92 protein-coding genes and 3 pseudogenes are annotated in these 110738 nt (G+C 71.0%); 31 read left to right on the plus strand and 64 right to left on the minus strand.

The window, feature by feature from the left end; all coding sequences use genetic code 11:
* Nucleotides 1-144: 144 nt before the first annotated feature.
* From ACFVYF_RS22595 to infC, 8 genes and pseudogenes are all read right to left on the minus strand, one after another.
* Nucleotides 145-1077, minus strand: a pseudogene (locus ACFVYF_RS22595) (PP2C family protein-serine/threonine phosphatase); the annotation flags it as partial.
* A gap of 375 nt (nt 1078-1452) precedes the next feature.
* Entirely contained in the window at nt 1453-3957 is a 2505-nt protein-coding gene (pheT, locus tag ACFVYF_RS22600; RefSeq protein ID WP_389457874.1) for a phenylalanine--tRNA ligase subunit beta, read from the minus strand.
* Nucleotides 3957-5084, minus strand: coding sequence for a phenylalanine--tRNA ligase subunit alpha (gene pheS, locus ACFVYF_RS22605; protein ID WP_389457876.1), 1128 nt, complete (start codon nt 5082-5084; stop codon nt 3957-3959). The genes pheT and pheS overlap by 1 nt, the downstream gene beginning before the upstream one ends.
* A gap of 179 nt (nt 5085-5263) precedes the next feature.
* On the minus strand, nt 5264-6412 hold the full coding sequence (locus ACFVYF_RS22610; protein WP_389457878.1) for an ATP-binding protein: 1149 nt from the start codon (nt 6410-6412) through the stop codon (nt 5264-5266).
* 53 nt (nt 6413-6465) lie between these two features.
* Nucleotides 6466-7326, minus strand: coding sequence for a TrmH family RNA methyltransferase (locus ACFVYF_RS22615; protein WP_389457880.1), 861 nt, complete (start codon nt 7324-7326; stop codon nt 6466-6468).
* Between the two features lie 180 nt (nt 7327-7506).
* Nucleotides 7507-7890, minus strand: a complete 384-nt coding sequence (gene rplT / locus ACFVYF_RS22620; protein WP_266504458.1) for a 50S ribosomal protein L20 — start codon at nt 7888-7890, stop codon at nt 7507-7509.
* A gap of 95 nt (nt 7891-7985) precedes the next feature.
* Complete coding sequence (rpmI, locus tag ACFVYF_RS22625) at nt 7986-8180, minus strand: 50S ribosomal protein L35 (RefSeq protein WP_003947156.1); 195 nt, start codon at nt 8178-8180, stop codon at nt 7986-7988.
* A gap of 152 nt (nt 8181-8332) precedes the next feature.
* Complete coding sequence (gene infC / locus ACFVYF_RS22630) at nt 8333-9037, minus strand: translation initiation factor IF-3 (RefSeq protein WP_389457882.1); 705 nt, start codon at nt 9035-9037, stop codon at nt 8333-8335.
* A gap of 404 nt (nt 9038-9441) precedes the next feature.
* On the opposite strand from infC, the gene ACFVYF_RS22635 reads away from it, so the two are divergent.
* A complete protein-coding gene (locus tag ACFVYF_RS22635; RefSeq protein WP_389457884.1) occupies nt 9442-9798 on the plus strand; it encodes a DUF1844 domain-containing protein in 357 nt (118 codons plus the stop codon).
* 25 nt (nt 9799-9823) lie between these two features.
* On the opposite strand, the gene ACFVYF_RS22640 is transcribed toward ACFVYF_RS22635, so the two are convergent.
* A complete protein-coding gene (locus tag ACFVYF_RS22640) occupies nt 9824-10558 on the minus strand; it encodes an SseB family protein (RefSeq protein ID WP_389457886.1) in 735 nt (244 codons plus the stop codon).
* A gap of 150 nt (nt 10559-10708) precedes the next feature.
* Here ACFVYF_RS22640 and ACFVYF_RS22645 point away from each other — a divergent pair, with 150 nt between their 5' ends.
* Nucleotides 10709-11674, plus strand: coding sequence for a hypothetical protein (locus tag ACFVYF_RS22645; protein WP_389457887.1), 966 nt, complete (start codon nt 10709-10711; stop codon nt 11672-11674).
* An 86-nt stretch (nt 11675-11760) separates the two neighbouring features.
* Here the strand turns inward: ACFVYF_RS22645 and mycP are convergent, their stop codons facing one another.
* Both mycP and ACFVYF_RS22655 read right to left on the minus strand, forming a co-directional pair.
* Entirely contained in the window at nt 11761-12963 is a 1203-nt protein-coding gene (mycP, locus tag ACFVYF_RS22650) for a type VII secretion-associated serine protease mycosin (RefSeq protein ID WP_389457889.1), read from the minus strand.
* Between the two features lie 131 nt (nt 12964-13094).
* Nucleotides 13095-14882, minus strand: a complete 1788-nt coding sequence (locus ACFVYF_RS22655; protein WP_389457891.1) for a hypothetical protein — start codon at nt 14880-14882, stop codon at nt 13095-13097.
* A 278-nt stretch (nt 14883-15160) separates the two neighbouring features.
* Between ACFVYF_RS22655 and ACFVYF_RS22660 the strand changes: the two genes are divergently transcribed.
* Entirely contained in the window at nt 15161-16363 is a 1203-nt protein-coding gene (locus ACFVYF_RS22660) for an amino acid deaminase/aldolase (protein WP_389457893.1), read from the plus strand.
* A 32-nt stretch (nt 16364-16395) separates the two neighbouring features.
* Here the strand turns inward: ACFVYF_RS22660 and ACFVYF_RS22665 are convergent, their stop codons facing one another.
* The 5 genes from ACFVYF_RS22665 to ACFVYF_RS22685 form a co-directional block, all read right to left on the minus strand.
* Complete coding sequence (locus ACFVYF_RS22665; RefSeq protein ID WP_389457895.1) at nt 16396-17316, minus strand: DUF2510 domain-containing protein; 921 nt, start codon at nt 17314-17316, stop codon at nt 16396-16398.
* A 98-nt stretch (nt 17317-17414) separates the two neighbouring features.
* Entirely contained in the window at nt 17415-18701 is a 1287-nt protein-coding gene (locus ACFVYF_RS22670) for a haloacid dehalogenase-like hydrolase (RefSeq protein ID WP_389457897.1), read from the minus strand.
* A gap of 33 nt (nt 18702-18734) precedes the next feature.
* Complete coding sequence (locus tag ACFVYF_RS22675; protein ID WP_389457898.1) at nt 18735-19517, minus strand: 3-oxoacyl-ACP reductase; 783 nt, start codon at nt 19515-19517, stop codon at nt 18735-18737.
* A complete protein-coding gene (locus ACFVYF_RS22680) occupies nt 19514-20995 on the minus strand; it encodes an aldehyde dehydrogenase family protein (protein ID WP_389458045.1) in 1482 nt (493 codons plus the stop codon). Before ACFVYF_RS22680 ends, ACFVYF_RS22675 begins: the two co-directional genes overlap by 4 nt.
* On the minus strand, nt 20962-22326 hold the full coding sequence (locus ACFVYF_RS22685) for a glutamine synthetase family protein (protein WP_389457900.1): 1365 nt from the start codon (nt 22324-22326) through the stop codon (nt 20962-20964). The genes ACFVYF_RS22680 and ACFVYF_RS22685 overlap by 34 nt, the downstream gene beginning before the upstream one ends.
* Before the next feature lie 77 nt (nt 22327-22403).
* Here ACFVYF_RS22685 and ACFVYF_RS22690 point away from each other — a divergent pair, with 77 nt between their 5' ends.
* On the plus strand, nt 22404-23150 hold the full coding sequence (locus ACFVYF_RS22690; RefSeq protein WP_389457902.1) for a FadR/GntR family transcriptional regulator: 747 nt from the start codon (nt 22404-22406) through the stop codon (nt 23148-23150).
* A gap of 78 nt (nt 23151-23228) precedes the next feature.
* The gene (locus tag ACFVYF_RS22695; protein WP_389457904.1) at nt 23229-23909 is read left to right on the plus strand and encodes a gamma-glutamyl-gamma-aminobutyrate hydrolase family protein; all 681 of its coding nucleotides are present in this window, start codon (nt 23229-23231) and stop codon (nt 23907-23909) included.
* On the opposite strand, the gene ACFVYF_RS22700 is transcribed toward ACFVYF_RS22695, so the two are convergent.
* Both ACFVYF_RS22700 and ACFVYF_RS22705 read right to left on the minus strand, forming a co-directional pair.
* On the minus strand, nt 23878-24840 hold the full coding sequence (locus tag ACFVYF_RS22700) for an aminoglycoside phosphotransferase family protein (protein WP_389457906.1): 963 nt from the start codon (nt 24838-24840) through the stop codon (nt 23878-23880). The genes ACFVYF_RS22695 and ACFVYF_RS22700 overlap by 32 nt on opposite strands.
* 312 nt (nt 24841-25152) lie before the next feature.
* Nucleotides 25153-26091 (minus strand): LysR family transcriptional regulator, encoded by a 939-nt coding sequence (locus ACFVYF_RS22705; RefSeq protein WP_389457908.1) that lies wholly within the window; start codon nt 26089-26091, stop codon nt 25153-25155.
* A 113-nt stretch (nt 26092-26204) separates the two neighbouring features.
* Here ACFVYF_RS22705 and ACFVYF_RS22710 point away from each other — a divergent pair, with 113 nt between their 5' ends.
* Nucleotides 26205-27329, plus strand: coding sequence for a TDT family transporter (locus ACFVYF_RS22710; RefSeq protein ID WP_389457910.1), 1125 nt, complete (start codon nt 26205-26207; stop codon nt 27327-27329).
* On the opposite strand, the gene ACFVYF_RS22715 is transcribed toward ACFVYF_RS22710, so the two are convergent.
* From ACFVYF_RS22715 to ACFVYF_RS22740, 6 genes are all read right to left on the minus strand, one after another.
* Nucleotides 27295-28038 (minus strand): helical backbone metal receptor, encoded by a 744-nt coding sequence (locus ACFVYF_RS22715; RefSeq protein ID WP_389457912.1) that lies wholly within the window; start codon nt 28036-28038, stop codon nt 27295-27297. The two genes, ACFVYF_RS22710 and ACFVYF_RS22715, sit on opposite strands and share 35 nt — an antisense overlap.
* Nucleotides 28035-28265 carry a hypothetical protein gene (locus ACFVYF_RS22720; protein ID WP_389457913.1) on the minus strand — a complete coding sequence of 77 codons (231 nt, stop codon included), beginning with the start codon at nt 28263-28265 and terminating at the stop codon, nt 28035-28037. Before ACFVYF_RS22720 ends, ACFVYF_RS22715 begins: the two co-directional genes overlap by 4 nt.
* A 29-nt stretch (nt 28266-28294) precedes the next feature.
* Nucleotides 28295-28873 carry a helix-turn-helix domain-containing protein gene (locus ACFVYF_RS22725; RefSeq protein ID WP_389457915.1) on the minus strand — a complete coding sequence of 193 codons (579 nt, stop codon included), beginning with the start codon at nt 28871-28873 and terminating at the stop codon, nt 28295-28297.
* Nucleotides 28874-29022: 149 nt separating this feature from the next.
* Nucleotides 29023-29994, minus strand: a complete 972-nt coding sequence (locus ACFVYF_RS22730) for a hypothetical protein (RefSeq protein ID WP_389457917.1) — start codon at nt 29992-29994, stop codon at nt 29023-29025.
* 171 nt (nt 29995-30165) lie between these two features.
* Nucleotides 30166-32781, minus strand: a complete 2616-nt coding sequence (locus tag ACFVYF_RS22735) for an ABC transporter permease/substrate binding protein (protein WP_389457919.1) — start codon at nt 32779-32781, stop codon at nt 30166-30168.
* Nucleotides 32774-33862 carry a glycine betaine/L-proline ABC transporter ATP-binding protein gene (locus ACFVYF_RS22740; RefSeq protein WP_389457921.1) on the minus strand — a complete coding sequence of 363 codons (1089 nt, stop codon included), beginning with the start codon at nt 33860-33862 and terminating at the stop codon, nt 32774-32776. Before ACFVYF_RS22740 ends, ACFVYF_RS22735 begins: the two co-directional genes overlap by 8 nt.
* 269 nt (nt 33863-34131) lie before the next feature.
* Here ACFVYF_RS22740 and ACFVYF_RS22745 point away from each other — a divergent pair, with 269 nt between their 5' ends.
* A complete protein-coding gene (locus tag ACFVYF_RS22745; RefSeq protein WP_389458047.1) occupies nt 34132-35061 on the plus strand; it encodes a 5'-3' exonuclease H3TH domain-containing protein in 930 nt (309 codons plus the stop codon).
* Between the two features lie 62 nt (nt 35062-35123).
* The gene (locus tag ACFVYF_RS22750; RefSeq protein ID WP_389457922.1) at nt 35124-35960 is read left to right on the plus strand and encodes a siderophore-interacting protein; all 837 of its coding nucleotides are present in this window, start codon (nt 35124-35126) and stop codon (nt 35958-35960) included.
* A 204-nt stretch (nt 35961-36164) separates the two neighbouring features.
* Here the strand turns inward: ACFVYF_RS22750 and ACFVYF_RS22755 are convergent, their stop codons facing one another.
* The 3 genes from ACFVYF_RS22755 to ACFVYF_RS22765 form a co-directional block, all read right to left on the minus strand.
* A complete protein-coding gene (locus ACFVYF_RS22755) occupies nt 36165-36941 on the minus strand; it encodes an ABC transporter permease (RefSeq protein ID WP_389457923.1) in 777 nt (258 codons plus the stop codon).
* Complete coding sequence (locus tag ACFVYF_RS22760; RefSeq protein ID WP_389457925.1) at nt 36938-37972, minus strand: ATP-binding cassette domain-containing protein; 1035 nt, start codon at nt 37970-37972, stop codon at nt 36938-36940. The genes ACFVYF_RS22755 and ACFVYF_RS22760 overlap by 4 nt, the downstream gene beginning before the upstream one ends.
* A 185-nt stretch (nt 37973-38157) precedes the next feature.
* A complete protein-coding gene (locus ACFVYF_RS22765; protein ID WP_389457927.1) occupies nt 38158-38805 on the minus strand; it encodes a PadR family transcriptional regulator in 648 nt (215 codons plus the stop codon).
* 267 nt (nt 38806-39072) lie between these two features.
* On the opposite strand from ACFVYF_RS22765, the gene ACFVYF_RS22770 reads away from it, so the two are divergent.
* Nucleotides 39073-40611: an amino acid permease gene (locus ACFVYF_RS22770; RefSeq protein WP_389457928.1), complete on the plus strand. Its 1539-nt coding sequence runs from the start codon at nt 39073-39075 to the stop codon at nt 40609-40611.
* Nucleotides 40612-40708: 97 nt separating this feature from the next.
* Nucleotides 40709-41686 carry an RluA family pseudouridine synthase gene (locus ACFVYF_RS22775; protein ID WP_389457930.1) on the plus strand — a complete coding sequence of 326 codons (978 nt, stop codon included), beginning with the start codon at nt 40709-40711 and terminating at the stop codon, nt 41684-41686.
* On the opposite strand, the gene ACFVYF_RS22780 is transcribed toward ACFVYF_RS22775, so the two are convergent.
* From ACFVYF_RS22780 to ACFVYF_RS22805, 6 genes are all read right to left on the minus strand, one after another.
* The gene (locus tag ACFVYF_RS22780) at nt 41680-43155 is read right to left on the minus strand and encodes a cytochrome P450 (RefSeq protein ID WP_389457932.1); all 1476 of its coding nucleotides are present in this window, start codon (nt 43153-43155) and stop codon (nt 41680-41682) included. The genes ACFVYF_RS22775 and ACFVYF_RS22780 overlap by 7 nt on opposite strands.
* A 242-nt stretch (nt 43156-43397) precedes the next feature.
* Nucleotides 43398-44018, minus strand: a complete 621-nt coding sequence (locus tag ACFVYF_RS22785) for an ATP/GTP-binding protein (RefSeq protein ID WP_389457934.1) — start codon at nt 44016-44018, stop codon at nt 43398-43400.
* Nucleotides 43999-44412 carry a DUF742 domain-containing protein gene (locus ACFVYF_RS22790; RefSeq protein ID WP_389457936.1) on the minus strand — a complete coding sequence of 138 codons (414 nt, stop codon included), beginning with the start codon at nt 44410-44412 and terminating at the stop codon, nt 43999-44001. Before ACFVYF_RS22790 ends, ACFVYF_RS22785 begins: the two co-directional genes overlap by 20 nt.
* Nucleotides 44409-44816, minus strand: coding sequence for a roadblock/LC7 domain-containing protein (locus ACFVYF_RS22795; protein WP_389457938.1), 408 nt, complete (start codon nt 44814-44816; stop codon nt 44409-44411). The genes ACFVYF_RS22790 and ACFVYF_RS22795 overlap by 4 nt, the downstream gene beginning before the upstream one ends.
* Nucleotides 44813-46399, minus strand: a complete 1587-nt coding sequence (locus ACFVYF_RS22800; protein ID WP_389457939.1) for an ATP-binding protein — start codon at nt 46397-46399, stop codon at nt 44813-44815. The genes ACFVYF_RS22795 and ACFVYF_RS22800 overlap by 4 nt, the downstream gene beginning before the upstream one ends.
* Before the next feature lie 362 nt (nt 46400-46761).
* The gene (locus ACFVYF_RS22805; protein ID WP_389457941.1) at nt 46762-47385 is read right to left on the minus strand and encodes a TetR/AcrR family transcriptional regulator; all 624 of its coding nucleotides are present in this window, start codon (nt 47383-47385) and stop codon (nt 46762-46764) included.
* 166 nt (nt 47386-47551) lie between these two features.
* Between ACFVYF_RS22805 and ACFVYF_RS22810 the strand changes: the two genes are divergently transcribed.
* From ACFVYF_RS22810 to ACFVYF_RS22830, 5 genes are all read left to right on the plus strand, one after another.
* Nucleotides 47552-48376 (plus strand): urea amidolyase associated protein UAAP1, encoded by an 825-nt coding sequence (locus tag ACFVYF_RS22810; RefSeq protein WP_389457943.1) that lies wholly within the window; start codon nt 47552-47554, stop codon nt 48374-48376.
* The gene (locus ACFVYF_RS22815; protein WP_389457944.1) at nt 48373-49065 is read left to right on the plus strand and encodes an urea amidolyase associated protein UAAP2; all 693 of its coding nucleotides are present in this window, start codon (nt 48373-48375) and stop codon (nt 49063-49065) included. The genes ACFVYF_RS22810 and ACFVYF_RS22815 overlap by 4 nt, the downstream gene beginning before the upstream one ends.
* Nucleotides 49062-52574, plus strand: a complete 3513-nt coding sequence (locus tag ACFVYF_RS22820) for a 5-oxoprolinase/urea amidolyase family protein (protein WP_389457946.1) — start codon at nt 49062-49064, stop codon at nt 52572-52574. The genes ACFVYF_RS22815 and ACFVYF_RS22820 overlap by 4 nt, the downstream gene beginning before the upstream one ends.
* Before the next feature lie 254 nt (nt 52575-52828).
* A complete protein-coding gene (atzF, locus tag ACFVYF_RS22825; protein WP_389457948.1) occupies nt 52829-54478 on the plus strand; it encodes an allophanate hydrolase in 1650 nt (549 codons plus the stop codon).
* A 164-nt stretch (nt 54479-54642) separates the two neighbouring features.
* The gene (locus ACFVYF_RS22830; protein ID WP_389458049.1) at nt 54643-55743 is read left to right on the plus strand and encodes an LLM class flavin-dependent oxidoreductase; all 1101 of its coding nucleotides are present in this window, start codon (nt 54643-54645) and stop codon (nt 55741-55743) included.
* A 97-nt stretch (nt 55744-55840) separates the two neighbouring features.
* Here ACFVYF_RS22830 and ACFVYF_RS22835 read toward each other — a convergent pair whose 3' ends face one another.
* The 12 genes from ACFVYF_RS22835 to ACFVYF_RS22890 form a co-directional block, all read right to left on the minus strand.
* On the minus strand, nt 55841-58699 hold the full coding sequence (locus tag ACFVYF_RS22835) for a DEAD/DEAH box helicase (RefSeq protein ID WP_389457950.1): 2859 nt from the start codon (nt 58697-58699) through the stop codon (nt 55841-55843).
* A gap of 71 nt (nt 58700-58770) precedes the next feature.
* Nucleotides 58771-59661, minus strand: a complete 891-nt coding sequence (locus tag ACFVYF_RS22840) for a diacylglycerol kinase (RefSeq protein ID WP_389457952.1) — start codon at nt 59659-59661, stop codon at nt 58771-58773.
* A gap of 29 nt (nt 59662-59690) precedes the next feature.
* Nucleotides 59691-60638: a twin-arginine translocase subunit TatC gene (tatC, locus tag ACFVYF_RS22845; protein WP_389457954.1), complete on the minus strand. Its 948-nt coding sequence runs from the start codon at nt 60636-60638 to the stop codon at nt 59691-59693.
* A gap of 47 nt (nt 60639-60685) precedes the next feature.
* Entirely contained in the window at nt 60686-60973 is a 288-nt protein-coding gene (gene tatA / locus ACFVYF_RS22850; protein WP_383286802.1) for a Sec-independent protein translocase subunit TatA, read from the minus strand.
* Nucleotides 60974-61211: 238 nt separating this feature from the next.
* Entirely contained in the window at nt 61212-61406 is a 195-nt protein-coding gene (locus ACFVYF_RS22855) for a hypothetical protein (RefSeq protein ID WP_383286804.1), read from the minus strand.
* A 10-nt stretch (nt 61407-61416) separates the two neighbouring features.
* Complete coding sequence (locus tag ACFVYF_RS22860) at nt 61417-61731, minus strand: hypothetical protein (RefSeq protein ID WP_389457956.1); 315 nt, start codon at nt 61729-61731, stop codon at nt 61417-61419.
* On the minus strand, nt 61728-62846 hold the full coding sequence (locus ACFVYF_RS22865) for a helix-turn-helix transcriptional regulator (RefSeq protein ID WP_389457958.1): 1119 nt from the start codon (nt 62844-62846) through the stop codon (nt 61728-61730). The genes ACFVYF_RS22860 and ACFVYF_RS22865 overlap by 4 nt, the downstream gene beginning before the upstream one ends.
* A 16-nt stretch (nt 62847-62862) precedes the next feature.
* Complete coding sequence (locus ACFVYF_RS22870; RefSeq protein ID WP_389457960.1) at nt 62863-63816, minus strand: helix-turn-helix transcriptional regulator; 954 nt, start codon at nt 63814-63816, stop codon at nt 62863-62865.
* Nucleotides 63817-64002: 186 nt separating this feature from the next.
* Nucleotides 64003-64374 carry an FKBP-type peptidyl-prolyl cis-trans isomerase gene (locus tag ACFVYF_RS22875; RefSeq protein ID WP_383286811.1) on the minus strand — a complete coding sequence of 124 codons (372 nt, stop codon included), beginning with the start codon at nt 64372-64374 and terminating at the stop codon, nt 64003-64005.
* Nucleotides 64375-64436: 62 nt separating this feature from the next.
* A complete protein-coding gene (locus ACFVYF_RS22880) occupies nt 64437-65438 on the minus strand; it encodes an FKBP-type peptidyl-prolyl cis-trans isomerase (protein WP_389457962.1) in 1002 nt (333 codons plus the stop codon).
* A 125-nt stretch (nt 65439-65563) separates the two neighbouring features.
* Nucleotides 65564-66925, minus strand: a complete 1362-nt coding sequence (pafA, locus tag ACFVYF_RS22885) for a Pup--protein ligase (protein ID WP_389457964.1) — start codon at nt 66923-66925, stop codon at nt 65564-65566.
* A 9-nt stretch (nt 66926-66934) separates the two neighbouring features.
* Nucleotides 66935-68194 carry an MFS transporter gene (locus ACFVYF_RS22890; protein WP_389457966.1) on the minus strand — a complete coding sequence of 420 codons (1260 nt, stop codon included), beginning with the start codon at nt 68192-68194 and terminating at the stop codon, nt 66935-66937.
* A gap of 119 nt (nt 68195-68313) precedes the next feature.
* Here ACFVYF_RS22890 and ACFVYF_RS22895 point away from each other — a divergent pair, with 119 nt between their 5' ends.
* Nucleotides 68314-69324, plus strand: a complete 1011-nt coding sequence (locus ACFVYF_RS22895) for a LacI family DNA-binding transcriptional regulator (protein WP_389457969.1) — start codon at nt 68314-68316, stop codon at nt 69322-69324.
* Between the two features lie 301 nt (nt 69325-69625).
* Here the strand turns inward: ACFVYF_RS22895 and prcA are convergent, their stop codons facing one another.
* The 6 genes from prcA to arc all read right to left on the minus strand — a co-directional run bounded on the left by prcA (nt 69626) and on the right by arc (nt 75765).
* Entirely contained in the window at nt 69626-70372 is a 747-nt protein-coding gene (gene prcA / locus ACFVYF_RS22900) for a proteasome subunit alpha (RefSeq protein ID WP_389457971.1), read from the minus strand.
* A 56-nt stretch (nt 70373-70428) separates the two neighbouring features.
* A complete protein-coding gene (prcB, locus tag ACFVYF_RS22905; RefSeq protein WP_389457973.1) occupies nt 70429-71274 on the minus strand; it encodes a proteasome subunit beta in 846 nt (281 codons plus the stop codon).
* On the minus strand, nt 71226-71819 hold the full coding sequence (locus ACFVYF_RS22910; protein WP_389457976.1) for an endonuclease VII domain-containing protein: 594 nt from the start codon (nt 71817-71819) through the stop codon (nt 71226-71228). The genes prcB and ACFVYF_RS22910 overlap by 49 nt, the downstream gene beginning before the upstream one ends.
* Nucleotides 71820-71867: 48 nt before the next feature.
* Nucleotides 71868-72086 carry a ubiquitin-like protein Pup gene (locus ACFVYF_RS22915; RefSeq protein ID WP_016325855.1) on the minus strand — a complete coding sequence of 73 codons (219 nt, stop codon included), beginning with the start codon at nt 72084-72086 and terminating at the stop codon, nt 71868-71870.
* Between the two features lie 166 nt (nt 72087-72252).
* Entirely contained in the window at nt 72253-73764 is a 1512-nt protein-coding gene (gene dop, locus ACFVYF_RS22920; protein ID WP_389457978.1) for a depupylase/deamidase Dop, read from the minus strand.
* 234 nt (nt 73765-73998) lie between these two features.
* Entirely contained in the window at nt 73999-75765 is a 1767-nt protein-coding gene (gene arc / locus ACFVYF_RS22925) for a proteasome ATPase (protein ID WP_389457980.1), read from the minus strand.
* Between the two features lie 254 nt (nt 75766-76019).
* Between arc and ACFVYF_RS22930 the strand changes: the two genes are divergently transcribed.
* The gene (locus ACFVYF_RS22930; protein ID WP_389457981.1) at nt 76020-76325 is read left to right on the plus strand and encodes a ferredoxin; all 306 of its coding nucleotides are present in this window, start codon (nt 76020-76022) and stop codon (nt 76323-76325) included.
* Between the two features lie 37 nt (nt 76326-76362).
* Here ACFVYF_RS22930 and ACFVYF_RS22935 read toward each other — a convergent pair whose 3' ends face one another.
* The 3 genes from ACFVYF_RS22935 to ACFVYF_RS22945 form a co-directional block, all read right to left on the minus strand.
* Entirely contained in the window at nt 76363-76938 is a 576-nt protein-coding gene (locus tag ACFVYF_RS22935; RefSeq protein ID WP_389457983.1) for a hypothetical protein, read from the minus strand.
* 175 nt (nt 76939-77113) lie between these two features.
* Nucleotides 77114-78016: a tRNA (adenine-N1)-methyltransferase gene (locus ACFVYF_RS22940; protein ID WP_383286840.1), complete on the minus strand. Its 903-nt coding sequence runs from the start codon at nt 78014-78016 to the stop codon at nt 77114-77116.
* 47 nt (nt 78017-78063) lie between these two features.
* Nucleotides 78064-79932 (minus strand): site-2 protease family protein, encoded by a 1869-nt coding sequence (locus tag ACFVYF_RS22945; protein WP_389457985.1) that lies wholly within the window; start codon nt 79930-79932, stop codon nt 78064-78066.
* Nucleotides 79933-80446: 514 nt separating this feature from the next.
* Here ACFVYF_RS22945 and ACFVYF_RS22950 point away from each other — a divergent pair.
* Nucleotides 80447-81313, plus strand: coding sequence for a RecB family exonuclease (locus ACFVYF_RS22950; RefSeq protein ID WP_389458051.1), 867 nt, complete (start codon nt 80447-80449; stop codon nt 81311-81313).
* Between the two features lie 14 nt (nt 81314-81327).
* Nucleotides 81328-81999 carry a response regulator gene (locus tag ACFVYF_RS22955; RefSeq protein WP_389457987.1) on the plus strand — a complete coding sequence of 224 codons (672 nt, stop codon included), beginning with the start codon at nt 81328-81330 and terminating at the stop codon, nt 81997-81999.
* 103 nt (nt 82000-82102) lie between these two features.
* Here the strand turns inward: ACFVYF_RS22955 and ACFVYF_RS22960 are convergent, their stop codons facing one another.
* The 4 genes from ACFVYF_RS22960 to metH form a co-directional block, all read right to left on the minus strand.
* Nucleotides 82103-83686 carry an ABC transporter substrate-binding protein gene (locus ACFVYF_RS22960; protein ID WP_389457988.1) on the minus strand — a complete coding sequence of 528 codons (1584 nt, stop codon included), beginning with the start codon at nt 83684-83686 and terminating at the stop codon, nt 82103-82105.
* A gap of 77 nt (nt 83687-83763) precedes the next feature.
* Nucleotides 83764-85362, minus strand: coding sequence for an ABC transporter substrate-binding protein (locus ACFVYF_RS22965; RefSeq protein ID WP_389457990.1), 1599 nt, complete (start codon nt 85360-85362; stop codon nt 83764-83766).
* A 421-nt stretch (nt 85363-85783) separates the two neighbouring features.
* Complete coding sequence (locus tag ACFVYF_RS22970) at nt 85784-86485, minus strand: HAD family hydrolase (protein ID WP_389457992.1); 702 nt, start codon at nt 86483-86485, stop codon at nt 85784-85786.
* A gap of 97 nt (nt 86486-86582) precedes the next feature.
* Nucleotides 86583-90110, minus strand: a complete 3528-nt coding sequence (metH, locus tag ACFVYF_RS22975; protein WP_389457994.1) for a methionine synthase — start codon at nt 90108-90110, stop codon at nt 86583-86585.
* Nucleotides 90111-90382: 272 nt separating this feature from the next.
* Here metH and ACFVYF_RS22980 point away from each other — a divergent pair, with 272 nt between their 5' ends.
* From ACFVYF_RS22980 to ACFVYF_RS23015, 8 genes are all read left to right on the plus strand, one after another.
* Nucleotides 90383-91147: an IclR family transcriptional regulator gene (locus ACFVYF_RS22980; protein ID WP_389457996.1), complete on the plus strand. Its 765-nt coding sequence runs from the start codon at nt 90383-90385 to the stop codon at nt 91145-91147.
* Nucleotides 91148-91593: 446 nt separating this feature from the next.
* Entirely contained in the window at nt 91594-92388 is a 795-nt protein-coding gene (locus ACFVYF_RS22985) for an MIP/aquaporin family protein (RefSeq protein WP_389457998.1), read from the plus strand.
* Between the two features lie 82 nt (nt 92389-92470).
* Complete coding sequence (gene glpK / locus ACFVYF_RS22990) at nt 92471-94018, plus strand: glycerol kinase GlpK (protein ID WP_389458000.1); 1548 nt, start codon at nt 92471-92473, stop codon at nt 94016-94018.
* 7 nt (nt 94019-94025) lie between these two features.
* Nucleotides 94026-95642, plus strand: coding sequence for an FAD-dependent oxidoreductase (locus tag ACFVYF_RS22995; RefSeq protein ID WP_389458002.1), 1617 nt, complete (start codon nt 94026-94028; stop codon nt 95640-95642).
* A gap of 127 nt (nt 95643-95769) precedes the next feature.
* Nucleotides 95770-96888: an LLM class flavin-dependent oxidoreductase gene (locus tag ACFVYF_RS23000; protein WP_389458004.1), complete on the plus strand. Its 1119-nt coding sequence runs from the start codon at nt 95770-95772 to the stop codon at nt 96886-96888.
* A gap of 18 nt (nt 96889-96906) precedes the next feature.
* Nucleotides 96907-97755: an LLM class flavin-dependent oxidoreductase gene (locus ACFVYF_RS23005; protein ID WP_389458006.1), complete on the plus strand. Its 849-nt coding sequence runs from the start codon at nt 96907-96909 to the stop codon at nt 97753-97755.
* Between the two features lie 121 nt (nt 97756-97876).
* Entirely contained in the window at nt 97877-98938 is a 1062-nt protein-coding gene (locus tag ACFVYF_RS23010) for an LLM class flavin-dependent oxidoreductase (RefSeq protein WP_389458008.1), read from the plus strand.
* A gap of 289 nt (nt 98939-99227) precedes the next feature.
* Entirely contained in the window at nt 99228-99899 is a 672-nt protein-coding gene (locus ACFVYF_RS23015; RefSeq protein ID WP_383286866.1) for a FadR/GntR family transcriptional regulator, read from the plus strand.
* Nucleotides 99900-99915: 16 nt separating this feature from the next.
* Here the strand turns inward: ACFVYF_RS23015 and ACFVYF_RS23020 are convergent.
* Nucleotides 99916-100050 (minus strand): annotated as a pseudogene (locus ACFVYF_RS23020) (enolase C-terminal domain-like protein); the annotation flags it as partial.
* Between the two features lie 484 nt (nt 100051-100534).
* On the opposite strand from ACFVYF_RS23020, the pseudogene ACFVYF_RS23025 reads away from it, so the two are divergent.
* A pseudogene (locus ACFVYF_RS23025) lies at nt 100535-101494 on the plus strand (PAC2 family protein); the annotation flags it as partial.
* A gap of 553 nt (nt 101495-102047) precedes the next feature.
* Here ACFVYF_RS23025 and ACFVYF_RS23030 read toward each other — a convergent pair.
* The gene (locus tag ACFVYF_RS23030) at nt 102048-102995 is read right to left on the minus strand and encodes an SMP-30/gluconolactonase/LRE family protein (protein ID WP_389458010.1); all 948 of its coding nucleotides are present in this window, start codon (nt 102993-102995) and stop codon (nt 102048-102050) included.
* Nucleotides 102996-103295: 300 nt separating this feature from the next.
* On the opposite strand from ACFVYF_RS23030, the gene ACFVYF_RS23035 reads away from it, so the two are divergent.
* Together ACFVYF_RS23035 and ACFVYF_RS23040 are read left to right on the plus strand one after the other, a co-directional pair.
* A complete protein-coding gene (locus tag ACFVYF_RS23035; RefSeq protein ID WP_389458012.1) occupies nt 103296-105029 on the plus strand; it encodes a S8 family peptidase in 1734 nt (577 codons plus the stop codon).
* Between the two features lie 128 nt (nt 105030-105157).
* On the plus strand, nt 105158-105892 hold the full coding sequence (locus tag ACFVYF_RS23040; RefSeq protein WP_389458014.1) for a hypothetical protein: 735 nt from the start codon (nt 105158-105160) through the stop codon (nt 105890-105892).
* 129 nt (nt 105893-106021) lie between these two features.
* Here ACFVYF_RS23040 and mshC read toward each other — a convergent pair whose 3' ends face one another.
* The 4 genes from mshC to ACFVYF_RS23060 all read right to left on the minus strand — a co-directional run bounded on the left by mshC (nt 106022) and on the right by ACFVYF_RS23060 (nt 109618).
* Nucleotides 106022-107251 (minus strand): cysteine--1-D-myo-inosityl 2-amino-2-deoxy-alpha-D-glucopyranoside ligase, encoded by a 1230-nt coding sequence (mshC, locus tag ACFVYF_RS23045; RefSeq protein WP_389458016.1) that lies wholly within the window; start codon nt 107249-107251, stop codon nt 106022-106024.
* Nucleotides 107252-107438: 187 nt separating this feature from the next.
* Complete coding sequence (locus ACFVYF_RS23050) at nt 107439-108257, minus strand: SCO1664 family protein (RefSeq protein ID WP_389458018.1); 819 nt, start codon at nt 108255-108257, stop codon at nt 107439-107441.
* On the minus strand, nt 108221-108811 hold the full coding sequence (locus ACFVYF_RS23055) for a DUF3090 domain-containing protein (protein WP_389458020.1): 591 nt from the start codon (nt 108809-108811) through the stop codon (nt 108221-108223). The genes ACFVYF_RS23050 and ACFVYF_RS23055 overlap by 37 nt, the downstream gene beginning before the upstream one ends.
* A 120-nt stretch (nt 108812-108931) precedes the next feature.
* A complete protein-coding gene (locus ACFVYF_RS23060) occupies nt 108932-109618 on the minus strand; it encodes a histidine phosphatase family protein (RefSeq protein WP_389458022.1) in 687 nt (228 codons plus the stop codon).
* An 86-nt stretch (nt 109619-109704) separates the two neighbouring features.
* On the opposite strand from ACFVYF_RS23060, the gene corA reads away from it, so the two are divergent.
* Entirely contained in the window at nt 109705-110703 is a 999-nt protein-coding gene (gene corA / locus ACFVYF_RS23065) for a magnesium/cobalt transporter CorA (protein WP_389458025.1), read from the plus strand.
* The last annotated feature ends 35 nt before the right edge of the window (nt 110704-110738 follow it).

The following is a 110738-nucleotide window of genomic DNA, read 5'->3' on the forward strand; positions in this document are numbered from 1 at the left end:
CCCGGCGGGCGCGCCGGCCCCCGCCGTCGCCGCCGTCCCCGCGGGCGCGGCGGTCCCCGCGGTACACACCCGGGGGGGGGGGGGGGGCGGCCCGGCCCCCCCCCCCCCCCCCCCCCCCGCGACGGAACCGCACGGGCCACTGTCCCGCGCGGCCGAAGGGACGGGTGTCCTGCGGTCGTTGCGCAGCACGAGCAAGGCGATGTCGTCCGCGGGCGCGCCCCGGGTGTGGCGCAGCAGCGCGGCGAAGACGGACCTCAGAACGGCCTGGGGCAGGACCACCGGATGCTCACGGAGGGCCTCGGTCAGCGCCGCGGGCAGCGGAAAGAACCGGCCACGGCCGTCCCGTGCGTCCTCGGCACCGTCCGTGTACAGGAACAGCGCCTCGCCGGGCAGCAGACGGCCCCCGCTGGTGGTGCGCAGCTCGGCCGGCAGCGGGAAGGGGCCGAGCGGAGGGAGGGGTTCGGCGCGGGAGAGCGGTTCGACCCGGGAGCCGCTGAGCAGATACGGCCACGGATGCCCGCAGTTGAGAGCGCGCACCGCACCGTCCCGGCCGATCTCCAGCAGCAGTACGGTGACGAACTCCTCGGCGACGGCGCTGTCCGGGTTCAGTCCCGCCGAGGGATGCTCGGCCCGGGCCCGCTCGCGCAGATGCCGGCCCAGCGCACGCTCAAGTCTCCTGAGAACACAGCCGAGTTCGGGCTCGTCATGCGCGGCCTCGCGAAAGCTGCCGAGGACGGCGGCGACGGTCCCGAGGGCACCGAGGCCGTGGCCACGGACATCCCCCATCACGACCCGCACGCCGTGTTCGGTGGCGATCACCTCGTACAGATCTCCGCCGACCAGGGCGCCCCGTTCGGCGGAGAGCTGCGCGGCGGCGATGTTCAGCCCGTCGATCCGCGGCGGCAGCGGCCGCAGCAGCACGTTCTGGGCGGCGCCCGCGACCTTGCGCATCTGCCGCAGCTCGCGCGCCAGCGTCCTTCTGACGTGGAGCAGCAGCCCTGACCCCACCGCGAAGAAGACGGCGCTGGTGACGATCCGGGCACCGAGCCCGTTCTGCTGCGCGAGCGGACAGGCCATCTTGTACGTGACAGCGGTCGCGCCCCAGACGGCGGGCAGCCCTGTCGCGAGCGCCCGCCGGAAACGCCGGGGGTCCTTGCGTCGGCCGCGGGGGATCCCCCGGGCCACGACGGCCCCGATCCTCCCGCGGGGATGTGCTCGGGGCCACGCCCTGCAGGGAACCCCAGCCTTGATACGGATCATGCCGATGGCCCCCCATTAGGCCCTGACTTCGCAGAACTGCCGCCCGGAGCACCGTCTCGTACCCCCTGGGCCGGTCCGATTCTGTCGACCGCATGCCCCGAACGGGCCAGATCGCCCGGACTTGTCACCCGAACGAGTGAGGGGCCCCTTCGGTCTCCGAAGGGGCCCCTCACCTGGGTTTCCGCGGGTGCGCTACGCCCCGCGCAACACCGCTCCGGTGCGCTCGGCCGCCAGCGCGACGGCCGCGTCGCGGGCCGCGGAGGCCTCGTCGACGGTCAGGGTGCGGTCAAGAGCGCGGAAGCGCAGCGCGTAGGCCAGCGACTTGCTGCCCTCGCCGAGCTGCTCGCTCTCGTAGACGTCGAACAGCCGGATGGACTCCAGGAGTTCACCCGCGCCGGCACGCAGCGCCGCCTCGACGTCCGCGTGCGGCACGGACTTGTCGACGACCAGCGCGACGTCCTGGGTGGCGACCGGGAAGGTCGAGATGTGCGGGCCCTTGGGGACGCCGGCACTCGCCTGCTCCAGCGCGTCCAGGTCCAGCTCCATCGCGCAGGTCCGCGCGGGCAGACCCAGGGTCTTCAGGACACCGGGGTGCAGCTCACCGGCGTACCCGATGACCTGCTCCGCACCGTCGACGACGACGGCCAGTTCGGCGCAGCGACCCGGGTGCCACGGCCCGTACTGGCCGCCGCGGACGAGGAGTTCGGTCCCCGCCTCGCGGGCCAGGGCGCGCGCGGCCTCGATGGCGTCGGCCCAGTCCGCGGGCCGGCCCTTGCCCCACCAGCCGGCCTGCTCGCGGGCGCCCGCGAGGACGACGGCGGCGTGCCGGGGCTGGACGGGGAGGGCCTCGGTGAGGGAGGCGACCTCCGCCTCGGTCGGGCGCCGGTCGACGGGGAGCCGTACGGCGACCTTCAGCTCCTCGCGCGGGTGGAAGACCAGCCCGGTCTCGAAGAGCGCCAGGTCGTGGCTGCCGCGCCCGTCGTTGCGGCGCAGCGCGCCGAGCAGGCCCGGCAGCAGCGTCGTGCGGAGCGCGGGCTCCTCGTCGGAGAGCGGGTTGACCAGCTTGACGACCCTGCGCTTCGGGTCGTCGGCGGCAAGGCCCAGCTGGTCGAAGACGGGCTCGCCGATGAACGGGTAGTTCGGCGCCTCGACGTATCCGGCACCGGCCAGCGCGCGGCCGATCCTGCGGTGCAGCCGCTGCCGGTCGGTCAGGCCCCGGCCCGCGGGGGGCTTGGGCAGCGTGGAGGGCAGGTTCTCGTAGCCCTCAAGACGGATGACCTCTTCGGCCAGGTCGTTCGGGTCGGTCAGGTCGGGCCGCCAGGACGGGACGGTGACGATCAGCTCGTCCTGCCCGTACACGTCGCAGCCGACCTGCTGGAGACGGCGTACGACGGTCTCGCGGCCGTACTCGACGCCTGCCACCTTGTCCGGGTGGTCGGCCGGGATGGTGATGGTGTGCGGTGCCGAGGGGGCGATCACCTCGGTGACACCCGCCTCCGCCGTGCCACCGGCGAGGAGGACCAGCAGGTCGACCGTGCGCTGGGCCGCGGCGGACGCGGCCTGCGGGTCGACACCGCGCTCGAAGCGCTTGGACGCCTCGGAGGCCAGCTTGTGCCGGCGGGCCGTACGCGCGATGGAGAGCGCGTCGAAGTGGGCGGCCTCGATGACGACCTCGGTGGTGGTGCCCTCGGTGTCGTCGATCTCGGTGTTGGCGCCGCCCATCACGCCCGCGAGGCCGATGGCTCCGCGGTCGTCGGTGATCACCAGGTCCTCGGCGTCCAGCGTGCGCGCGACGCCGTCGAGGGTGGTGAGCTTCTCGCCCTGCTCGGCCCGGCGCACGCCGATCGTGCCCTGGACACGGGAGCGGTCGTAGGCGTGCAGGGGCTGGCCCAGCTCCAGCATCACGTAGTTGGTGATGTCGACGGCCAGCGAGATCGGGCGCATGCCCGCCTTCTGGAGGCGGCGCCGCAGCCAGATCGGGGAGTGCGCCTCGGGGTCGAGGCCGGTCACCGTGCGGGCGGTGAAGCGGTCGCAGCCGTGCGGCTCGGAGACCTGGACCGGGTAGCCGAACGCGTTCGGGGCCGGTACGTCGAGCAGCGCCGGGTCGCGCAGCGGCAGACCGTAGGCGATGGCGGTCTCACGGGCCACACCGCGGATCGACAGGGCGTAGCCGCGGTCGGGCGTGACGGCGATGTCGAGGACCTCGTCGACGAGTTCGAGCAGCTCGATGGCGTCGCTGCCGACCTCGTGCTCCGGCGGCAGCACGATGATGCCGTGCGTACCGTCGTCGCCCATGCCCAGCTCGTCGGCGGAGCAGATCATGCCGTGCGAGGTCTTGCCGTACGTCTTGCGCGCGGCGATCGCGAAGCCGCCGGGCAGGACCGCGCCGGGCAGGACCACGACGACCTTGTCGCCGACCGCGAAGTTGCGGGCGCCGCAGACGATCTCCTGGGGCTCACCGGTGCCGTTGGCCTGGCCGACGTCGACGGTGCAGAAGCGGATCGGCTTCTTGAAGCCCTCCAGCTCCTCGATGGTGAGGACCTTGCCCACCACGAGCGGGCCCTTGAGGCCGTCGCCGAGCTGCTCTACGGTCTCGACCTCGAGGCCGACCGAGATGAGCTGCTCCTGGACGTCACGCCCGGTCTCCGTCGCCGGCAGGTCGACGTACTCCCGCAGCCAAGAAAGCGGGACCCGCATCAGATCTCCATCCCGAACGGCCGGGTGAACCGGACGTCACCCTCGACCATGTCTCGCATGTCTTCGACGTTGTGGCGGAACATCAGCATCCGCTCGATGCCGAACCCGAAGGCGAATCCGCTGTACTTCTCGGGGTCCACGCCGCAGGCCGTGAGCACCCGCGGGTTGACCATGCCGCAGCCGCCGAGCTCGATCCAGCCCTCGGAGGAGCAGGTACGGCAGGGGCGGTCGGGGTTGCCGACGGACTCGCCCTTGCAGACGTAGCAGAGCATGTCCATCTCGGCGGACGGCTCGGTGAAGGGGAAGTAGTTCGGGCGCAGCCGGGTCTTCATCTCCGCACCGAAGAGCGACTGGACCATGTGGTCCAGGGTGCCCTTGAGGTCGGCCATGGTGAGGCCCTCGTCGACGGCCAGCAGCTCGATCTGGTGGAAGACCGGGGTGTGCGTGGCGTCCAGCTCGTCCGTGCGGTACACACGGCCCGGACAGACGATGTAGACCGGGGGCTCGCGGTCGAGCATGGCGCGGGCCTGCACCGGTGAGGTGTGGGTGCGCAGCACGACACCGGACTCGTCGCCCTCGGTGCCCTTCGGGCCCTGGACGAAGAAGGTGTCCTGCATCTGCCGGGCCGGGTGGTCCGGGGTGAAGTTGAGGGCGTCGAAGTTGAACCACTCCGCCTCGGCCTCGGGGCCCTCGGCGATCTCGTACCCCATGGACACGAAGACGTCCGCGACCCGCTCCATGAACGTGGTCAGCGGGTGCCGGGCGCCGGCCGGCACGCGGTCGTACGGCAGCGTGACGTCCACCGCCTCCTCGACCAGCACGCGCGCGTCGCGCTCGGCCTCCAGCTCACCCTGGCGGGCGGCGAGGGCCTTGTTCACGGCGCCGCGGGCCTGGCCGACCAGCTTGCCGGCGGCTGCCTTGGCGTGCGGGGGCAGGGCGCCGATCTCGCGGTTGGCGAGGGCCAGCGGCGAGGTGCCGCCGGTGTGGGCGACCTTGGCCTCCTGGAGCGCGTCGAGGTCACCGGCGGCCGCGAAGGCGGCGAGCGCCTCGTCCCGCATGCGCTCGATCTCTTCCGGTTTCAAGGCCTCGACCTCTACAGGGTCGTACGACTTATTCGGTGCCGACATCTCTTCCCGTGCTTCCGGTTGGCTGGCTGAGGGTCCCCGTCCCGACTCGGGGGACGTGTCGTCCCTGAAACGGGGACGCAAAGGTGCCAAAGGCCGAGTCTAACGGGGTGCGGGCCCGCCTCGGACGCGCAGTCCGAGGGGTGGCTCCTGTGGTGTGCGCCCGTGGGGCCTCTTCGGCGTTACAGCAGGTACGCCGGGGTGCCCACGGGCAACGTAAATCGGAACTCGGCGCCGCCGCCGGGGGCGCGGCCGACCGTGATGCCGCCGCCGTGGGCCTCGACGATGCCCTTGACGATGTAGAGCCCGAGCCCGGTGCCGCCGCGCTTGCTGCCCCGCCAGAAGCGGGTGAAGACGCGGTTCATGGACTCCTCCGGGATGCCGGTGCCCTCGTCGCTCACGGTGACCGACGTGCAGGCGTCCTCCCCTTCGCGCGGGGACGCCGAGGGCGTGACGTCAATGGTGACCGTTCCCTCGCCGTGGCGCACGGCATTTTCGAGGAGGTTGCTGAGCACCTGGTCGACCTTGTCGGGGTCGGCCCACAGCGCGGGCAGTGGCTGCTCGATACGGAGCAGGAAGCGGTCGGCCGGCTGGCCCGCGGCGACGTACGCCTGGATGTGGCGCCCGACGGCGGCGCCGATGTCGACGGGCTGGCGGCGCACTTCCAGGCGCCCGGAGTCGATGCGCGAGATGTCGAGGAGCTCGGCGATCAGCCGCGTGACGCGGTCGGCGTCCGCGTCGACCGTCTCCAGCATCAGCTTCTTCTGGTCGTCGGTGAACCGCTCCCACTTGGCGAGCAGGGTCGCCGTGAAGCCCTTGACGGAGGTGAGCGGGGAGCGCAGTTCGTGGGCGACGATGGCGATCAGCTCGGCGTGGCTGCGCTCGGTGCGCCGGCGGGCCTCGGTGTCGCGCAGCGAGACGACGACGCGGCGGATCGGGCCGGTGGGGCGGACGCGGACGTACCGCGCGGAGACGAGCACCTCCCGCCCCCCGGGGAGCAGCAGATTCCGCTCGGGCTGGCCGACCCGGATCGCGAGCCCGCCGTACGGGTCGGTCAGCTGCCACCAGCGGCGGCCTTCGAGGTCTTCCAGGGGCAGGGCCCACTCCAGCTGACGCCCGAGGGCGTCGGCGGCGGGCACGGCCGTGATCCGGGCGGCCGCGGCGTTGAAGCAGACCACGCGGCCGCGCTCGTCGGCGACGACGAGTCCGTCGGGCAGGTCGTCCGGGTCGATGGCCGGCTCGGCTCCGAGTGTCGCGAGTTCACCGTGCCGGGCCGCGGGCGTGCCGCGTACCTCCCGTGCGCCGAGTGCTCTCCTCGTGCCGACACCCATCCCCGTACCCCACCTCTCGTCTGGCGCAGTGGGCCCCCGAGCCCGTCACCCTACTAGCTCTCGGTGACGGAGCGGCACCCTCCGGAGGCGCGCTGTGCACGGGCGGACGCATAGAGACATACGGCTGCGGCCGTCGCCAGGTTCAGACTCTCGGCCCTTCCGTGGATCGGGACGCGCACGACGGCGTCGGCCAGCGCACGGGTCTCCTCCGGGAGCCCCCAGGCCTCGTTCCCGAACACCCAGGCGGTGGGGCCGCCCATGGTCCCCTGGTCGAGCTCGTCGTCGAGGTCGTCCTCCCCCGCTCCGTCGGCGGCGAGGATCCGCACCCCGGCGTCCTTGAGGCCCTGTACGGCCAGTTCGACGGGCACGCCCACGGCCACGGGCAGGTGGAACAGCGAGCCGACGGACGCCCGTACGGCCTTGGGGTTGTAGAGGTCGACGGAGGCGTCGGTCAGGACGACGGCGTCGGCGCCGGCCGCGTCCGCACACCGCAGCACGGTTCCCGCGTTCCCGGGGTCCCGGACATGCGCGAGTACGGCGACCAGCTTGGGCCGTGCCGCGAGGATCTCCTCGAACGGGGTGTCCAGGAACCGGCAGACCCCGACCAGGCCCTGCGGGGTCACGGTCGTGGAGATGTCGGCGATCACGTCCTCGGCCGCGAGGTGCACGCGCGCGCCCGCGTCCCGGGCCTCGCCCACGATGTCGGCGTACCGCTCGGCGGCCTCCACCGTTGCGAAGAGCTCGACGAGGGTGGCGTCGCCGGTTCCCCGGTGCGCGGCAGCCTCCCGTACGGCCTGCGGCCCCTCGGTGAGGAACAGCCGCTCCTTGCCCCGGAAGTTCCGCCGGGCGAGCCGCCGCGCGGCGGACACGCGGGGCGAGCGGGGGGAGATCAGCTCGGGGGCGGCTGAGGGCATGGGGTCACCTTCGGGAGTGCAGTGGGGGCGGTGGTCCGTCACGCGCGGGAAGAGGCGCCCGCCCGGCCAGGGGCCGAACGCCCGGCCGGGCGCGGGCGCGGAACCGGGCGAACGCACTGGACCCGCAGGCCGTCAGGGCCTGCGGGTCCATGTCACATCCGGCTCAAGCCAGCGCGAGCGTCACGCGGCCTTCGGCGCGTTGACGTCCGAGGGCAGCGCCTTCTGGGCGACCTCGACGAGCGCGGCGAACGCGTTGGCGTCGTTGACGGCCAGCTCCGCGAGGATCTTGCGGTCGACCTCGATGTTCGCCGCGTTCAGACCCTGGATGAAGCGGTTGTAGGTGATGCCGTTGGCGCGGGCAGCGGCGTTGATGCGCTGGATCCACAGCCGACGGAAGTCGCCCTTGCGCTTCTTGCGGTCGTTGTAGTTGTAGACCAGGGAGTGGGTGACCTGCTCCTTGGCCTTGCGGTACAGGCGCGAACGCTGACCGCGGTAGCCGGAGGCCGCCTCGAGGATCGCCCGGCGCTTCTTGTGGGCGTTGACTGCCCGCTTGACGCGTGCCACTTGTTAACTCCTTGTAGCGGGGCCGTGGTGGGACTCACACGACCCGAAATCGATTGGGTCCCGGTCAGAGGTCGGGCGCGAGGGCGCGCCCGACGTCACTTGCCGAGAAGCTTCTTGATCTTCTTGGCGTCGCCCGGGGCCATCTCGGCGTTGCCGGTGAGGCGGCGCGTCAGGCGGGACGACTTGTGCTCGAGCAGGTGGCGCTTGCCGGCGCGCTCACGGAGCACCTTGCCGGAGCCGGTGATCTTGAAGCGCTTGCTGGCACCGCTGTGCGACTTGTTCTTCGGCATAGCGCCGTTCTCTCCTCGTCAGTGGCGTTCCGGTGCCCGGTCGTGAAACCGGGCACGGTGGAACGTCATACGTATCGGTTGACATCCCTGGACTGGTGTCCCGGGACTCCCTGGACTCGCGTCCTGGGCATCCCGGGGCCCTCACCCTGGGATCAGGCCTCGGCGGAAGCCTCGGCCGGCGCCTCGACGGTCTCGACGTCGTCGGCAATGTCCTCGCCGTCGATGTCGCTCTCATGGGCGTTCTGCGACTTGCCGGGGTTGGCCTTCGCTTCGGCCTTGCGGGCCGCCTGGGCCTCACGAGCCTCGGCCATGGCCTCGGTCTTCTTCTTGTGCGGACCGAGAACCATGATCATGTTCCGGCCGTCCTGCTTCGGGTTCGACTCGATGAACCCGAGGTCCTCGACGTCCGTGGCGAGACGCTGCAGCAGTCGGTAGCCGAGCTCCGGCCTGGACTGCTCGCGACCACGGAACATGATCGTGATCTTGACCTTGTCGCCCTGCTTGAGGAACCGCACGACGTGACCCTTTTTGGTGTCGTAGTCGTGCGGGTCGATCTTCGGCCGGAGCTTCATTTCCTTGATGACCGTGTGCGCCTGGTTCTTGCGCGCCTCACGGGCCTTCATGGCCGACTCGTACTTGAACTTCCCGTAGTCCATGAGCTTGCAGACCGGCGGACGCGCGCTCGCGGCCACCTCGACCAGGTCGAGGTCGTACTCCTGAGCAAGCTCCAGGGCCTTGGCAAGCGGGACAATCCCGACCTGCTCGCCGCTGGGACCGACAAGTCGCACTTCGGGGACGCGAATCCGGTCGTTGATGCGGGGCTCGGTGCTGATGGATCCTCCTCGGTAGCACCACACGGCAGTCTGGCGGACGGCCGCGTATGTCTCTGATGACAGTGGGACCAACCGTCTGGGGACATGAAAAATGCCCCGGACGGGACACAGGCGGGGCTCCAAGGACTACCGGAGCACCGCCGCGGTCAACCGCGGGGCGCACTTTCGGGCGACTCCATCGTCCGTACGGAACGATGGTGGCCGCCTGACCGGGGTGACCCGCCGTCCCGGAGGACAGTCAGGTGGGAGATCGGAGCCTCCACTTGTGGGCCGGGCACACCGCACAGCTCATGGCGTGTCCGACCGGTCGTAACACAAGGTTAGCAGCTCGGGCCGGGAAGGCCTAACCGAGGCGGGCCAGGGCCGCCGGGCGGGCCCGGCCGGGGCCGAGTAGGTCCCACGCGCGCGTGGGACCTATCGTGGCAGCCATGAGTGACACCCCTCCCCAGAACCCCGACTTCGACACCATGACCCGCGACATCGCCGAGGTCCCCGCGGTCGAGGTGATCGTGACGGTCGCCGTCAACCTGATGAGCGCCGCCGCGGTGAAGCTCGGTCTGACGGAGGAGGGCGAGGAGCACAAGGACCTGGACGAGGCGCGCAAGCTGGTGCACGCGCTCGCCGGGCTGCTCGACGCCAGCGCCACCGAGATCAGCTCCTTCCACGCGGCACCGCTGCGCGACGGTCTGAAGTCGCTGCAGCTGGCGTTCCGCGAGGCCTCGATCGTCCCGGACGAGCCGGGTCAGGGCCCCGGCGAGAAGTACACGGGTCCGGTCTACGGCTGATGCACACCTCTCGTACGTAGCTGATTCACACGTCTCGTACGTACAGGGGCTCGCCGGGAGGCGTCGCCTCGGCCGGCAGCAGTGCCAGGTCGAGGCCGCGCACCAGGCGGGCCCTCAGTGTTTCGTCGGCGGCCAGCCGCTCGGCGACCGCCCGGGCCGTCTCCGCGGGGGTGGCGGCCGGGCTCAGTACGAGGGCCAGGGTGCCGTCCGCCCGGCCGGGGCCGAGGTGGGCGCTCAGGACGGCGGGCTCGGCGGCGACGGCCGCGCGGACGGCCGCCGTGACGGCCGGGTCGCTCAGCGGATCCGTGCTCGTCCGCCCCTCGGCGAGGGCGAGCAGCGCGGGTCCGGTCAGCTCGTAGGGCACCGGTCCCGCCAGGTCCAGCACGAGCGTGTCCGCCTTCTCGTGCGCGGCGGCCTGCAGGGCCTGGTGCAGCGGTACGGCGACCGGGCGGGCCTCGGGGTCCCAGCGGGCGAGCGACTGGGTGGACGTGAAGGCGGGCAGGGCGGTACGGCCGCCGGCCTTCAGGGTCGGGACCGCCATGTCGCTGGTCTTCTCGTGGCGCAGCCCCCGCTCGTCCACCTCGGCCTCGCCGAGGACGGCCACCACGGGGACCAGCAGCCGGGCCCCCTTGAGCGCCTCCAGGACCGGGGACACCGCGGTGCGGTCCTCGGCCCAGGCCGCGAGCGCCGCGCTGAGCCGGGGATCGGCGGAACCGTCGTCGTCGGGGAAGCCGGAGTCGGGAATGTTCTTGTTCGCCACGGTCACCGACCCTATCGGGGGGATGCTGCTGTGCTTCTGCGGGCCCGGAAACCTGGCGTTCACGCCGCTCACGGGTTTCTCAGCTTTCCCTGACACAGCTCTAACATTCGTCTAACGGCGCGCACAGGCCCGGCACCCAGCATCACGTGCATGGAGTCCGACAGAACCCACCGCCGCCGCGCCCGTGCCCGTTCGTCCCGGCTCCGGCCGCTCCTCTACACGGCCGTGGCCTCCGCCGTGATCGTGGGCGGTACGGCGGCGGGGACCGCGTATGTGAAGGCACAGGCGCACGCCGACGACGGCCCCGTATCGTCGTCGGCGTCGCCTTCCACGTCGGCCTCGGCGAGCGAGGAGAGCTCGGTGGAACCTGTGGTGAGACCGACCGTGGACCGGGACGCGCTGCTGGCCGGGGCGATGGCGTCGGTGACCGTGGAGGACGGCGCCGACGTGGCCGTGTCGGTGTTCGATCCGGACTCCGGCGAGAGCGCCGGGTACGGCGAGGGCACCTTCGACACGGCGAGCATCGTCAAGGTCGACATCCTGGCGACGCTGCTGCTCCAGGCGCAGGACGCGGACCGGCACCTCACGGCACAGGAACGGTCGTACGCCACCGCGATGATCGAGAACAGCGACAACGACTCCGCGACGGCGCTGTGGACCGCGATCGGCGAGGCGGACGGTCTCGACGCCGCGAACAAGCGCTTCGGGCTGACCGGCACGGCCGGCGGGGACGGCGCGCTGTGGGGGCTGACGCAGACCACGGCGGCCGATCAGCTCACCCTGCTGCGGCAGGTGTTCGGGGACGACTCGAAGCTGAGCGCGGCCTCGCGGACGTATCTGCAGGGGCTGATGAGCCGGATAGTCGAGGACCAGCACTGGGGTGTCTCGGCGGCGGCCACGGACTCCGGCACCGGCTGGGCCCTGAAGAACGGCTGGCTGGCACGGAGTTCGACCGGGCTGTGGGACATCAACAGCATCGGGCGCGTCACCGTCGACGGCCACGACTACCTGGTGGCGGCGCTGTCCCACGGCAACACGACCAAGGCGAAGGGGATTTCGCTGGTGGAGTCGGCGGCCGAGGCGGCGGTTTCGGCGTTCTCGACTTCGGGCGACTAAGGCGTACGCCCGTACAGGAGCGCCGCGTGCGCCCGTACTGGAGCGCCACCTGCGCCCGTTACGGCCGGCGCGCGGCGCGCCGGAGGTCAGAGGCTGTAGCGGCGTGATCCCGCGCGGCCGCGCCACAGGGCGATCGCCGCGGCCAGCAGCACCACTCCGAGGCCCCCGGCGACCGGGCCGATCCAGCCGGACGTGCCGTCGTCGTCCTTGGCCGCGTCGGGCCCCGAGCCGAAGTAGCGCCGGTCGTAGGCCGCGGAGTGCAGCCCCTGCGGCTTGAGCCGGCCGCCCTCCTCGATGGCCGCTGCGGGGTCGATGAAGCCGAAGCCCCGGGAGTCGTCGCGGCCGCCGCTGGGTGCGTTGCGGGCCGTGTCCTCGAGGAGTTGCTTGATCTGCGCGGGGGCCAGGTCCGGGTGGGCGGCCCTGATCAGGGCGACGGCTCCGGAGACGAAGGCGGAGGCCGCGCTGGTGCCCCAGCCCTGGTAGTACTTGTCGTCCGGGTCGGCGATGACGACGTCGACGCCGGGGGCGCTGACGGTGGCGTACCAGCGGCGGGTGGAGAACGAGGCGCGGGTGCCGTACCGGTCGACGGCGGTCGCGGCGATCACGCCCGGATACGCGGCCGGGTACGAGATGTGGTCGCCCTTCTCCCCGCCGTTGCCGGCCGAGGCGACCACGACGGCGCCCTTCTTGAGGGCGTACTGGACCGCTTCGTCCTCGGTGGGCTCGGGGTGGGCGGACTTGGAGTCGTCGCCGAGGGAGAGGTTGATGACGTCGGCGCCCTGGTCGGCGGCCCAGCGGATGCCCTCGGCGAGGGCGTTGCCCCGGGTGTTGCGGGCCTTGCTGCGGGCCGAGTCGCCGTCTTCGAGGATGACGCGGACGGGAAGGATCTTCGCCTCGGGCGCGATGCCCAGCACGCCGTCGGCATCACCCGCGCCGTGTCCGTGACCGGCGATGATGCCCGCCATCGCGGTCCCGTGCCGCGCCCAGGCGCGGTCGCCGCGGGTTGCCCCGAAGCCGACCATGTCCTTGCCGGTCAGGACGTTGCCCGCCAGGTCCGGGTGTTCGTCGTCGACGCCGGTGTCGAGGACTGCGACGGTGATGCCCGCGCCCTTGGTGGTGCGCCAGGCCTGCTCGGTGTGCATCGCGTCGAGGGCCCATTGCTGGGCGCGTATGCCGTCGGCGTGCGCGGTGGTCGCGGGCAGAAGCGCGAGGGAGCCGGCCAGGAGGAGGGTGAGGAACCGCCCCGACCGGCGGACCACGCCCGGGTGCCCAACGGGCTTGCGGGCCACGCCACTTGACGCAGTGGACGCCTCACTTGACGTACCGGACACGGCACTTGGCGTACAGGACGCCTCACTTGACGTACCGGACGCGCCACTTGACGTACCGGCCGCACCGTTCGTGCCTCGGCGTTCGCGGGTCATGACGGCTTCTCCGTGGCCGAGGTGACGGTCTTGCGCAGGCTCCGCTCGATGCGGTCGGCGAGGCCCTGGGCCTCGTGTCCGAGGCCGGCCTGGGCGACGGACGAAGTGGCGCCGGACTTCACGGCGTCCGCGGCGGGTTCGGGCGTCGTGACGGACCGGCCGTCGGCGAAGCCGGACACTGCGTAGACGACGACGGGGGCATCGGTGAGGACCGACACCGTCCAGGAGGCGCGCTGGGCGTCGCCGAAGCCGGCGGCGACGGTGCCCTTCGCGGCGTACCCGCGGGGCATCAGGTCCGTGCGCCGGTCCAGGCCGTCCTTCTGGAAACGGGTCTTCAGCGAGGTCATCGCCGCCGCGTCCGCCTTGGTGAACAGCAGCCCGACGGTGGTGACATGGCTGCGGGTCGCGTCCGTGTAGGTGGCCCGCAGGAGCCGCAGACAGCCGACCGGGGCGAGGGCCTTGCGCAGCAGCGGGTCGAAGGCGGCCGTGCAGCCGCTGTCGGAGGCGACGGCGATCCGCGTCCAGGTGCGGTCGGCGCCACCGGGTCCCGCGCCCTCTCCGTTCACCGTGGGCGGGAAGAGCTGGTCGACGGGGACGCTGTGCCACAGGTTTCCCGACGCCGCGAAGGCACCGGCCGCGCCCGCGGCGCTCGCACTGTCCCCGGTCAGCCAACTTCCGGTCGCCGCACCGCCGATCAGCCCGAGCCCGAGGACGACGCAGACGGTGGCCGCGACGATCCGCGGGCGGGTCCGGCCGCCCGGCGGGCGGGCGGTGTCGTCGTAGATCCCGGGGTTCTCGGGCTGCCCGAACGACACGAAAGGACGCCCCTCGGTGGTGGTTCCCGACGGAGATACGGCGTCGGCCGGACGTCGCGCCGAGGGGACTTCCGGGGACGGGGCCGCCCCCGCTCCGGACTCCTCGTCGCGGATCGGGCGCAGCCGCGTGGTGGTCTCGCTGAAGGACTCCGCGGGTACGCCGGTGGGTTGCGGGGGCGCGGCGGGGCGCGCCTGCCTGGCGAAGGACTCGGCGGGTACGCCGGTGGGACGCGGCGGCGCGGCGGGGCGCGCCTGCCTGGCGAAGGACTCCGCGGGTCCGTCGGTGCGGCGCGGCGGCGCGGAGGGGCGTGTCGGTGTGCTGTTGCGCCCGAAGTCGCGGCGGCCGGCGTCCGTGGTCTGCTGGGCCGTGCCCGAGGGCGGCGTGTCCGGGAACCGCGCCGAGGCGGGTGGCGGTGGCGGGGTGGTGCCGCGGTCCGGGTGCAGCGGCAGCTTCGGCCGCTCGTCGGTGCGGCGCGGACCCGCGGCGGACGCCGGCGCCGGGCGGCGGAAGAAACCGCCGGTCTCCGGACCTCCCTCGCCCCCCGGGGGCCGGCTCCCGGTGGCGCCCGTCGCCGGCGGGGTGCCCGGTCGGGGCGGAGTCGACGCGGCCCCCCGCGAGGACGGCGCCGGCGGACGCTGCTCAGGCGCCCGCTGAGAAGACCTCGGCGCGGTGGATGGAGCGTACGGAGGCCTCGCTGGGGCGTTTCCGGTGGCGGACGCCGGCGGCGGTGCGAGCCCCGGACGGCGCGGCACGTCCGGGCGGGACGCCGGCAGCGGCGGGGCGGACGGCTCGCGCGAGGAGCGCTGACCGGCCGGCGGCGCCGGGGTGTCGTTCGGCTGGGTGCCGGGCGGCGGGTTGCCGGGCGGCTGGGTGTCGTCCGCCGTGAAGTCCTCACCCGGGGGTACCGGCGGGCGGGGCGGAGACGACGGACGTGGAGGAATGCCGGCGCGGCGCGCTTCCGTGCCCATGGCTCCCCCCGTTCCCTCGTACCGGGCCAACGGCCCGCCTCGGAGATCGTGCGGGTCGCTTCACACGTGCGGGAAGGAACCCGGCCGACACGGGCACGCATACCCGTCCCGACGCGCCGCCACCCCGGCCGTGACCGGCCCGGGCAAGGGCGTTCCTCCCTGCGTGCGCGTCACTCTACGGGTTGACACGCGCCGGACGGGAACCAGTCCACGGGCCCGGGGCATCTGCCCGGAACGTCCCCCTACCCTGCGGTAATCCTGTCTGGCAGGCTTCCTCCATGACCGTCCGCGCCGCAGACCGGGCCCGCTACGACCGGGCCACCGCTCACCTCGACGCCCCCGTCGCGATCGTGGACCTGGAGGCCTTCGACGCGAACGCCGACGATCTCGTGCGCAGGGCCGCGGGGAAGCCGATCCGGGTCGCCAGCAAATCCGTACGCTGCCGGGCCCTGCTTGAACGGGTCCTGGGCCGGGACGGCTTCGCCGGCATCATGTCCTTCACGCTGGCCGAGTCGATCTGGCTCGCCCGCTCCGGCTTCGACGACGTCCTGCTCGCCTATCCCTCGGCCGACCGCAAGGCCTTCGCCGAGCTGACCGGCGACCCCAAGCTCGCGGCCGCGGTCACCGTCATGGTCGACGACCCCGCCCAGCTCGCGCTGATCGACGCGGCCCGGCAGGGCGGGACCGAAGTCGTCCGGGTGTGCCTGGAGTTGGACACGTCCTTCCGGCTGCTCGGCGGGCGCGTCCGGGTCGGGGCCCGCCGCTCGCCGCTGTACTCGGCGGCCCAGGTCGCCGAGCTGGCCCGCACGGTGACACGTCGGCCCGGCTTCCGGCTCGTCGGGATCATGGCGTACGAGGGGCACATCGCCGGTGTGGGCGACTCCCTCGCCGGCCGGCCCGTGCGTTCGCGTGCCATCCGGCTGATGCAGGCCGCGGCCCGCAAGGAGCTCGCCGAGCGGCGGGCCGACGTGGTGGGCGCGGTGCGGGCCGTCGCGCCCGGCCTGGAGTTCGTCAACGGCGGCGGCACGGGCAGCGTGCAGCACACGGCGGCCGAGGACGCGGTTACCGAGATCGCCGCCGGGTCGGGGCTCTATGTGCCGCGGCTCTTCGACAACTACACGTCGTTCGACGGGCGTCCGGCCGCCCTGTTCGCCCAGCCGGTGGTCCGGCGGCCCGGGGTCGGAGTGGTGACGGTGCTCGGCGGCGGTTATCCGGCGTCGGGTGCCGCGGGCCCCGACCGGCTCCCCGTGCCGTATCTCCCGGAGGGGCTGAAGTACGACCCCCAGGAGGGTCCCGGCGAGGTGCAGACGCCGCTGCTCGGCGCTCCCGCCGACGATCTGCTGATCGGCGACAAGGTGTGGTTCCGGCACGCCAAGGCGGGCGAACTGTGCGAGCGGTTCGAGGAACTGCACCTGGTGGAGGGCGACTCCGTGACGGCGACCGTGCCGACGTACCGCGGGGAGGGCCGGACCTTCCTCTGAGCGGCCGTCCCGGATCAACGGCCGCCGGGTGCCTACTGGCCGGGGCCGATGCTGCTGCCCACTCCCCCGCCCGTGGCCGCGTCGTCCACCGGCCGGATCCCCTTGGTGATCCGGTCCATGTCGGAGAGCGACGGCCCGTCCGCACCGGCGTCGAAGGCGAAGCGCACCATGACCAGCGACTGGGAGCCGGTGCTGGCGGGGAAGGCCAGCGACTCGACGTAACCGCCGGGCCCGACCCCGGTCCTGACGCGCCAGCGCACGAAGTACCCGGCCCGGCCCCCGACGGCGACCGAGCCGGACTTCACGACCTCGTGGGACGTGATGCCGCGATAAGGGCGGTTGTCGAGGACGTCACGGTCGTACACGCTGTCCGCGGCGGCCTTGATGTCCTTCTGCGCGAGGGCCTTGGGCGACTTCTCGTCGTTCGACGTGACCGTGCTGGAGAAGACCCTGCCGTGACGGCACAGGCCGGGGTCACCGGGGCAGTCGTAGGTGCCGGGCGTGACCATCAGGAGGTCGTCCTCGGCGAGCCGGTCGGCTCTGGTCCAGCCGTCGGGCAGGGGCAGGGTGATGCCGTTGAGTTCGTCCACGACGACGGAGGGGTCGTCGGCGGACGGTTCGGACGCGGAGGCCGTGGGCGAGGGCGACCGGGTCCCGCTCGCCGACGGGGTGGCGGAGGCCGCCTTGGCCGCCGCGTCGCTCCCGCCGTCGCCCTGGCCGAGGACGACGACGGCTCCGGTGACGATCGCGGCGACCAGGACGACCGCGGCCACGGTGAGGGTGACGGCCTTGGCGCGGCGCGAGCCGCTCCCGGCCGGCTGCGGCTGCGCCACGGCCGGTGCGGGCGCCTCCGGCTGACGCCGGTGCTCGGTCCACGCGGTGCCGTCCCACCAGCGCTCGACGAGCGGATAGGACGGATCGCGGTACCAGCCGGGCGGGGGCGTCATGCTCATCCCGGCACTCTAGGACGTGCCCGCGAGCCCCGTACACGCGGCCGGGCGAGCGGTGTTCAACGGGCGGGGTCCGCTGGGCGGTCTTCGACGGGCGGCGCTCAGTGGACGGTGTCCTGCTGGTCGGGCACCACCGAACCGTCGGCCCGCCGGACCGGCCCCTTGCCGCCGTCCGGCTCGTTGTAGGCGGTCGTCGAGCACGGGTAGGGGTCCGTCTTCCGCGGGAGCGGTTCGATGAACATCGGGTTGATCACCCAGCGGCCGTCGGCGTCGTCGTACGCCCGGCACATGACCTCGCTCTTGTTCCGGTTGAGGACGAGGTGCGCGCCGGTGGCGTCGCCGACGAAGGTCACGTCGGTGTCGGCGTCGCCGCCCGCGATCGCCGTCCGGTGGCGCCGGTCCTGCTTCTGCCAGGCCGCGGCGCCCTCGACGCCGTAGATCTCCTGGTTGATCCAGCAGCGCTTGCCGTCGATGTACGGGATGGCCTCGCCCTGGCTCACCGGTACGTCGCCGCAGCCCTGGTTCCAGGTGGTGATCCGGCCGTGCCGGTCCAGGACCGAGCGGATCGCGATCGTGTGCGCCGCGTCGATGCCGACGCCGCGCGACCAGACCTCGGTGACGGGTTCGGAGCCCGCCGAGACGATGTAGACGTCGAATCCGGCCCGTTGCAGCGTGCGGATCAGATCGCGCTGCTGGTCGTAGTAGCGGACGTACCCGGGGACGGTGTGGGTGCCGAGGGTCCGGGTCGAGCCGACGGGGGCCGCGAGCGCCTCCTCGCGCGCCTTCTTCGTGTACGAGGTCAGCTCGGCGACCGTGTGCCCGGCGAACAGCTGGGGCACCCAGGCGTACTGCGGGACGGTGCGCCGGTGGTTCCAGTCACCGGCGAAGGCGGCGGCGCCGCTCATCGTCGTCCCGTCCTCGCGGATCTCGAAGATCTCGTCGGTGCAGCGGGTGTTCGTGGCGGTCGGCAGGGGCGCTCCCACCGGTACGTCGGTGCCGCAGGCCGCGGTGAGGGCGGTGTCCGCCGCGTCCGTGAGCCACTTGCTGGTGTCCTGCCAGCTCGCCGGTCGAAGGATCTTGTCGTGCCGCAGGGCCCAGGAGATGGTGGCGTCGGTGACGTCGTTCTTGGTGACCGTGTTGTCCCAGTCGAAGGCGGCCACCGGGCGGCTGCCTCCGTGCCCGCCGCAGCTGCCCCGCTCGTCGATGACCTGCTGGAGGTGGGCGCGGTTGTCGCCGTACCAATGTCCGGACAGGCGCGGGCAGTTCGAAGACACGGCCGAAGAAGCGGTCGAAGACGCGGCCGAAGACGCGGCGGCCGGAGCTGTCGGCGCGGCCGCCAGGGCGGCGGCCGCGACCGTGGTCCACGCGAGGACTGATCGGAATCGCATGGAACGTGCATACACCTGATCGACCGCCAGGACCTACTGGGGCGTGACGTACGCGCCCGAGATTCCGCCGTCCACCAGGAAGTCGGTGGCGTTCACGAAGGACGCGTCGTCACTGGCCAGGAAGGCGACCGCGGCCGCGATCTCGTCGGCCTCGGCGAACCGGCCGACCGGGATGTGCACGAGCCGGCGCGCGGCCCGCTCCGGGTCCTTGGCGAACAGCTCCTGGAGGAGCGGGGTGTTCACCGGCCCCGGGCACAGCGCGTTGACCCGGATCCCCTCGCGGGCGAACTGCACGCCCAGCTCGCGCGTCATGGCGAGCACCCCGCCCTTGGAGGCGGTGTACGAGATCTGGGAGGTCGCCGCGCCCATCCGGGCCACGAAGGACGCCGTGTTGATGATGGAACCCCTGCCCTGCTGCCGCATGTAGGGGATGGCCGCCTTGCAGCAGAGGAAGACGGAGGTGAGGTTGACCTCCTGGACCCGCTTCCAGGCCTCGAGGCCGGTCTCCAGGATGGAGTCGTCGTCGGGCGGCGAGATGCCGGCGTTGTTGAAGGCGATGTCGACCGATCCGTAGGTCTCGTACGCGGTCCTGAAGAGCGCGTCGACCTCCTCGGGGTCGGTGACGTCGACCTTGACGAAGATCCCGCCGACTTCTTCGGCGGCCGCCTTGCCGCGGGTCTCGTCGACATCGCCGACGACGACGTGGGCGCCCTCGGAGGCGAGCCGGCGTGCGGTGGCGAGGCCGATGCCGCTGCCGGCACCGGTGATGACGGCGGTACGGCCGACGAGGCGACGGCAGATGTTGTCCTCGGTCACTGTGCGGGGCCCTCCGTGCTGATGAAGACGTTCTTGGTTTCGGTGAAGGCGGCAAGCGCGTCCGGGCCGAGTTCACGGCCGATCCCCGACTGTTTGAAGCCGCCGAAGGGGGTCCAGTAGCGGACGCTGGAGTGGGAGTTGACGGACAGGTTCCCGGCGCGGACGGCCTGGGAGACGCGCAGCGCCCGGCCGACGTCCCGTGTCCAGATGGAGCCGGCGAGGCCGTAGTCGGTCGCGTTGGCGAGCCGGACGGCGTCGGCCTCGTCCTCGAAGGGGAGGACGACGGCGACCGGTCCGAAGACCTCCTCGACGGCCACGCGCGCGCCGGGCGCGACGCCGGTGAGCACGGTCGGCGGGAACCAGAAGCCGGGGCCTTCGGGGGCCTTGCCGCGGATGCCCTCGATGTCATCGGTGACGTACGACCGTACGCGCTCCAGCTGCACCCGGGAGATCAGCGGGCCCATGCCGGTCCGCTCGTCGGCGGGGTCGCCGACGACCACGGACTCGAGGGCCGGGGCGAGGAGTTCGAGGAACCGGTCGTGGACCGAGCGCTGGACGAGGATGCGGGTGCGGGCGCAGCAGTCCTGGCCGGAGTTGTCGAGGAAGGACATCGGGGCGGCCGCGGCGGCGGCCTCGATGTCGGCGTCGGCGAAGATGATGTTCGGGCTCTTGCCGCCGAGTTCGAGCGTGACGCGCTTGAGCAGGGCCGAGCCCTTGGCCAACACCTGTTTACCCACGGCCGTTGACCCGGTGAACACGATCTTCGCGACCCCGGGGTGTTCGACCAGCGCGTTGCCGGCGACGGCGCCGGCCCCCGGGAGCACCTGGAAGAGGTGCTCGGGCAGGCCTGCCTCCAGGGCGAGTTCGGCCAGGCGCAGCGCTGTCAGGGGGGTCGTCTCGGCCGGCTTGAGGATCACCGCGTTGCCGGCGGCGAGGGCAGGGGCGGTGCCCCAGGCCGCGATGGGCAGGGGGAAGTTCCAGGGCGCGATGACGCCGACCACGCCGAGCGGTTCGAGGATCGTGACGTCGAGACCGCCCGGGACCGGGATCTGGCGGCCGGTCAGCCGTTCCACTCCGCCGGCCGCGTAGTCCAGCAGGTCCCGGACGTTGCCCGCCTCCCAGCGGGCGTTGCCGATGACGTGCCCGGCCTCGCGGACCTCCAGCCGGGCCAGTTCCTCGACGTGCGCGTCCACGGTCGCCGCGAAGCGGCGCAGCAGCCGGGCCCGCTCGCCCGGCGCGAGCGCGGCCCAGCCGGCCTGGGCCTTCGTGGCCCGTACGACGGCCGCGTCGACGTCCCGCGGGGTGGCGGCCGGGACGGTGGCGATGACCTCCTCGGTCGCGGGATTGAGAACCTGGAGCGCGTGCTCGCCGGCATCGCGGCCGGCGGACGGGCCGGCGTGCTGGGCAGCGGACTGGTCGGCGGACTGGTCGGACAAGAAATGCCTCACAAGCGTTCGAAGGAGCGGCGCAGCTCCCAGTCGGTCACCGCGGCGTCGAAGGCGGCCAGCTCCACGCGGGCCATGTTGCGGTAGTGCGCGACGACCTCGTCACCGAAGGCGGCCCGGGCGATCGGGCTGTTCTCCCAGAGCTCGGCGGCCTCGCGCAGGGTGGTGGGAACGTGCGCGTACTCGGCGGCGTACGCGTTGCCCGCGCAGGCCTCGGGCAGTTCCAGCTTCTGCTCGATGCCGTACAGGCCGGCCGCGACGAGGCCGGCGACGGCCAGGTGCGGGTTGACGTCTCCGCCGGGCAGCCGGTTCTCGAAGCGCATCGAGCGGCCGTGGCCGACGACGCGCAGGGAACAGGTGCGGTTGTCGTAGCCCCACGCGACGGCGGTCGGCGCGAAGGAACCGGGCTGGAACCGCTTGTACGAGTTGATGTTCGGGGCGTACAGCAGCGAGAAGTCCCGGAGCGCGGCCAGCTGGCCGGCGAGGAAGTACCGCATGACCTCCGACATACCGCCGGGCCCGTCACCCGCCATCGCGTTGGTGCCGTCCTGGTCGGCGAGCGAGAGGTGGATGTGACAGGAGTTGCCCTCGCGCTCGTTGTACTTCGCCATGAAGGTGAGCGAGACGCCTTCCTGGGAGGCGATCTCCTTGGCGCCGGTCTTGTAGACGGTGTGCTGGTCGCAGGTGACCAGGGCCTCGTCGTACTTGAAGGCGATCTCGTGCTGGCCCGGGTTGCACTCGCCCTTGGCGGACTCGACGGTCAGGCCGGCCGTCTGCATCTCGTTGCGGATCCGGCGCAGCAGGGGCTCGATCCGGCCGGTGCCGAGGACCGAGTAGTCGATGTTGTACTGGTTGGCGGGCGTCAGGCCCCGGTAGTGCGCGTCCCAGGCCTGCTCGTAGGTGTCCTTGAAGACGATGAACTCGAGCTCGGTGCCGACCTGGGCGGTGTAGCCGAGTTCCGCGAGCCGGTCGAGCTGCTTGCGCAGGATCTGCCGGGGTGCGGCCACCACGGGCGAGCCGTCGTTCCAGACGAGGTCGGCGATGAGCAGGGCGGTGCCCTCGTTCCACGGCACGCGCCGCAGGGTGGCGAGATCCGGGCGCATGGCGAAGTCGCCGTAGCCCCGGTCCCAGGAGGACATGTCGTACCCCTCGACGGTGTTCATCTCGGTGTCGACGGCGAGGAGGTAGTTGCACCCCTCCGTGCCGTGCTCCAGGACGTCGTCGAGGAAGAAACGGGCGGCGAACCGCTTGCCCTGGAGCCGCCCCTGCATATCGGGGAAGGCCAGGACTACCGTGTCGATCTCTCCGCTCGCTACGAGGGCACGGAGCTCCTCGACGCTGAGCGGGGGTGTGCGGTCTGCCACGGGAAGTGCCTCCTTGGGTCAGCCGAGAGCCATAAGGTATTGCGGAGAACCATTGCTTGGGAAGGGGGAACGGCCAGATGTCGCAGACGGATCCTGACGGTGGCCCGGACGGTCTCGTGGACCGGCTGACACCGGTGCTGCGGCCGGTGCGGGCGGGCAACGGCTTCGAGGAGGCGCTGGAACAGATCCTCCAGGTCGTCCGGCTCGGGCTGGTGCCGGGCGGGGAGCGGCTGCCCGCGGAGCGCGAGCTGGCCGAGCGGCTGGGGATCAGCCGGGTGACCCTGCGCGAGGTGCTGAAGGTGCTCCAGGACGAGGGGCTCGTCGAGTCGCGGCGGGGCCGGTACGGCGGCACCTTCGTGCGGCCGCGGACCGACGCGCGGGGCGAGGACGAGCTGCGCCGCCGGGTCGCGGCGGTCGACATCGAGGACGTGCTGCGCTTCCGTGAGGTGCTGGAGGTCGGAGCGGCCGGTCTCTGCGCGGCGCACGGGCTGTCCGCGCAGCAGGCGGCGCGGCTGCGCGACGCGCTGGCCCGCACGCATGACGCCCCGCTGGCGGAGTACCGGCGACTGGACACCCTCCTGCACCTCACCCTCGCCGAGCTGTGCGGCTCCCCCTCGCTCACGGCCCAGTACGCGGCCGTACGCGCGAACCTCAACGACCTGCTCGACTGCATCCCCCTGCTGGTGCGGAACCTGGAGCATTCGCAGCGTCAGCACATCGCGCTGGTCGAGGCGGTGCTCGACGGGGACGCGGACGGCGCGCGGGAGATGATGCGCGAACACTGCGGGGGGACGGCGGCGTTGCTGCGGGGTTTCCTGGCCTGAGCGCGGGCGGGGACTTGATTCCTCCCGCCCGGCCAGCAAAGGTATGAACGTGTTCCATTGAATCCCAGGGAGTGCAGTGTGGGCAGGCCGCTGATCGGTGTGAGTACGTATCTGGAGCCCGGGGTGCGCTGGGGCGTCTGGGAGCTGGACGCGACGCTGCTGCCGGCCGGCTATCCGCGGCTCGTGCAGCGGGCGGGCGGACTCGCCGCCCTGCTGCCGCCGGACGATCCGGCGCATGCCGCTCAGGCCGTCGCCCGCGTCGACGGGCTGGTCGTCGCGGGCGGCCCGGACGTCGAGCCCGCGCGGTACGGCGCCGAGCGCTCCCCGCGCACCGGCCCGCCGGCTCCGGAGCGGGACGCCTGGGAACTCGCCCTGATCGAGGCGGCGCTGGCGTCCGGCACACCCCTCCTCGGCATCTGCCGCGGCATGCAGCTCCTGAACGTCGCCCTCGGCGGGACCCTCGTGCAGCACCTCGACGGCCACCTGAAGGACGTCGGCGTCTTCGGACAGCACGATGTGACGCCCGTGCCCGGGACCCGGTACGCGGGGGCCGTCCCGGAGACCACCACCGTGCCCGCGTACCACCACCAGGCGGTGGAGCGGCTCGGCGAGGGCCTGCTGGCCTCCGCCCACACCACGGACGGCACGGTGGAGGCGATCGAACTCCCCCGCCCCGCCTGGGCGTTGGGCGTGCAGTGGCACCCCGAGATGGGTGACGACCCGCGCGTCATGCGGGCCCTGGTCGAAGCCGCTTCCTGAGCCACTCCAGGGCCGCGTCCCCCTGGGCCCGCTGGAAGGGGCGCAGGGTCGGCAGCCCCGGAGGCGCCGGCTGACGGGACTGGCGCACGAAGTAGCCCGCCACGGCGGCCAGCGTGGCCGTGACGCCGTCCGGGTCGGCCGCCCGGCCCAACGGGTGGGCGGCGAACAGCTCTTGTGGATCCGGGCCGCCCTGGGCTCGCACGCACGGGAGCATGGCCAGCAGGTCGAACCAGGGCGCGGCCCGCACGGCGTGCGGCCAGTCCACGAAGACGACCCGGCCGGCGGCCGTGAGCAGGATGTTGTCCGCGCGCAGATCGCCGTGCGCGAGGGTGTCACCGCTCGCGAAACGGGCCCAGGGAGAGGCGAGTTCGGCCAGCTCGCGCAGATGGCTCCGCGTCCATGCGTCGAGGCCCTCGCCGGTGTCGCCCGCGTCGGTCATGCGCCGCCAGCCGCCGAAGGCGTCCGCGCTGCTCTCCGCGATCGGCGGAGCGTCGACCGGGGACGGGGTGAGCGCCCGGCCCAGCTCGGCGACCGCGTCGAGCACCCGGGTCAACTCGTCGTCCCGCCAGGGAACATGGGGCTGGTGACCCTCGACGTCCTCGAAGACGAGGGCGACCCAGGTGCCGTCGTCGTAGGAACCGAGCAGCCGGGGCGCGGGGACCTCCGCAGGGAGCGCGGCGGCGTGGCGGGCCTCGGCGCGGTGCATGGCCGGGCTGTCCGGGTTCGTCTCGGCGCTCACCGCCTTGACGAAGGCGCGACGCCCGGCGGCCGTGGTGACGCGGGCGGCCACGCCGGGCGAGAAGCCGCCGGTCTGGGTGACCGCCACCGTCACCGGCGCCCCGAGCAGCTCCGCGACGACATCCTTGACCGCCCCCGGAAGGGCTTCCCAGGCGGTACGGACACCAGCGGCGGGCGGGGCGGGGAGGCGCATGGCCGCATCTTGCGGGGCGCCGGGCGGACCGCGCCACGCATTTTCGCGGGCGGCACGTGCGGTGCCCGCAACCGCCCGTACCGCCGGAACGCGGTGCGCGGCACCTGAAGCCGCCCGTACCGCCGGAACCCAGTGCGCGGCACGTGTAGCCGCCCGCATCGCAGGAACCCAGTGCGCGGCACCTGTAGCCGCCCGTACCGCAGGAACCCAGTGCGCGGCACCTGAAGCCGCCCGTACCGCCGGAACGCGGCACCTACCGCCGCCCGTACGGGACGCGCCAGGCCCCACGCAGAGCGCCCTCGGCCGATCCCGTCACGCCCGGCTTCGCGTGAGAGTCAGCAGGTCGCGGGCCGGCCCCGTCGGGCGGTGGCCCGTCGGCCAGACCGCGCGGAGGGCCCGGTGGAGGCGTACGCCGGCGAGGGGGATGCTCACCAGGCGGTGGGAGGAGAGTTCCTCGCGCAGGGCCAGTTCGCTCAGCACGGCCGGGCCCGCGCCGCTGACCGCCGCGGCCTTGACCGCCGTCGTCGAGGAGAGCTCCAGGAGCGGCAGAGCCAGCCCGCCGAGCGCGGTGTCGAGGACCTGGCGGGTGCCCGAGCCCTTCTCGCGCAGGATGAGGGCCGTCGCGGCCAGCTCGTCCGCCGCGAGCGGGGAGCGCCGGCGGGCCCACGGGTGCGTCGGGGCCACCACCACGATCAGGTCGTCGTGGGCGATGACGGCCGAATCCAGTCCCGTCGGCACCGACAGCCCCTCGACGAAGCCCAGATCCGCCTCGCCCGTCAGCAACTGCTCGGCGACCACCGTCGAGTTGCCCGCGAGCAACGACACCGCCGTACCGGGCCGCTGCGCGTGCAGGGCGATCAGCCAGCCGGGCAGCAGGTACTCGGCGATCGTCATGCTCGCCGCCACCCGCAGCCGGGAGTCACGGCGGTCGCGCAGCGCCCGTGCCCCCACGTCGAAGGCCTCCGCCGCCTCGACGACCCGCCGCGCCCATTCGGTGACCAGCGCACCGGCGTCGGTGAGGCGCGAGCCGCTCGGCGAGCGGTCGACCAGGGCCACGCCCAGCTGCCGCTCCATGGAACGGATCCGGCTGCTGGCCGCGGGCTGCGTGATCCCGAGCTCGCGCGCGGCCCGCCCGAGGCTCCCCAGCCGGGCCACGGCCAGCAGCAACTCCAGCGCGCCCAGATCCGGGACGCGACGCGCGATCCCGGCCGGCTCCCCCGCGCCGCCCACCGCCTCCGCCTGCTCAGCCATGGGGACCCCCGCCGGGGCCGCTGCCGCAAGTCCGCTCACTCATAAAGCCAGCTTATGCCCTCATAGACCCGTACTCCCTGGTGGCGGGCCCGGGACGGCGGGACCGTGGAGACATGGTCACCGCAGCCCCGCCCCTCCCCCTCCCGGTCGCCGAGGTCCGCCGCCCCCGCGCCGCCGCCGTCCGCCACCTCGGGCCGAACTGGTACGCCTCCGTGATGGGTACGGCGATCGTGGCCACCGCGGGAGCCGGACTGCCCGCGGTCGTGCCTGGGCTGCGCACGGCGTGCGCGGTCGTCTGGGCCCTCTCCCTGATCATGCTCGTCGCCCTGCTCGGCGCCCGGGCCCTGCACTGGACCTACCACCGCGACCAGGCCCGCGCCGAGCTCCTCGACCCGGGCATGGCCCCCTTCTACGGCTGTGTCGCCATGGCCCTGCTCGCCGTCGGCGGCGCCACCGTCGTGGTCGGTGCGGACTGGATCGGGACACGGGCGGCGGTCGTCCTGGACACCGTGCTGTTCAGCGCCGGTACGGCCGTCGGGCTGACGGTGGCCGTAGCCGTGCCGTACCTCATGGTGGTCCGCCATCGCATCGAGCCCAACCAGGCGACGCCGGTCTGGCTGCTGCCCGTCGTCTCGCCGATGGTGTCCGCCGCGCTCGGCCCCCTGCTCGTCCCCCACCTCCCGCCCGGACAGGCACGGGAGACCCTCCTGCTCGCCTGTCTGGCGATGTTCGGGCTCAGCCTGCTGGCCACCCTGCTGATGCTCCCGTTGATCTTCGCCCGGCTGATCACCGGCGGTCCGCTGCCGCTCGCGATGACCCCGGTCCTGTTCCTGGTCCTCGGTCCGCTCGGGCAGTCCACCACCGCCGTCAACAAGTTCGCGGACAGCGCCCCCGGTGTGGTCCCCGTCCCCTACGACCAGGGCATGGCGGTCCTCGCCGTGCTGTACGGCGTGCCGGTGATGGGCTTCGCACTGCTCTGGCTCGGCCTCGCCGGCGCGTTGGTACTGCGGGCCCGGCGCCGGGGCATGGGGTTCACGATGACCTGGTGGGCGTTCACCTTCCCGGTGGGCACCTGTGTCACCGGCGCCGAGGGACTCGCCCGGCACACCGGACTCGCCGCGTTCGACGCGCTCGCGGTCGGCCTGTACGCGCTACTCGTGGCCGCCTGGGCCGTGGCCGCCGTCCGCACCGCCCGCGGTCTGCTCAGCGGCGAGCTGCTCGCAGCGCCTCGCCGATGACCTCGGGAGCCTGCGCCAACGAGGGCCCGTACCAGGTGAGATGACGGCCGCTGACGAGTGCGCAGGGTGTTCCCGGGAACGCCTCGGGGCCGTCGTCGGCGGTGAAACGGTAGGGCTCGTCGGGCAGGACCACGAGGTCGGGCGCCGCGTCCCGCAGTTCCTCCACCGGGATCCGCGGATAGCGCTCCGGGTGGCCGGCGTACAGCTGGTCCACGCCCAGCCGCGCGAGCACGTCCCCGGCGAAGGTGTCCCGGCCGAGCACCATCCAGGGCCGCCGCCAGACGGGCACGACGGCGGTCGTACGGCGGCCCGGGCCGGGCAGGTCCGCCCACGCGGCCTCCGCCTCGTCGAGCCAGCGCGGCCGGGACCGGGCCCCGCAGGCGCGCAGCACCCGGTCCAGCTCGCGGAAGGCCTCCGGCACGTCCCGCACCTCGGTGACCAGCACCTCGATCCCCGCCTCGCGCAGGGCCGCCAGGTCGGGTGCGCGGTTCTCCTCCTCGTTGGCGACCACCAGGTCGGGGGCGAGCCGGACGATCGCTTCCACCGCGGGATTCTTCGTGCCGCCGATCCGGACGACGTCGAGGTCCGCCGGATGGCTGCACCAGTCGGTCGCGCCGGCCAGGGCGCCGGGCAGCGACACGGCCACGGCCTCGGTCAGCGAGGGCACCAGCGAGACCACCCGCCTCGCCGCGCCGGGAAAGGCCGTCACGGCCGGGTGCCCCGGGTGGTGACCAGCGGAGAGGAGCTGACCGCGAAGGCGGGGTCGTCGAGGAGCCGCGGACGGCCCGCCGGCTGGTCCGGCGTCAGGCCCACCCCGAGGAGCCGGCCGGCCGGCCGCGCGAAGGTCATCGGGCCGCAGCAGGTCGCCAGGGCGTCGAAACGCCCGCCGGCGTGCTCGGAGGTGTTGTCGAAGGCGTAACCGGGGGTGCCTGGCATGGCGTCAGTATCCATGTGCCCATACGAGGTCAGCGGCTCCCGAAGGCGTGCCGGTCCTCCACCGCGTCGATGTGGTCGGCGACGGCGACCACGACCACGCGGGTGTCCGGCACGGTCGCCCGCCACCGGTGCCGTACCCCGCCCGTCAGATACAGCGTGTCGCCGCGCCCGAGCCGGTGGGCGCGGCCCTCCGCCTCGACCTCCACGGCGCCGTCCGCGACGTACATCAACTGGTCGTTGCGGTGCTGCAGTTCGCGGCCCGCGTCGTGGTCGCCGGTGAATTCCGTGGCGTGCAGCTGGTGGTGACCGCGCACCAGAGGGCGCACCCGGGCCTCCGGGGTGAGTTCGGCGGCGTCCGCGCGCACGACGTCCACGCTGCACGCCGGATCGGCCGCGGCCAGCAACTCACCCGCGGTGGTGTCGAGGGCGTCGGCGACCCGCTCCAGGGAGCGCCTGCTGGGCCGCGCCCGCTCGTTCTCGACCTGGCTCAGGAAGGGGACCGACAGGCCGCTGCGCTCGGCCACGACGGCGAGGGTGAGCTCCAGTTCCCGGCGCCGCCGCCGGACGGCCGCGCCCACCCGAAGGGGCTGTTCTTTGTGGTCGCCCATCGCTCCGGCTCCCTCCTTCGCTCGTCGGTCCGCTGCTTCTGACCACTTCTCACGGCAGTGCTTGTGATGAGTTCTCTGCACCCTACGCATGTTCGGCAAACCGTTTCATGCGCCCGTCACATCGCTGTCACGCCGAGGAAGGGTCAGGGTTACAGTTCGCGCCAATAGACGAGTTCTCCCGACTCGCCCGGTGCCGACTCCTCCCGGGGTACGAAAAGGCTGACCAAGAGCGCCGGGTGCCCTTCGGGGTCGGTGATCAGGGCGGCCGACGGGTTGGCGAAGGCCCGGCTGCCGCCGTGGGTGCGGATGCCGAGCCGGTCGGCCCGCCCGGTGGCCGGATCGTACGCGTACGTCCGCCAGCTCCCGAAGTCCTGCTGCCACCGCTGGCCCTCGATCAGGACCAGCGCGCCGCCGCCGAGTTCGAGGGCGGAGCGGTCGCCTATGTTGCCGGCGGTGCCCCAGGACTCCAGGGCGCGGTCGAGCCGCAGGTCGGGACGTGCCTGCCAGGTCCTGAAGTCCGTGAGTACGGCGCGCAGTTGCCGGTCGTTGTCGCACTGCGCGCGGTAGTGCCCGGTGAGTTCGACCGTCCCGTCGTGCACCGAGGTGATGTCCGGGGTGCCCTCGGCGCAGTGCGAGAGCGTCCGGGGAGCGTCGAACGCGTGCTCGGCGGTGCCGGCCAGCAGGGAGTCGAGATCCGGGTAGCCGCGTACGGCGATGTGGTTGTCCGGATCCTTTTCGTACGCGAGGACGTAGCCGCCGCGGTCGTCGGCGGCGAGGCTGGGCTGGCTTGTGCCCGCGCCGAAGTCGTGCCGCCGGGTCCAGGTGCGCAGGTCGCCGGAGGTGGCGAGGGCCGCGTGGAAGCGGCCGTCGCCGAGGGTCGTGTGGTAGACGGCGAGATACGTGCCGTCCGCCGCCTGCACGATCTGCGCGGCGTCCATGGTGCGGCCCGAGCCGTCCCGCGTGCCGTAGCTGTGGCCGTCGGACGTCCGTACGTCGCCGGCCAGTTCCGCGAAGCGCGCGGTGGCCGCGGAGGCGGGGGCCGCGCTCGCGTCCGGCAGGCGGGAGAGCAGCAGCACGGCAGCCGTCAGCGCGACGAGGAGTACGGGCAGTCGTGCGGTCACGGGTGGCTCACAGGGACGGGCGGCGGGGAGAGGTGAAGCGTACGAACGACTCGGCCGCCCCGGGTACGCCCCGAGGGGTGGGCTTCGCCACACGGGAACCACCGGGGTTCCCGCGGCGAGGCCCACCCCTCGGGGTGGACGGCGGCCGGAGCGCCGCCGGGCCGGCCCGGTCTACTGCGGAGCCATCCGCTCGACCATGTCCGGGTGCTGCTTCAGCCAGGTGGCGACGGCATCCTCCTCATGGCCCTGTCCGGCCTTCTTGATCTCGCTCTCCAGGCTGCCGAGCTCACCCTCGCTCATCCGGAAGTTCTTGATCCACTTGGTGAGCTGCGGGTACTGCTCCGGGAACTTCTTGCTGGAGATGGTCCGGATCGTGTTGCCCTCGCCGAACAGCTTCTTGTCGTCCGCGAGCTTGGTCAGCTTGTACTCGCTGTAGGCCCAGTGCGGGGACCACAGGACGACGGCCACCGGCTCCTTCTTGGCGTAGGCGCGCTTCAGCTCGGCCAGCATCGCGGGCGTGGAGCCGTCGACGACCTTGTACTCCTTGTCGAGGCCGTAGCCCGGCAGGACGTCCTTCTTGAGGAGGTTCATCTCGCCGGTGCCCGGCTCGATGCCGATGATCTTGCCGTCGAAGGTACTGGCCTTGCCCTTGAGGTCCTCGAGGGTCTTGACGCCCTTGACGTACGAGGGCACGGCGACCTCCAGCGAGGTCGGCTCATACCAGGTGCCCAGGTCCCTGAGGTCGTCCTTGTGCTGGTCCCAGTAGTTCTTCTGGGCATACGGCAGCCACGCGTCGAAGTTGACGTCGAGGTCGCCGGTGGCCAGGCCCGTGTAGACCGGGCCGACGTCCATCTGCTTGAGGTTCAGCTGGTAGCCGCGCCGCGCCAGGACGTTCTTCCACAGATAGGTGACGGCGACGTCCTCGTCCCAGGGGAACCAGGCGACGTTCACCGCGCGCTTCGCCTCGGCGCTCGTGCCGGAGGAGGCGCTCTTGACCGGCGCCAGCTTGTCGGCGAGCCCCGGGTTCCGCTTCAGCCACGCACGTACGGCGTCCTGCTGCTTGCCCTTGCCGGCCTTGTTGATCTCCGCCTCAAGACTGGTGAGCTGCTTCTCGGTCAGCTTGAAGTCCTTGAGCCACTTGCCGACGGCCGGGTTGTCCTCGGTGAAGCCCTTGCGGGACAGGGTGTGCACGCCGTCGCCCTTGCCCCAGGCGCCCTTCGGGTCCTTGAGCTTCTTCAGCTTGTACTCGCTGTACGCCCAGTGCGGCGACCAGAGAGTGCCGACGAACGGCTCCTTCTTGGCGTACGCACGCTTCAGCTCGGCCAGCATCGCGGGCGTGGAGCTGTCGACGACCTTGTACTCCTTGTCGAGGCCGTACTCCTTGAGGACCTTGCTCTTGAGCAGGCCCATCATGCCGGCGCTGGACTCGATGCCGGTGATCTTGCCGCCGAACTTGCCTGCCTGGCCCTTGAGGTCGTCCAGCGAGTCGATGCCCTTCATGTACGCGGGCACGCTCAGCTCCAGGGACGTCGGGCCGTACCAGGAACCCAGGTCGTCGAGCTGCTTGCCGTACTTCTTCCAGTACTGCTCGTGCGTGGTCGGCAGCCACGCGTCGGTCTGGAAGTCGATGTCGCCCTGGGCGAGCGAGGTGTAGAGGGGCCCGGCGTCGAGCTGCTTGGTGTCGACCTCGAAGCCGCGCTCCTCCAGGAGCTCCTTCCACAGGAACGTGGAGGCGACGCCCTCGTCCCAGGGGATGTAGCCGATGGTGATCTTCTTGCCCTGGCCGACGTTCTTGGCGCCGGCCGTGGCCGACGAGGGACTCGTACCTCCGAAGATGCCCATACCGCCGGCGACCAGCGCCAGCACGACCACGCCGATGACGGCCACGGCGGGGCGGGGGCGGTAGGACCAGATCTTCAGGCCCTGTGCGGCCCGGGCCTTCGCGGCGGCACGGCGGCCGAGCGGTGACACCTGGGTGCCGAGCGCGCTGGTCATGCGGTCGAGATAGATCGCCAGGATGACGATGGCGACACCGGCCTCGGAGCCCAGGCCGACGTTCAGCTGGCCGATCGCCTCGTTGACGTCGCCACCGAGGCCGCCGGTGCCGACCATGCCCGCGATGGCGGCCATGGACAGGCCCAGCATGATGACCTGGTTGACACCGGCCATGACGGAGGGGAGCGCCAGCGGCAGCTGGATGCGCATCAGGGTGTTGCCGGGCGTGGTGCCGAACGCGTCGGCGGCCTCGACCAGTTCCTTGTCGACCTGGCGGATGCCCAGCTCGGTCATCCGGACGCCGGGTGCCAGCGCGAAGATCAGGGTGGCCACGATGCCCGCGGTGGCGCCGGTGCCGAAGAAGAGGACCGCCGGGATGAGGTAGATCATCGCGGGCAGCGTCTGCATCAGGTCGAGCACCGGACGGACGATGCTGCTGACCCGGTCGGAGCGGGCCGCCCAGATGCCCACCGGCACGGAGATCACGAGCGCGATCAGGGTGGCCACGAGGACGAGCGACAGGGTCACCATCGCGTCCTCCCACAGTTCGAGGGAGTCGATGAAGGCGAATCCCACGAAGGTGAGGACACCGGCGGACGTGCCGCGCAGCCAGAACGCGATCACGGCGAAGATGCCCGCGAGCAGCAGCGGTTCGGGGGCCTGGAGGACGGCTTCGATGCCGTCGAAGGCGCCCAGGAAGACCGTCTTCAGGAAGTCGAAGAGCCACGACATGTGGGCCAGCAGCCAGTCGACCGCGTCGTTGACCCAGTCGCCGAAGGGGATCCTAGGCACCGGCCTTCACCACCTTGACGCGCTTGTCGCGCGGTGTGTCACAGGCCGCGGGTTCGCCCTGCTGGTCTCCCAGGAAGCCGATCAGCCGCTGCCGGGGCACGACTCCGACCAGCGCCTGTTTCTTGTCGAGCACCGCGACCGGGTGCGACAACCGGGCGCTGATCGCGCACAGTTCGGTGAACGAGGTGTCGGGCGAGGCGGTCTCGCAGCCGCAGTCGGCCTCGTTGCCGCGTACGTCCCTGTCCATGACGGACTCCGCGGTGAGGACCCGGGTGCGGTCCACGTCCTGGGTGAAGGAGGCGACGTAGTCGTTCGCGGGCCGCACCAGGATGTCCTCGGCGGTGCCCTCCTGGACTATTCGGCCGTCGCGCATGACGGCGATCCGGTCACCCAGGCGCATGGCCTCGTTGAGGTCGTGCGTGATGAAGACGATGGTCTTCTTGAGCTTGCGCTGGAGCTCGATCAGCTGGTCCTGCATGTCGCGGCGGATCAGCGGGTCGAGGGCACTGAAGGACTCGTCCATCAGCAGCAGGTCGGCGTCGGTGGCGAGCGCGCGGGCCAGGCCGACGCGCTGCTGCATACCGCCGGACAGCTCGTCGGGCCAGGACTTCTCCCAGCCCGCGAGGCCCACCAGCTCCAGCGCCTCGGCGGCCCGCCGCTTGCGCTCGCCGCTCGGCACGCCCTGGACCTCCAGGCCGTAGGCGGCGTTCTCGCGGACGCTGCGGTGCGGGAAGAGCGCGAAGTGCTGGAAGACCATGCTGATCTTCTTCGAGCGGACCTCGCGCAGGGCGCGGGCGCTGAGTCCGGTCAGGTCCTGTCCGTCGAAGCGGACCTGTCCGGCGGTCGGCTCCAGCAGTCCGTTGAGCATGCGCAGCAGCGTGGACTTGCCGGATCCGGACAGTCCCATGACGACGAAGATCTGGCCCGGCGCCACGGTGAAGGAGGCGTCGATCACGGCGGCGGTGGTGCCTTCGCTGCGCAGTTCCTCACGGTCGGCTCCCTGGCGGAGCCGTTCCACCGCGTCGTCGGGTCGTCTGCCGAACACCTTGTACAGATGCTCCGCCTCAAGCGTGGATGCCACGGGCGCCTCTCCTCTAGAACCACGACGGCCCGCCTCCCCCGCCGGCGGGCCGTGGAGCGAGGCGGGTTCGGCCCGCTCGACCGAGTGGCATTTGTCAGGTGTGGTTGAAAATGCGATCGGCTTCGCTCCGGCTCGGCGCCTGCCCATGCTTATACGGACCAAACGCAGGAGTGACCTAGTTCACATGTCGTTCACCTTGATCTTGTAGGGCCGCGTCCAGTCGGCCCCGCGCCCGTGCCGGACCGTGCCTGTCGGTGCCGTACGGCATGATGCGGGGGGTGACCAGACGCCTGATGCTGCTCGACACCGCCTCCCTGTACTTCCGGGCCTACTTCGGGGTTCCCGAATCGGTGAAGGCCCCGGACGGCACGCCTGTGAACGCCGTGCGCGGGCTGCTCGAATTCATCGACCGCCTGGTCAAGGACCACCGGCCCGACGACCTGGTCGCCTGCATGGACGCCGACTGGCGCCCCCAGTGGCGCGTCGACCTGATCCCCTCCTACAAGGCGCACCGAGTGGCCGAGGAGCGCGAGCTCGGCCCCGACGAGGAGGAGGTGCCGGACACGCTGTCACCGCAGGTACCGGTCATCGAAGAGGTCCTCGACGCGCTCGGCATCGCCCGCGTGGGCGTCGAGGGGTACGAGGCGGACGACGTGATCGGCACCTTCACCGGGCGCGCCACGGGCCCGGTCGACATCGTCACCGGCGACCGCGACCTGTACCAACTGGTCGACGACAAGCGGGAGATCCGCGTGCTCTACCCCCTCAAGGGGGTCGGCACGCTCCAGCTCACCAACGAGGCGTGGCTGCGCGGGAAGTACGGCGTCGACGGTCAGGGGTACGCGGATCTGGCGCTGCTGCGCGGCGACCCCAGCGACGGCCTGCCGGGCGTACCGGGCATCGGCGAGAAGACGGCCGCCAAACTGCTGGCCGAGTTCGGCGACCTGGCCGGCATCATCGCCGCCGTCGACGACCGGGCCGCCCGGCTGACTCCCTCGCAGCGCAAGCGGCTGGACGAGTCGCGGCCGTATCTCGCCGTCGCGCCCAAGGTCGTGCAGGTCGCCGGGGACGTCCCGCTGCCGGCCGTGGACACGGCGCTGCCGCACGCGCCGCGCGATCCGGCGGCGTTGGACGAGCTCGCGGCGCGCTGGGGTCTCGGCGGATCGTTGCAGAGGTTGCTCGCGACTCTTCAGGCATGAGGTGTTAAGTGGGAGGAGATGCTAACTTAGGTAACCCTAAGCAAGCGAACTGGGAGGCTGTCATGGCAGAGCGTCCGGCACGCAGGACCCCGAAGCCCCACTCCGCGCGGGTCGTGCGGACCGAACGTCTGACTCCGCACATGCAGCGGGTCGTGCTCGGCGGCGACGGCCTCGCCGAGTTCACCCTCGGCTCCTGCACCGACCATTACGTGAAGCTGTTGTTCGGAGCCGAGGGTGTCGTCTACCCCGAGCCGTTCGACATGCAGCGGATCCGCGACGAGTTCCCGCGCGAGCACTGGCCGGTGACCCGTACCTACACGGTGCGCAACTGGAATCCCGAACTGCACGAGCTGACCCTGGACTTCGTGGTGCACGGCGACGAGGGGCTGGCCGGCCCGTGGGCCCTGCGCGTCCAGCCGGGTGAAATCGTCCGGTTCATGGGCCCCGGCGGTGCCTACGCGCCCGACGCGAGCGCCGACTGGCATCTGCTCGCCGGTGACGAGAGCGCCCTGCCCGCCATCGCGGCGTCTCTGGAGGCACTGCCCGAGGGAGCCACGGTCCGCGCCTTCGTGGAGGTCTCCGGGCCCGAGGAGGAGCAGAAGATCGACTCCGACGCGGAGGTCGTCTGGCTGCACCGCGGGGACCGGCCGGTCGGCGCGGCCCTGGTGGAGGCCGTCCGCGCGCTGGAGTTCCCGGCGGGCCGGGTGCACGCCTTCGTGCACGGCGAGGCGGCCTTCGTGAAGGAGCTGCGCCGGCTGTTGCGCGTCGAGCTCGAGATCCCGCGCGAGGACCTGTCCATCTCCGGCTACTGGCGGCTCGGGCACAACGAGGACGGCTGGCAGGCGTCGAAGCGGGAGTGGAACGCGCAGGTGGAGGCGGAGCAGGAGGCGGCCGCGTAGGCAGCGCGCCGCGGAGCCGGGGTCCGAGACCTCGGCGGGGTCACACCCCGGAGACACGAACGGCGGGAGGCGGCCACCCAGCGGTGGCCGCCTCCCACCGGTCTGCGGGTCACACCGGCCCGTGTCCCGCCGTTCTGCGGGTCACACCGGCCCGTCTCCCGCCGTTCTGCGGGTCACACCGACCCGCCTCCCGCGTTCAGCGGGTCACACCGACCGCTGGTAGGAGCGGAACGTCCGGATCGACAGCCACACCGCCGCCACCGCGAGCGCCAGCAGCGCGCCTGACCGGCTGAGCACGTCACCCCAGTCGGGGTCCGCGGACATCGCCGAACGGCCCGCCACCATCGCCCAGTTGAGCGGATTGAAGTCGGCGATGTGCCGCATCCAGTCCGGCATCTGCGAGGGAGCCATGAAGGCCGAGGAGAGGAACGTCAGCGGCAGCAGCAGGAAGGTGTTGATGCCGATGATCGACTCCCGCTCCCGGACCAGCATGCCCAGCGCGTTGGAGAGCGCCCCGAAGACGGTGCCGAGCAGCACCGCCGCGACGATCAGGACGGCCACGCCGCCGGTCCCGCCCGGGTAGTCCGCGCCGCCCAGCAGCCCGAGCAGCACGATGATGACCGACTGCAGGGCGGTGACCAGGCCGTTGTTGACGACGTTGCCGTTCATCAGGGCCGCGCGGCTGACGGGCGTGGTCAGGAACCGGTTGAGCGTGCCGCGCTGGATCTCGTCGAGGGTGGTCATGCCCGCCCACATGTTGGAGCTCAGGGCGCTCATCACCACCACCCCGGGGACGAGGTAGTCCAGATAGGACGTGGTGCCGAAGCCGCCGAGCTCGACGACCTTCTTGAAGAGGTTGCCGAACAGGAACAGCCAGACCACCGGCTGGATCAGCGTGATCAGCAGATACGCGGGCTGCCGCAGGAACACCATCAGTTGACGCTGGGTCATGTACCAGGTCTGGGACACGGCGGTGCTCATCGGGCACCTCCGGCGAGGGAGAGCCCGGCCGCGGAGCTGATTCCCTCGGCCTCCGCCTCGGCGTAACGACGGCCCGCGTAGCGGAGGTAGACGTCGTCGAGCGAGGGACGGGCGACGGTCGCGGCCGCGACACCGACTCCGGCCCGCTCAAGTGCCGTGAGCAGGGCGGGCATCGCGGCGGCACCGTCCTCGGCACGGACGCTGACGCGGCGGGCCTGGCCCGCGTCGAACAGCACCTCGTGCACTCCGGGCAGGCCGCGCAGGGTGCCGTTCAGCAGCGTACGGCCGGCTTCGCCGACGGCCTCGCGCAGCTCCACATGGACGGCGTCACCGCGGAGTTCGCCCTTGAGGGCGTCAGGGGTGCCCTCGACGACGACTCGGCCGCGGTCGACGATGGCGATGCGCTCGGCGAGCCGGTCGGCCTCTTCGAGGTAGTGCGTGGTGAGCAGGATGGTCAGGCCCTCGTCCCCGGCGAGGCGGGAGATCTCGTTCCACATCGCGGTGCGCGCCTCCGGGTCGAGGCCGGTCGTGGGTTCGTCGAGGAAGAGCACCTCGGGGCGGTGCACCAGGCCCAGCGCGACGTCGAGCCGGCGCCGCATACCGCCCGAGTACCCCTTGACCTGGCGCCGCGCGGCGTCGGCGAGGGTGAAGCGCTCCAGCAGCTCGTCCACCCGGTGGTTGAGGGCTGCTCCCGTCAACCCGTAGAACCTGCCCTGGAGTTGAAGGTTCTCCCGGCCGGTGGCCACCGGGTCGGCGCCCGAGCTCTGGGCGACCACGCCGATCGCCCGGCGCACCCGGTCCGGGTGGCGCAGCACGTCGTGGCCCGCGACGGTGGCGGTGCCCGAGTCGGGACGGGCCAGGGTGGTGAGGATCTTGACGGTGGTGGACTTGCCGGCGCCGTTCGGCCCGAGGAGTCCGAAGACGGTCCCGGTCTCGACACTCACGTCCATGCCGCCGAGGGCGGTGACGTCGCCGGGATAGGTCTTGATCAGCTGACGCGCCTCGACAGCGGGCGCACGGGTACTACTCATGACGACTGCTCTCCTGTGTGAGCGGTGATCTCGGGCAGGGCCGAGCCGGACCGCGTGAAGAGCGCCGGGCTATCCTGGGTGTGCCGCACCTCGATGGCCTGGAACTGCCTCACAGCGGATTCGGTTCGGGGTTCGAGACCCTGGCGGGGCTGCTCCAACAGCCCTGCCGGGGTCATTTCTTTCGGCTAGCGTCCGTCGACGTCGCCTTCCAGATTTCGGTACTCCTCGGGGACCTCCCCCGTCTCGCTGAAGCTGCGCCACTCCTTGATGCCCGGGAACGTGCCCGCCGTGACCTCCGCCAGGAAGTCGCGGACCCAGGCGGCCTCCGCCTCGATCATGTGCAGCTCGAACTCGCCCTCGATCAGGAACAGCCGGGGCAGCGTCTCGTGGAACTTCTCGAGGACGCCCCGCGCGCTCGCGGCCCGCACCTCCAGCAGGCCGAGCCGCTCCCCCAGCAGGCGGGCCACCTCGTCGGGGTGGAGCACGCCCATCAGGGAGAGCGCGGCCTCGAAGATCGGATACTCCTGCACCGGCACGGCGAGCAGGTCCGACAGCCACTCCGTGGCCTCTTCGCGCCCGGCGTCCGTGATGCCGTACAGCGTGCGCTCCGGGCGGTTGCCCTGCCGCTGCACCTCGGCGACCTCGACGAACCCGTGCTTCTCCAGGTTCTGCACGACCGTGTAGAGCGAGCCGTAGTTGATCTTCAAGCTGGTGTCCTTGCCGCGCCGGCGCAGGGTCTGGGCGATCTCGTACGGATGCATCGGCTTCTCGGTGAGCAGCACCATGACCGCGAGTGCCAGCGGGTTGCCGAGCTTCCGGCGTTTGGTCGCCACGATGACTTCACCTCGTCTCCGAATATCCGGTGACGAATATATCGCGTGTCGAAGAAGCCGTCAATACACACGATGTATCGCGACCCAGGTCCCACCGCAGGAGCGTGAGGACTTCGGCCCGCCCTCGACACGGCCGCGTCACGCGAGCGAAACAGCGCCTCCCTAATTTCTGTCACCCGACAGGAATTAGGCACGCGGCAGCTCGCGCCGGCGCCCTTCTCGTCGCGCTCCCTCCCGCCCCCTTCCGCGCCGAAGGCAGGTGCCGCCGTGACCACCACCGCTCCCTCCGACGTACGCCCCGACCCGCCGCGGTCCCCCGGAGACGGCTCACTGGCCGAGTTCGGCTACCGCCAGGAACTCCATCGCAGCCTCGGCCGGTACGCCTCGTTCGCCGCCGGCTTCTCCTTCATCTCCGTGCTGACGACCGTCTTCCAGTTCTTCGCCTTCGGATACGCGTTCGGCGGCCCCGTCTTCTTCTGGACCTGGCCGGCCGTGCTGGTGGGCCAGTTGCTGGTCGCCGCCTGCTTCGCGGAACTGGCCGCGCGCTATCCGATCTCGGGCGCCATCTACCAGTGGTCGTCGAGGCTCTCGACCCCCTCCTTCGGCTGGTTCGCCGGCTGGATCATGGTGATCGGGCAGATCGTGGTGGTCGCGGCGGCGGCGCTCGCCCTCCAGATGGTGCTGCCGGCGATCTGGTCCGGCTTCCAGCTGGTGGGCACCGACCCGACCCCCACCAGCCCCGACGGCGCGGCCAACGCGGCCGTCCTGGGCGTCATCCTGCTGGTCCTGACCACGCTGGTGAACATCCTCGACAACCGCGTGATGTCCGTGATCAACCGGGTCGGCGTCACCGCCGAGATCATCGGCGCCGTCCTGATCATCGTGCTCCTGCTGACCCACTCCCAGCGCTCCCCCGGCATCACCTTCCACCCGGGCGCGGGTGGCACCGGCCTTTTCGGGGCCCTGATGGTGGGCTCCTTCATGGCCGCGTACGTGATGATCGGCTTCGACAGCGCCGGGGAGATGAGCGAGGAGACCCGCGATCCGCGGCGCACGGCACCGCGCACGATCCTCACGGCACTCGGCGCCGCGGGCCTGCTCGGCGGGCTGATCGTCCTCGGCGGACTGCTCGCCGCCCCCAGCCTCACCAACGGCCGCCTGGGCGTCGACGGTCTCAGCTACGTCCTGACCAGCAGCCTCGGTGACGGCGTCGGCCGGGCACTGCTCGCCGACGTGGTGGTGGCCATCGCGGTGGCGACCCTGGCCATCCAGACGGCGGCCTGCCGCATGCTCTTCTCGATGGCCCGCGACGGCCGGCTCCCCTTCTCCGGCCGGCTGGCGAAGGTCAATCCGCGCACCGGCATGCCGAGCGCCCCCGCCCTGGTCGTCGGCGTCCTCGCCGCGGCCCTGCTGCTCCTCAACTTCGCCTCCCCGGACGCCTTTCTTGCCATCGGCACCACCTGCATCGTGATGCTGTACCTCGCCTACGCGATGGTCACCGGACCCCTCCTGGTCCGCCGTCTGCGCGGAGAATTCTCCGCGGACGGCACCGACGAGACGGGCGCCCCGCTCTTCTCCCTCGGCCGCTGGGGCGTCCCGGTCAACACGATCGCCCTGCTCTACGGCCTCTTCATGACCGTCAACCTTGCCTGGCCCCGCGCCGAGGTGTACGACCCGGCGGGCGGCCACTGGTACTTCCAGTGGTTCACGGTGCTGTTCCTCGGGGCGACGCTCGCCGTGGGTGTGGCCTATCGGGCGTACAAGGCGCGGGCGACAGCGGCGGCGGAAGCGCCGGCGTACGCGTGACGGGCGACGCCGGCGTACGGTGCCGGGGACCGGGTACGCCGGCCGGCAGCCGCACCTCCCGCGCCCGACGCGGCCCGCGCCTCGTACGCTTGACCAGGTGAGACGCAAGCCACGGATCCCGCCCTCGCCCCTGCCGCAGCGCGACGGGGTGGACCCCGTGCGGATCAGACTTCCGCACGAGGGGAGCTGGGCCACGGTGCGCGAGCACCTGGTGGAGCGGCTCGCGGCGGGGCCCGGGGTCATCGACGGCATGCTCGGCGACGGGCTGATCGTCGGGGCGGACGGGCTGCCGGTGCGTCCCGACGCGGTGTACGTGCCGGGGATGTTCGTGTGGTTCCACCGGGAGCCGCCGGACGAGGAACAGGTGCCGTTCCCGCTCGACGTGGTGTACCGCGACGAGCACATCGTCGTCGCCGACAAGCCCCACTTCCTCGCCACCACCCCGCGCGGCAGCCATGTCGTCGAGACCGCTCTGGCGCGGCTGCGGCGGGAGCTGGGCATCCCGACCATCGGGGCCGCGCACCGGCTCGACCGCCTCACGGCCGGAATCGTGCTGTTCACCGTGCGGCCCGAGGAGCGGGGCGCGTACCAGTCCCTGTTCCGTGACAAGCGGATCGGCAAGGAGTACGAGGCAATCGCTCCCTACGATCCGGAGCTCGCCCTGCCGCGTACCCTCCGCAGCCGCATCCTCAAGGAGCGGGGCGTCCTGGCCGCCCGGGAGATCGAGGGCGAGCCGAATGCGGTCAGCCGCGTCGAACTCCTCGGTCGTCGCGGGTGGCTGGGGCGTTACCGGCTGACGCCCAGCACCGGGCAGACCCATCAACTCCGCGTGCACATGAACGCGTTGGGCGTGCCCATCCTCGGCGACCCCCTCTATCCGGTGGTGACCGGCCCCGTGCCGGCCGGCGACTTCCGGTCTCCGCTCCAACTGCTGGCGCGGTCACTGGAGTTCACCGATCCGGTCACGGGGCAGGAGCACCGGTTCGTCAGCGGACGGCTGCTGGAGGCCTGGTCCAGTGACGAGGACTGGGCGGCCGCGCCGCCGGCACCGCCGTACGCCGGACCGGATCAGTAACCGCGCCACCAGCGCAGGAAGCGCTGCCAGGCACCGAGCCGGTGGGCGGGTTCCGGTGCCGGCTCGACGGGCTCGGGGGCGGCGGGCCACGGGGCGGGCGCCACCGGCTGGGCCTGCGGCCGTGCCGGAGCCATCGAGACCTGCCGGGGCGGCGGCAGCGGGCGCAGGCCGGGCTGCTGATGGACGTCCTGCGGCGGCTTGGGCGCGAACCGTACCGGCAGCTCCACCAGATGCCGTGAGGAGATCGACGAGGTCCAGCGCAACTCGTGCTCCTCGCAGTCCAGTTGGACATCCGGCAGGCGCATCAGCAGGGCATCGACGCCGGTGTCGGCGATGGCACGGCCGATGTCCTGGCCCGGGCACTCGTGAGGGCCGCCGCCGAAGGCGAGGTGCGAGCGGTTGCCCTGCATGTTGGCGGCGAGGTCGGGCCGGACGTGCGGGTCGACGTTGCCCGGGGCGATGCCGAGCAGGAGTCCGTCGCCCTTGTTGATGCGCCGGCCGCCCAACTCCGTCTCCTGCTTGGCGAAGTAGCCGAAGATCGTGCTGAACGGCGGCTCGTCCCAGAGGGACTGCTCGACCGCCTCCGGCACCGTCATCTGGCCGCCGCTGAGCTGGGCGCGGAAGCGCGGGTCGGTGAGGACCATGCGCAGCACGTTGGCGATGAGGTTGGCCGTGGCCTCGTAGGCGGCGATGAGGACGAGGCGCAGATGCTGCCCGACCTCGTCGTCGGTGAGCCGGGCCGGGTGGTTGACGAGGTGGGTGGTGAAGTCCTCCTCGGGCTTGGCCCGGCGGCGTGCGGTGAGCCGCATCAGGGCGCCCATGACGTACTCGTTGCTGGCGATCGCGGTCTCGGTGCCCTTGAGCATGTCGCGGGCGGCCTGCACCATGCGCTCGTTGTACTCCTCGGGCATGCCGAGGATCTCGCACATCACGGCCATCGGCAGGTGCTCGGCGAACTGGCTGACCAGGTCGGCGGTGCCGCGCTCGCAGAACTGGTTGACCAGCCGCTGGGTCGAGCGGTTGATGTGCCGGCGCACGCCACGGTGGTCGATCGTCGACATGGCCCCGGTGACCGCGCCGCGCAGCCGGAGGTGCTCGTCGCCCTCGGCATGGGAGCAGATGGGCTGCCACATGATGTGCGGCGCCAGCGGGTGGTCGGCTCCTGCCGTGCCGTCCTGGACGGAGGTCCACACACGGCTGTCGCGGGTGAACTGCATGGGCGTGCGCACCATGTGCAGATTCTCGCTGTGGCCGAGCACCACCCAGATCGGGACGTCGTTGTGCAGCAACGCGGGTGCGACAGCGCCGTGTTCGGCACGGAGTTTCTCGTACAGGTCCCCCAGGTCCTCCGCCTCGGGGCCGTACAGCCGGCGCAGCCCGCCGGGGCCCGTGCCATGGGCCGGGCAGCCCGGCGGCGGACCGGCCGTGAGGTCGTCGGTACCGGTCGGGGAGTGGGATTCAGGCGTCACGATGATCGCTCCGAAGCTGAAGTGGATCAGGTGTCTTGGGAGGGGGTCGAGTGGTACGGGCGGGATCCGCCGGACGTGAGGGTGACTCGTGCCCGGTGGGATCCCGGGGGGCGTGAGGGTGATCCCGCCGGACGCGAGGGTGACTCGTACCCGGCGGAGTCCGCCGGGCGGCGGGGGCGGGTCGCACCGGGCGGCCACCGCCGGCTGTGCTGACGGTTCGTACAGGGCGCGCATCCGCACGGCTATGCGGGCCGCCGCGCCATCGCCAGCGAGTGCAGGAAGCGCATCAGCGTCATCAGGACGTCACGGCTGGAGGCACGGCGCCGCGCGTCGCATTTGACGATCGGGATCTCCTCGGCCAGGTCGAGCGCGGCCCGCAGGTCCTCGATCGGGTAGCGGGGCGCGTCCGGGAAGTCGTTTATGGCGACGACGAACGGCACTCCGCGCTCCTCGAGCCGGCCGATGACGTCGAAACTGACTTCCAGCCGGCGGGTGTCGATCAGGACCACCGCGCCGAGCGCGCCTTCGAACAGGCCGTTCCACAGAAACCAGAAGCGTTCCTGGCCCGGGGTGCCGAACAGGTACAGCACCAGCTGTTCCGTGATGCTGATGCGGCCGAAGTCCATGGCGACGGTGGTGGCCGTCTTGGTCTCCGAGCCGTAGTTGTCGTCGACTCCGATGCCGGCCTGCGTCATGGTCTCCTCGGTCGTCAGCGGCCTGATCTCGCTGACGGAGCCCACCATGGTCGTCTTGCCGACTCCGAAGCCGCCCACGATCACGACCTTCACGGCGGCCTCGGCCGTGTGCGGCAGATGGTCCTCGGTGCGAGGACCCGTGAGGGTGTCAGAGCTTTTGAAGTCCATGCATCACCGCTTCGAGGAGGGAACGGTCGGGCAGCGCCGAGCGGACGACCGGGGCGCGTGCCTGTACCAGCTCTGCCGCCAGCAGCTCGGTGAGCAGGACGGTCACCACGCTGACCGGCAGACTGAGATAGGCCGAGATCTCGGCCACGGACAGAGGGGTCTTGCAGAGCCGGAGCAGGGCGGACTGCTCCGGCTGGGCGGTGGGCGGCACGTCGGCGTGCGCCACGATCAGCGTGACCAGGTCGAGGGGGGCGCGCTCGCCGCCCTCGCCCCCGCCCGTGAGGACGTACAGCCGCTCCGGATTCCTGGGGTCCTTGCCGTCCCCGGAGCTCTCCTGGGGAGGCTCCGGGGGTTCTTCCTTGGGGTAGCGCCGTCGGCGTTGCGGAGGAGTCATACGGTCTGCCCGTTGCGCCGCGGCGGGCTGGTCAGATGGGCGCCGATCCGTACGACGAGGTCACGCATGCGGTTGCTCATCAGACCGGCGTCGGCCGTCTGGTCGGCGAGTACCGCGAGATAGGCGTTGGCGCCGGCCGACATCAGATAGAAGTAGCCGCCGTCGATCTCGATGATCACCATGCGCATCCGGCCGTCGCTGTCGGGGAGCTCCCCGGCGACCGCGCCGGCCAGGCTCTGCAGACCCGCGCAGGCGGCGGCGAGGCGGTCGGCGGCGTCGGGGTCGCCGCCGTAGCGCGCGATGCGCAGTCCGTCGGCCGAGAGCACCACGATCTGCTGGGTGCCCGGGACACCGTCGGCGAGCTCCTTGAGCATCCAGTCGAAGTTGGCTCGCTGCTGGATCACTTGAGGTCCCCCTCGTCGTCGGCCTCGACACGGGCCGGCTGATTGGTCGTTCCTGCGGCGGCCGGGTCCGGGTCGCCCTTCAGTCCGTTCATGAACGCCTCGACCCACAGACCCGGTTCGGGCTCCGCCGGCTCCGGATCCGGCTCGGGCCCCCAGGGCGCGGCGGCCCGGGCCGCCTCCGCCGCGGCCTCTGCGGCGTGGGCCTCGGCGATGCGCTGGCTGAAGGAGACCTTGACCCGGCTGCGGCGCTGTGGCAGGCCGTTCGCGGTCCACTCGGTGACCTCGGGGACGTCGTCCTCCAGGGAGCCGTTGAGCGGGGCGGGGAGCCGGGGGCCGGTGGTGGGGCGGCGCTTCTTGGGCTTGCGCGCGGGACCCTCGACGCCGCCGGTGTCCATGCGCGGCACGGCGTTGACGCCGATGCCGTGGGCGAGCCCGGGGGCCTCGTCGGTGGTGAGCATGGCGTGCGGTACGACGAGGACGGCCCGGACGCCGCCGTACGCGGACTGGCGCAGGGAGACCTGCATGTCGAACATCTGCGAGAGCCGGCCCACGACGGCCATGCCGAGCCGGGGGGTCTCACCGAGGTCGTTCAGGTCGATGCCCGCCTGGGCCTGCCGCAGCAGGTTCTCGGCGCGATTGCGGGCCTCCTCGCTGAGGCTGACGCCGCCGTCCTCGATCTCGATGGCGATGCCGGTCTGCACCTCGACGGCGGTGACGTGCACCTTGGTCTGCGGGGGCGAGTACCGCGTGGCGTTGTCGAGCAGCTCGGCGCAGGCGTGGATCAGCGGTTCGACGGAGACGCCGTTGACGGCGACCTCGACGATCGAGTGGAGCTCGATGCGGCGGTACTCCAGGATCCGGGACATCGCGCCGCGCAACACGCTGAACAGCGGTACGGGCTGCGGCCACTGGCGTCCGGGTCGGCCACCGCCGAGCACCGCGATGGAGTCGGCGAGGCGGCCGATCAGCGCGGTGCCGTGGTCGATGCGCAGCAGGTCGTCGAAGACCTCGGGGTTGCGCCCGTGGTCCTCCTCCATCTCGCGCAGTTCGTTGGCCTGTTGGTGGACGATCGCCTGGACGCGCCGGGCGATGTTGACGAAGGCGCGCTGGGCGGAGTCGCGCAGCTGGGTCTCGTGGTCGACGATTCCGAGCACCGTGCGCACCAAGTCACGCTGCGGCTCGGGGAGTTGGCCGTTGACCGGGTCGCCGTCGATGAAGGTGCGCATCACCTCACCGGGGGAATCCCCGCCGCGCAGCCGGTAGAGCGCGGCCGGCAGGAGTTCGGCGTTGAGGTGGGCGATGTCCTGGTCGTGGGCGGCGATGCGCTGCTCCAGGTACGCGGATCGCCGCGCGAGGTCGGCGCGCAGGGCGCGGACGGCGCGGCCGCGGCGCACCGCTTCGGCCGCGGTCAGGATCACCATGAGCGTGGCCACGGCACCGCACCAGCCGACGGCGACCCGGGCGGGCTCCGTCACCAGGGCGACAGCGGCCCCTGACACCGCGGCCATCGCTATGGCCGGCAGCAACAGCACGCGCGCGTAGGGAAGTTCACGGCCACCGGGAGGCGATTGAACACTCACCATGTATGCCCTCTGAGAAAAATCGGCTGGGGGGTGGGGGAAGAAATCGGGGGGAACGGCAGCGAACTGCCGCGGAGCTGAACTCTCGTGCTGGGGAATGGTCGTGCAGCTTTCTGGACCTTCGGAACCTTTGGGAACAAGCGCACGATTACATCTCAACTCGGTGCGCTGCGGGCGAGCTTAGTCCGACCGGATCATCGCTGTGTCATATTCAGCAAGCACCTGAAATCGCCCGGACGACTGGAGTACTCTCAGCCCCATTTACACGCTCAGGCTTCATTCGCACACGGTGTGTGACGGCGTACGGGCATGCGAAAAGGCCCTCTCGCGAGGGTCGCCGGGAGTTCTCCGCGGGAGTGCGGCGTTCAGATGCCGGCGATGCGCAGCGCCGCGTCCGCCGTGGCCTCGGCGAAGGCCGACACGGGCCGCTCCGGGTCGGAGCGATGGACGAGGATGACACCTTCGATCAGGCCGAAGACCAGATCCGTGCGCAGTTCGAGCTCACTCTTGGCGAGCGCGCCACCCGCCTCGGTCGCCGCGAGCAACTGCCGGTAGGTGTCCTTGAGTTCGGCCCGTACGGCGTGGAAGCCGGCGAAGCGCTCGGCGCGCACCTCGGGCAGCAGATACAGCCCGCCCAGGTTGTGCGAGCCGCCGCACAGCAGTTCCACGTCCGTGCGGCACAGCTCCCACAGCCGGTCGGCGGCAGGGGTCGCGTCGTCCGCGAGGAGCTGCCGGGCGAGGGCCAGCGAGGGCGTGACGGTGGACTCCAGGAGCTCGGCGAGCAGCTCCTCCTTGCCGGAGACGTAGTGGTACATGGAGGCCTGCCGCATGCCCGCGCGCTCGGCGACGGCACGCGTGGTCGTGGCGGCATAACCGCGCGTGGTGAACAACTCGGCGGCCGCCACGAGGAGTTCGTCGCGCGGCGACAGACCGCTGTCCGGCCGCTGCGCGGCGCGCGGCCTGCCGACCCGCCGTCCACTGGTCCCCATGTGTTCGATCCTCGCACACCGCGTCGCGAGGTGATCACGGTGAGGGATCGGTAACCGCGCGGCAACCCGCGGGCAACGGCACCGACCCGCCGGACTCCTAATTTCTGTCGAGCGACAGAAATGACGGAACGGGGCCGGCCGGGCCCTGCCGAGCCGGAGGTCCGCGATGGCGACCACGACCACGTACGGAGCCCGCGCCCACGCCCGGGCACAGGAGGGCTCCCGCGCCGAGGCCATGCCCGTCGTACCCGCAGGCACCTGGCCGGACCCGCCCTGCGAGGCGGGCCACCTGGTGTGGGCGGAGACGGTGGCGGGCGGCAACTACACGCACCGGGTGCTGGCCCGCGGCACCGAGCTGCGGCTGACCGACCTGAGCGGTGACGCCTGCGCACACCTCCTGCTCCACGCCGCCGACCGTCCGTGGGAACGGCTGAACGTGGCCGACACGGTCAAGGTCCAGTGGAACGCCTATCTGGGCGAGGGACAGCTCCTGCTGTCCGACCAGGGCCGGGTGCTGGCCTCTGTGGTCGCCGACACCTCCGGGCGGCACGACGCACTGTGCGGGACCTCCACGCTCGTACGGAACACGGAGCGCTACGGGGACGGCACCCCCCAGTCCGCCTCCCCCGCCGGGCGCGAGCTGTTCAAACTGGCCGCCGCGAAGAACGGTCTGGCGCCGCGCGACCTGCCGCCCTCGCTCTCGTTCTTCCAGGGCGTGGCGGTACGCGACGACGGCACCCTCGACTTCACCGGCTCGGCCGGTCCCGGCGGCAGCGTGACCCTCCGCGCCGAGCAGGACGTCACCGTCCTGCTCGCGAACGTGCCGCACCCCGCCGATCCGCGCCCCGCCTACACCAGCACCGCGCTGGAGGTGCTCGCCTGGCGCGCGGCAGCGACCCGTCCGGGCGACCCCCTGTGGGAGGCGACGCCCGAAGGCCGCCGCGCCTTCCTCAACACCACCGAATTCCTTGCCGCCAGGGGGATCGCATGAACGCCGTGCCGCAGCCGTCCGAGGAGCCGCGCCCGACCCGCGCCCTGGTCCCGGCCCGGGCCGCCTGGTCGGCCGTCCTGCGCACCGGCGAGACCCTCACGATCACCGATCTGCACGGCAACCAGGCCGTCGACTTCCTCGTGTACGACGCCCGGGACACCGCCGTCCGCTACAGCGCGCCCGACACGATCCACGCCCAGGGCGGCATCTTCCTCACCACGGGCAGTGTGCTCCTGTCGAACGAGCACACCCCGCTGATGACCGTCGTCGGGGACCAGGTCGGCCGGCACGACACGGTCGGCGGCGCCTGCTCCAAGGAGTCGAACACGCTCCGGTACGGCCACCACACCTGGTCCCAGCACGCCTGCGTGGACAACTTCCTCGCCGAGGGCGCCCGGTACGGCCTGGGCAAGCGCGATCTCGTCTCCAACATCAACTGGTACATGAACGTGCCGGTCGAGAAGGACGGCACCCTCGGCATCGTCGACGGCATCTCGGCGCCGGGACTCACTCTCACGCTGCGCGCCGAGCGCGAGGTGCTCGTGCTCGTCTCCAACTGCCCGCAGATCAACAACCCTTGCAACGGGTTCGAGCCCACGGCGGTCGAGATGACGATCGGCGCGGCGGGCACCCCAGGTTCCGTGGACTCGACAGACACGGCAGCCACCGCCGCGGAGGCCGTCGCATGAGCTTCGACACGCTCCTGATCGCGAACCGGGGCGAGATCGCGGTCCGGATCATCCGGACGGCACGCGAACTCGGCCTGCGGACGGTCGCGGTGTACTCCGACGCCGACCGCTCCGCGCCCCACGTCCGGCTCGCCGACGAGGCCGTCCGGCTGGGCCCGGCGCCCGCCAAGGAGTCCTACCTCGACGCCGACCTCGTCCTCAAGGCGGCCAAGGACACCGGCGCCGGCGCGATCCACCCCGGCTACGGATTCCTCTCCGAGGACGCGGCCTTCGCGCGGCGCTGCGAGGACGCCGGGATCGTGTTCGTCGGACCGACGCCCGGGCAGCTGGAGCTGTTCGGCGCGAAGCACACCGCGCGGGCCGCGGCCGAGGCCGCCCGGGTGCCGCTCCTGCCCGGCACGGGACTGCTCGCCGACCTCGGCGAGGCACTCGCCGCCGCCTCCCGCATCGGCTATCCCGTGATGCTCAAGGCCACCGGCGGAGGCGGCGGTATCGGCATGTCGGCATGCCGTTCCGCCGGTGAACTGGCCGAGGCCTGGGAGCGGGTGCAGCGCGTCGCCGCGGCCTCCTTCTCCTCCGCCGGGGTCTTCCTGGAGCGTCTGGTCGAGCGGGCCCGCCATGTCGAGGTGCAGGTCTTCGGCGACGGACAGGGCCGGGTCGTCACCCTCGGCGACCGCGACTGCTCCCTCCAGCGGCGCAACCAGAAGGTCCTGGAGGAGGCGCCCGCGCCCGGCCTGCCGCCCGCCCTGCGCGCCCGGTTGGCCTCCTCCGCCCGCGACTTGTGCGCCGGCGTCGGCTACCGCTCGGCCGGCACCGTCGAGTTCGTGTACGACGCCGCCCGCGAGGAGGCCTACTTCCTGGAGGTCAACACCCGCCTCCAGGTGGAACATCCGGTCACCGAGGAGATCTACGGCGTCGACCTGGTCGCCTGGATGCTGCGGCTGGCACGCGGCGAAGCGGATGTCGTACGGGACCCGGGGGCGCCCCGCGGCCACGCCGTCGAGGCCCGGGTGTACGCCGAGGACCCCTCGCGCGGACACCGGCCGAGCGCGGGCCTGCTGACGCGGGTCGAGTTCCCCGGCGGCGTCCGGGTGGACGGCTGGGTCGAGACGGGCACCGAGGTGACCACGTCGTACGACCCCATGCTCGCGAAGGTCGTCGCGTACGGCTCCGACCGGGCACACGCGCTGGCCCGGCTGGACGAGGCCCTGTCCCGGACCCGGGTCGACGGCATCGAGACGAACCTGGGCCTGGTCCGGGCAGCCCTCGCCACGGACTCCTTCCGCGGGGCCACCCACTCCACGGCGACGCTCGCGGGGATCACGGACCCGACTCCACGCGTCGAGGTCGTCTCGGGCGGCACCCTGACCACCGTCCAGGACTGGCCGGGCCGCACCGGCTACTGGCAGGTGGGCGTGCCCCCGTGCGGACCGATGGACGACCTGTCCTTCCGGCTGGGCAACCGTGCCCTCGGCAACCCCGAGGGCACGCCCGGCCTGGAGTGCACCCTGCAAGGGCCGGGGCTCCGCTTCAGCCACGCCACGACCGTGTGCGTCACGGGCGCGCCGGCACCCGTCACCGTGGACGGCACGGCGATCGCCCAGTGGGAACCGGTGACGGTGCCCGCGGGCGCCCTCCTGGAGGTGGGCGCCCCCGCCGGACACGGACTGCGTACGTACGTGCTGTTCGCGGGCGGCCTGGACGTGCCGCCGTTCCTGGGCAGCGCGTCCACCTTCACGCTGGGGCGGTTCGGCGGTCACGGGGGCCGGGCCCTGCGCACCGGGGACGTGCTGCACGGCGGGTCGGTCACGGCCACCGGAGCGCCGGTGCCTCTGGCGGACCGCCCCGACATCAGCTCGCGCTGGCACGTCGGCGCCCTCGAAGGCCCGCACGCCGCACCCGAGTTCTTCACCGAGCAGGACATCCGCGACTTCTACGCCGCCGACTGGAAGGTCCACTTCAACTCGGCGCGCACCGGCGTACGGCTGGTCGGCCCCAAGCCCCGCTGGGCCCGCACCGACGGCGGAGAGGCGGGCCTGCACCCGTCCAACATCCACGACACGCCCTACTCGGTCGGCGCCGTCGACTACACCGGTGACATGCCGGTCCTGCTCGGCCCCGACGGCCCCTCCCTCGGCGGGTTCGTCTGCCCGGCGACGGTGATCTCCACGGAGCGCTGGAAACTCGGCCAGCTGCGCCCCGGCGACACCGTGCGCTTCACCCCGATCGGCGCGGACGGCTCGGCGCGGCCCGCGATCGTGGACGGCGGTGTCCTCGCCCGCGACGGCGACGTCACCTTCCGCCGCAGCGGTGACGACAACCTGCTCGTCGAATTCGGCCCCATGCAGCTGGACCTGGCGCTGCGCATGCGGGTGCACGCCCTGATGGAGGCGGTGAGCGAGGCCGGCCTGCACGGCGTCGGCGACCTCACCCCGGGCATCCGCTCGCTCCAGATCCGGACGGACCCGCTGCTGCTTCCCCAGCGCGAACTCCTCACCGCCGTACGGCGGATCGTGCGGACGCTCCCACCGAGCGACCAGCTGGTGGTGCCCTCCCGCACGGTGCACCTCCCGCTGTCCTGGGACGACCCGGCCACCCGCGAGGCGATCGCCCGCTACATGGCGGGGGTGCGCGACGACGCGCCCTGGTGCCCGTGGAACATCGAGTTCATCCGCCGCGTGAACGGTCTCGATTCCGTCGAGGACGTGTACCGCACGGTCTTCGACGCCGAGTACCTCGTACTGGGCCTGGGCGACGTCTACTTGGGCGCGCCGGTGGCCACCCCGCTGGATCCGCGCCACCGCCTGGTCACCACCAAGTACAACCCGGCGCGCACCTGGACCGCCGAGAACTCGGTCGGCATCGGCGGCGCCTACCTCTGCGTCTACGGCATGGAGGGCCCGGGCGGCTACCAGTTCGTGGGCCGTACGACCCAGGTGTGGTCGGGCTGGCAGCAGCGGGGCGCCTTCGAGCCGGGCTCCCCCTGGCTGCTGCGCTTCTTCGACCGCATCAAGTGGTACCCGGTGGAGCCGGAGGAACTGCTGCGACTGCGGGCCGAGATCACGTCGGGCCGTTTCGTGCCGCGCATCGACGCCGGTGAGTTCTCCCTGACCGAGCACCAGGCCTTCCTGACCCGCAACGCCGACTCCATCGCGGAGTTCCGGGCCCGGCAGGGCGCGGCCTTCTCGGCGGAACGGGACGCCTGGGAGACGGCGGGCGAGTTCACCCGGGCCGAGGCGGCGACCGCCCCGGCGGCTGCGCCGGCCGAGGTGACCGTCCCGCCGGGCGGCCGGCTGATCGAGGCCGAATTCGCCGCTTCCGTATGGCAGTTGAACGTACGGCCGGGTGACCGGGTGACCACCGGCCAGCCCCTCCTCGCCCTGGAGGCCATGAAGATGGAGTCCCGGGTGCCCGCCCCGATGGACGGCCTGGTCACCGAGATACTCGCCAGGCCGGGCGACCAGGTGGAGGCGGGCACGGCGCTGATGGTCCTGGCTCCGGCACCATGAGAGCCGGTCCGTCCGGTCCGCCCGCTGCAGGGCGCCGGCCGGGTCCGGCCGCGGGCCGAGCCCTCCCGGCCGGGGGCCGCGCCTACGACGTACGAGACTGCGGTGCGCGCCGGTCCCCGACAGCGGGCCGACACCCGAAAACAGACCCCGGCCCGAAGCGGACCCACGCCCGTCCGCGCCCCGGCCGGCGGGGCACCTGCCCCACGCAGCGCCCCGCACCCGCCGAACCGCCCCCGCACCAAGGAGCACCTCCGATGTCCACTCTGACCCGGGTACGCAGGGCCTACGCCCGCATCGGGACCGTCGACCGCCCCGAGATCTGGATCGACCTCCGCCCCCAGGCGGAGGCCGAGGCGGAGGCCCGGACGATCGACGCCCGGACGGCCGCGGGCGAGCACCTTCCCCTCGCCGGGAAGCTGTTCGCCGCGAAGGGCAACATCGACGTGGCCGGCCTGCCGACCACCGCGGGCTGCCCGTCGTACGCCGTCACGCCGGAGGCGGACGCCCCCGTGGTGGCCCGGCTCCGCGCGGCCGGCGCGCTCGTGCTCGGCACCACGAACCTGGACCAGTTCGCCACCGGCCTGGTCGGTACCCGCTCGCCCTACGGCGCGGTCCGCAACGCCCTCGACCCGGCCAGAATCAGCGGCGGTTCCAGCTCGGGCTCGGCCGTCGCGGTGGCCCTCGGCATCGTCGACCTCGCGCTCGGCACGGACACCGCCGGCTCCGGCCGGGTCCCCGCCGCGTTCAACGGCATCGTCGGCCTGAAGCCCACCCGCGGTCTCGTCCCGACAACCGGCGTCGTCCCGGCCTGCGCCTCCCTGGACTGTGTGACCGTCTTCGCGCGGACCCTCCCGGAGGCCGAGCAGGCACTCGCGCACCTGACGTCCCCGCCCGGGCGCGACCTCCCGGCCCTGCCCCAGCGAACCCCCGGCCCGTGGCGCGTAGCCGTCCCGCCGCCGGAACACCTCGGCGAACTGGACGAGGGGTGGGCAGGGGCCTACGCGGCTGCGGCCGAGCAACTGGCCTCCGCGGGCGCGGAGTTGCACACGATCGACCTCACGCCGTTCACCGAGGCGGCCGCGATGCTCTACGAAGGGGCATTCGTCGCCGAGCGCTACACCGCGGTGGGGAGTTTCATCGACAAGTCGATGGCCGAAGGCGGTGCGGATCTCGACCCCACCGTCGCCGGCATCATCACCCGCGCCCGGGACATCCCGGCGCACCGGCTCTACGCAGACCAGGACCGGCTGGCCGGCCTGCGCGCCCGGGCGCTGGCCGAACTCTGGGACGCGGACGCGCTGTTGCTGCCCACCGCGCCCGGCCACCCCACCCTCGCCGAGGTGGCCGCCGACCCGCTGGGCAGCAACGCCCGCCTCGGCCGCTTCACCAACTCCACGAACCTCTTCGACCTGGCGGCCGTCGCCGTCCCCGCGGGCGAGGTGGCCGGGCTGCCCTTCGGGGTGATGCTGATCGGCCCCGCCTTCACCGACGAGCGGCTCGCCCGGATCGCCCGGCTGCTCGAACCGCGGCTGCGGGTCGCGGTGGTCGGCGCGCACCTCTCCGGCCAGCCCCTCAACCCCCAGCTGCTCTCCCTGGGTGCCGAGTGGGAACGCACGACCACGACGGCCCCCCGCTACCGTCTGCACGCTCTGCCGACCAGCCCGCCCAAGCCGGGACTGGTGCACGTGGGCGAGGGAGGCGCCGCCATCGAGGCCGAGGTCTGGACCCTGCCCGCCGAGGGGCTGGGCCGGCTGCTGGCCGCGCTCCCCCGTCCGATGGCGCTCGGGCAGGTCGAACTGGCCGACGCCACGGTCGTACCCGGCTTCCTGTGCGAGCCCGCGGCGCTCGCGGATGCGGCCGACATCACGGCGTACGGGGGCTGGCGGGCGTATCTGAATCGTTGACGCGTGCCACGCGCGCCTGTTCAACTGGGCTCATGCGACCTCGGCTGCTGCTGGTCACCCGCGACCACATCGACTTCTGTCGAGTGTGCTCCGCGGCGTGTTGCCGCTGACTTCCCGCCCCAGCAGCAGTTCGTTCCCACGCCATGAAACGAGGCCGCTTCACCATGCCCGTCGAGTTCCTCGGCATTGCCGCAACCAATGAAGGCTCCGAAGTCACCGCACGCTCCGGTGTCTCCTTCGACAAGCAGTACACACTCCGGCTCGCCCGCGCCCACGAGGACCACGGCTGGGACCGGGTGCTGTTCGCCTACGGCTCGGGTTCGCCCGACCCGTCCCCGGCCGCCGCCTACATCGCGGCCCGCACGGAGAAGCTGCAGATCCTGGTCGCCCACCGGCCGAACGTCTCGTATCCGACCTTCGCGGCGAAGACCTTCGCGACGCTGGACGGGATCAGCGACGGCCGGCTCGCCGTGCACTTCATCACCGGCGGCAACGACCACGAGCAGCAGCGCGAGGGCGACTTCCTGACCAAGGACGAGCGGTACGCCCGTACCCGCGAGGCCATCCAGATCATCAAGAAGGCCTGGACGTCGCACGAGCCCTTCGACCACGAGGGCACGTACTACCGCTTCAACGACTTCGTGAGCGACACCTTCCCCGTCCAGCAGCCGCACCCGCAGGTCTCGTTCGGCGGTTCGTCCCCGGCGGCGTACGAGGCCGGTGGCGCCGAGGCCGACATCTACTGCCTGTGGGGCGAGCCGCTGGCCCAGACGGCCGAGCAGATCGAGTCGGTGCGCGCCGCGGCGAAGGCGGCGGGCCGCACGACCTTCCCGAAGATCCAGGTCGCCTTCCGGCCGATCATCGCCCCGACCGAGGAACTGGCCTGGGAGAAGGCCCACGACACCCTGGCCCGGATCAAGGCCCGCAGGACCGGCGCGCCGCTCAGCCGCCGCCACCCCCTGAAGAACCCGGAGAACGCCGGTTCGCAGCGGCTGCTCGCGGTCGCCTCCCAGGGCGAACGGCACGACCGCGCCCTGTGGACGCCGACCGCGGCCGAGACGGGCGGCGCCGGCAACTCCACGGCCCTGGTCGGCACCCCGGAGACGGTGGCACATGCCCTGCTCGACTACTACGACCTCGGCGTCGACATCCTCTCGGCCCGCGGCTACGACCTCCTGGACGACGCCATCGACTTCGGCCGGCACGTGATCCCGATCGTCCGCGAGGAAGTGGCGAAGCGGGACGCGGCGCGAGCGGCGGCGTAGCTCAGGGGCTGCCCCGGGGCCTCGGCCCCGGGCGTCCTGCCAACGAGTGCGCCGCCCCCGGACCCGGGAGGCGGCGCACCGCGGAACACCGGTCGGCTCAGCCCACCGACGAGTAGGCCACGACCCCGCGCAGCAGGCCGTCGACCGCCTTGCGCGCGTTCTTCGCGACCGTCGACGTCGTGCCGGAGACGGGGGCGGCGGCCGAGATCTGGCCCAGCACGTCGATGACCTGCTTGCACCAGCGCACAAAGTCACCGGCCGGCATCTCCGCCTCACGCAGCACCTCGTCGAGGCCCTTGCCGGACGCCCACTCGTACGCCGCCCAGGCGAAGCCGAGGTCGGGCTCGCGCTGGCCGACGCCCTCGGTCTGGTTGATCCGGAAGTCCTCCTCCAGGGCGTCGAGACGGCCCCAGATGCGGACCATCTCCCCGAGCGCGGCCTTGGCCTTGCCGGACGGCACCTTGGGCGCCAGGGCGTCGTCGCCCACCCGCGACTCGTACACCAACGCCGAGACGCAGGCGGCCAGTTCGGCCGGGCTGAGCCCTTCCCAGACACCGGCGCGCAGGCATTCGCTGGCCAGCAGGTCGAGCTCGCCGTAGAGCCGGGCGAGGCGCTTGCCGTGTTCGGTGACCTCGTTACCGCGGAGGTAGTCCAGCTCGGTCAGCAGCGCGACGATGCGGTCGAAGGTGCGGGCGATGGTGTTCGTCCGGCCCTCGATACGGCGCTCCAGCTGCGTGGTGTCACGCATCAGCCGGTGATAGCGCTCGGCCCAACGGGCGTGGTCCTCGCGGTCCGTGCACCCGTGGCAGGGGTGGGCGCGGATCTCGGTGCGCAGCCGGGCGATCTCACGGTCGTCGGCCGCTTCGGAGCGGCGCTTGCGGTGCCGGTCGGCGACGATGTGCCCGGCCTTGGTGCGCAGGGCGGAGGCGAGATCGCGACGGGACTGCGGCGAGCGCGCGTTGAAGGACTTCGGGATCCGCATCCGCTCCAGCGCCTCGACAGGCACCGGGAAGTCCATCGACGCCAGCCGCTTGACCTGGCGCTCGGCGGTGAGCACCAGCGGGCGCGGCCCGTCGACGTGCTCGAAGCCGCGGTGGCCGTTCGACCGTCCGGCGGGCAGGCCGGGGTCCAGCACCAGTGCGAGCCCGGCGTACTTGCCCGTGGGGACGTGGATGACATCGCCGGGCTTGAGCTTCTCCAGGGCGACGGCCGCCTCCGCGCGACGCTGTGCCGCGCCCTGCTTGGCGAGCTCGGTCTCGCGGTCCTTCAGCTCGCGGCGCAGCCGCATGTACTCCTCGAAGTCGCCCAAGTGGCAGGTCATGGAGGACTTGTAGCCCTCCAGGCCCTCTTCGTTGCGCTGCACCTGCCGGGAGATCCCGACGACCGACTTGTCGGCCTGGAACTGCGCGAACGACGTCTCCAGCAGCTCGCGCGAGCGGTGCCGCCCGAACTGGTCCACCAAATTCACCGCCATGTTGTACGACGGCTTGAAGCTGGAGCGCAGCGGATAGGTGCGGGTGCCGGCGAGTCCCGCCAGGTGCTCGGGACTGATGCCGCGCTGCCACAGCACGACCGCGTGGCCCTCGATATCGATGCCACGGCGGCCCGCGCGCCCGGTGAGCTGGGTGTACTCGCCGGGGGTGATGTCGGCGTGCTGCTCGCCGTTCCACTTGACGAGCTTCTCCAGCACCACCGAGCGGGCGGGCATGTTGATGCCGAGCGCGAGGGTCTCCGTCGCGAAGACGGCCTTCACCAGACCGCGGACGAACAGCTCCTCGACGACCTCCTTGAACGTCGGCAGCATGCCCGCGTGGTGGGCCGCGATCCCGCGCTCCAGGCCCTCGAGGAACTCGTAGTAGCCGAGGACGTGCAGGTCCTCGTTGGGGATGGAGGCGGTGCGCTCCTCGACGAGCTCGCGCACCCTGGCCCGCGCCGCGTCGTCGTTGAGCCGCAGGCCCGCGTGCAGGCACTGCTGGACGGCGGCCTCGCAGGCCGCGCGGCTGAAGATGAACGTGATGGCGGGCAGCAGCCCCTCCGCGTCGAGCCGCTCGATGACCTCGGGGCGGCTCGGCGTCCACACGCGGGAGCGCTGTCTGCGCTCCCGCTCGCGGTCGGCGTCGCGCATGGCGCGGCCGCGTCTGCGGTCCTGGTACGACGGGCGGCTCGCCTCCATGCGCGCCAGGCGCGTGAGGTCGGGGTTGACGGCCTTCTTCTGGCCCTCGCCCTCCTCGAAGAGGTCGTACATCCGGCGCCCGGCGAGCACGTGCTGGAACAGCGGCACGGGCCGGTGCTCGGAGACGATCACCTGGGTGTCGCCGCGCACGGTGTCCAGCCAGTCGCCGAACTCCTCCGCGTTCGACACCGTGGCCGACAGCGACACCAGGGTGACCGACTCGGGGAGGTGGATGATCACTTCCTCCCAGACGGCGCCGCGGAAGCGGTCGGAGAGGTAGTGCACCTCGTCCATGACGACGTAACCGAGTCCGCGCAGGGTCTGGGAGCCCGCGTACAGCATGTTGCGCAGTACCTCGGTGGTCATCACGACCACCGGGGCGTCGGAGTTGACGCTGTTGTCGCCGGTGAGCAGGCCGACCTTGTCCGCGCCGTATCTGCGGGAGAGGTCGGCGTACTTCTGGTTGGAGAGTGCCTTGATGGGCGTGGTGTAGAAGCACTTCTTGCCCTGCTGGAGGGCGAGGTGGACGGCGAACTCGCCGACGATCGTCTTGCCCGAGCCGGTGGGCGCGGCCACGAGCACACCCTTGCCCGCCTCGAGCGCCTGGCAGGCCTCGATCTGGAAGGGGTCGAGGCCGAAGTCGTACATCTCGCGGAAGGACGCGAGCGCGGTGGCCTGCTCGACAGCGCGTTGCCGCGCCGCCGCGTACCGCTCGGCCGGTGAGAGGTCCTCTGTCATCGTGCATTCGAGACTACCGGGAGCCACTGACAACAGGACGATCAATATCGGGATCCCTTCCCGACCCGCACCGCGCGAGGGTCGGCGCCCGGCCTCCCGTGCGGGATACCCGCAGCTCAGGGCCCCGCGACCAGGACCGCTCCGGGCACGCACTCAGCCACCAGCGGCAGGGACCCGAGCGGCTCCCCGTCCGCGTATCCCGTGATCCCCTCGGCCGCGAGTTCGACCTTGGCCGCCCGGTGCACGGTGACCTTGGGATGGCCGAGGTGGGTGCCCTTGTAGACCTGCGGGAAGACCTTGAGCAGCGTCGTACGGCTGCAGTCCCCGACGACCGTGATGTCGAACAGGCCGTCGCCCAGGTCCGCGCCGGCACAGATCTTCATGCCGCCGCCGTACGACGATCCGTTCCCGACCGCCACGAGCGTCGCCTCGATCTCCCGGACGTCACCGTCGTCCAGCGTGATCCGGTACGGGAAGGGCTTGAAGGCGGCCAGCTCGACGAGCGTCGCCAGGTCGTACTTGAAGCGCCCCGCGGGCCACCGCATCCGGTTGCCCCGGTCGTTGACGCGGGAGTCGAAGCCGGAGGCGAGGACGGTGCCGAACCAGGTGCCGCCCACCCGTCCCAGGTCCACCTCGCGCAGCCGCGCCTCCTTGAGTGCCCCGGCGATCAGCCGGCCCGCGGCCGCCGGGTCGCGCACCGGGAGTCCCAGGGCGCGGGCGAAGTCGTTCCCCGTGCCGACGGCGACCAGGCCGAGCGGTGTGCGGGTCCCGGCGACGGCCTGCAGGGCGAGGCTCGCCATGCCGTCGCCGCCGACGGCGATCAGGGCGCCGGTGCCGTCCGCGACGGCGGCACGCGCGCGGATCAGGGCGTCCCCGGCGTTCTCCCCGAGGACCGTCCGCACGGAGAAGCCCGCCGCCCGCAGAGCCGAAGCGGCCGGCTGCGCCGCGTGGGCGCCCCGGCCGCGGCCCGCGGTGGGGTTGACGAAGAGGGTGATCTCGCTGGTCACGGCCCGACCTTACGAGGTCCCCGGCTTCGTCAGGTCACGTCGTCATAACCGTTGACCCGGTCCGTGCCCGCCTGCTCCGGCAGCGCCCGGCCGGCCGGCACGGCCTCGACCTCGCCGATGTCCTCGGGCGTGAGATCCAGTTCGGAGGCCTCGTCGTCGTCCGGCCCCGCGGCCTCACGCAGACGCCTGCGCCGGTCGTTCATCAGCGAGAAGGCGACCGCGCCGAAGTACAGGACCCAGATCGGACCGGCGAGCGCCAGCATGGTCAGCGGGTCGGTGCTGGGCGTGGCCACGGCCGCGAAGACCGTGATGCCCATGATCATGGCGCGCCACCAGCCGAGCATCCGCTTTCCGGTGATCGCCCCGGTGAGGTTGAGGAAGACCAGCAGCAGGGGCAGCTCGAAGGAGAGGCCGAAGACCAGCACCATGCGCGTGACGAGGTCGAGCAGATCGTCCAGCGGCAGCAGGTTGGCTGCGTCCTCCGGTGTGAACTGGAGCAGCACCTTCGCCGTGGTGGGCAGCACGGTGTAGGCGAAGTAGGCGCCGCCCAGGAAGAGCGGGACGCCCGTGCCGACGAACGCGTAGGCGTACTTCTTCTCGTGCCGGTGCAGGCCGGGAGCGACGAAGGCCCACAACTGGTAGAGCCAGACCGGCGAGGCCAGGACGACACCTGCCGTCAGCGACACCTTCAGCGCCAGTGTGAAGGGGGTGAGCAGTCCGTTGATGGTGATCTGCGCACACGGCTTGCCCGACGACGCCTTCGCCAGTTGCTCGAAGCTCTTGTCGCAGCCGACCGAGTCGAGGATCGGCCGGGTGATCAGATTGACGATGTCGTTGTAGAAGAAGGCGGCGACGACCGTGACGGCGACGATGGCCAGCATCGCCTTCGCGAGCCGGTTGCGGAGCTCACGAAGGTGCTCCGCGAGGGGCATCCGTCCCTCGGGATCCTTCTCCTTGTTGCGGGCAGACTTGAGCAACCCACGTTCCCATCTCGTGCGGCGGGCCGGCGGTCACCGGCCCTGCGTCAGCGCTTGGTCGTGTCCGTCGGCTCGGCGACCGGGCGCGAGCTGGTCACGTCTCCGGGGGCGGCCTGGATGGTGCGCTGCGACGGGGGCTGCTCGTCCGTGTTCGGCGGGCCCGCGGGGGTCGTGGTGTCCTGACCCTCCGACTTCATGGCCTTGGCCTCGCTCTTGAGGATGCGGGCGGACTTGCCCAGCGAGCGCGCCATGTCCGGAAGCTTCTTCGCGCCGAACAGCAGGATGATGACGACGAGGATGAGAATGATCTCGGGAGCTCCGAGCCTTCCGAACATAATTCTTTACCTTCTCACCGAGGCGGCTGTGTGGGGTGCTGTCCGATGGGTCGGACATACGTCCGACCACCATGCTGACAGCGATCGTAACGCTCAGGGGTAAACGCGGGGCAATCCCTGTGCGTACTCCCAGTTTGCGGCCCGGGCCTCGTTCTCCGAGCCGCGATCAGCAGCGTACCTGGCGTTGCCGCGAAGTTGACAGGGCGAAAAGTACGCGAAGCGCAAAGCGCCCACCGCATCACAGAGCATCCACGGAACGGGCCGTGGTCACGGCGGCACGCTCCAGATCCTCGGCGGCACGGTTGATGCGCTGCGCGGAGTCGGCGACCTGCCTGCCCAGACGCTGCGCCTCCAGGAAGACACGGACGGCGAGCACGCCGAGGACGGCGATTCCCAGGAACCCCGCGGCGATCGCGAGCATCGGCCACAACATGGCGACGACCCTAGCGCCTGGCGCCCGGCGCCTGGGCCTCCGCGTGCAGGCGCAGCGTCCGCACCCCGCCGCCGGTCAGCAGCTCGACGATGCGCTCCCCCGCGGGCTTGCGCACGGCGGCCGCGCACTCGGGGCAGGTGAAGGAGTAGAAGGTGGTGCGGCTGGAGGCGCCGATGACCAGGCGCAGGGCGCCGGCGGAGAGCTCGAAGGAGGCACGGCAGTCGGGGCAGGCGGCTCGGAACATCACCGGGGCCACTATGGTCATCCCCGCGAACGCGGACGCCACCGACATTTCACGCGAACCAGACATCGCCGACGTGCTCACAGCCCTTGCTCCTGCCTGTCGTACAGCCCGTCCTGAACTCCGTGGGGCCCGGCGGGGCCGTCCTGCGCGAGAGGCCCGTCGAGCCCGCCGTGCGCGAGGGGCCCGCCATGCGCGGGCGGGCCGTCGTGCGCGAGAGGCCCGTCGTACGCCGCCAGCGCCTCCCGGGCCGCCCGGCGGGCGCTGTCCGCGAGGTCCTGCGGCGACACGATCCGGCCGTCGCGCCCGAGGCGCAGCGCGAGCCGGCGCAGCGACGCCGGGTCGGGCGCGCGCAGGGTGATCCGCAGTCCGCCGTCGGGCAGCTCCTCGGCGCTGTCGTGCGGGTAGTACTCGGCGACCCAGCGCCCGCCGGGGCCGACCTCGACGACCACCTCGGGATCCTCGGCCGCGGGCTGCACGAGCCCCTCGGAGAGGTCCCGCAGCTCGATCTCCGGCGGCGCGGACGGTTCGTCCAGGATGCGGATCTCGGCGACCCGGTCCAGCCGGAAGGTGCGGCGCGCCTCGGAGCGGCGGCACCACGCCTCCACATAGGTGTGACCGACGCTGACCAGCCGGATCGGGTCGATCTCCCGCTCGGAGAGCTCGTCGCGGGCGGGCGAGTAGTAGCGGATCCACAGCCGGCGCCGCTCGGAGATCGCCCGGTCGACGTCCGCGAAGACGCCCCCCTCGGACTCGAAGGTGACCGAGAGCCGGGAGCTGGCACCCGCCGCCTCGCCCGCCGCGGCCTCCACCTTGGCGGTGGCCCGCAGCAGGGCCTGCCGGTCGCCCTCGCGCAGTCCGGGCAGCGTGGAGACCGCGCGGGCGGCCACGAGCAGCGCGGTCGCCTCGTCGGCGGCCAGCCGCAGCGGCTCGGCCGCCTCCGCTCCGAGGGCGGCCGGGTTGTGCCACCAGATGCGGTCGCCGTCGGTGTCGATGTCGAGCAGATCGCCCCCGCGGAAGCTGGTCCCGCACAGCGGCAGCACATCGAGGTCGGAGATCAGCTCGTCCTCGCTGATCCCGAAGGCGCGGGCGACATCACTGACGCGCGCGCCGGGGCGCTCACGCAGATACGTCACCAGGGACAGCATCCGTCTGGTCTGGTCGATCGCGTTCGCGGGCCTGGCCGGTTTGCCTGCCACGTTCTGTACGTCCCCCTCAGCCCTTGGCCACGGCGCGCAGCCGGTCCACTACATCGGCCCGCAGCTCGGCCGGCTCCAGGACCACCACGTCCGGTCCGAACTCCACCAGCCAGGCGTCCAGCCCGTGCCCGTACGGAATCTCCAACTCGTCCCAGCCGTCGCCGAGTTCCCGGACGGAGGCGGCCTTGGCGCGCAGCGGGTAGCCGGCGCCGGTGCGCAGCCGGATCCGGGCGGAGCGGTCGGCGTTCTCCCCCGCCCAGCTCGCGACCGTCTCCCGGACGGTGACGACGTCCGGAACCTCGGTGGTGAACTTCCCGGCGCGGGTGCGGACCTTGCCGGTGATGCGCGAGAGCCGGAAGACCCGCTCGGCGCCGCGGTCGCGGTCCCAGCCCGCGAGATACCAGTGACCGCGCCAGCACTCCAGGGCCCAGGGCTCGACGGTGCGCGGCTCGGGGCGGGCCGCCGTCGCCTTGCGGTAGTCGAAGGAGACCGGGCGGCGGTCGCGACAGGCGAGCATCAGCGGCTCGAACGCCGCCTCGTGCACCGGAATGTGCGGCTCCAGCGCCCCATGGACCTCGTACGGGTCGACGTCCTCGGGCAGGCCCGCGGCGCGCAGCTTCTGCAGGGCACCGCTCGCCGCGCCCGCGAGCCGGGCCTGCTGCCAGACCTTGGCGAGCAGGCCGAGGGCGGCCGCTTCCTCGGCGTCGAGCGTGATGGCCGGCAGCCGGTTGCTGTCGCGGCGGGCGAGATAACCGACCTCGCCGTCCAGGTTCTCCACGGTCTCGATGACCAGTCCGAGCTCGCGCAGATCGTCCTTGTCGCGCTCGAACATCCTGTTGAAGGAGTCGTCGGAGCCGGCTTCCAGATAGGCCTCGATGGACTCGCGCAGCTCACGCTTGCTGAGCGGCCGCCGGGTCCCCAGCAGACACAGCGCCAGGTTCATCAGCCGCTCGGCCTTGGCAATGGCCATCGACGCCCTTCCTTATGATGCTTCCGACCGATGACCGTACCGCTCCGGAGTGGCGCGGCAAAAGCCGAGGGCCCATGCCCGGGCAGGCATGGGCCCCAGATGATCGGGTCCGGTCAGACCCTGATCACACGGCGTATGAAGATCGGACAGCGGTCCGATCCGCATGATGCTCGGACCGAGTCCGGATCAGACGGCGACCAGGTCGCAGACGAAGATCAGCGTCTCGCCCGGCGCGATCCGGGCACCGGCACCGCGGTCCCCGTACGCGAGGTGCGCCGGAATGGTCAGCTGACGGCGGCCGCCGACCTTCATGCCCTGCACGCCCTGGTCCCAGCCGGAGATGACCTGGCCGACACCGAGCTGGAACTCGAGCGGGTTGCCGCGGTTCCAGGAGGCGTCGAACTCCTCGCCGGTGGAGAAGGCCACGCCCACGTAGTGGACCTTGACGAAGTCGCCGGCTTTGGCGACGGGCCCGTCGCCCTCCCAGATGTCCTTGATCTCAAGGTCCGCCGGGGGCTCGCCACCCGGGAAGTCGATCTCGGGCTTCTCGATGCTCACGTCTTCAGCTCCTGCTTCTCTGCTACTAAGGCAACACCGACAGTCTCACATCCCCGCAGGGCTTACATCTTCGCCAGGATGTCGACCGAGAAGACGAGCGTGGAGTCCTTCTTGATGGGGCTGCCCTCCGGCGGGGTGTCGCCGTAACCCAGCTTCGGCGGGACGACGATCAGCACGCGGCTGCCGACCTTCTTGCCGGTCAGGCCCTGGGACCAGCCCTTGACGACCTGGCTCAGCGGGAAGGACGTCAGCTGGCTGCGGCTGTAGGAGGAGTCGAACTCCTTGCCGCCGTCCCAGAGCACGCCCTTGTACTGCACGAGAACGCTGCTGTCCGCCTTGACCTCTTCGCCGTCGCCCTCGATGACGTAGTTCGCCACGAGCTTCGTCGGCGCGGCCTTCTTCGGTACGTCGATGGAGGGGGCCTTGCCGTCGGTGTTGGTGCCCACCTTCGGCAGGTCGATGTTGTCCTGCGCGACCGTCTTGCCCTGGGCGGAGCTCTTGGCGTTGAAGGTCTTCTCGATGTCGACGACGAACACCAGGGTGTCCGTGCCCTTGATGCCCGCCTGGGAGTTGCCCTGCTTGCCGTAGCCCCAGGTCGGGGGCACGGCCAGCTCCACACGGCTGCCGGCCTTCTTGCCCGTGAGGCCGTAGCGCCAGCCGTCGATGATGCCGCCCGGGGCGAGCTGGATGACCAGCGCCGTCTTGCGGTCGTAGGAGTTGTCGAAGACCTTGCCGGAGGACCAGATCTGGCCCAGGTAGTTCGCCTGGATGTAGTCGTTCTCCGCCACCGTCCGGCCGTTGCCCGCGATGACCGTCTTGACCGCGACGTCCTTCGAGGGGTCGCCGGTGCCCTTGGCCACGGTCGGCTTCTCGCCGAACTTCGTGCCGGCCGTGATGGCGGGCAGCGGTCCGTCGACGAGCTTCGGCGGCGGCGCCGCCGAGGTGGAGGCCGAAGGCGACGGACTGTCGCTGGACTTGGCCTTGTCCGACTTGTCGTCGTCACCGCATCCGGCGAGCGTGACCAGTCCGGCGGGTACGGCGAGAATGAGTGAGCGTCGGCGCACGGTGGGGGCCTCGTATCGGTCGATCTTGTTGATGGCGTGCGCGCAACTCTACGACGTGAGAAGGGCGCCGTACGGGAAACGTACGGCGCCCCGTGTTGCGTTCCGGAACCCACCGGACGCAGGGATCACATTCCGGCGATCAGCTTCTCCACCCGGTCGTCGACGGAACGGAACGGGTCCTTGCACAACACCGTCCGCTGTGCCTGGTCGTTGAGCTTGAGATGGACCCAGTCCACGGTGAAGTCACGGCGCTGTTCCTGAGCGCGCCGGATGAAGTCACCGCGCAGCCGCGCCCGAGTGGTCTGCGGCGGTACGGACTTGCCTTCGAAGATCTTCAAGTCATTGCAGATCCTGGCGGCTTGTCCCCTCTTCTCCAGCAGGTAGTACAGGCCACGACGTCGGTGGATGTCGTGATAGGCGAGGTCTATCTGAGCGACGCGCGGATGCGACATCGTCATGTTGTGCTTGGCCCGGTAGCGCTCGATCAGCTGGTACTTCATCACCCAGTCGATTTCGGTGCCGATCCGGTCGAGGTCCTCGGCCTCGATCGAGTCGAGCACGCGGCCCCACAGTTCGAGGACCTGGTCGACGGTTCCGGTGCGGATGCCGCGGCGCTCGACGAAGTCCACGGCCTTCTCGTAGTACTCGCGCTGCACCTCCAGCGCGGAGGCCTCGCGGCCACTGGCCAGACGCACCTTGCGACGGCCCGTGATGTCGTGACTGACCTCACGGATCGCCCGGATCGGGTTCTCCAGGGTGAGATCGCGCATCACTGTGCCCGCCTCGATCATGCGCAGTACGAGGTCGGTGGCACCGACCTTGAGGAGCATGGTCGTCTCGGACATGTTCGAGTCGCCGACGATGACGTGCAGCCTGCGGTAGCGCTCGGCGTCCGCGTGCGGCTCGTCCCTGGTGTTGATGATCGGCCGGGAGCGGGTCGTCGCGGAGCTGACGCCCTCCCAGATGTGCTCGGCACGCTGACTGACGCAGTACACGGCACCGCGCGGCGTCTGCAGCACCTTGCCGGCACCGCACAGCAGCTGCCTCGTGACGAGGAACGGGATGAGGATGTCCGCCAGCCGGGAGAACTCCCCGTGCCGGGCCACCAGATAGTTCTCGTGGCACCCGTAGGAGTTGCCCGCCGAGTCGGTGTTGTTCTTGAAGAGGTAGACGTCGCCCGCGATTCCTTCCTCGTGCAGGCGTCGTTCGGCGTCGACCAGGAGTCCTTCGAGAATGCGCTCGCCGGCTTTGTCGTGGGTGACCAGCTCGGTCACGTTGTCACATTCGGGTGTCGCGTATTCCGGATGTGATCCCACGTCTAGATAGAGGCGGGCGCCGTTTCGCAGAAAGACATTGCTGCTGCGGCCCCATGACACGACACGGCGGAAGAGGTACCGCGCCACCTCGTCGGGAGACAGGCGGCGCTGTCCCCTGAACGTACACGTGACGCCGTACTCGTTCTCCAGCCCGAAAATGCGGCGGTCCATGACTGAACATTACGCCCGATCCCCTGAGCTGAAACGGGGTTCGACAGCACGGTTTGGATCATTTTCCGATGAAGCCGCAACCACCGCGCCCCCGGCGGGAGCTGCGAGGACCCGTCCGGTGGCCAGCAGAACCAGCAGCGACACGGCCCCGGCGACACCCGGCACGGCGAAGCCCCGGACGGCGCCGCCCCACTGGACGACCGGGCCCGCGAGGCCCGTTCCGACCGACGCACCGACGGTGAACGTCGTCACCAGCCACGAGAACGCCTCAGTGACCGTGCCACGCGGCGCGTGCCGGTCGACGATGAGGAAGGCGCAGGCGATGCACGGCGCGAGGAACACACCGGCGAGCGCCGTGAGCGCCGTCATACCGACCGCTCCCGGCATCAGCGGCAGCGGCAGGTAACACACCGCCAGAAGTGCCACCAGCACCCGCAGTCGCCGCTCCGGAGCACCACTCCACTCACGCGCTCCGTACACGCTGCCACCGACCAGCGCGCCGAGACCCAGCGCCGCCATCAGCCAGCCGTACACGGCGTCCCCGCCATGGTCGTCGGCGTACGACACGGCGGCGACGGTGATGGAGCCCAGCGCCATGCCGATGAACAGGAACGCGCCCAGCAGTGCCAGCAGCCCCGGCGAGCGCAGGGCGCCCAGCCAGTGCGCCTCACGCGGCGCCGAACGCCACGCGCGCGAGGGCGGCGACACGACCACGGAGAGGGCGCCCAGAACCCCGATGACGTTCAGGACGAGCAGCGCGGCCTGGGCGGACCACAGCGCCACGCACAGGGTCACGAGCAACGGCCCGACCGTGAACATGACTTCCTGCGCCACCGCGTCCATGGCGTACGCGGTGTGCAGCTGGTCCTCCTTGCGGAGGACGGAGGGCCACAGGGCCCGCAGACCGCCCTCCAGGGGCGGTGTGAAGAGTCCGGCCACGGCCATCGAGACATACGCGAGGGGCAGCGGATCCGTCCCCGCGAAGGCGAAGACGGTCATACCGAGGGCCGAGACGACCGCGGCGGGCAACTGGACGCGCGGCTGGCCGTAGAGGTCCACGAGCCGGCCGAGCAGCGGCTGCCCCACGGCATTGGCCACTCCGTAGACGGCCGCCAGCGCCCCGGCCAGGCTGTAGGTGCCGCCCTCGGCACGGATGAAGAGCACGACCGCGATCGCCGCGGTGGCGTTCGGCAGCCGGCCCACCAGGGTGCCGGTGAGCAGCCGCGCGGCATGCCTCGCCCTGAGGATCTCCACGTAGCCCGCGGCCATGTCCCGCCTTCTCTCCACAGCACCCGAGGCCGCCGAGCGCCTCAAGTTTTACGTATAACGTCCCCTCTCATACGTACCATGTGCCCAGTCCGCGAGTCCAGCAGAAAGACAGGTCCACGGTGCCACCAGGTAGTACGCGCCCCACGAGCCGGGACGTCGCCCAGGCCGCCGGAGTCTCCCAGGCCGCGGTCTCCCTGGTACTCGGCGACAAGTGGCGCGGCCGGGTCTCCGAAACAACGGCCGACCGGGTCCGCGAAGCCGCCCGGGAACTCGGCTACCGCCCGAACCTCGCCGCCCGCAACCTCCGCCTCGGCCGCACCAGGACCGTCCTGCTCGTGGTCCCCGCCCTGACCACCGAATTCTTCGCCGGCGTCTACACCGGCGCCACCCGGGTCGCCGCCGAGCACGGCTTCGGCGTGGTCCTCTACCCCTCCCCCGAAGGCATCGGCCCCGCCCGCGACCCCTTCGGCTCGGCCCGCGCCGCCCTGGACGGCGTGATCGCCTCCTCCATGGCCGCCGACGCTCTGACCGCGATCCGCGGCGACCAGCTTCCCCTCGTCATGCTGGACAGCGACCCCGCCGGCAGCCTCGGCGCGGCAACCGTCAACCTCGACATCAGAGACGGCGTACGGCAGGTCGCCGAGCACCTGCTGACCCTCGGCCACCGCAGATTCCTGCACCTGGCAGCCGACATCCCCTCCTGGACCTTCGAAGTGCGCGCCCAGGAGCTCGCCGCACGACTGCGCGAGGTACCCGGCACGGAACTGCGGACCACCGGATCACCCATCTCCATCGAAGGCGCCCGCGCCGCAGCCGAAGCAGCCCTCGCCGAACCGGACCGCCGCCCCACCGCCGTCGTCTGCGACGACGACCAGCTGGCAGCAGGAACCTACAAAGCGGCCCGCCGGCTGGGACTGCGCGTCCCCGACGACATCTCGGTCACCGGCCTCGACGATCTCGCCCTCGCCACCGCCATCGACCCCGAACTGACGACCGTACGACTGGACGCCGAGCTCTTCGGCGAGCGAGGCATGGCCGCCCTCCTTGCCGTCCTGGAGGGCCGCGACCCGCAGGAAGGGGACATCCCCGTCGGACTGGTCGTACGGGGCTCCACGGCCCCGCCACGCTAGCCCCCGCGGCACACGGCGACGGCGACGGCGACGGCGACGCGGAACGGCTGCTCTCGCACTCGGACGGGCTGACTCTTCGCCGGAGGGGCCGAACCCTTCCCCGGAGGGGCTGAATCCTTCTCCGGCCGGTGCTGGACATTTTCAGCCCGTCCGGCGATTGAGGACGAGACCGTTCAGGCCGATACGGGGTCCGGGACGGAGCCCCGAGTCGGGCGGCGGCGAGAACCAGACCCGCCAAAAACGCCGTGTGCCCCGGCCGAGGAGAGGCCGGGGCACACGAACAGCGGGGTGAAGACGACGCTCACTCGTCGTCTTCGGGATCCTCGGCCTCGGTAGCGGTCGACGCCCCGCCCGCCTCCAGCAAACGGGCCAGCTGCCGCCCGACGATCCGCTTGAACTTGCGCTGCTGAGGCCGCGTACGGTCCAGGATCGCAACCTCGAGGCGCTCCGCGGGAATCTCCCGCTCACCACCGTTCGGCTCGCGGGACAGGGACTGGACGGCCAGCTTGAGCGCCTCGGCGAGGGACATCCCGTCCTCGTGACGCTGGTCCAGATAGCTGCTGATCTGCTCGGCATTGCCACCGACCGCGACCGAGCCGTGCTCGTCCACGATCGAGCCGTCATGCGGCAGCCGGTAGATCTGGTCACCCTCGGCCGTCTCCCCGACCTCGGCAACCACCAGCTCCACCTCATACGGCTTCTCGGCCGCGGAGGAGAAAATCGTGCCCAGCGTCTGCGCGTACACATTCGCCAGACCGCGGGCGGTCACATCGCCACGGTCGTAGGTGTAACCCCGCAGATCGGCGTAGCGCACACCACCGATCCGCAGATTCTCGTATTCGTTGTACTTGCCGGCGGCAGCGAAACCGATCCGGTCATAGATCTCGCTGAACTTGTGCAGCGCACGGGACGGATTCTCACCGACGAAGACAATGCCGTCGGCGTACTGCAGCACAACGAGGCTGCGACCACGAGCGATGCCCTTGCGGGCGTACTCCGCCCGGTCGGCCATGGCCTGCTGGGGTGAGACATAGAACGGCGTCGACACCGGTTATCCGTCCCTTTCTGTGGAAGTCACTGTGGCCACCTGTCAAGAACCCGCTGTCAGAGCAGCGCGGCGCGCGGGCCGTCGGGCTGCTCCAGACGACGCTCCAGGATCGCGCGGGCGATCTCGGAGGACTCCAGGTCCGTCAGCCTGCGGAATCCGTCTTCGGTGATCACGGTGACGATCGGGTAGATCCGGCGGGCGACATCGGGACCGCCAGTCGCCGAGTCGTCGTCGGCCGCGTCGTACAGAGCCTGAATGACGAGGGTCGTGGCCTGCTGCTCGGTCAGGTCGTCGCTGTAGAGCTTCTTCATGGCACCGCGCGCGAAGATCGAGCCCGAGCCGGTGGCGGCGAAGCCGTGCTCCTCGGAGCGGCCGCCCGTGACGTCGTAGGAGAAGATACGGCCCTTTTCGCGGTCCACGTCATAACCCGCGAAGAGCGGAACCACGGCCAGGCCCTGCATGGCCATGCCCAGGTTGGAACGGATCATCGTGGAGAGCCGGTTCGCCTTGCCCTCCAAGGAGAGCGTGGTGCCCTCCACCTTCTCGAAGTGCTCCAGCTCCAGCTGGAAGAGCTTCACCATCTCGACGGCCAGACCCGCCGTACCGGCGATGCCCACCGCCGAGTACTCGTCGGCCGGGAAGACCTTCTCGATGTCACGCTGCGCGATGACGTTGCCCATGGTGGCCCGCCGGTCACCGGCGAGCACCACACCACCCGGGAACGTGACAGCGACGATCGTGGTGCCGTGCGGCGCCTCGATCACTCCCTGGATGGGCGGCAGTTGCCGCCTGCCCGGGAGCATCTCCGGCTGATGGTCGGACAGAAAGTCCATGAAGGACGACGACCCAGGCGTCAGGAAGGCAGCTGGTAGACGCCCGGTGCTACGAGTGTTGGCTTCCACGAGGATCCCTCCAAGTAGGCGGCAGCCCGACGAACCGCGTCAGGATCATCTCCCAACTTGCCGATGGCCGAATTGCAGTTGAAGCACAGTACGCCACGGACCCTACCCGTCTCGTGGCAGTGATCCACATGAACAGCGGGAGCTTTCAAACAGATCGCGCAAAGCCCCACCTGAGAGGCGATCATCGCGTCACGCTCAGCTTCGGTGATGCCGTACTGGCGCTTCAGGTGACCTGCACGACCCTTCACCGCCTTGCACGTCTTACAGAGGGTCGCCAGGCCGTCGGAAGCCGTGCGATTGCGCGTCCATTCACTGTGCGGCTTGATCTCGCCACACGTGCGGCAGTACTTGTGCCCTTGAGGCGCATCCACTCGCGGTCGGACGTTGCACCCTTTGGCCACCTGTCGCTCTTGGTGGTACGCCGCCGCGCACTCCCGGCAGTAGGCCTGCAATCCATCACGCATTGACTTGTTGCTCGCGAAGGCTGTCCGCGGTTTGCATTCCTTGCACCGCGAACAGCGCTTCACACCCTGCTCTTCCGACACTCACAGCCCCCGTCACGCCTCAACCTTCAAATCGAAGGAATAAGCCGCTCACTGTCCGCCTTTCTGAACGAAACTTCGAACGAAGTCCTCTGCGTTTTCCTCGAGTACGTCATCGATCTCGTCCAGAACCGAGTCGACATCGTCGCTCAGCTTCTCCTGACGCTCCTTGAGGTCCTCGGAAGCCTGCGCGTCCTGCGCCTGCTCCTCGACCTCCTCGGTGGATCGCGTGGCCTTCTGCTGTCCGCCGCCGGTGTCCTTGGTCGCCATAACCCTCACCCCGCTCGGTTCGACGTTCTTGATCAGACCCTACAAGCAGGGTCCGACATCGGCCCCGCAGTTGCTACAACGTCCGGGAGCCACCTCGATGATTCCCGGACGCCGCCTGTTTCCACCCCGTCGAGCCGCTCGGGCCCGACGGGACGCCCAGCACAGGTCAGTGGCCCGAAAGGACCCTGACCAGGTCTTCCGCCGTACGACAGCGGTCCAGGAGCTCCTTCACGTGATTACGCGTTCCGCGAAGAGGCTCCAGGGTTGGGACGCGCTGGAGCGAGTCCCGGCCGGGGAGATCGAAGATCACCGAGTCCCAGGAGGCCGCGGCCACGTCGTCCGCGTACTGCTCCAGGCAGCGGCCGCGGAAGTACGCGCGGGTGTCCTCCGGGGGCTTGGTGCGGGCTCGCTCGACGTCCGTCTCGTCCAGCAGGCGCTTCATCTTGCCGCGCGCCGCCAGACGGTTGTAGAGGCCCTTCTCGGCCCGTACGTCGGCGTACTGGAGGTCGACCAGGTGCAGGCGCGCCGCGTCCCATTCGAGGCTGTCACGGCGCCGGTAGCCCTCCATGAGCTCCCGCTTGGCGACCCAGTCGAGCTCTCCGGAGAGGCTCATCGGGTCGTTCTCCAGGCGGTTCAGGGTGTCCTCCCAGCGGATCAGGACGTCCTTGGTCTGCTCGTCGGCGTCGGCTCCGAACCGCTCCTCCACGTATTTGCGCGAGAGCTCGAAGTACTCCATCTGGAGCTGGACGGCGGTGAGTGTCCGGCCGCTGCGGAGGGTGACCAGGCGCTTGAGCGTCGGGTCGTGCGAGACCTGGTGCAGGGTGCGGACGGGCTGGTCGACGGCCAGGTCGACGGCGATGAAGCCGTCCTCGATCATCGAGAGGACGAGGGCTGTGGTGCCCAGTTTCAGGTAGGTCGAGATCTCGGACAGGTTCGCGTCGCCGATGATCACGTGCAGCCGGCGGTATTTCTCGGCGTCGGCGTGCGGCTCGTCGCGGGTGTTGATGATCGGGCGCTTCAGGGTGGTCTCGAGGCCCACCTCGACTTCGAAGTAGTCGGCGCGCTGGCTGAGCTGGAAGCCGTGTTCGTGGCCGTCCTGGCCGATGCCGACGCGGCCGGCGCCGGTGACGACCTGGCGCGAGACGAAGAAGGGTGTCAGGTGGCGCACGATGTCCGAGAAGGGGGTCTCCCGCTTCATCAGGTAGTTCTCGTGCGTGCCGTAGGAGGCGCCCTTGTTGTCGGTGTTGTTCTTGTAGAGGTGGATCGGCTGGGCTCCGGGCAGCTGGGCCGCGCGTTCCGCGGCCTCCGCCATGATGCGTTCGCCTGCCTTGTCCCACAGGACGGCGTCCAGCGGGTTGGTGACCTCGGGGGAGCTGTATTCCGGGTGTGCGTGGTCCACGTACAGCCGTGCGCCGTTCGTGAGGATGACGTTGGCCAGGCCGATGTCCTCGTCGGTGAGCTGGCTGGAGTCGGCGGCCTCCCGGGCGAGGTCGAAGCCTCGCGCGTCCCGCAGCGGGTTCTCCTCCTCGAAGTCCCAGCGGGCGCGGCGCGCCCGGTGCATCGCCGCCGCGTAGGCGTTGACGATCTGGGACGAGGTGAGCATGGCATTGGCGTTGGGGTGACCGGGGACGGAGATCCCGTACTCCGTCTCGATGCCCATTACTCGCCGTACGGTCATGCGGCCCTCCTTGCCCGGCAGCGCCCTCGGTCGGGGGCGCTGCTCAAGTACCGCTGGCGCTCCGGTGCGTGTGCGGTGCCCGACCCCGCACTGCGCGACTCGGCGGTACGGAAGAGCCTAGAGCGCCTTTGCGCTGGTGGGGAGATCATTTGCGTCATTGCCTCGCTCCAGCCCTGGCCTGAAAAACAGTCGGCTGCGGGTACCCGGTGAGGGCACCCGCAGCCGCCCTGTCTTTTACAGGTACTGACCGGTGTTCGCCACCGTGTCGATGGAGCGTCCGGTGTCTGCTCCCTGCTTTCCGGTGACCAGGGTGCGGATGTACACGATCCGTTCGCCCTTCTTTCCGGAGATTCGGGCCCAGTCGTCGGGGTTGGTGGTGTTCGGCAGGTCTTCGTTCTCCTTGAACTCGTCCACGCAGGCCTGGAGGAGGTGGGAGACGCGGAGGCCCTTCTGGTTCTGCTCGAGGAACGCCTTGATGGCTGCCTTCTTGGCGCGGCCGACGATGTTTTCGATCATGGCGCCGGAGTTGAAGTCCTTGAAGTAGAGGACTTCCTTGTCGCCGTTGGCGTAGGTGACCTCGAGGAAGCGGTTCTCCTCGGATTCGGCGTACATCTGTTCCACGGCTGTCTGGATCATGCCGTGGACGGTGGCTGCCCGGTCCCCGCCGTGCTCGTCGACGTCGTCGGAGTGCAGCGGGAGGCGGGCGGTGAGGTACTTCGCGAAGATGTCCTTCGCCGCCTCGGCGTCGGGGCGCTCGATCTTGATCTTCACGTCGAGGCGGCCGGGGCGCAGGATCGCGGGGTCGATCATGTCCTCGCGGTTCGAGGCGCCGATCACGACCACGTTCTCCAGGCCCTCCACACCGTCGATCTCGGCGAGCAGCTGGGGGACGATGGTGTTCTCCACGTCCGAGCTGACGCCCGAGCCTCGGGTCCGGAAGAGGGATTCCATCTCGTCGAAGAAGACGATGACGGGTGTGCCCTCGCTGGCTTTCTCGCGTGCACGCTGGAAGACGAGGCGGATCTGCCGCTCGGTCTCACCGACGTACTTGTTGAGGAGCTCGGGGCCCTTGATGTTGAGGAAGAAGCTCTTGCCTGTGGCCTGGCCGGTGACTTCGGCGACCTTTTTGGCCAGCGAGTTGGCGACGGCCTTGGCGATGAGCGTCTTGCCGCATCCGGGGGGCCCGTAGAGCAGCACACCCTTGGGTGGCCGCAGTTCGTGCTCCTTGAAGAGGTCGGGGTAGAGGTACGGGAGCTCGACGGCGTCGCGGATCAGTTCGATCTGGTTTCCCAGGCCGCCGATCTGCTCGTAGCCGATGTCGGGGACCTCTTCGAGGACGAGTTCCTCGACCTCGCTCTTCGGTACGACTTCGTAGACATAGCCGGAACGGGGTTCGAGGAGCAGGGCGTCTCCGGGGCGGATGACGACGTCCAGGAGCGGCTCGGCGAGCCGTACCACCCTTTCCTCGTCGGTGTGGCCCTGTACGAGGGCGCGCTCGCCGTCCTCGAGGATCTCCTTGAGGGTGACGATGTCTCCGACGCTCTCGTACTCCATGGCCTCGACCACGTTGAGGGCTTCGTTGAGCATCAGTTCCTGGCCGCGCCTGAGCTCTTCGAGCTCCACGCTGGGGCTGACGTTCACCCGGAGCTTGCGGCCCCCGGTGAAGATGTCGGCCGTGCCGTCCTCGTTCGCCGTGAGGAAGACACCGAAGCCGGCTGGCGGCTGTGCGAGCCGGTCGACTTCTTCCTTGAGGGCCACGATCTGGTCGCGGGCCTCACGGAGCGTGTTGGCGAGCCGCTCGTTCTGAGCGGACACGCCGGCCAGATTGGTCTGCAGCTCGACGATCCGCTCTTCGAGAATCCTCGTGTGCCGCGGAGAGTCGGCGAGCTTGCGTCGCAGGACGGCGATCTCCTGCTCAAGGTAGGCAATCTGCCCGGCGGGGTCATCGGACCCTCTTCCCGGGCGGATGCCGCGGTTCATGTCGTCGTCGTGGGCTGCCACGGTCCTCACCTCCTCCAAGGGGAGCTGGACGCTTCCAGACCCTACCTGGGTGGGTGTCGATTGAAACCCCTAGATCACAAAGACTGTCGAGGTGTGTCCGATCTTCACCCTTGCGCTCTCCCTCACGCCAGTGGAATACCCACCCAACATGATTGGGAAGCCGACGGAGGTAGGGTCGAAGTGTTCAACACCCGTCAGAGCTGGCCCGACTTGCCCACCGATCGGGCCGCCCGGCGCAGGAAACGGCAGGAGAAATGACCGTGCAGCAGGAGGCTGGAGTCGACGGCGACGCGCTCGAGGTCTGGATCGATCAGGACCTGTGCACCGGTGACGGCATCTGCGCCCAGTACGCGCCCGAGGTCTTCGAGCTGGACATCGACGGTCTCGCCTATGTGAAGAGCGGCGAGGACGAGCTGCTGCAGGCCCCGGGCGCCACAACGCCCGTACCGCTGACGCTTCTGCGGGATGTCGCGGACTCCGCGAAGGAGTGTCCGGGCGACTGCATCCACGTACGCCGGGTCTCGGACAGGGTCGAGGTCTTCGGACCTGACGCGGAGTGACCCCAGCGGCACACTGCGTGACTCGCTGTCTGGTTTCTCACATGCTCCGTGCTTCGGGCGGTGTCGAGCGGATGAACGCGCCATCCTTCCACTGCCATTTGGCGCTGTCCTTCTCGTCCGGGCAGCAACTCGGTACGTCGGCCGAGGAGTAGCCGAGCAGCGTCGCGGTGACCGCTCCGTCGCGCAGTGCGAAGTCCGTGACGCTCAGCCGGTCCTTCGGGTCGACCAGGGTGGCCACCACGCGCGGTTTGCGGGCGCCTGCGGCCTGAGTGAGGACGTACACGCCGTTGGGCGGGGTTCCGGAGCCGGCGTCGCAGCGGACCACGGCCACTGTCTCCGGGCGGCCGTCTCCGTCGAGGTCGCCGGACGCCTTCTTCTGTACGAGGACCTCGGCCGGTCCGCAGTCGAGGGGGAAGTCGGCATGTGCGGGGTCGGGGGGCGCCGTCGCGGCCGGCGCGCCTTTGGCGGCGGGGCCGGCCTGAGCCGCGGTCGCCGCGCCGGGCTGCAGGAGGGCGGAGAGCGCGACGACTCCGGCCAGTGCGGTGGCTGTGGCGAGCCAGTGAATGGGTTGTGTGTGCGTGTGTGCCAGTTCCGGGACGGCGGATTGCTGCACTCGGAGCGTCTCCTGTGAGGGCTGTACCGGTGGGGTGGCCAGCATGGTGCCACACGTCACAGCGCTGCGGAACGGCGGGGTCCGGACTTCTGGCTGCTCGTCAACGGAAAAGTACGGTGGCCGAGTTCCCGGGCGTTTGCGGGAACTCGGCCACCGGTGTGGTGCGTTGGTTACGTCAGCGGCCGGCGCCGCCGTCGGCGTTGGGGCCGGTGTAGTCGTCGCCGTAGGAGCCCTTGGAGGGTCGGCGGCGGCGCATGGGCGGCTCGACGCCGTCGGCGAGGCGGCGGGCGGTGAGCAGGAAGCCGGTGTGGCCGATCATCCGGTGGTCGGGGCGGACGGCCAGGCCCTCGATGTGCCAGTTGCGGACCATCGACTCCCAGGCGGTCGGCTCGTTGAAGCAGCCGATTTCGCGGATGGACTCGACGGTCCGTGCGAGCTGGGTGGTGGTGGCGACGTAGCAGCAGAGGATGCCGCCCGGGACGAGTGCCTTGGAGACGGCCTCCAGGCATTCCCAGGGGGCGAGCATGTCGAGGATGACGCGGTCGACGTCGGTGTCGCTCAGGTTGTCCTGGAGGTCACCGACGGTGAGCTGCCACGCGGGGTGCGGGCCGCCGAAGTACCGCTCGACGTTCTGCTGGGCGATCTCGGCGAAGTCCTCGCGGCGCTCGTAGGAGTGCAGCATGCCCTGGTCGCCGATGGCGCGCAGCAGGAAGCTGCTGAGCGAGCCGGAGCCGACGCCCGCTTCCACGACGCGTGCGCCGGGGAAGATGTCCGCGAAGGACAGGATCTGCCCCGCGTCCTTGGGGTAGACCACGGCGGCGCCGCGGGGCATGGACAGGACGTAGTCGGGGAGCAGGGGGCGCAGCGCGAGATAGGCGACGTTCCCCGTGGTGCGGACAACGCTGCCCTCGGGAGCACCGATCAGCTCGTCGTGCGGGAAGGAACCCTTGTGGGTGTGGAAGTTCTTCCCCGCTTCGAGCGTGAACGTGTAGTGGCGGCCCTTGGGGTCGGTCAGCTGAACCTGGTCCCCGACCTTGAAGGGCCCGCGCCTGCGGGCGGCACCGGTCGGTTCGGACATGTGACCAGCCTACCGGTCCGGGGGCGGGCCTCCGACCACTGCGGGGCTCAGTTGGGGCGGGCCATCGCCTTGACGAAGGCGCGCTCCACATCGGCTGCGGACAGGACGCCGTAGATCTCTCCGGAGTCCTCGACCACCAGGTATTCGGTGGCGGGAGTCGCGCGCAGGACGTCGAGGAGGTCCTCGCCCGCGAGCTCGGCGGAGACGCGCATGCCGTCGGTGAGGTCCTGGGCGAGGCCGCTGACGGCGACCCAGGGGCGGCGGTGTTCGGGTACGCCGACGATGGCGGCCTCGCGGACCAGGGAGAGGGGTTCGCCGTCGGGGTCGACCACGACGAGGGCGCGGGCGCCTGCCTCGTTGGCGCGGCGCAGTGCTTCGGAGAGCGGGGTGTTCGTCTCCACCGGGACCGCGCGGCGGGTGAGCAGACGGGCGCGCAGTTCGGGCAGGTGTTCGCGCAGGCGGGCCATGCGCAGACTGTTGCCGGCGCCGGTCCAGATGATCGCGGCGAGGATGGCGGCCAGGAGGGCGTCGGTGACGGTGTCCATGCCGCCGATGTTGTCCGGGGCGTCGCCGAGGGCTCCGGACTGGGTGAGCAGGGGCAGTCCGATCAGTACGGAGACGGCGAGGGCCCGGCCGACCCAGGCGGCTGCGACCGTGCCGCTCATGGGCTTGCCGGTGATCTTCCAGACGACGGCGCGCAGCATGCGGCCGCCGTCGAGGGGCAGTCCGGGCAGCAGGTTGAAGACGGCGACGATCAGGTTGGAGACCATCAGGCCGGCCAGCAGGACGCCGGGAACCGTGCCCGGTTCGACGGCCTGCATGGCGACGTAGAAGAGGCCCGACAGGACCAGGGAGAGCAGCGGTCCGACGAAGGCGAGCACGAACTCCCGGCCGGGTGTCTCGGACTCCTTCTCGATCTCCGAGACCCCGCCGAAGAACTGCAGCTGGATCCGGCGCACCGGCAGCTTGAAGCGCAGGGCCGCGACGGTGTGGGCCAGTTCGTGGACGAGTACGGAGGCGTAGAAGGCGACCGCGAAGAACAGGGAGACGAGGTAGCGCAGGGCGCCCAGTTCGGGCAGTACGCGGTCGAGTTGGCCGCCGAACACCCACGTGATCAGCGCGGCCACCAGGAACCAGCTGGGCGCGACGTACACGGGCACGCCGAAGGGCCGTCCCATCAGCAGGCCGCCGCCCGGCTCCTTCCCGCGCCGGGGCGGCCGGCCCTTGCGGTTCCCCGAGTGGGCGGGGGTGCGGTGGGGGTGGCCGGTGCCGGACGATTCGTCCGTCCCCGGCGAGCCGGCCATCGGCACCGGGCGGGTGTCCGTGCCTACGGGCGGGGTGTCGCCGTGTCCGGGGTGCGGCTCGGGGTGCGGCTCGGGGTGCGGCTCGGGGTGCGGCTCGGCCGCGCCGGTGACGTCGGCCTCACTGCGGCCTCCGGCCGCGTGTCCGTCTACGGCTGCCGGCTCGGCGGCGTGATCGACGGGGGCGGGCGCTTGCGCGGGGGGCTGGTCGGCGGGAGCGGGCTGACCGGGGGCCTCGTCGGCCGGTCCCGTCGGGGTACGACTCGGTTCGGCAGTCGGTTCGGCAGCGGGGGGCTCGCCGGGGGTGCCCTCGTTCGGTCCCGCCGGGGTACGACCGGCTTCGCCGGCGCCGGATTGGCTGAGGGGCTCGTCCGCCGGTCCCGTGGGAGTCCGTCCCGGTTCGGGGGAGGCGGGCCGGCGTGGGGCGTCGGCGTCGTCCGTGGGTCCCGGGGTCTGGTCCGGCGCGGCCGCGGCGGGCTGAGCGGGGGCATCGCCCGGCGGTCCCGTCGGCGTCCGGCCCGGTTCGGGGGAAGCAGCGGCCGAGGGGTCCGCGTGGTGCTCGGTCGCCCCGCCGTTGCCGGACCGCGGCTGCCCGCTCCCGCCGCTCTCGTCCACGATGTCCCCTAGTTCGAAGCGTCTCCCGCTTCCGATCATGCCCGGCGGGAGGGTCTCCGGTCGATGGTATGCGGCCGTCGCGGCGCGTTCCGCCCCGGCACCCCCTCTGTTTTCCGCGTCGTCGCGCGAACCACGGCTGGGTCACTGTCAGTGGTGGGCCGTATGGTCTGTGGTCATGGAAACCAGCACCGAGGACGCGGCGGAATCCGGCGTGGGCGGTCCCGCGCAGGTCAGTGCCGACGGCAGGGGCGAAGCCCCCGCCGACCGCACCGACGCGACCGCGCCCGAGGCGACGGGGGCGGGGGCGGCCTCCGTCACCGCCGCGGCCGTCGTGACCGAGCCTCCCCTCACCACCGGCACGGCTTCGACCGACACCACCGTCACCCCCGAAGCGGCTGCGACCGACTCCTCCGTCACCCCCGTGGCCGCCGGCATCCCCGCCCAGGCCACCGAGCCCGCCGCGGCTCCCCCGCCGGCCACCGAGCCCGCCGCGGGCACCGCGGAGGCCGGTGACATCACCGAAATCAGAGCCAGGCCACCCGTCTCGCTGTCGCCCTCCCGGGCCAGTGACTTCATGCAGTGCCCGCTGCTGTACCGGTTCCGGGTGATCGACAAGCTCCCCGAGAAGCCGAGCGAGGCGGCCACCCGGGGCACGCTGGTGCACGCGGTGCTCGAGCGGCTCTTCGACGCCCCGGCGACCGAGCGGACGGCGCCGCGTGCCAAGTCGCTGATCCCCGGTCAGTGGGACCGGCTGCGCGAGACCAGGCCGGAGGTCGTGGAGCTGTTCGCCGACGACCCCGAGGGCGAGCGGCTGGCGCGCTGGCTCACCGAGGCCGAGCAGCTGGTCGAGCGCTGGTTCTCGCTGGAGGATCCGACGCGGCTCGAGCCGGCGGAGCGCGAGCTGTTCGTCGAGGCCCAGCTGGACTCCGGTCTCAAACTGCGCGGCATCATCGACCGTGTCGACGTAGCGCCGACGGGCGAGGTGCGGATCGTCGACTACAAGACGGGCAAGGCCCCCCGGCCGGAGTACGCGGAGGGTGCCCTGTTCCAGATGAAGTTCTACGCCCTCGTGGTGTGGCGGCTGAAGGGGGTGGTCCCGCGCCGCCTCCAGCTGGTCTATCTCGGCAGCGGCGACATGATCACGTACGACCCGGTGATCGCGGACCTGGAGCGCGTGGAGCGCAAGCTGCTCGCGCTGTGGGACGCGATCCGGCTGGCCACCGAGACCGGTAACTGGCGGCCGCGGCCCACCAAGCTCTGCGGCTGGTGCGACCACCAGGCGGTATGCCCGGAATTCGGTGGTACTCCCCCGCCGTATCCGCTTCCGGTCAGGGCGCCGGAGTCCGGTGGGAGCGAGCAGGGCAGAATGGGGCCGGACTAGCGAAGGAGACTTACGTGGCCATCCGCGTCCTACTGGTCGACGACCAGCCGCTGCTGCGTACCGGCTTCCGGATGATCCTGGAGGCGGAGCAGGACCTTGCGGTCGTCGGCGAGGCCGGAGACGGCCTCCAGGCACTCGACCAGGTACGTGCTCTGCAGCCCGATGTGGTTCTGATGGACATCCGTATGCCACGGATGGACGGTGTCGAGGCCACCCGGCAGATCACCGGCCCCGGCCGGGACGGTCCGGCGAAGGTCCTCGTCCTGACCACCTTCGACCTCGACGAATACGTGGTGGAGGCGCTGCGCGCGGGCGCCAGCGGCTTCCTCCTCAAGGACGCACCCGCCAATGAGCTGGTGCAGGCGATCCGAGTGGTCGCGTCGGGCGAGGCGATGCTCGCGCCGAGCATCACGCGCCGGCTCCTCGACAAGTACGCGAGCCATCTGCCGTCCGGCGACGAGCCGGTGCCCGACACCCTGCACACGCTGACCGACCGTGAGGTCGAGGTGCTGAAGCTGGTGGCGCGCGGCCTGTCGAACGCGGAGATCGCCGCCGACCTGTTCGTCAGCGAGACCACGGTCAAGACGCATGTGGGGCACGTCCTCACCAAGCTGAGCCTGCGCGACCGGGTGCAGGCCGCGGTGTACGCGTACGAGAGCGGGCTGGTGCGCCCCGGCGCGCAGTAGGTCCGCGCACGCAGGCGAAGCTGACCGGTATCGGCGAAACGCGGAGGGCGCCCCTTCTTCAGGAAGGGGCGCCCTCTGCGTTCGTGCGGTGGTGGCCGGCCGGTCAGCCCTTGCTGATCTCCCAGAAGCGGAACACGGTCGACGCGTCGAGGCAGTACTCGAGGCCGTACACGTTGTCCCGTACGACCGCGTACTGCTTGCCCTGCCAGATCGGGATGACGGGAAGCTGCTCGGCCACGATGTTCTGCAGCTGGGAGTAGTCCGTGTCCGTCGAGGCGCGGTCGCTCTGGGCGGCGGTCTTCGGGATGAGCTGCGAAGTGATCGTGCTGTTCGTGTAGTTGTTGCTGAGCACGTTGCCCTTGCCGAAGAAGGGGGCCGTGAAGTTGTCGGGGTCCGGGTAGTCGGGCACCCAGCCCTTCACGTACACGCCGTACTTGCCCTTGGCGATGTCCTTCTCGTACTGGCCGAAGGCGACGGACTTGACCGTGGCGTCGAACAGTCCGCTGGCGTTGAGCTGCTTGGCGATCGCCCTGAACTCCGCGTCGGTGGACGGGCCGTAGCGCGAGGGAGTCGACCAGAGCGTCAGCTTCACCTTGCCGGTGATGCCCTCGGTCCGCAGCGCGGCCTGTGCCTTCGCCTTCGAGGGACGGGCGCCGTAGGTGTCGAAGAACGCCGTGTCGTGGCCGGTGATACCGGCGGGGATGATCGAGTACAGCGGGGTCGCCGTGTCCTGGTAGACCTCGTTGACGAGCGCCTCGCGGTCGAGCAGGTAGGCGATGGCCTTGCGTACGCCGAGCTTGCCCGCCACCGGGTCGTTCATGTTGAAGACCAGGTGCTGCACTTCGGCGCCGGTGCCCTCGACGACGTCGGTGCCCTTGCTGGTGGAGAGGTCCTTCTCGAGGTCCGCGATGTCGCCGGCGGCGAGGCCTCGGTAGGCGACGTCGACCTGGTTGGCGAGGAGTGCCTTCTTCAGGGCGCCCTGGTTGCCGTGGAACAGCTTCAGGGTCACCCCGGAGTTCTGGACCTTGGCGGTGCCCTTGTACTCGCCGTTGACGGAGAACACGGCCTGGTCGTCGCTGTAGGAGTCCAGCTTGTACGGGCCCGAGCCGACCGCCTTGCCGTCCTTGCGCAGCCCGTTCGCGGCGTACTGCTTGTGGTCCACGATCGAGCCGGCGCCGGAGGCGATCTTGCTCGGGAAGGTCGCGTCGGCGTACTTGAGCTTGAAGACCACGGTCCTGGCGTCCGGTGTGGTCACCTTGTCGAGCATGGGGAACATGATCGCGGGCCCTGCGGCGTCGTTGATCGTCATCATGCGGTCGAAGGAGAACTTGACGTCCTCGGAGGTGAGGGAGTCACCGTTGCTGAACTTCAGACCGTCCTGGAGGGTGCACGAGTACACCTTGGTGCCGGTCCCCGTGAACGCGCACTCCTTGGCGGCCTCCGGTTCGGGCTCCGTACCGCCCTTGGGGAAGCTCAGCAACGACTGGAAGACGTTGTTGAACAGCAGCCACGACCCCGGGTCGTAGCCGGAGGCGGGGTCGGTGGCGAGGACGTCGTCGGACATGCCGACCACCACGGAGGATCCGGTGCCACCGGATCCGCTCGAGTCCGAGCCGCATCCGGTGATCAGGCCGGCGGCCAGTCCTGTCGTGACGAGCAGGACCGGCCACTGGTTGCGCAGGTTCACGTGCGTGTGCCTTGTCGTCGGGTCGTGCGGGCCCGGAGCCGCCGGCGGCTCCGGGTCGGGAAGGCCCGGTCAGCCGCTCACAGGCCGCGGCCGAGCTCCCACAGCTGAAGGGTCGAGGAGGAGTTGAGTGCCCACTCGGCTCCCGTGATGTCGTCCCGGGCGGCGATGTACTGCTTGCCCTGCCACAGCGGCAGCACCGGGACGTCGTCGGCCACGATGTCCTGGATCTCGCTGAGGCTCTTCGACGCGGTGAGGCGGTCGGCCTCGCGGCGGGACTCCGGGATCAGGGTGCCGATGATCTGGTTGTTCGTGTAGGGCGAGCCAAGGAAGTTGTCCTTGTCGAGGAACGGCGCGATGTAGTTGTCGGCGTCCGGGAAGTCGGGGAACCAGCCCATGCCGTAGACGTCGTACTTGCCCGCCTGCTCGGCCGGACGGAACTTGTCCCAGGCCTCGCCCTTGATGTCGACCTGGAACAGGCCGCTGGCGTTGAGCTGCTTCTTCAGCACCTCGAACTCCGACTTGGTGGCCGTGCCGTAGTGGTCGGTCGTGTAGTGCAGGGTGAGCTTCACCGGGGTGGTGATACTCGCCTTGTTCAGCAGCGACTTGGCCTTGGTGGTGCTCGGGTCGCCGTACTTGTTGAAGAACGAGTTGGAGTGGCCGGTGATGGTGGCCGGGACCAGCGAGAAGAGGGGCTGGGCCTGGGTGCCGTAGACCTTGTCGATGAGTTCGCCGCGGTTGACGACCTGGGCCATGGCCTGGCGGACGGCCCTCGTCTTCACCGATGTGGCATCGGTGTTGAAGGCGAGGTAGCGGATCTCCAGACCCGGCATCTCGACGAGGTCGACGGAACCCGTCGAGTTCTTGGAGAGCTTCTGGATCTGGGCCGGCGTCATCGAGCGCGTCATCAGGTCGATGTCGCCCTTTTCCAGCGCGGTGCCCATGGCGTCGGCGTCCTCGAAGGACCGCAACTCGACCTTGTCGTTCTTCGGCGTCAACAGCCCCTTGTAATTGGGGTTCTTCGTGTAGACGGCATTGACGAGCTCGTTGTTCTTGACCTCGGACTCGATCGTGTAAGGACCGGAGCCGTCGACCTGGAAGCCGTCGCGCAGCTTGCCCTTCTCGTAGTCGTCGGGGTTGACGATGCCGGCGACCGGAGTCGACAGCTTGAACGGGAAGGTGGCGTCGGCCGTCTTGAGGTGGAAGATCACCTCACGGTCGCCCTGGGTCTCGACGGTGTCGATGGTGGAGAGCAGCGCGAAGACGCCGCTGTCGGCCTTGATGTTCCGTGCGCGGTCGATCGAGAACTTCACGTCCTGCGCGGTCACGGGGTCGCCGTTCGAGAACTTCAGGTCCTTGCGCAGGGTGCAGGCGTACCGCTCGTTGCCGGTGTCGCTGAACCCGCACTTCTCGGCCGCCTCGGGCTCAGGCTCGCCGTCGCCACGCGGCTGGACCATGAGCGTCTGCACGGTCTGGCGCAGGATGTTCCAGGTGCCGACGTCGTAGGCGTACGCGGGGTCGAGCGGCGCGGGGGCGTCACTGGAGGCGGTGAACCGGTCCGTGGTGCCGACGACGATCGCATCGCCGCCCTTGCTCCCGCTGTCGGAACCGCCGCAGGCGGCGAGCAGCGGGCCGAGCAGGCCGACGATCGCCGGCAGCACCAAAGTCTTGCGGTTCATGCTCGAGTTTCTCCAGAGCTGTCGGGTCCGTGTATCCAGCAGGCAGGGGTGGTGCTGCGGATCACGGGGGTTGTGGCGATGTTCTCGCGACGAGATTAGTCCGCGCCGGCACGGCGCTTCACGGGCACCGGAGTTGAGTTCCCATCACGCTGCGAAACCGGGTGCGGACGCACCGAAAACCCGACAGGGGAAGGATTAGTGCAGCCTTTCACCAATCGGGACACAAGGGCACACCCGGCATCCCTGAAATGCGCGACTCAGCACACCCCGTGCCGGATGTCCATCCGTCACCGAGTGGGAAACATCACAGTGTCAACTCTGTTGGCAGGGACCGGAATTCGGCCATCCGGCCGGGTTTCCAATTCACCGGCCGGACTCCGCGGGATTTCCGGGTATTCGGCTTCGTACGCTGGGTGAACGCCTAGCGCATTTCCGTCATCAAGCCGCGCAGAAATGACAGGTCGACCTCTTCCAGAGAGGTCACGACCGTGCGCCGGGCGGCGGGCGCGATCGGCGCCACCGAGGGTACGGCAACAACCTGGCAGCCGGCGGCCTCGGCGGCGGCGACGCCGGTCGCGGTGTCCTCGATGACCGCACATCTGGCCGGATCCGCACCGAGCCCGGCGGCGGCCAGCAGATAGGGGTCGGGGAACGGCTTGGTCCGCTCCACCTCGTCGCCGGCGACGGTCAGCGCGAAGTACTGCGGGCCGACCCCGGCCAGGATGCGGTCGATGATGCGCCGGTGCGAGGCGGAGACCAGGGCCGTGGGCACCTCGTGCGCCGCGAGTTCGGCGAGCAGTCTGGCCGCACCCGGCATCAACGGCAGCGCCCGGCCGATGCGTTCCTCGAAACGGTCGTTGAGCAGCACCGTCAGCTCGGGGAGGGTGATGTCCGCGCCGGTGGCCTCGATGAGGAAGCCGGCGCTGCGCGTCATGGGGCCGCCCACGACCACATGGCGCCATGAGTCGTCGAGCACGTGTCCGAGGGAGGCGAAGACCTCGACCTCGACGTCCCACCAGAACCCCTCGGTGTCCACCAGGGTTCCGTCCATGTCGAGGAGCACGGCCTGCAGTGCTGAGCCTTCGGCCGTACGGGTTCCGAGCGCGGGGACCGTACTGGTCATCCTGGCGCACCTCCTTGAGGGACGATCAGGCCGGTCGCCTTTTCTGACACAAAGGCAACCGGCCTGCGGTGGACCGACCAGTGTACGACTTATCCGATCAGCGTGCGTTGAAGTACTTCGCCTCGGGGTGGTGGATGACGATGGCGTCCGTGGACTGCTCGGGGTGCAGCTGGAACTCCTCGGAGAGGTGGACCCCGATCCGCTCCGGCTGCAGCAGCTCGGCGATCTTGGCGCGGTCCTCCAGATTGGGGCAGGCGCCGTAGCCGAGCGAGAAGCGGGCGCCACGGTACTTCAGATCGAACATGTCTTCGATTCCGGCCGGGTCCTCTCCCCCGAAGCCGAGTTCCGCGCGCACCCGGGCGTGCCAGTACTCGGCGAGCGCCTCGGCCAGCTGGACGGACAGGCCGTGCAGTTCGAGGTAGTCGCGGTAGGCGTTGGCCTCGAAGAGCTGGGCGGTTTCCTCGCCGATGCGGGAGCCGACGGTGACGACCTGGAGACCGACGACGTCCGTCTCGCCGGACTCCTCCGGGCGGAAGTAGTCGGCGAGGCACAGCCGGCGGCCACGGCGCTGGCGCGGGAAGGTGAAGCGGGTGCGCTCGTTGCCCTGCTCGTCCAGGAGGATCAGGTCGTCGTCCTTGGACACGCAGGGGAAGTAGCCGTAGACGACGGCCGCTTCCAGCAGGTTGTCGGTCTGCAGCTTGTCCAGCAGCCCGCGCAGTCGCGGCCGGCCCTCGGTCTCGACGAGTTCCTCGTAGGTCGGGCCGTCCCCGGCGCGGGTCTGCTTGAGGCCCCACTGGCCCTTGAAGAGGGCGCCCTCGTCGAGCCAGGACGCGTACTCCTTGAGCTGGATGCCCTTGATCACGCGGGTGCCCCAGAACGGCGGGGCGGGCACGGGGTTGTCGACGGCGACGTCGGAACGCGCCGAGCCCTCGGGCTCCTCGACCGTCAGGACCGGGGTGTCCCGCTTGGGCACCCGGCGCTGCTTCAGCTCCGGCAGTACGGCCCCGGGCACCCCGCGCTTGACGCCGATCAGGGCGTCCATCAGACGCAGGCCCTCGAACGCGTCCCGGGCGTAGCGGACTTCGCCCTCGTAGATCTCGTGCAGATCCTGCTCGACATAGGCCCGGGTCAGGGCCGCGCCGCCGAGGATGACGGGGAAGTCGGCCGCCATGCCGCGCTGGTTGAGCTCCTGAAGGTTCTCCTTCATGATCACCGTGGACTTGACCAGGAGGCCTGACATGCCGATGACGTCGGCCCGGTGTTCCTCGGCGGCTTCCAGGATCGCGGAGACCGGCTGCTTGATGCCGAGGTTGACCACGTTGTAGCCGTTGTTGGACAGGATGATGTCGACGAGGTTCTTGCCGATGTCGTGGACGTCGCCGCGCACGGTCGCCAGCACGATGGTGCCCTTGCCCTCGTCGTCCGACTTCTCCATGTGCGGCTCCAGGTAGGCCACCGCGGTCTTCATGACCTCGGCGGACTGGAGCACGAACGGCAGCTGCATCTGGCCGGAGCCGAACAGCTCACCGACCACCTTCATGCCGTCCAGGAGCGTCTCGTTGACGATGTCCAGGGCGGGGCGGGTCCGCAGCGCCTCGTCGAGGTCGGCCTCCAGGCCGTTCTTCTCGCCGTCGATGATGCGCCGCTTGAGACGCTCGTTCAGCGGCAGCGCGGCCAGCTCCTCGGCCCGGCCGGCCTTCAGGGACTTGGTGGTGGCGCCCTCGAACAGCGCCATCAGCTTCTGCAGCGGGTCGTAGCCCTCCGAGCGGCGGTCATGGATCAGGTCGAGGGCGGTGGTGACCTGCTCCTCGTCGAAGCGAGCGATCGGCAGGATCTTGGAGGCGTGCACGATCGCCGAGTCGAGGCCGGCCTTCACACACTCGTCGAGGAAGACCGAGTTGAGCAGGACGCGCGCGGCCGGGTTGAGGCCGAAGGAGATGTTCGACAGACCCAGCGTGGTCTGCACCTCCGGGCGGCGGCGCTTCAGCTCCCGGATCGCCTCGATGGTGGCGACGCCGTCGCCGCGGGACTCCTCCTGGCCGGTGCAGATGGTGAAGGTCAGGCAGTCGATGAGGATGTCCGACTCGTGGATGCCCCAGTTCGTCGTCAGGTCCTCGATCAGCCGCTCGGCGATGGCGACCTTGTGCTCGACGGTGCGGGCCTGCCCCTCCTCGTCGATGGTCAGCGCGATCAGCGCCGCCCCGTGCTCGCGCGCCAGCTGGGTGACCTTCGCGAAACGGGACTCGGGCCCGTCACCGTCCTCGTAGTTGACGGAGTTGATGACCGCACGCCCGCCGAGCTTCTCCAGCCCGGCGCGCAACACCTCGACCTCCGTGGAGTCCAGCACGATCGGCAGGGTGGAGGCGGTCGCGAACCGGCCCGCCAGCTCCTTCATGTCCGCGACACCGTCACGGCCCACGTAGTCCACGCACAGGTCCAGCATGTGCGCGCCCTCGCGGATCTGGTCGCGGGCCATCTCCACACAGTCGTCCCAGCGGGCCTCCAGCATCGCCTCGCGGAACTTCTTCGACCCGTTCGCGTTCGTCCGCTCACCGATCGCCATGTACGCGGTGTCCTGACGGAACGGCACCGTCTGATAGAGCGAGGCCGCACCCGGCTCGGGCTGCGGGGACCGCTCCGTGGGCGTGACCCCCCGGACGCGCTCGACGACCTGGCGCAGGTGCTCGGGGGTCGAACCGCAGCAGCCGCCGACCAGTGAGAGGCCGTAGTCGCGGACGAAGTTCTCCTGGGCATCGGCCAGCTCGGGCGGCGTCAGCGGGAAGTACGCACCGTCCTTGGTCAGGACGGGCAGGCCGGCATTGGGCATGCACATCAGCGGCGTACGCGAGTGGCGGGCCAGATAGCGCAGGTGCTCGCTCATCTCTGCCGGGCCGGTCGAGCAGTTCAGGCCGATCAGGTCGATCCCGAGCGGCTCCAGGGCGGTCAGCGCCGCACCGATCTCCGAGCCCAGCAGCATGACGCCCGTGGTCTCGAAGGCGAGCGAGCAGATCAGCGGCACGTCGAGGCCGACCGCGTCCATCGCGCGGCGCGCGCCGATCAGGCTCGCCTTGGTCTGCAGCAGGTCCTGGGTGGTCTCCACGATCAGGGCGTCCGCGCCACCGGCGAGCAGGCCCTCGGCGTTCTGCTGGTAGCCGTCGCGCAGGACGTCGTACGCGATGTGGCCGAGCGAAGGCAGCTTGGTGCCCGGGCCGATCGAGCCGAGGACCCAGCGGGGGCGGCCGTCCCCGGCGCCGAACTCGTCGGCGACCTCGCGGGCGATCCGGGCCCCTGCCTCCGACAGCTCGAAGATCCGGTCGGCGATCTCGTACTCGTTCGCCGCCGAGTGGTTGGCCCCGAACGTGTTCGTCTCGACGCAGTCGACACCCACGGCGAAATACGCCTCGTGGACGGAGCGGACGATGTCGGGGCGGGTGAGGTTCAGGATCTCGTTGCAGCCTTCGAGGTTCTCGAAGTCCTCGAGCGTCGGGTCCTGGGCCTGGAGCATGGTGCCCATCGCGCCGTCGGCCACCACCACCCTGGACGCGAGCGCCTCGCGGAGGGCGGCGGTTCGGGTCCGGCTCTCTGCGGCGGCGGACGAAAGGGACGGGTTCGGCAACGAGGCCATGGAAGGTGCTCCCTGGAGTGCGACGGCTGTCGGCTTTGCGCTTCCCATGGAAGGCGCACGCCGTCAGGGTAGCCCGGAGCGCCGCCGGACGGTCGGGGGCGTCCACGGGACGGGACGGCGTGGCGTGCGCGAAGGCGATACGGACCGGCACGAAACCCGTGCCGGCCGCCCATTAGCGGGAGGTCGGTGACGACCGGTAGTGTTCGACATTGCCGAACGGTGGCAGTGGAGTCGCTCCGCCGGCGGTCGAAGGGGACGGAGGCAGCACGGCGATGGCACGGAACATCCAGTCGCTCGAACGGGCGGCCGCGATGCTGCGGCTGCTCGCGGGCGGCGAGCGCCAGCTCGGCCTGTCGGACATCGCCTCCTCGCTGGGCCTGGCCAAGGGTACGGCCCACGGCATACTGCGCACGCTTCAGCACGAGGGCTTCGTCGAGCAGGACACGGCCTCGGGGCGGTATCAGCTGGGCGCCGAGCTGCTGCGGCTGGGAACCACGTATCTCGACGTGCACGAGCTGCGGGCGCGGGCCCTGGTCTGGACGGACGACCTGGCCCGCTCGAGCGGCGAGAGCGTGTACCTGGGCGTGCTGCACCAGCAGGGCGTCCTGATCGTGCACCACGTCTTCCGGCCCGACGACAGCCGCCAGGTGCTCGAGGTCGGCGCCATGCAGCCGCTGCACTCCACGGCGCTGGGCAAGGTCCTGTCGGCGTACGACCCGGTGGCGCACAGCGAGGTCACGGAGGCCGAGCGCAAGGCGTTCACGGCCCGTACGGTCAGCGAGCTGGAGCAGTTCGAGGCCGTGCTCGACCTGACCCGCGCGCGCGGGTACGCGGACGACGTCGAGGAGACCTGGACGGGCGTCGCGTCGGTCGCCGCCCCCATCCACAACCGGCGGCGGATGCCGGTCGGCGCGGTGGGCATCACCGGGGCCGTGGAGCGGGTCTGCAAGGACGGTGAGCTGCGCCCCGACCTCATCGCCGCGGTGCGGGACTGCGCCCGCGCGGTGTCACGGGATCTGGGCGCCGGGCGGTTCTGAGGCCGGTGCGCCGCATACGGAAGGGCCGGGGCGTCAGGGGCGCCCCGGCCCTTCGCCGTACGGGCTCTCGACGGGGCTCGGCGTACGAGCTCGACGGGGCTCGGTGTACGGACTCGACGGTCCTCGGCGTACGAGCCCGACGGGGCTCGGCGGATCGGCTCGGCGGCCCTCGTCGTACGGGCTCGGCGGGCCCCGTCGACCCGGCTCAAGATCGATAACACAGGGCAATCAATAACGATCGTGTTTTCGATAACAGAACCCTTGACGAGCTGGTCACACCGGGACAAGACTCCCGTCCATCGGTCGGCATTGTCGAACACCTACCGGCATAACGCGTTAGAGTGTGACAGCGCCAAGGGCCGAGCCGCTCTCATCTCCCGAGAGCACGAACCACCGGAGGGACCCGGGGTTCGGCTTCCCCTGGACGAAGGACAAAGGAGTCGCGGGTGTCCAGCTCCGACATCTTCATCGGCGAGACCATCGGTACCGCCATACTCATCCTGCTCGGCGGCGGTGTCTGTGCCGCAGTCACGCTGAAGGCCTCCAAGTCACGGAACGCCGGCTGGCTCGCCATCGCCTTCGGGTGGGGTTTCGCGGTCCTCACGGCCGTCTACACCTCGGCGCCCCTCTCGGGCGCCCACCTGAACCCGGCCGTGACGCTCGCGCTCGCGATCAAGGACGGCGGCTGGGACAACGTGCCGCTGTACTGGGGCGGGCAGCTGCTGGGCGCCATGATCGGTGCCGCGCTGGTCTGGGTCGCCTACTACGGCCAGTTCCAGGCGCACCTGACCGACCGCGAGATCGTCGGCGGCCCGGGCGCGCAGGACACCACCGCCAAGGCCGTGGAGGCGCAGGAGACCGGCGCGGGACCCGTGCTCGGCATCTTCTCCACCGGTCCGGAGATCCGCAACGCGGTACAGAACCTCGCCACGGAGATCATCGGCACCGTCGTCCTGGTGCTCGCGGTCCTCACCCAGGGCCTGAACGACAAGGGCAACGGCCTCGGCACCCTGGGCGCCCTCGTCACCGCGCTCGTCGTCGTCAGCATCGGCCTCTCGCTCGGTGGCCCGACGGGCTACGCGATCAACCCGGCCCGCGACCTCGGCCCGCGCATCGTGCACGCCCTGCTCCCCCTGCCCAACAAGGGTGGTTCCGACTGGAGCTACGCCTGGATCCCGGTCGCCGGTCCGCTCATCGGCGGCGCGCTCGCAGCAGGCATATACAACGTCGCCTTCGCTTGAGCACCGTGTCAGCACCTCGCTCACAGCAAGAGCACCGCGCCGTGGATACAGCCCCTACATACGGAACCTTCAGGAGCACACCGTGACCGACGCACACACCGCCGGCCCCTTCATCGCCGCGATCGACCAGGGCACGACGTCGAGCCGCTGCATCGTCTTCGACCGGGACGGCCGCATCGTCTCCGTCGACCAGAAGGAGCACGAGCAGATCTTCCCGAAGCCGGGCTGGGTCGAGCACAACGCCACCGAGATCTGGACGAACGTCGAGGAGGTCGTCGCCGGAGCCATCGCGAAGGCCGGCATCACCCGCGACGACATCAAGGCCATCGGCATCACCAACCAGCGCGAGACCACGCTGCTGTGGGACAAGAACACTGGTGAGCCCGTCCACAACGCGCTCGTCTGGCAGGACACCCGCACCGACGCCCTCTGCCGGGAGCTCGGCCGCAACGTCGGCCAGGACCGCTTCCGCCGGGAGACCGGCCTGCCGCTCGCCTCGTACTTCGCGGGGCCCAAGGCCCGCTGGCTGCTGGACAACGTCGAGGGCCTGCGCGAGCGCGCCGAGGCCGGCGACATCCTCTTCGGCACCATGGACAGCTGGGTCATCTGGAACCTGACCGGCGGCGTCAACGGCGGCAAGCACGTCACCGACGTCACCAACGCCTCCCGCACCATGCTGATGAACCTGCACACGCTGGCCTGGGACGAGAAGATCGCCGAGTCCATCGGCGTCCCCCTGGCGATGCTCCCGGAGATCCGCTCCTCCGCCGAGGTGTACGGCGAGATCACCGGCGGCCGGCTCGGTGACCTGCTCGGCGGCATCCCGGTCGCCTCCGCGCTCGGCGACCAGCAGGCGGCTCTGTTCGGCCAGACCTGTTTCAGCGAGGGCGAGGCCAAGTCCACGTACGGCACCGGCACCTTCATGCTGATGAACACCGGCGACAAGATCATCAACTCGTACAGCGGGCTGCTGACCACCGTGGGCTACCGGATCGGCGAGCAGGCACCGGTGTACGCCCTGGAGGGCTCGATCGCCGTCACCGGTTCGCTGGTGCAGTGGATGCGCGACCAGATGGGCCTGATCAAGTCCGCCGCCGAGATCGAGACGCTCGCGTCCTCGGTCGAGGACAACGGCGGCGCGTACTTCGTGCCGGCCTTCTCCGGCCTGTTCGCCCCGTACTGGCGCCCGGACGCCCGCGGGGTGATCGCCGGTCTGACCCGGTACGTCACCAAGGCGCACATCGCGCGCGCCGTCCTGGAGGCCACGGCCTGGCAGACCCGTGAGATCAGCGACGCCATGACGAAGGACTCCGGCGTCGAGCTCACGGCCCTCAAGGTCGACGGCGGCATGACCTCCAACAACCTGCTGATGCAGACCCTGGCCGACGTCCTGGACGCCCCCGTGGTGCGCCCGATGGTCGCCGAGACCACCTGCCTCGGCGCCGCCTACGCCGCCGGCCTCGCCGTCGGCTTCTGGACCAACACCGAAGACCTGCGCGCCAACTGGCGCCGGGCCGCGGAATGGACCCCGAACATGGCCGCGGAGACCCGCGACCGTGAGTACAAGAGCTGGCTCAAGGCCGTCGAGCGGTCCATGGGTTGGCTCGATGAGAACTCTGTCGAGGAGTAAGACCAGCATGACCAGTCAAGCCACCCTGCAGACCGTGCCTGCCCTCGGTACGCACCCGGCCTCCGGCTCCGCCCCGAGCCGGGCCGAGACCCGGGAGCAGCTTTCCAAGGCGACGTACGACCTCCTCGTCATCGGCGGCGGCATCCTGGGCATCTCCACCGCCTGGCACGCCGCGCAGTCCGGCCTCAGGGTGGCCCTGGTCGACGCCGGCGACTTCGCCGGCGCCACGTCCTCCGCCTCCTCCAAGCTGCTCCACGGCGGTCTGCGCTATCTGCAGACCGGCGCGGTGAAGCTGGTGGCGGAGAACCACTTCGAGCGTCGCGCGGTCTCCCGCCAGGTGGCCCCCCACCTGGCGAACCCGCTGACCTTCTACCTCCCCGTGTACAAGGGCGGACCGCACGGCGCCGCCAAGCTCGGTGCCGGTGTGTTCGCGTACTCCGCGCTGTCCGCCTTCGGCGACGGCGTCGGGCACCTGCTGTCCCCCGGCAAGGCACAGCAGGACGTGCCGGAGCTGCGCACCGAGAACCTGAAGGCCGTGGCCGTGTACGGCGACGACCAGATGAACGACGCGCGCATGGCGCTCATGACGGTCCGCGCGGCCGTCGAGTCCGGCGCCGTCGTGCTCAACCACGCCGAGGTCACCGGCCTGCGCTTCACCAGGGGCCGGGTCACGGGCGCGGAGCTCAAGGACCGTACGACCGGTGACGAGTTCGGGGTCAGCGCGCGTCTCGTGCTGAACGCCACCGGCCCCTGGGTCGATCACCTGCGCAAGATGGAGGACCCGAACGCGGCCCCCTCCATCCGCCTGTCGAAGGGCGCGCACCTGGTCCTCAAGCGCACCTCCCCCTGGAAGGCCGCGCTCGCCACCCCGATCGACAAGTACCGCATCACCTTCGCCCTCCCCTGGGAGGACATGCTGCTGCTCGGCACGACCGACGAGGAGTACGAGGGCGACCCGGGCGACGTCGCGGTCAACGAGAAGGACATAGCGCAGATCCTGGACGAGGCCGCGTTCTCCATCCGCGACCAGCAGCTGTCCCGCGACCTGATCACGTACTCCTTCGCCGGTCTGCGGGTGCTGCCGGGCGGCCCCGGCGCCACCTCGAAGGCCAAGCGCGAGACGGTCGTCACGGAGGGCCGGGGCGGGATGCTGTCCGTCGCGGGCGGCAAGTGGACCACCTTCCGGCACATCGGCCGTACGGTCATGAAGCAGCTGGAGACGCTGCCGGGCCGCCCGCTGGGCGAGGACTTCGAGCCGGTCTCCGCGCTGCCGAAGAAGCTGCCGCTGCCGGGTGTCGCCAATCCCCGTGCCGTGGCGCACCGGCTCCTGGTCGACGGTCCGGCCCCCGGCCCGCGCATGGGGGCGGACACCGCCCGGCACCTGGCCACGCACTACGGTTCGCTGGCCTTCGACATCGCCCGCCTCGCGAACGAGAACCCCGAGCTGGGCGAGCGCGTCCACCCGGACGCCCCGGAGATCTGGGCGCAGGTCGTCTACGCCCGGGACAACGAGTGGGCCGAGACGGCGGACGACGTGCTGCGCCGCCGTACGACGCTGACGATCCGCGGTCTCGCCACGGACGAGGTCCGCGGCAAGGTGCAGGACCTGCTCGACAAGAAGTAGGCGAGCGGACACCGGCCGAGGGGCGGCTCCCACGGGGGGAGCCGCCCCTTCCGGCTGTTCCGGGCCGCCGGGCGCGCTGCCACACCGCGTACATACGCCCGCAATGTCCCGGAGCGAGAGTGGGAGGATGCCTCCGGTTCCCCTCTCGGTACTCGATCTTGTCCCTGTCAGCTCCGGATCGGACGCTCCGACCGCGCTGCGCAACGCCGTCGAACTGGCCCGCGCGGCCGAGGAGTTCGGCTATCGCCGCTACTGGCTGGCCGAGCATCATCTCAACCCCGGCGTCGCCGGGTCGGTACCCGCGCTGGTGATCCAGGCGGTGGCGCAGGCGACCCATGACATCCGGGTGGGCTCGGGAGCGGTGCTGCTCGGGCATCAGACTCCCCTGTCCGTGGTGGAGCAGTTCGGGATCCTGGACGCGCTGTACCCGGGCCGCATCGACCTGGGCCTCGGACGGTCGGGGCGGCCCCGGACGGCTCCCCCGGCGCCCGAATCGGCCGAGGGCACCTTCACGGACGAGGGTCTGTACCTCCCGCCCCGCTTCACGGGCTTCGCCCAGCTGCTCAAGTCCCCGCGTTTCCGGCTCCAGTTGGGGCTGCTCCAGCAGCCGGGCGCGCAGGCCCCCGCGTACGAGGAGCAGATCGCCGACATTCTGGCGCTGCTGGCGGGGACCTACGCCGACGAGGACGGCACCGCGGCCCGTCCGGTGCCGGGCGCGGGCGCGGATGTCGAGGTGTGGATCCTCGGCAGCAGCGCGGGCGAGAGCGCCGAGGTGGCGGGGGCACGCGGGCTGCCGTTCGCGGCCAACTACCACGTGTCGCCCGCGTCCGTGCTCGAGGCGGTGGAGGCGTACCGCGCGGCCTTCCGGCCTTCCGGGACGCTCGCGCAGCCGTATGTCGCCGTCTCCGCCGATGTGGTGGTCGGTCCCGACGACGAGTCGGCACGGCGGCTCGCCGCCGGGTACGCGCCCTGGGTGCGGTCCATCCGCAGCGGCGAGGGCGCGATCCCGTTCCCGACGCCCGAGGAGGCGTCCGCGCACCAATGGACCGACGAGGACCGGGAGTTGGTCGCCGATCGCGTCGACACCCAGTTCGTGGGCGCGCCCGAGACGGTCACCGAGCGGCTGAACGCCCTGCAGAAGGCCACCGGCGCGGACGAGTTGGTCATCACCACCATCACGCACCAGCACGCCGACCGGGTGCGCTCGTACGAACTGCTCGCGCACGCCTGGCAGAAGCAGGCCTGACGGACTCGGGAGAACGCGATGAGCCAACTGATTCTGGGCGTCACCCTCGACGGCCGGGGCGTGCATCCGGCCGCCCCCGGCGGACCGCCCACGGTGGAGGAGTTCATACGGCTGGTGCGGCGCTCGGAGGCGGCACTGCTGGACTTCGTCACCGTCGAGGACGGGCCGGGGCAGCTGGACTCCGCCCTGCTGCTCACCGTCGCCGCACGGGAGACCGCGCGCATCGGGCTGGTACCGCTGGGGCCGGCGCTGGGGCAGCCCGCCGGGTACGCGGCCCGGTTCGCCACGCTCGATCTGCTCAGCGGGGGCAGGGCGGGCGTACGGCCCCGCATCGCGGCGGACGACATCGAGCACGAGCGGATCCTGGCGATCCTCGGGACGCCCGAGGGCGATCGTCAGGTGGCCGAACTCTTCGACAGGGCAGCCGAGTTCCTGCGCCGGGTCGGCCTGGAGTGGGACAAGGCCGAGCCGTCGGCGGCGGCACCGCAGGGCCGCCCGCCGTTCATCTCCCTCGCGCACGACACCGTCCCGTACCGCTTCGCGGCCCGTCGCGCCGACGTCGTGATCGTCACGCCCGCCGACGCCGAAGAGCTGCGCAGGACACGTGCCGAGGTCGACCGTCTCGCCGCCGAGGAGGGCCGCACGCTGAAGGTCCTCGCCGATCTGAACGTGATCCTGGCTCCGAGTGACGGCGCGGCCGCCGAGCGCCTCGCGGATCTGGAGGACGCGGCCGGCGGCCCGTTCGAGTCCGACGCCGGGATTTCCACGGGACCCCGGAGGGGCTGGCCGACCTGTTCGAGGAGTGGCACCACGAGGGCGGCGCCGACGGCTTCCGGATCCGCCCGGCCGTACTGCCCCTCGACCTGAACGCGCTGGTGGACCGCACGGTTCCCGAGCTGATCAGGCGCGGGCTGTTCCGGTCCGCCTATGAGACCCGTACTCTGCGCGGCCATCTGGGCCTCGCGGCCGCCACCCCCGAAGGGACGTCATGAAGTTCCAGGTGCTCTCGATCATCAGCCACGCCCCGCACCCGCTGACCGGTGAACTCCTCTCCCCCGCCGACCGGTTGGCCGAGGTGGTCGAGGTCGGCGTGGCGGCGGAGCGGTCCGGCTATGACGCGTACGCGATCGGCGAGCGGCACGCCGGTCCGTTCCTGTCGTCCGGACCGACGGTGATCCTGGGCGCGCTGGCGGCCCGTACCAGCCGCATCAAACTGCTCACCGGCGTCACCGTGGTCGCGATCCTCGACCCGGTGCGGGTCGCCGAGGACTACGCGACTCTCGACCAACTCTCGCGGGGACGCATCGAGTTGGTGATCGGAAAGGGCGCGGAGGCCGGTCACTTCGATCTCTTCGGGCTCGACGAGGAACGGCAGTGGGACCTCCAGAAGGAGAAGTACGAGCTGCTGCGCAGGCTGTGGAGCGAGGAGAACGTCGACTGGGAAGGTGAGTTCAGGCCGGCGCTGAAGAACGTGACCACCGTGCCGCGGCCCTACGACGGGCCCCCGCGCGTCTGGCACGGCTCGGCGACCTCCCTCAACTCCCCCGAACTGGCGGCCAAGCACGGCGATCCGCTGTTCACGGCCAACGCCATCCAGCCGCGTGCCGCGTACGCCCGGCTGATCGAGCACTACCGGGAGCGGTTCGAGGCGTACGGGCACGATCCGGCGCATGCCCATGTGGCGGCGGGTTCGGGCGGGCTGCTGATCGCCGACACGCACGAGCAGGCGGTCGCCCGGTACAAGGACCTGTACGAAGCGAAGGTGCGCCAGGCCTTCCGGCCGCATCTGGAGGGCAGGGCGGGCTACAACACGCCCTTCCGCACCATCGAGGACGCGATCGCGGACGGGCCCCAGCTCATCGGCTCGCCCCAGCAGATCATCGACAAGATCCTCGGATATCACGAGGTGTACCGGCACGACCTCCAGTCGGTCACCGTGGACGCCTTCGGGCAGTCGACGGCCGAGCAGATCGAGACGCTGCAGCGCTTCCAGGAGGAGATCGCACCGGTGGTACGACGGGAGGCGCCGAGCTCGCTCTGGGAGGAGTAGGCGGGGTCTCGGGGCGGGCTCGGGGCGGATCGCGGGGAGGGCTCGGGGCGAGGCCCCGGGGGGAGGACTCGGGGGGAGGACTCGGGGCGAGGCCGGGGTCGGGGGTTCGCCGGGTGGCGGGAGCGTTGGCTGTCGACAGGAGACGGCCGGCGACAGGTGACCGCTGACGGCAGGGGGCGGCCGGGGGGCTGGCGTCTGGCGGCTGACATCGGACTTTGTGCCCCGTTCAACTGGCTGAACCCCCATAATGTCGTGAGACATCGGATGTCTGAACGAGGGAGGCACCGCCATGGCCGTCACCGATGAGGCGATCGAGAAAATCAAGGGAATGATCGTCTCCGGCTCACTGCGGCCCGGCGACCGGCTCCCCAAGGAGAGCGAGCTCGCCGCCGAGCTCGGGCTGTCCCGCAACTCCCTGCGCGAGGCCGTGCGGGCGCTGTCGCTCATCCGCATCCTCGATGTGCGGCAGGGCGACGGCACGTATGTGACCAGCCTCGATCCGCAACTGCTGCTGGAGGCGCTGAGCTTCGTCGTCGACTTCCACCGCGACGACACCGTCCTGGAGTTCCTGGCGGTGCGCCGCATTCTGGAGCCGGCCGGGACGGCGATGGCGGCCTCACGCATCAGCGAACAGCAACTGGACGCCCTGACCGCCCAGTTGGACGCGCTCGGCGCCGCACCCTCGGTGGAGGAACTCGTCGCCTGCGACCTGGAGTTCCACCGGGGCATCGTGCAGAGCTCCGGGAACTCGGTGCTCTGCTCCCTGCTCGACGGTCTCTCCGGACCCACCACCCGGGCCCGGATCTGGCGCGGCCTGACCCAGGAGGACGCGGTCAGCCGTACGCTGCACGAGCACCGCGCGATCATCGCCGCCCTGCGCGACCGGGACGCGGAAGCCGCCCGGTCCTGGGCCACCGTGCACATCGCGAGCGTGGAGCAGTGGCTGCGCTCGACCCTCTAGTACGGGGCCTGGTACGGGGCTCTTCGGGACACCGCGCTGCCGCCGGGTCACAGGGCGCCAGGGCCTCGGTTCGGCGCACGGCTTCGACGACGTCCCACCGCTGGTTGGCGTCGACGGCGATCCGCACGCCGGGACCGACCGCCTTGCGGGCCGGCTGTGGAGAGCCCCCGCACCGTACGGGCGCAGCGTCTCGATCGCCACCCCCGCGACCTCGTTGCCGCGGCCGACGGTGAGGCTGAAACCGTACCCCGCGAGTCATCGGAGGTGTAGCGGACCAGATGGGCCAGCGAGCCGCCCGGATCCGGACTCATCGCGTCCGGCCGTCCCGCCCCACCGACGTGAGAACCCGCACGTCGTGCACATCGAGGCCGGTCACGCTCGCGTTCGCAAGTGCCCCATGTCGCTCGCCGAACATCGGACCTCTCGGGGTCATCTGACGTATAACGCACACCTACGACAACCTCCAGGGCTCCCGGCGAAGTTGGCTCGGGACAGCTCGGATGACTGAGGGGTGTTTCGGGGTGGCGTACGGGGCAGTCATCCGTTCATCCCTCCGTGCAAGGGGGCTGCGGAGGCCCCCGGCGCACGCCGTAAGGTTGGGACGTACGCGAGGGCACGTCGGAAGGAGGCGCTGGGTGATCGAGCTGGAGGGGGTTCCCGAGCTGATCGACCCAGTCATGGTGGCCGCGTTCGAGGGCTGGAACGACGCCGGCGACGCCGCCTCCGCCGCGGTCGCGCACCTGGACAGGGAGTGGAAGGGTGAGGTGTTCGCGGCGCTCGACGCCGAGGACTACTACGACTTCCAGGTCAACCGGCCCACGGTGTGGCTGGACGGCGGGGTACGCAAGATCACCTGGCCGACGACGCGTCTTTCGGTGGTCCGGGTGGGCGGCGAGAAGCCGCGTGACCTGGTGCTGGTCCGGGGCATCGAGCCGTCGATGCGCTGGCGCTCGTTCTGCAACGAGATCCTTGCCTTCGCCCATGAGCTGGGCGTCGAGCTGGTCGTCGTCCTGGGCGCGCTCCTCGGCGACACCCCGCACACCCGTCCGGTACCGGTCAGCGGGGTCACCTCCGACCCGGACCTGGCCCGCACCATGGACCTGGAGGAGACCAAGTACGAGGGCCCCACGGGGATCGTCGGCATTCTCCAGGAGGCGTGCACGCACGCGGGCGTTCCGGCGGTGTCGCTGTGGGCGGCCGTTCCGCACTACGTCTCGCAGCCGCCGAACCCGAAGGCGACCCTGGCCCTTCTGAACCGCCTTGAGGACCTGATCGACCTGCGCATTCCCCTGGGCGAGCTGCCCGAGGACGCGCGGGCCTGGCAGCTGGGCGTCGACCAGCTGGCCGCCGAGGACAGCGAGGTCGCCGAGTACGTGCAGACGCTGGAGGAGGCCCGGGACACCGCCGAGCTGCCCGAGGCGTCGGGTGAAGCCATCGCTCGCGAGTTCGAACGCTATCTGCGGCGGCGGGACGGCAGCGGTCCCACGCCGCCGCCCGGGAGCCACGCGACCGAGAGCGGCGAGTCCGCCACCTTCCTGCGTGACACTCCCGGTGGCCGCGCCCGGCCCAAGCCGCAACGGCCCGAGGCCGAGGGCGGGACCGGCGCGGAGGTCCCGGCCGACACCGGCGACGACGACGGGACCGAGGGACCCGAGGGGGCCGCAGGCTCTCCGGGGGCCCCACGCTCCGGGGAACCCCGGGAGACCTCCGGCCCGCCGGGGCCGCCGGCCTTCTCGGACTCCGCCGACGCGCCGAGGACCTCGGGGACCGCGAAGCCCTCTGGCACCGCGGACACCTCGAAGCCTTCGGACACCTCGAAGCCTTCGGATACCTCGGACGCCTCGGATGCTTCGGATACCTCGGACGCTTCGGATGCTTCGGATAGCTCGGTAGCCTCCGGCGACTCCGACGCGCCTGACGGGCCCGACGGTGGCCCCGAGTCCGCCGGCTCATCGGGCTCTCCTGGCTCCGACGGCCCGTCGGGGTCCTCGAAATCCCCGAAGCCGCCGGAGTCCCCACAGTCCCCGGAGCCCTCGGACGACTGAACCGGCCTCGGACGACGGAACCGGCAGGGGCGGTGCGCACGACGCGCACCGCCCCTCGGTCATCGGCGGCCGGGTGCGCCCGTCCGACCTGACGGGACCGCCGTCAGACCTGGTCCACCGCCACCACGTCGTACTCCGTGTCCGGCGTCGGCTCGACATCGAAGCGGGCGTTCGGCAGATAGAGCCGATCGCCCCACGCGGCGACCGTCGTCGGGATACGGAAGCGCGGGTCCGTGATCCGGGCGATCGCCGTGCCCTTGGTGCCGGACGCGTTCAGCCGGAAGACGTCGATCTGGTTCAGCTGCTGCTGCACGGCGTAGAGCGTACGGCCGAGGAGCAACAGGCCGTCGCCGTAGGGCAGTCGGGAGCTTCCCAGGTCCACGGCACGCGCCACGCCCGTACGCGGGTCGACGCGCATCAGCCCGCCGCCGCCCGCGACCGTGTTGACGACGAGCAGCGCACTGGCGTCGGGCGTGAGCTCGATGCCGTTGGCCGTGAAGTCCGGGCCCTGCTCCCAGTCGCCGGTCAGCGGCAGGGGCGTCACGGCGCCGGGCTCGCCGTGTTCGCCGAGGGCGAGCCGGTAGAGCTGTGCCTGGTACGAGTCGGTGAACCAGGCGGAGCGCGGTGTGACGATCACGTCGTTCACGAACCGGCCGCCGACGGCGTACACCTTCTCGGTCTCGCCGCTGCGGACGTCCACCGTGCGCAGCTCACCGCTCACGCCACCGGCGAGGAAGAGCCGGCCGCGCGGGTCGGTCTTCAGTCCCACGGTGGGATGCCCGGCGCCGAGGCCCTTGCTGATGACGCGGCCGCGCCCGGTGGCGAGGCTCGCGCGGTAGATGTCGCCGTTCGCGAGCGACCCGAAGTACGCGAACGGGGTGGTGCCGATGGCTATGCCCTCGGGCTGAAAGCCGTGCGGCAAAGGGAATTGGGCGGGCCCGGGCTCTCCCGCCGCCTGGGCGGTGCCCCCTGCCGTGCCGCCCAGAACTGCCGCGCCTCCCAGTACCGCGGCGGTTGTGAGGAGTCTTCTACGTGCGAAGGAACGGTCCATGAAGCGTCCTTACGCAAAGGGCCGAGTCGAGCTCGGCCGATGGTCAACAGACGCTTCCACCCCATCACATGACCCCTGCCACTGCAGCCTTTGGCCGGTTTGCTGCGTGACATCTGTTTCAGGGCGGATTGCACAGGGTTCCCCATTCAACTTGTTTCCAAACCAAGTTGCCGAAGACGGGGTGGACGTGTTGGCCCGGCCGTGCCAGGTTGGGCCCCGAAGGCGCGGCCCGGAGCAGGGACTTGGCGCCGCGTCACCCCGCGACAAGGCACCCGCAGGGACCGAAGGGAGCGGCACGCGATGACCGATCAGGTACAGCCGACGCAGGGCCCGGGAGCGTCCGGGCCGGGGCCCGACGGAGCGGGATTCACCTACCGAGGAGCGGAGCAGGAACTGATCGTCGTCGCTCGCCCCGAGGCCCGGCTGCGCGCCGGCGCCGAGGGGGTGCGCTCCGCGGCGGGCTCCGACGTATCGGCCCTCAACATGTTCCTCAGCGACGAACAGCTCGCCCTGGAACCGCTGTTCGGCAGCGAGGAGCGGATCCAGCAGTCCGCGCACGCCGAGAGCGTGCCGGAGCTCACTCGCTTCTACCGGGTCCGTGGCGGCGAGAGCCGCGCCCAGGAGCTGCGCTCACGGATCGCCGCGCTGCCGGAGATCGACACGGCGTACGTGAAGCCCGGCGCCGTACCCGCCTCGGTGGAGTCCGTCGGGCAGAGCACGGACGACAGCCGGCGAGTGAAGGAAGGCGCCCCGGTCACCCCCGACTTCAGCAGCCGCCAGGGCTATCTGGGCCGGGCGCCCGAGGGGATCGACGCGGCGTGGGCCTGGCAGCGCCCGGGCGGCACGGGCCAGGGCGTGACGGTGATCGATGTGGAGGGCGCCTGGCAGCTCGGCCACGAGGATCTGGCGGCCAAGCTCGCCGGTGTCGTCGTCGGCACCCCGCTGACCGACCTCGCCTGGCGCAACCACGGCACCGCCGTGATCGGTGTGATCGGCGGCGACCGCAATGAGCACGGCATCTCCGGCATCGTCCCGGACGCGGTGACCGCGGCCGCGTCCTTCCAGGGCATCGGCACGGCGGCCGCGATCCACGCGGCGGCCGACCGGCTCGGCCCGGGCGACATCGTCCTGGTCGAACTCCACCGGCCCGGGCCCCGGCTCGATTACGAACAGCGCGGCGACCAGCAGGGATACATCGCGCTGGAGTGGTGGCCCGACGACTGCGCGGCCATCCGCTATGCGACCGCCAAGGGCGTCATCGTGGTGGAGGCCGCGGGCAACGGCGGCGAGTCGCTCGACGACGCGGTGTACGAGCGCCGTCCCGACGAGTTCCCGGAGGACTGGCGCAACCCGTTCAACCCCTCCCACCAGTCCTCCGGCGCGATCCTGGTCGGTGCCGGTGCCCCGCCGCCCGGCACCCACGGCCGCGACCACGGCCCGGACCGCTCACGGCTGGCGTTCTCCAACTACGGGGCACGCCTGGACGCGCAGGGCTGGGGACGTGAGGTCACGACCACCGGTGGTTCCTGGGACCGGCCCGGCGATCTGCAGGGCGGTGCCGAGGAGATCGCCTGGTACACGGACACGTTCTCCGGGACCTCCTCCGCCTCCCCGGTGGTGGTCGGCGCCCTGGCCGCACTGCAGGGCATGCTGAAGGCGGCCGGGCAGGACCCGATGTCCCCGGAGCGGGTCCGCTCGGTGCTGCGGGCGACCGGGTCTCCGCAGCAGGACGCGCCGGGGCGTCCCGCGTCCCAGCGGATCGGCAGCCGGCCGGACATCAAGGCGGCGGTCACCCGTCTGCTGCCCGACGCGGTCGGCTCCGGCCGGGCCGAGCGCTACTGGGACGAGCTGCTGCCCTACCCACGTGAACTCCCGCCGCGGCTCCGGCTGTTCGTGGCCGGTGAATGGCGCAACCTGAACAACCCGTCCCCCGAGACACGCCAGGCGGTGCACACCGCCTTCGCGACGGGACACCCCGACGTCCGGGTCTGGTTCTCGGACGACGAGATCGTCGGCCTGGTGGTCACGGGCTGAGGACCTGGTCGTCAGGGACGAACCGACGGCCCGGGGGCAGGGCCGGCCGTCACAGGCCGGCGCAATCCGACCAACGATCGACGCTCGACCCGACCAACGCTCAACGATTGAGGGAAGGTGGCACCCGCATGAGCACCACCCCGCAGATGAGCCAACAGGGACAGCACCAGCAGCCGAGCACCTCGCCGTACCAGCAGCAGGGCATCGGCCAGCAACAGCCGTTCGGGCAAGAGGGCGGCCAACAGCAGCCGTTCGGACAGCAGATGCAGCAGCCGTTCGGGCAAGAGGGCGGCCAGCAACAGCCGTTCGGACAGCAGATGCAACAGCCGTTCGGACAGCAGATGCAGCAGCCGTTCGGACAGCAGGGGCCGGGTCAGCAGGGCATGGGTCAGCAGGGCATGGGTCAGCAGGGCGGCGGTCAGCAGCAACAGGCGCCGCAACAAGGCCCGCAGCAGCTCCCCCAGCACCTGCAGCAGCAGCTCCAGCAGCTCGGCCGGCAGCAGCCGTTCCAGCAGCTGCTGCAGCAGCTCGGTGGTCAGCAGCAGATCGGCGCACAGCAGCCGCAGCCGCAGCCGCAACAGATTCAGCAGATCCAGCAGGGTGAGCCGCTGGTCCTGCCGAGCGCGGTCGGAACCCAGGCGCTGGCCATCGGGGTGGCCCAGCACTTCCAGGACGTCGTCACCCCGCTCCCGGGCCAGCCGCAGGTGCTCTACCTGTACATCAGCAACGGCTGGCGCCGGCTGGTGAACCCGAACCAGGTGACGCACGACGAGGTCCAGCGCGCGTTCGCCTTCGGACAGCAGATCTACGGGATCTACGACACCAACAGCAGCGTCATCCAGTCCGTCATCGTGAGCAAGTGACAGCGGCCGCTCCACACGCGTGAAGGACGCCGGGCGGGTGACTCCCCGCCCGGCGTCCCCTTGCTCCCGCAGAGCCGCGTACGCCGCCGGCCCGGTCGCCCGGAAAGCCGGGCAGTCGGTCCCGGTCGCCTAGAGAGCCACTCCCAGCAGAGCGTCCACCGCACGCGACACGACACCGGGCGCGCCCTCGTCCGTACCGCCCCGCTCGTGCTGGAGCGCGGCCCAGCGGTCGACCGCGGCGAGCGCGGCCGGCGCGTCCAGGTCGTCGGCGAGGGCGACGCGGATCTCGTCGACGAGCGCGTCGGCGGAGGGGCCATCGGGCCGCGACACCGCCGCGCGCCAGTCACCGAGACGGGCGACCGCCTCTTCGAGGACGGTGTCCGTCCACTCCCAGTCGGCCCGGTAGTGGTGCGCGAGCAGCGCGAGACGGATGGCGGCCGGGTCGACTCCGTCACGTCGCAGCGTGGAGACGAAGACCAGGTTGCCCTTGGACTTCGACATCTTCTCGCCGTTCAGCGCGACCATGCCTGCGTGGACGTACGCCTTGGCCATCGGGAACTCGCCGGTCAGCGCCTGGGCGTGCGAGGCGCCCATCTCGTGGTGCGGGAAGGCGAGGTCGGAGCCGCCGCCCTGGACGTCGAAGCCCATGCCGAGATGGTCGAGCGCGATGGCCACGCACTCGATGTGCCAGCCGGGCCGGCCGCGGCCGAGCGAGCCGCCGTCCCAGCTCGGCTCGCCCTCGCGGGCCGCCATCCAGAGCATCGGGTCGAGCGGGTTCTTCTTGCCCGGCCGGTCCGGGTCGCCGCCGCGCTCTGCGGAGAGCAGGCGCATCGCGGCGGCGTCCAGGTGGGACACCTGTCCGAAGTGCGGGTCGGACTCGACGGAGAAGTACACGTCTCCTTCGAGCTCGTAGGCGGCGCCGGCGTCCCGCAGCCGCTCGACCAGCGGCACGATCCCGGGTATCGCCTCGACCGCACCGATGTAGTGCCGCGGGGGCAGCATCCGCAGGGCGGTCATGTCCTCCCGGAAGAGGGCGGTCTCCTTCTCGGCGAGCCCCACCCAGTCGATGCCGTCGCGCTGCGCGCGCTCGAGGAGCGGGTCGTCGACGTCGGTCACGTTCTGGACGTAGTGAACCTGCCGCTTGGTGTCGAGCCACACGCGCTGCACGAGGTCGAACGCGTTGTAGGTCGCCGCGTGACCCAGGTGGGTCGCGTCGTACGGCGTGATGCCGCAGACGTAGATACGGGCGACGGGACCGGGGTCGAGGGCGACGAGCCCTCCGGTCGCGGTGTCGTGGATCCGGAGGTCGCGTCCCTCACCGGGCAGGGCGGGGACCTCAGAAGCGGGCCAGGCATACATGCCCTGAGCCTAACCGGACGGATGTTCCGGATACGAACCGGACCAGGCCTGATGGCCGGGAAGGCGGTCTTGCCGGCCAGGCGAGCCTGTGCATCCGTACCGCTCCCCGACCGCGCACGGCCCGGCCGGGGGAACCGGACCCGCTCCGGCGGACAACCGCCGCCGGGCCCGGGCCCGCTGGGCTCCGTCACACCGGCGGCCACGGAATGGCCGGCCACTCCCCGCTCGGTTCGGGATGCTTCCCCGAGGTGAGGAGCGCGTCGACACGCGCCCGCGTGGCCTCGACCTCGGCCAGGGTGATGAGTTCGGCCAGCCGGGTGGCCAGTGGCCCGCCCGGTGCGAGTCCGTCCCGCAGGGTGGTCAGCACCTCGACCGCTTCCCCGGTGAGCGGCTCGCCCGCCCACCCCCACAGCAGAGTCCGCAGCTTGTTCTCGGCGTTGAAGGTGACCCCGTGGTCGATGCCGTACAGCCGGTCCTCGTCCGCGGGCAGCAGATGGCCGCCCTTGCGGTCGGCGTTGTTGATCACGGCGTCCAGCACCGCGAGGCGCCGCAGCCGCACGTCGTCGGCGTGCACGAGCAGTGCCGTGCGCCCCTCGCCGACCTCGGCGAACCCGACGGCCTTCCAGCCGTCCGCGGGCTCCTCGCCGTCGACCAGCGCGAGCAGCTCGGCGTCCGCCGCGCTCTCGATCCAGAGCTGGCACATGCCCTCGCCGTACGGCCCGTCCCGCAGCACGGTGGGCGGCACGAGCCCCCAGCCGGTCGCCTCGGACACCTCGTACGCCGCCACCTCGCGCTGGGCCAGCGTGCCGTCGGGGAAGTCCCACAGGGGCCGTTCCCCGGCGACCGGCTTGTAGACGCAGAACGCGTCCTGCCCCTCGTGGGCGACGGAGCAGTACAGCACCGCGTTCGACGCCTCACGGATCTGTCCGCGCACCTTCAGCTCGCCCTTGGCGAGCAGCTCGGCCGTGGTCACGCTCCGCGGCGGTATCCGTTCTGGCGCGGACATACGTGTCCTTCCGGGTCGAGCGGGAGGCTGCACAGCGGGCACGGCGGCCGGCCGGCGTTGACGACGTCGAGGGCGCGCTTGGCGAAGGCCCGGGCCTGCGCGCCGGTGAGCCGGACGCGGAGCATCGGCGGGCCGTTCTCCTCGTCCTGGAGCAGTCGTTCCTCTGCCTCGGCGAGGTCCTCGTCGGTATCGGCGTCCAGCTCGACCAGGGCCTGCGCCTCGACGATCATGCGCTGCTCGTCGCCGTCCCAGGCCAGCGCCATCGTGCCGACGCGGAACTCCTCCTCCACCGGGTTCTCCAGCGGGGCGGTGTCGGTGACCTCGGCGGGGGCCACGGCCGGTACGGGCGCGCTGCCCCCGGTCCGCCGTACGACCTCGTCGAGCAGCTCTTCCATGCGCTCGGCCAGGGCGGCGACCTGCGTCTTCTCCAGGGCCACACTGGTCACCCGGGGGCCCGAGGAGGCCTGGAGGAAGAAGGTACGGCGCCCGGGCAGCCCGACCGTACCGGCCACGAAACGGTCCGGTGGGTCATAGAGGAACACCTGACGCGACACGTCCTGTCTCCATTGGGATCGGCATCGGGACCGGGCAGCGGGCTCAGCCTGCGTCGGTCCGCGTGGGTTGCTGACAACTACTGCGCTGCTTCGACCGCTTCACCCTACTGCGGCCGACGATCACGGTGCGCCCGCCCCGCCCCCCACCGGGGCGTCGCCGCCCGCGGCCTCCTCGCGCGGCGCCAGGGACGCGAAATCACCGGTGTCCCCGAGGCGGACGAGAAATGGCCGCATCCGGGTGTAACGGATCGCGGTGATGGAACACGGTTCAACAGAGATCCGCTGGAAGAGGTCGAGATGAAGTCCGAGTGCGTCCGCGACAAGGGATTTGATGATGTCGCCGTGCGAGCACATGAGATACACAGCGTCACTGCCATGATCGCGCTCCACGCGCGCGTTCCACTCGCGGACCGCCTCGGCGGCGCGCGTCTGCATCGCCCGCATCGATTCGCCGCCCGGAAACGCGACCGCGGTCGGATGCGTCTGTACGACCTCCATCAGCGGCTCGTCCATGAGCTCGGCGAGCTTGCGGCCGGTCCAGTCGCCGTAATGGCACTCCCCGATGCGCTCCTCGGTGTGGGCGCGCAGCTCGGGGCGGGCGTCGAGCAGCGGCCGTACGGTCTCCTGGCAGCGCTGCAGGGGGCTGGTGACGACCTCGGAGATCGGCAGCGCGGAGAGCCGGCCGGGCAGGGCGGCGGCCTGGGCGGCACCGCGCTCGTCGAGGGCGACGCCGGGCGTCCACCCGGCGAGGAGACCCGCGGTGTTGGCGGTGGAACGTCCGTGCCGGACGAGGATCAGGGTGGGCATGCGCTCCAGCCTAGGCTGTGTCCGCAAAGCCCCTCCGGAGCGCGACCGGCGTGCACGCCGGTCCGGATGTCGGGAGAATACGCTCTGTGATCGTCGACTGCGCCATCTACCGCGACGGGCGCCGCAGCGACGGCCCCGATGACCTTTCGGACGCCCTGGCACAGGCGCGTGCCGACGGCAACGCCTTCCTCTGGATCGGGCTGCACGAGCCGACGGAGCAGGAGTTCGGCCACGTCACCAGTGAGTTCGGACTGCATCCGCTGGCCGTCGAGGACGCCCTGAAGGCACACCAGCGCCCCAAGATCGAGGTGTACGACGACTCGCTGTTCATGGTCCTGAAGCCGGTCACGTACGACGCCGACAACGACACCGTGTCCTCGGGCGAGGTGATGCTCTTCGTCGGCGACTCCTTCGTGGTCACCGTGCGCCATGGGGAGGGCTCACCGCTCGGCGAGGTGCGGGACCGGCTGGAGAAGGACCCCGACATGCTCCGGCACGGGCCCACGACCGTGCTGTACGCGATCGCCGACGCCACGGTCGACCACTATCTGGAGGTGGCGACCGAGCTGCAGACCGACCTGGAGGAGCTGGAGGCGGAGGTCTTCTCGCCGTCCGCCGGCGGCACGCGGAACACGGCGTCCCGGATCTACACCTTCAAGCGGCAGATCCTGGAGTTCCGCCGGGCGACCGGCCCGCTGGCCGTGCCGCTGACCCGGCTCGCGGGCATGGGTCAGTTCAGCACCGGAGTGCCGTTCGTGGAGGGCGAGGCGCAGCCCTTCTTCCGTGACGTCAGCGACCACCTGACGCGCGTGAACGAGTCGGTGGAGGGCCTGGACCGGCTGGTGTCCGACATCCTCTCCGCGCACCTCGCGCAGATGAGTGTCCGGCAGAACGACGACATGCGGAAGATCTCCGCCTGGGCGGCCATGGCCGCGGTCCCCACGATGATCGCGGGCATCTACGGCATGAACTTCGATCACATGCCGGAGCTGCACTGGGTGTGGTCGTATCCGGCCGTGGTGCTGCTGATGGTCGTCCTGGAGATCGGGCTCTACCGCTTGTTCAAGCAGCGGGGCTGGATGTGACGACGACGGCCACGCGCGCGTGCCCGGAACCATGA

Origin of the sequence: Streptomyces sp. NPDC058274, assembly GCF_042881375.1 — a bacterium.
GTDB lineage: Bacteria > Actinomycetota > Actinomycetes > Streptomycetales > Streptomycetaceae > Streptomyces.

Coding starts and splice junctions, on each gene's coding strand:
- ACFVYF_RS22745 (WP_389458047.1), top strand. CDS start 34,132: ATGCGGGGGGTGACCAGACGCCTGATGCTGCTCGACACCGCCTCCCTG.
- ACFVYF_RS22610 (WP_389457878.1), bottom strand. CDS start 6,412: ATGGGTGTCGGCACGAGGAGAGCACTCGGCGCACGGGAGGTACGCGGC.
- ACFVYF_RS22720 (WP_389457913.1), bottom strand. CDS start 28,265: ATGCCAGGCACCCCCGGTTACGCCTTCGACAACACCTCCGAGCACGCC.
- ACFVYF_RS22710 (WP_389457910.1), top strand. CDS start 26,205: ATGGTCACCGCAGCCCCGCCCCTCCCCCTCCCGGTCGCCGAGGTCCGC.
- pafA (WP_389457964.1), bottom strand. CDS start 66,925: ATGGACCGCCGCATTTTCGGGCTGGAGAACGAGTACGGCGTCACGTGT.
- ACFVYF_RS22755 (WP_389457923.1), bottom strand. CDS start 36,941: ATGAGCACCGCCGTGTCCCAGACCTGGTACATGACCCAGCGTCAACTG.
- ACFVYF_RS22995 (WP_389458002.1), top strand. CDS start 94,026: ATGACCAGTCAAGCCACCCTGCAGACCGTGCCTGCCCTCGGTACGCAC.
- ACFVYF_RS23060 (WP_389458022.1), bottom strand. CDS start 109,618: ATGCCCACCCTGATCCTCGTCCGGCACGGACGTTCCACCGCCAACACC.
- ACFVYF_RS22750 (WP_389457922.1), top strand. CDS start 35,124: ATGGCAGAGCGTCCGGCACGCAGGACCCCGAAGCCCCACTCCGCGCGG.
- mshC (WP_389458016.1), bottom strand. CDS start 107,251: ATGTATGCCTGGCCCGCTTCTGAGGTCCCCGCCCTGCCCGGTGAGGGA.
- ACFVYF_RS22655 (WP_389457891.1), bottom strand. CDS start 14,882: ATGGGCACGGAAGCGCGCCGCGCCGGCATTCCTCCACGTCCGTCGTCT.
- ACFVYF_RS22705 (WP_389457908.1), bottom strand. CDS start 26,091: ATGGCTGAGCAGGCGGAGGCGGTGGGCGGCGCGGGGGAGCCGGCCGGG.
- ACFVYF_RS22890 (WP_389457966.1), bottom strand. CDS start 68,194: ATGGCCGCGGGCTACGTGGAGATCCTCAGGGCGAGGCATGCCGCGCGG.
- ACFVYF_RS22930 (WP_389457981.1), top strand. CDS start 76,020: ATGACCGTGCAGCAGGAGGCTGGAGTCGACGGCGACGCGCTCGAGGTC.
- ACFVYF_RS22800 (WP_389457939.1), bottom strand. CDS start 46,399: ATGGTGAGTGTTCAATCGCCTCCCGGTGGCCGTGAACTTCCCTACGCG.
- ACFVYF_RS22940 (WP_383286840.1), bottom strand. CDS start 78,016: ATGTCCGAACCGACCGGTGCCGCCCGCAGGCGCGGGCCCTTCAAGGTC.
- ACFVYF_RS22635 (WP_389457884.1), top strand. CDS start 9,442: ATGAGTGACACCCCTCCCCAGAACCCCGACTTCGACACCATGACCCGC.
- ACFVYF_RS22805 (WP_389457941.1), bottom strand. CDS start 47,385: ATGGGGACCAGTGGACGGCGGGTCGGCAGGCCGCGCGCCGCGCAGCGG.
- ACFVYF_RS22615 (WP_389457880.1), bottom strand. CDS start 7,326: ATGCCCTCAGCCGCCCCCGAGCTGATCTCCCCCCGCTCGCCCCGCGTG.
- ACFVYF_RS22820 (WP_389457946.1), top strand. CDS start 49,062: ATGAGCTTCGACACGCTCCTGATCGCGAACCGGGGCGAGATCGCGGTC.
- ACFVYF_RS22970 (WP_389457992.1), bottom strand. CDS start 86,485: ATGACCAGTACGGTCCCCGCGCTCGGAACCCGTACGGCCGAAGGCTCA.
- ACFVYF_RS22870 (WP_389457960.1), bottom strand. CDS start 63,816: ATGGCCATTGCCAAGGCCGAGCGGCTGATGAACCTGGCGCTGTGTCTG.
- ACFVYF_RS23015 (WP_383286866.1), top strand. CDS start 99,228: ATGGCCGTCACCGATGAGGCGATCGAGAAAATCAAGGGAATGATCGTC.
- ACFVYF_RS22915 (WP_016325855.1), bottom strand. CDS start 72,086: ATGGCGACCAAGGACACCGGCGGCGGACAGCAGAAGGCCACGCGATCC.
- ACFVYF_RS22665 (WP_389457895.1), bottom strand. CDS start 17,316: ATGAGCATGACGCCCCCGCCCGGCTGGTACCGCGATCCGTCCTATCCG.
- ACFVYF_RS22760 (WP_389457925.1), bottom strand. CDS start 37,972: ATGAGTAGTACCCGTGCGCCCGCTGTCGAGGCGCGTCAGCTGATCAAG.
- ACFVYF_RS23050 (WP_389458018.1), bottom strand. CDS start 108,257: ATGTCCGCGCCAGAACGGATACCGCCGCGGAGCGTGACCACGGCCGAG.
- pheT (WP_389457874.1), bottom strand. CDS start 3,957: ATGCGGGTCCCGCTTTCTTGGCTGCGGGAGTACGTCGACCTGCCGGCG.
- ACFVYF_RS22965 (WP_389457990.1), bottom strand. CDS start 85,362: ATGAACCGCAAGACTTTGGTGCTGCCGGCGATCGTCGGCCTGCTCGGC.
- ACFVYF_RS22645 (WP_389457887.1), top strand. CDS start 10,709: ATGGAGTCCGACAGAACCCACCGCCGCCGCGCCCGTGCCCGTTCGTCC.
- atzF (WP_389457948.1), top strand. CDS start 52,829: ATGTCCACTCTGACCCGGGTACGCAGGGCCTACGCCCGCATCGGGACC.
- ACFVYF_RS22980 (WP_389457996.1), top strand. CDS start 90,383: ATGGCACGGAACATCCAGTCGCTCGAACGGGCGGCCGCGATGCTGCGG.
- rpmI (WP_003947156.1), bottom strand. CDS start 8,180: ATGCCGAAGAACAAGTCGCACAGCGGTGCCAGCAAGCGCTTCAAGATC.
- ACFVYF_RS23035 (WP_389458012.1), top strand. CDS start 103,296: ATGACCGATCAGGTACAGCCGACGCAGGGCCCGGGAGCGTCCGGGCCG.
- ACFVYF_RS23030 (WP_389458010.1), bottom strand. CDS start 102,995: ATGGACCGTTCCTTCGCACGTAGAAGACTCCTCACAACCGCCGCGGTA.
- ACFVYF_RS23010 (WP_389458008.1), top strand. CDS start 97,877: ATGAAGTTCCAGGTGCTCTCGATCATCAGCCACGCCCCGCACCCGCTG.
- ACFVYF_RS22785 (WP_389457934.1), bottom strand. CDS start 44,018: ATGGACTTCAAAAGCTCTGACACCCTCACGGGTCCTCGCACCGAGGAC.
- ACFVYF_RS22855 (WP_383286804.1), bottom strand. CDS start 61,406: ATGTTGTGGCCGATGCTCGCGATCGCCGCGGGGTTCCTGGGAATCGCC.
- ACFVYF_RS22810 (WP_389457943.1), top strand. CDS start 47,552: ATGGCGACCACGACCACGTACGGAGCCCGCGCCCACGCCCGGGCACAG.
- ACFVYF_RS22660 (WP_389457893.1), top strand. CDS start 15,161: ATGACCGTCCGCGCCGCAGACCGGGCCCGCTACGACCGGGCCACCGCT.
- ACFVYF_RS23005 (WP_389458006.1), top strand. CDS start 96,907: ATGAGCCAACTGATTCTGGGCGTCACCCTCGACGGCCGGGGCGTGCAT.
- ACFVYF_RS23040 (WP_389458014.1), top strand. CDS start 105,158: ATGAGCACCACCCCGCAGATGAGCCAACAGGGACAGCACCAGCAGCCG.
- tatA (WP_383286802.1), bottom strand. CDS start 60,973: ATGTTCGGAAGGCTCGGAGCTCCCGAGATCATTCTCATCCTCGTCGTC.
- ACFVYF_RS22725 (WP_389457915.1), bottom strand. CDS start 28,873: ATGGGCGACCACAAAGAACAGCCCCTTCGGGTGGGCGCGGCCGTCCGG.
- ACFVYF_RS22815 (WP_389457944.1), top strand. CDS start 48,373: ATGAACGCCGTGCCGCAGCCGTCCGAGGAGCCGCGCCCGACCCGCGCC.
- ACFVYF_RS22700 (WP_389457906.1), bottom strand. CDS start 24,840: ATGCGCCTCCCCGCCCCGCCCGCCGCTGGTGTCCGTACCGCCTGGGAA.
- pheS (WP_389457876.1), bottom strand. CDS start 5,084: ATGTCGGCACCGAATAAGTCGTACGACCCTGTAGAGGTCGAGGCCTTG.
- ACFVYF_RS22670 (WP_389457897.1), bottom strand. CDS start 18,701: ATGCGATTCCGATCAGTCCTCGCGTGGACCACGGTCGCGGCCGCCGCC.
- dop (WP_389457978.1), bottom strand. CDS start 73,764: ATGACCGTACGGCGAGTAATGGGCATCGAGACGGAGTACGGGATCTCC.
- metH (WP_389457994.1), bottom strand. CDS start 90,110: ATGGCCTCGTTGCCGAACCCGTCCCTTTCGTCCGCCGCCGCAGAGAGC.
- ACFVYF_RS22790 (WP_389457936.1), bottom strand. CDS start 44,412: ATGACTCCTCCGCAACGCCGACGGCGCTACCCCAAGGAAGAACCCCCG.
- ACFVYF_RS22690 (WP_389457902.1), top strand. CDS start 22,404: ATGTCGCAGACGGATCCTGACGGTGGCCCGGACGGTCTCGTGGACCGG.
- ACFVYF_RS23000 (WP_389458004.1), top strand. CDS start 95,770: ATGCCTCCGGTTCCCCTCTCGGTACTCGATCTTGTCCCTGTCAGCTCC.
- ACFVYF_RS22830 (WP_389458049.1), top strand. CDS start 54,643: ATGCCCGTCGAGTTCCTCGGCATTGCCGCAACCAATGAAGGCTCCGAA.